This is a genomic window from Pseudomonas sp. CHM02 (assembly GCF_000612585.1).
Lineage (GTDB): Bacteria > Pseudomonadota > Gammaproteobacteria > Pseudomonadales > Pseudomonadaceae > Aquipseudomonas.
In genome coordinates this window covers 1-99997 of record NZ_JFCA01000030.1, presented here as the reverse complement: position 1 = coordinate 99997, position 99997 = coordinate 1, and the positions used below count along the sequence as shown (strand labels likewise).

At 61.5% G+C, this 99997-nt stretch carries 85 protein-coding genes and 2 tRNA genes; 47 read left to right on the top strand and 40 right to left on the bottom strand.

Features of this window, described 5'->3' with window-relative positions; genetic code table 11:
- The first annotated feature begins 108 nt into the window (after positions 1-108).
- On the top strand, positions 109-726 hold the full coding sequence (locus tag BM70_RS0118600; RefSeq protein ID WP_177326565.1) for a trimeric intracellular cation channel family protein: 618 nt from the start codon (positions 109-111) through the stop codon (positions 724-726).
- Here BM70_RS0118600 and queG read toward each other — a convergent pair.
- Positions 723-1787, bottom strand: a complete 1065-nt coding sequence (gene queG, locus BM70_RS0118595; RefSeq protein ID WP_025857373.1) for a tRNA epoxyqueuosine(34) reductase QueG — start codon at positions 1785-1787, stop codon at positions 723-725. The genes BM70_RS0118600 and queG overlap by 4 nt on opposite strands.
- A 63-nt stretch (positions 1788-1850) precedes the next feature.
- Between queG and BM70_RS0118590 the strand changes: the two genes are divergently transcribed.
- The 12 genes from BM70_RS0118590 (at position 1851) to BM70_RS0118535 (ending at position 16199) form a co-directional block, all read left to right on the top strand.
- Complete coding sequence (locus BM70_RS0118590; protein ID WP_025857372.1) at positions 1851-2711, top strand: NAD(P)H-hydrate dehydratase; 861 nt, start codon at positions 1851-1853, stop codon at positions 2709-2711.
- Entirely contained in the window at positions 2699-3169 is a 471-nt protein-coding gene (tsaE, locus tag BM70_RS0118585; protein WP_025857371.1) for a tRNA (adenosine(37)-N6)-threonylcarbamoyltransferase complex ATPase subunit type 1 TsaE, read from the top strand. The genes BM70_RS0118590 and tsaE overlap by 13 nt, the downstream gene beginning before the upstream one ends.
- A 15-nt stretch (positions 3170-3184) precedes the next feature.
- On the top strand, positions 3185-4606 hold the full coding sequence (locus BM70_RS0118580) for an N-acetylmuramoyl-L-alanine amidase (RefSeq protein ID WP_025857370.1): 1422 nt from the start codon (positions 3185-3187) through the stop codon (positions 4604-4606).
- On the top strand, positions 4606-6522 hold the full coding sequence (gene mutL, locus BM70_RS0118575; protein ID WP_025857369.1) for a DNA mismatch repair endonuclease MutL: 1917 nt from the start codon (positions 4606-4608) through the stop codon (positions 6520-6522). The genes BM70_RS0118580 and mutL overlap by 1 nt, the downstream gene beginning before the upstream one ends.
- A complete protein-coding gene (miaA, locus tag BM70_RS0118570) occupies positions 6522-7493 on the top strand; it encodes a tRNA (adenosine(37)-N6)-dimethylallyltransferase MiaA (RefSeq protein WP_025857368.1) in 972 nt (323 codons plus the stop codon). The genes mutL and miaA overlap by 1 nt, the downstream gene beginning before the upstream one ends.
- Positions 7494-7587: 94 nt before the next feature.
- Positions 7588-7848, top strand: a complete 261-nt coding sequence (hfq, locus tag BM70_RS0118565; RefSeq protein WP_003171355.1) for an RNA chaperone Hfq — start codon at positions 7588-7590, stop codon at positions 7846-7848.
- A gap of 12 nt (positions 7849-7860) precedes the next feature.
- Complete coding sequence (gene hflX / locus BM70_RS0118560; RefSeq protein ID WP_025857367.1) at positions 7861-9162, top strand: ribosome rescue GTPase HflX; 1302 nt, start codon at positions 7861-7863, stop codon at positions 9160-9162.
- 96 nt (positions 9163-9258) lie between these two features.
- Entirely contained in the window at positions 9259-10434 is a 1176-nt protein-coding gene (gene hflK / locus BM70_RS0118555) for an FtsH protease activity modulator HflK (protein ID WP_025857366.1), read from the top strand.
- Complete coding sequence (hflC, locus tag BM70_RS0118550; protein ID WP_025857365.1) at positions 10434-11300, top strand: protease modulator HflC; 867 nt, start codon at positions 10434-10436, stop codon at positions 11298-11300. Before hflK ends, hflC begins: the two co-directional genes overlap by 1 nt.
- A gap of 293 nt (positions 11301-11593) precedes the next feature.
- Positions 11594-12781, top strand: a complete 1188-nt coding sequence (locus BM70_RS0118545) for an ATP phosphoribosyltransferase regulatory subunit (RefSeq protein WP_025857364.1) — start codon at positions 11594-11596, stop codon at positions 12779-12781.
- A 54-nt stretch (positions 12782-12835) separates the two neighbouring features.
- A complete protein-coding gene (locus BM70_RS0118540) occupies positions 12836-14125 on the top strand; it encodes an adenylosuccinate synthase (protein WP_010213605.1) in 1290 nt (429 codons plus the stop codon).
- 139 nt (positions 14126-14264) lie between these two features.
- Positions 14265-16199 (top strand): methyl-accepting chemotaxis protein, encoded by a 1935-nt coding sequence (locus BM70_RS0118535; protein WP_025857363.1) that lies wholly within the window; start codon positions 14265-14267, stop codon positions 16197-16199.
- A 93-nt stretch (positions 16200-16292) separates the two neighbouring features.
- Here BM70_RS0118535 and BM70_RS0118530 read toward each other — a convergent pair whose 3' ends face one another.
- The 4 genes from BM70_RS0118530 to BM70_RS0118515 form a co-directional block, all read right to left on the bottom strand.
- On the bottom strand, positions 16293-17858 hold the full coding sequence (locus tag BM70_RS0118530) for an iron ABC transporter permease (protein WP_025857362.1): 1566 nt from the start codon (positions 17856-17858) through the stop codon (positions 16293-16295).
- Entirely contained in the window at positions 17858-18883 is a 1026-nt protein-coding gene (locus BM70_RS0118525; RefSeq protein WP_025857361.1) for an extracellular solute-binding protein, read from the bottom strand. Before BM70_RS0118525 ends, BM70_RS0118530 begins: the two co-directional genes overlap by 1 nt.
- A 145-nt stretch (positions 18884-19028) precedes the next feature.
- Positions 19029-19115, bottom strand: a tRNA-Leu gene (locus BM70_RS0118520).
- A 152-nt stretch (positions 19116-19267) separates the two neighbouring features.
- Positions 19268-19354 (bottom strand) — tRNA-Leu (locus BM70_RS0118515).
- A 225-nt stretch (positions 19355-19579) separates the two neighbouring features.
- On the opposite strand from BM70_RS0118515, the gene rnr reads away from it, so the two are divergent.
- The 14 genes from rnr to BM70_RS0118445 all read left to right on the top strand — a co-directional run bounded on the left by rnr (position 19580) and on the right by BM70_RS0118445 (position 38504).
- Positions 19580-22216, top strand: a complete 2637-nt coding sequence (gene rnr / locus BM70_RS0118510; protein WP_025857360.1) for a ribonuclease R — start codon at positions 19580-19582, stop codon at positions 22214-22216.
- Positions 22213-22968, top strand: coding sequence for a 23S rRNA (guanosine(2251)-2'-O)-methyltransferase RlmB (rlmB, locus tag BM70_RS0118505; protein WP_005784248.1), 756 nt, complete (start codon positions 22213-22215; stop codon positions 22966-22968). The genes rnr and rlmB overlap by 4 nt, the downstream gene beginning before the upstream one ends.
- Before the next feature lie 294 nt (positions 22969-23262).
- Positions 23263-23685: a 30S ribosomal protein S6 gene (gene rpsF / locus BM70_RS0118500; protein ID WP_010563335.1), complete on the top strand. Its 423-nt coding sequence runs from the start codon at positions 23263-23265 to the stop codon at positions 23683-23685.
- Between the two features lie 28 nt (positions 23686-23713).
- Entirely contained in the window at positions 23714-23944 is a 231-nt protein-coding gene (rpsR, locus tag BM70_RS0118495; RefSeq protein ID WP_002551829.1) for a 30S ribosomal protein S18, read from the top strand.
- A gap of 36 nt (positions 23945-23980) precedes the next feature.
- Positions 23981-24874, top strand: coding sequence for a hypothetical protein (locus BM70_RS0118490; RefSeq protein ID WP_025857359.1), 894 nt, complete (start codon positions 23981-23983; stop codon positions 24872-24874).
- Positions 24875-24892: 18 nt separating this feature from the next.
- On the top strand, positions 24893-25339 hold the full coding sequence (rplI, locus tag BM70_RS0118485; protein WP_003171376.1) for a 50S ribosomal protein L9: 447 nt from the start codon (positions 24893-24895) through the stop codon (positions 25337-25339).
- Positions 25340-25449: 110 nt separating this feature from the next.
- Entirely contained in the window at positions 25450-26847 is a 1398-nt protein-coding gene (gene dnaB, locus BM70_RS0118480) for a replicative DNA helicase (RefSeq protein WP_025857358.1), read from the top strand.
- Between the two features lie 184 nt (positions 26848-27031).
- Positions 27032-29335 (top strand): YgiQ family radical SAM protein, encoded by a 2304-nt coding sequence (locus tag BM70_RS0118475; protein WP_025857356.1) that lies wholly within the window; start codon positions 27032-27034, stop codon positions 29333-29335.
- A 204-nt stretch (positions 29336-29539) separates the two neighbouring features.
- Entirely contained in the window at positions 29540-30460 is a 921-nt protein-coding gene (locus tag BM70_RS0118470) for a hypothetical protein (RefSeq protein ID WP_025857355.1), read from the top strand.
- Complete coding sequence (locus tag BM70_RS0118465) at positions 30457-30906, top strand: hypothetical protein (protein ID WP_025857354.1); 450 nt, start codon at positions 30457-30459, stop codon at positions 30904-30906. The genes BM70_RS0118470 and BM70_RS0118465 overlap by 4 nt, the downstream gene beginning before the upstream one ends.
- A gap of 218 nt (positions 30907-31124) precedes the next feature.
- Complete coding sequence (locus tag BM70_RS0118460; RefSeq protein WP_025857353.1) at positions 31125-31502, top strand: hypothetical protein; 378 nt, start codon at positions 31125-31127, stop codon at positions 31500-31502.
- 187 nt (positions 31503-31689) lie between these two features.
- A complete protein-coding gene (locus tag BM70_RS0118455; protein ID WP_025857351.1) occupies positions 31690-34980 on the top strand; it encodes a DUF2126 domain-containing protein in 3291 nt (1096 codons plus the stop codon).
- 147 nt (positions 34981-35127) lie between these two features.
- The gene (locus tag BM70_RS0118450) at positions 35128-37614 is read left to right on the top strand and encodes a circularly permuted type 2 ATP-grasp protein (protein WP_025857350.1); all 2487 of its coding nucleotides are present in this window, start codon (positions 35128-35130) and stop codon (positions 37612-37614) included.
- Positions 37614-38504, top strand: coding sequence for a transglutaminase family protein (locus BM70_RS0118445; RefSeq protein ID WP_025857349.1), 891 nt, complete (start codon positions 37614-37616; stop codon positions 38502-38504). The genes BM70_RS0118450 and BM70_RS0118445 overlap by 1 nt, the downstream gene beginning before the upstream one ends.
- Positions 38505-38716: 212 nt before the next feature.
- On the opposite strand, the gene BM70_RS0118440 is transcribed toward BM70_RS0118445, so the two are convergent.
- Positions 38717-38899: a hypothetical protein gene (locus BM70_RS0118440; RefSeq protein WP_025857348.1), complete on the bottom strand. Its 183-nt coding sequence runs from the start codon at positions 38897-38899 to the stop codon at positions 38717-38719.
- Between the two features lie 333 nt (positions 38900-39232).
- Between BM70_RS0118440 and azu the strand changes: the two genes are divergently transcribed.
- Complete coding sequence (gene azu / locus BM70_RS0118435; protein WP_025857347.1) at positions 39233-39679, top strand: azurin; 447 nt, start codon at positions 39233-39235, stop codon at positions 39677-39679.
- Between the two features lie 136 nt (positions 39680-39815).
- Here azu and nadE read toward each other — a convergent pair whose 3' ends face one another.
- From nadE to BM70_RS0118420, 3 genes are all read right to left on the bottom strand, one after another.
- The gene (gene nadE / locus BM70_RS0118430) at positions 39816-40643 is read right to left on the bottom strand and encodes an ammonia-dependent NAD(+) synthetase (RefSeq protein ID WP_025857346.1); all 828 of its coding nucleotides are present in this window, start codon (positions 40641-40643) and stop codon (positions 39816-39818) included.
- 3 nt (positions 40644-40646) lie between these two features.
- A complete protein-coding gene (pncB, locus tag BM70_RS0118425; RefSeq protein WP_012721934.1) occupies positions 40647-41861 on the bottom strand; it encodes a nicotinate phosphoribosyltransferase in 1215 nt (404 codons plus the stop codon).
- Positions 41862-42068: 207 nt separating this feature from the next.
- Positions 42069-42959, bottom strand: a complete 891-nt coding sequence (locus BM70_RS0118420; protein WP_025857345.1) for a LysR family transcriptional regulator — start codon at positions 42957-42959, stop codon at positions 42069-42071.
- A 154-nt stretch (positions 42960-43113) separates the two neighbouring features.
- Here BM70_RS0118420 and BM70_RS0118415 point away from each other — a divergent pair, with 154 nt between their 5' ends.
- The 9 genes from BM70_RS0118415 to BM70_RS0118375 all read left to right on the top strand — a co-directional run bounded on the left by BM70_RS0118415 (position 43114) and on the right by BM70_RS0118375 (position 54254).
- The gene (locus BM70_RS0118415) at positions 43114-44604 is read left to right on the top strand and encodes an aldehyde dehydrogenase family protein (protein WP_025857344.1); all 1491 of its coding nucleotides are present in this window, start codon (positions 43114-43116) and stop codon (positions 44602-44604) included.
- Between the two features lie 173 nt (positions 44605-44777).
- The gene (locus BM70_RS0118410; RefSeq protein ID WP_025857343.1) at positions 44778-46061 is read left to right on the top strand and encodes an FAD-binding oxidoreductase; all 1284 of its coding nucleotides are present in this window, start codon (positions 44778-44780) and stop codon (positions 46059-46061) included.
- Positions 46062-46435: 374 nt separating this feature from the next.
- Positions 46436-47572, top strand: a complete 1137-nt coding sequence (locus BM70_RS0118405) for a branched-chain amino acid ABC transporter substrate-binding protein (protein WP_025857342.1) — start codon at positions 46436-46438, stop codon at positions 47570-47572.
- Positions 47573-47806: 234 nt separating this feature from the next.
- Entirely contained in the window at positions 47807-48721 is a 915-nt protein-coding gene (locus tag BM70_RS0118400) for a branched-chain amino acid ABC transporter permease (protein WP_010213575.1), read from the top strand.
- A 2-nt stretch (positions 48722-48723) separates the two neighbouring features.
- Positions 48724-50001, top strand: a complete 1278-nt coding sequence (livM, locus tag BM70_RS0118395; RefSeq protein ID WP_025857341.1) for a high-affinity branched-chain amino acid ABC transporter permease LivM — start codon at positions 48724-48726, stop codon at positions 49999-50001.
- Complete coding sequence (locus BM70_RS0118390) at positions 49998-50873, top strand: ABC transporter ATP-binding protein (protein ID WP_025857340.1); 876 nt, start codon at positions 49998-50000, stop codon at positions 50871-50873. The genes livM and BM70_RS0118390 overlap by 4 nt, the downstream gene beginning before the upstream one ends.
- Positions 50870-51586, top strand: a complete 717-nt coding sequence (locus BM70_RS0118385; protein WP_025857339.1) for an ABC transporter ATP-binding protein — start codon at positions 50870-50872, stop codon at positions 51584-51586. The genes BM70_RS0118390 and BM70_RS0118385 overlap by 4 nt, the downstream gene beginning before the upstream one ends.
- Positions 51587-52396: 810 nt before the next feature.
- Positions 52397-53164, top strand: coding sequence for an SDR family oxidoreductase (locus tag BM70_RS0118380; RefSeq protein ID WP_025857338.1), 768 nt, complete (start codon positions 52397-52399; stop codon positions 53162-53164).
- 184 nt (positions 53165-53348) lie between these two features.
- Positions 53349-54254 (top strand): cation diffusion facilitator family transporter, encoded by a 906-nt coding sequence (locus tag BM70_RS0118375; protein WP_025857337.1) that lies wholly within the window; start codon positions 53349-53351, stop codon positions 54252-54254.
- A gap of 101 nt (positions 54255-54355) precedes the next feature.
- Here BM70_RS0118375 and BM70_RS0118370 read toward each other — a convergent pair whose 3' ends face one another.
- From BM70_RS0118370 to ureE, 5 genes are all read right to left on the bottom strand, one after another.
- Positions 54356-55465 carry an AGE family epimerase/isomerase gene (locus tag BM70_RS0118370; RefSeq protein WP_025857336.1) on the bottom strand — a complete coding sequence of 370 codons (1110 nt, stop codon included), beginning with the start codon at positions 55463-55465 and terminating at the stop codon, positions 54356-54358.
- A 175-nt stretch (positions 55466-55640) separates the two neighbouring features.
- Positions 55641-56213, bottom strand: a complete 573-nt coding sequence (locus tag BM70_RS0118365) for a HupE/UreJ family protein (RefSeq protein ID WP_025857335.1) — start codon at positions 56211-56213, stop codon at positions 55641-55643.
- 22 nt (positions 56214-56235) lie between these two features.
- Positions 56236-56850, bottom strand: coding sequence for an urease accessory protein UreG (gene ureG, locus BM70_RS0118360; protein WP_003188109.1), 615 nt, complete (start codon positions 56848-56850; stop codon positions 56236-56238).
- A 10-nt stretch (positions 56851-56860) separates the two neighbouring features.
- Complete coding sequence (locus tag BM70_RS0118355; protein WP_025857333.1) at positions 56861-57535, bottom strand: urease accessory protein UreF; 675 nt, start codon at positions 57533-57535, stop codon at positions 56861-56863.
- Positions 57532-58032 (bottom strand): urease accessory protein UreE, encoded by a 501-nt coding sequence (gene ureE / locus BM70_RS0118350; RefSeq protein WP_025857332.1) that lies wholly within the window; start codon positions 58030-58032, stop codon positions 57532-57534. The genes BM70_RS0118355 and ureE overlap by 4 nt, the downstream gene beginning before the upstream one ends.
- A 277-nt stretch (positions 58033-58309) precedes the next feature.
- On the opposite strand from ureE, the gene BM70_RS0118345 reads away from it, so the two are divergent.
- Positions 58310-58807, top strand: coding sequence for a C40 family peptidase (locus BM70_RS0118345; RefSeq protein ID WP_025857331.1), 498 nt, complete (start codon positions 58310-58312; stop codon positions 58805-58807).
- 5 nt (positions 58808-58812) lie between these two features.
- Here BM70_RS0118345 and BM70_RS0118340 read toward each other — a convergent pair whose 3' ends face one another.
- Both BM70_RS0118340 and BM70_RS0118335 read right to left on the bottom strand, forming a co-directional pair.
- Positions 58813-59445: a TetR family transcriptional regulator gene (locus BM70_RS0118340; RefSeq protein WP_025857330.1), complete on the bottom strand. Its 633-nt coding sequence runs from the start codon at positions 59443-59445 to the stop codon at positions 58813-58815.
- 184 nt (positions 59446-59629) lie between these two features.
- Positions 59630-60079, bottom strand: a complete 450-nt coding sequence (locus BM70_RS0118335) for a hypothetical protein (RefSeq protein WP_025857329.1) — start codon at positions 60077-60079, stop codon at positions 59630-59632.
- 356 nt (positions 60080-60435) lie between these two features.
- On the opposite strand from BM70_RS0118335, the gene BM70_RS0118330 reads away from it, so the two are divergent.
- The gene (locus BM70_RS0118330) at positions 60436-62505 is read left to right on the top strand and encodes an AsmA family protein (protein ID WP_025857328.1); all 2070 of its coding nucleotides are present in this window, start codon (positions 60436-60438) and stop codon (positions 62503-62505) included.
- A 108-nt stretch (positions 62506-62613) separates the two neighbouring features.
- Here BM70_RS0118330 and BM70_RS0118325 read toward each other — a convergent pair whose 3' ends face one another.
- Positions 62614-63144 (bottom strand): bacterioferritin, encoded by a 531-nt coding sequence (locus BM70_RS0118325; RefSeq protein ID WP_025857327.1) that lies wholly within the window; start codon positions 63142-63144, stop codon positions 62614-62616.
- A gap of 88 nt (positions 63145-63232) precedes the next feature.
- Positions 63233-64132: a LysR substrate-binding domain-containing protein gene (locus tag BM70_RS0118320; protein ID WP_025857326.1), complete on the bottom strand. Its 900-nt coding sequence runs from the start codon at positions 64130-64132 to the stop codon at positions 63233-63235.
- Between the two features lie 136 nt (positions 64133-64268).
- On the opposite strand from BM70_RS0118320, the gene BM70_RS0118315 reads away from it, so the two are divergent.
- The gene (locus BM70_RS0118315; RefSeq protein ID WP_025857325.1) at positions 64269-64910 is read left to right on the top strand and encodes an FMN-dependent NADH-azoreductase; all 642 of its coding nucleotides are present in this window, start codon (positions 64269-64271) and stop codon (positions 64908-64910) included.
- Positions 64911-64990: 80 nt separating this feature from the next.
- Positions 64991-65881, top strand: a complete 891-nt coding sequence (locus tag BM70_RS0118310) for a triacylglycerol lipase (protein WP_025857324.1) — start codon at positions 64991-64993, stop codon at positions 65879-65881.
- Positions 65882-65995: 114 nt separating this feature from the next.
- Here BM70_RS0118310 and BM70_RS0118305 read toward each other — a convergent pair whose 3' ends face one another.
- A complete protein-coding gene (locus tag BM70_RS0118305) occupies positions 65996-66871 on the bottom strand; it encodes a DMT family transporter (RefSeq protein ID WP_025857323.1) in 876 nt (291 codons plus the stop codon).
- 97 nt (positions 66872-66968) lie between these two features.
- Between BM70_RS0118305 and BM70_RS0118300 the strand changes: the two genes are divergently transcribed.
- The 4 genes from BM70_RS0118300 (at position 66969) to BM70_RS0118285 (ending at position 69958) form a co-directional block, all read left to right on the top strand.
- Positions 66969-67757, top strand: a complete 789-nt coding sequence (locus BM70_RS0118300) for a helix-turn-helix transcriptional regulator (RefSeq protein ID WP_025857322.1) — start codon at positions 66969-66971, stop codon at positions 67755-67757.
- 71 nt (positions 67758-67828) lie between these two features.
- On the top strand, positions 67829-68128 hold the full coding sequence (locus BM70_RS0118295; RefSeq protein ID WP_024073127.1) for a PsiF family protein: 300 nt from the start codon (positions 67829-67831) through the stop codon (positions 68126-68128).
- 177 nt (positions 68129-68305) lie between these two features.
- Positions 68306-69319, top strand: a complete 1014-nt coding sequence (locus BM70_RS0118290) for an AI-2E family transporter (RefSeq protein WP_025857321.1) — start codon at positions 68306-68308, stop codon at positions 69317-69319.
- Positions 69320-69379: 60 nt separating this feature from the next.
- Positions 69380-69958, top strand: a complete 579-nt coding sequence (locus BM70_RS0118285; protein ID WP_025857320.1) for a hypothetical protein — start codon at positions 69380-69382, stop codon at positions 69956-69958.
- A gap of 100 nt (positions 69959-70058) precedes the next feature.
- On the opposite strand, the gene BM70_RS0118280 is transcribed toward BM70_RS0118285, so the two are convergent.
- Entirely contained in the window at positions 70059-71327 is a 1269-nt protein-coding gene (locus tag BM70_RS0118280; protein ID WP_025857319.1) for an Hsp70 family protein, read from the bottom strand.
- Positions 71328-71565: 238 nt separating this feature from the next.
- Here BM70_RS0118280 and BM70_RS0118275 point away from each other — a divergent pair, with 238 nt between their 5' ends.
- Positions 71566-72510 carry a DnaJ C-terminal domain-containing protein gene (locus BM70_RS0118275; protein ID WP_025857318.1) on the top strand — a complete coding sequence of 315 codons (945 nt, stop codon included), beginning with the start codon at positions 71566-71568 and terminating at the stop codon, positions 72508-72510.
- Positions 72511-72684: 174 nt separating this feature from the next.
- Positions 72685-79650: an NEL-type E3 ubiquitin ligase domain-containing protein gene (locus BM70_RS0118270; RefSeq protein WP_025857317.1), complete on the top strand. Its 6966-nt coding sequence runs from the start codon at positions 72685-72687 to the stop codon at positions 79648-79650.
- A gap of 61 nt (positions 79651-79711) precedes the next feature.
- On the opposite strand, the gene ureC is transcribed toward BM70_RS0118270, so the two are convergent.
- From ureC to BM70_RS0118170, 20 genes are all read right to left on the bottom strand, one after another.
- A complete protein-coding gene (gene ureC / locus BM70_RS0118265; RefSeq protein WP_025857316.1) occupies positions 79712-81412 on the bottom strand; it encodes an urease subunit alpha in 1701 nt (566 codons plus the stop codon).
- Positions 81413-81480: 68 nt separating this feature from the next.
- A complete protein-coding gene (locus BM70_RS0118260; RefSeq protein ID WP_025857315.1) occupies positions 81481-81786 on the bottom strand; it encodes an urease subunit beta in 306 nt (101 codons plus the stop codon).
- The gene (locus BM70_RS0118255; protein WP_025857314.1) at positions 81783-82316 is read right to left on the bottom strand and encodes a GNAT family N-acetyltransferase; all 534 of its coding nucleotides are present in this window, start codon (positions 82314-82316) and stop codon (positions 81783-81785) included. The genes BM70_RS0118260 and BM70_RS0118255 overlap by 4 nt, the downstream gene beginning before the upstream one ends.
- A gap of 5 nt (positions 82317-82321) precedes the next feature.
- On the bottom strand, positions 82322-82834 hold the full coding sequence (locus tag BM70_RS0118250; protein WP_025857313.1) for a GNAT family N-acetyltransferase: 513 nt from the start codon (positions 82832-82834) through the stop codon (positions 82322-82324).
- A 9-nt stretch (positions 82835-82843) separates the two neighbouring features.
- A complete protein-coding gene (gene ureA / locus BM70_RS0118245) occupies positions 82844-83146 on the bottom strand; it encodes an urease subunit gamma (protein ID WP_003171437.1) in 303 nt (100 codons plus the stop codon).
- Positions 83147-83150: 4 nt separating this feature from the next.
- A complete protein-coding gene (locus BM70_RS0118240; RefSeq protein ID WP_025857312.1) occupies positions 83151-83990 on the bottom strand; it encodes an urease accessory protein UreD in 840 nt (279 codons plus the stop codon).
- 30 nt (positions 83991-84020) lie between these two features.
- Complete coding sequence (urtE, locus tag BM70_RS0118235) at positions 84021-84719, bottom strand: urea ABC transporter ATP-binding subunit UrtE (RefSeq protein WP_025857310.1); 699 nt, start codon at positions 84717-84719, stop codon at positions 84021-84023.
- Between the two features lie 140 nt (positions 84720-84859).
- The gene (gene urtD, locus BM70_RS0118230; protein ID WP_177326563.1) at positions 84860-85693 is read right to left on the bottom strand and encodes an urea ABC transporter ATP-binding protein UrtD; all 834 of its coding nucleotides are present in this window, start codon (positions 85691-85693) and stop codon (positions 84860-84862) included.
- Complete coding sequence (gene urtC / locus BM70_RS0118225) at positions 85690-86757, bottom strand: urea ABC transporter permease subunit UrtC (protein ID WP_025857308.1); 1068 nt, start codon at positions 86755-86757, stop codon at positions 85690-85692. The genes urtD and urtC overlap by 4 nt, the downstream gene beginning before the upstream one ends.
- On the bottom strand, positions 86757-88259 hold the full coding sequence (gene urtB / locus BM70_RS0118220; RefSeq protein ID WP_025857307.1) for an urea ABC transporter permease subunit UrtB: 1503 nt from the start codon (positions 88257-88259) through the stop codon (positions 86757-86759). Before urtB ends, urtC begins: the two co-directional genes overlap by 1 nt.
- Positions 88260-88400: 141 nt before the next feature.
- A complete protein-coding gene (urtA, locus tag BM70_RS0118215; RefSeq protein ID WP_025857306.1) occupies positions 88401-89666 on the bottom strand; it encodes an urea ABC transporter substrate-binding protein in 1266 nt (421 codons plus the stop codon).
- A 187-nt stretch (positions 89667-89853) separates the two neighbouring features.
- Positions 89854-90864, bottom strand: coding sequence for an iron ABC transporter permease (locus BM70_RS0118210; protein ID WP_025857305.1), 1011 nt, complete (start codon positions 90862-90864; stop codon positions 89854-89856).
- Positions 90861-91808, bottom strand: coding sequence for an ABC transporter substrate-binding protein (locus tag BM70_RS0118205; protein WP_025857304.1), 948 nt, complete (start codon positions 91806-91808; stop codon positions 90861-90863). Before BM70_RS0118205 ends, BM70_RS0118210 begins: the two co-directional genes overlap by 4 nt.
- A complete protein-coding gene (locus tag BM70_RS0118200; protein ID WP_025857303.1) occupies positions 91805-92593 on the bottom strand; it encodes an ABC transporter ATP-binding protein in 789 nt (262 codons plus the stop codon). Before BM70_RS0118200 ends, BM70_RS0118205 begins: the two co-directional genes overlap by 4 nt.
- Complete coding sequence (locus BM70_RS0118195) at positions 92593-94701, bottom strand: TonB-dependent siderophore receptor (protein ID WP_025857302.1); 2109 nt, start codon at positions 94699-94701, stop codon at positions 92593-92595. Before BM70_RS0118195 ends, BM70_RS0118200 begins: the two co-directional genes overlap by 1 nt.
- 152 nt (positions 94702-94853) lie before the next feature.
- Positions 94854-96236, bottom strand: a complete 1383-nt coding sequence (locus tag BM70_RS0118190; protein ID WP_025857301.1) for a PepSY domain-containing protein — start codon at positions 96234-96236, stop codon at positions 94854-94856.
- Positions 96237-96350: 114 nt separating this feature from the next.
- Positions 96351-98411, bottom strand: coding sequence for a TonB-dependent copper receptor (locus BM70_RS0118185; protein ID WP_025857300.1), 2061 nt, complete (start codon positions 98409-98411; stop codon positions 96351-96353).
- Positions 98412-98504: 93 nt separating this feature from the next.
- Positions 98505-98906: a DUF2946 domain-containing protein gene (locus BM70_RS0118180; protein WP_025857299.1), complete on the bottom strand. Its 402-nt coding sequence runs from the start codon at positions 98904-98906 to the stop codon at positions 98505-98507.
- A gap of 11 nt (positions 98907-98917) precedes the next feature.
- Positions 98918-99400 carry a copper chaperone PCu(A)C gene (locus BM70_RS0118175; protein ID WP_025857298.1) on the bottom strand — a complete coding sequence of 161 codons (483 nt, stop codon included), beginning with the start codon at positions 99398-99400 and terminating at the stop codon, positions 98918-98920.
- 47 nt (positions 99401-99447) lie between these two features.
- A complete protein-coding gene (locus BM70_RS0118170) occupies positions 99448-99843 on the bottom strand; it encodes a DUF2946 domain-containing protein (protein WP_025857297.1) in 396 nt (131 codons plus the stop codon).
- Between the last annotated feature and the right edge of the window lie 154 nt (positions 99844-99997).

The window sequence follows — 99997 nt, the reverse complement described above, 5'->3', positions numbered from 1 at the left end:
TCGCCGGCAAGCCGGGCTACAGGATCGAGTTTGCGGCAGATAATGGCTTGCCCTCTTTTGGTGCCATCAGCAAATGATTAGACTGCCGGCCTCTTTGCAAGGATCGCCATCATGCTGTTGATGCTCTACCTCGTCGCCATTACCGCCGAAGCCATGACTGGCGCGCTGTCCGCCGGGCGGCGTGGCATGGACTGGTTTGGCGTCGTGCTGATCGCCTGCGTGACGGCGTTGGGCGGTGGTTCGGTGCGCGACGTGCTGCTGGGGCATTACCCGCTGACCTGGGTCAAGCACCCGGAATACCTGGTGCTGACGTCCATCGCGGCACTGGTGACGATCTTTATCGCGCCTTTGATGCGCCACCTGCGCTCGCTGTTCCTGGCGCTGGACGCCGTGGGACTGGTGGCTTTCACTCTGATCGGCTGCATGACCGCCCTGGAAATGGGCCATGGCATGCTGGTCGCGTCCGTCAGTGGCGTGATCACCGGGGTGTTTGGCGGCATCCTGCGGGATATTTTCTGCAACGACATTCCGCTGATCTTCCGCCGCGAGCTGTACGCCAGCGTGTCGTTCCTCGCCGCCTGGTTCTACATGCTGTGCCTTTATCTGGAACTGCCCAGCGAACAGGCCATCCTGCTGACCCTGTTCAGCGGTTTTCTACTGCGCCTGCTGGCGATCCGTTTTCACTGGGAAATGCCCAAGTTCGTCTACAACGACGACGTGCACTAACGGCTCGCGTGCTGGTTCAGCGCCCATTCCACGTGTTCGCGCACCAGTTCGGACGGGTAATCACGGCGGGCTTTCAAGGCCTCCAGTACCGGAATGCTCGATGGCGCGTTGCCCAGGCCTACCGCCAGGTTGCGCAGCCAGCGCTCATAACCGGCGCGGCGCAGGGGTGAGCCTTCGGTGCTGCTGAGGAATTTATCCTCGTCCCACATAAACAACTCGGCCAGTTCCGCGTTATCCAGATTGTGCCGTGGCTTGAAATCGCTTTCGGCGGTGGCGCGGGCGAAACGATTCCATGGGCAAACGATCTGACAGTCATCGCAGCCGAACACGCGGTTGCCAATCAGTGCGCGCAGGTCTTCGGGGATCGCGCTTTTGAGCTCGATGGTCAGGTAGGAAATGCAGCGTCGGGCATCCAGCACATAGGGGCCGACAAAGGCATTGGTGGGGCAGATGTCCAGGCACGCCGTGCAGCGCCCGCAATGCTCGGTGCTGTGGGGGGCGTCGATCGGCAGCGGCAGGTCGACAAACAGCTCACTCAGGAAGAAATAACTGCCGGCCTTGCGATTGAGGACCAGGGTGTTTTTGCCGATCCAGCCCAGCCCGGCTTTTTCGGCGATGGCTTTTTCCAGCACCGGCGCGCTGTCCACAAACGCACGGAAGCCGAACGGGCCGATCTGCGCTTGAATGCGGTCAGCCAATTGCTGCACGCGCTTGCGGATCAGCTTGTGGTAGTCGCGGCCCAGGGCGTAACGCGAGATATAGGCTTTTTCCGGCTTGGCCAGCAGTTGTGCCATCTGCGTGTCGCCGGGCAGGTAATCCATGCGCAGCGAGACCACGCGCAAGGTGCCTGGTACCAGCTCATCGGGGTGGGAGCGCTTGCTGCCATGGGCGCCCATGTACTCCATCTCGCCATGGTAGCCCGCGTCGAGCCAGCGCTGCAGATGCTGTTCATGCTCGGCCAGGTCCAGGCCGCTGATGCCGACTTGTTGAAAGCCCAGCTCACGGCCCCAGTCTTTGATCGATTGGGCGAGGGCAGGCAGATCGGTGGTGATGGCAGGCATGAGACAAGGGAAACCGCAGGTTAGATAGGTATAATTCTGCCAGACATCGGAGCTTGAAGACGCATGCCGCAGACAAAACACGCAATAACCGACGTACAGCCGCTGTTGCACGGCCATTTGCCGCAACTGGCTGCACGCTCCCCGGACGCCCATAAGGGCCTGTTCGGCCACCTGCTGGTCATCGGTGGTGACCGCGGATTCGGCGGCGCAGCGCTGCTGAGTGCCGACAGCGCCTTGCGCAGCGGCGCCGGCATGGTGTCACTGGCGACGCGCCTGGAGCACGTGCCCGCGGCCCTGGCTCGCCTGCCGGAAGTCATGACCGTCGGCGTCAACTCGGCCAATCAACTGATGAGCCTGCTGGAAAAGATCTCGGTCATCGTGATCGGGCCTGGGCTCGGTGACGCGTCCTGGGGCAAAAGCCTGCTTTCCGTCGCCGCCAACGCCCGCCTGCCGCAGGTGTGGGATGCCGACGCGTTGAATCAGCTCGCCACCGGCAGCGTCAGCCTGCCGGCCAACTGCGTGATCACTCCGCATCCGGGCGAGGCGGCGCGCTTGTTGGGTATTTCGACAGGCGAGGTTCAGGCCGATCGCCTTAACATCGCGCGCGCGCTGAGCCAGAAATTCAACGCAGTAGCTATCCTCAAAGGGGCTGGCAGTTTGATTGCCAGCCCGGACGGGCGTATTTCGCGATGCGACCAAGGCCATCCGGCCATGGCCACGGCGGGACTTGGTGATGTACTTGCCGGTCTGGTCGGCGCGCTGATGGCCCAAGGCATGCCCGCCTATGACGCGAGCTGCCTGGCAGTGTGGTTGCACGCTACCGCTGGCGATCGCCAGGGCACCTTTGGTCGCGGGCTGGCAGCGAGCGATCTGATACCCGCTATTCGTCAATTGCTGGAGGAGCAGTCGCCGTGTCTGAAGTAATCCTTTTCCTGGCCGATGAAGAGGCCATGGTTGCGTTCGGGCACCGCATTGCACAGGTGACGACTGGCGCCGGGCTGATTTTTCTGGAAGGCGATCTGGGGGCGGGCAAGACCACGTTGTCCCGAGGGATTATCCGAGGGTTGGGCCACACAGGAGCAGTAAAAAGCCCTACGTTTACCCTGGTAGAGCCCTACGAGATCGGTGCGGTGCGCGCTTTCCACTTTGACCTTTATCGCCTGGTGGACCCCGAAGAGCTGGAGTACATGGGCATCCGGGATTACTTCGATGAAGATGTGTTGTGCCTGATCGAGTGGCCAGATAAAGGCACAGGCTTTTTGCCAAAGCCTGACATGACCATTACCATTACGCCGCATGAGCACGGACGTCAGTTGAAGTTGTTGCCCCAGAGCGCGCGCGGCCAGTCGTGGTGCGCCGCTTTGGCATTGGAATTCAAATAATTGGTGGGGTTAGGTATGCGCTTTCGCGCGTTGGTTGCTGTCGTGGGGGTGTTGCTTGCGGCAATGACTGTCAATGCTCTGGCTGCTTCACAGGTGAAGAGTGTTCGCCTGTGGCGAGCGCCAGATAACACGCGACTGGTGTTCGACCTGTCTGGCCCGGTCCAGCACAGCGTCTTTACCCTGACGGCGCCTGATCGCCTGGTGATCGACATCAACGGTGCGACCCTGGCCGCGCCCTTGAAAGTGTCCACCGCCAACACCCCGATTACCGCCATGCGCTCGGCCCAGCGTACGCCGACCGACCTGCGCGTGGTGATCGACCTGAAAAAGGTCGTGACCCCGAAAAGCTTCTCCCTGGCGCCTAACGCCCAGTACGGTAACCGGCTGGTGGTCGACCTGTTCGACAACGCCGCCGACGCCGCGCCGCCGCCTGCACCGACCCCGAGCGTGGCAACGGTGCCGGCTGTGCCGGTCAACCCGTCGCAGCCGCAGGTCAAGCTACCACCGCCGCCACCGGCTCCGGCCGGCAAGCGCGACATCATCGTGGTGATCGACGCTGGCCATGGTGGTGAAGACCCTGGCGCTTCCGGCTCGCGCGGCCAGCACGAAAAAGACGTGGTACTCGCCATCGCCCGCGAGCTGCAGCGCCAGGTCAATGGCATGAAAGGCTACCGCGCCGAGCTGACCCGTACCGGCGACTACTTCATTCCGTTGCGCGGCCGGACCGAAATCGCCCGCAAGAAGGGCGCGGACCTGTTCGTGTCGATCCACGCCGACGCCGCGCCTTCGGCCGCTGCCTTTGGCGCGTCGGTGTTTGCCCTGTCGGATCGCGGCGCGACGTCCGAAACTGCGCGTTGGCTGGCCGACAGTGAAAACCGTTCCGACCTGATCGGCGGGGCCGGCAACGTGTCCCTCGATGACAAGGACAAAATGCTCGCCGGCGTGCTGCTCGACCTGTCGATGACCGCTTCGCTGACGTCCAGCTTGAACGTGGGCCAGAAGGTGCTGAGCAACATCGGCCGGGTCACCTCGCTGCACAAGCAGCGTGTAGAGCAGGCCGGGTTCATGGTGCTGAAATCGCCGGATATCCCATCGATCCTGGTGGAAACCGGGTTTATCTCCAATTCCAACGAAGCCTCCAAGCTGGCCAGTGCCAGTCACCAGCAGGCGCTGGCGCGTTCGATCAGCGCCGGTATCCGCCAGTTCTTCCAGCAGAACCCTCCGCCGGGCACCTACATCGCCTGGCTGCGTGATTCGGGGAAAATCGCCCAGGGCCCGCGTGACCATCGCGTGCAGCCGGGCGATACCCTGGCGATGCTAGCGGTGCGTTTCCAGGTGTCGGCCGCGACGTTGCGCAGCGCCAATAACCTGAAGACGGATGAATTGAAGGTCGGCCAGGTGTTGACGATCCCTGGCACTGAATTGGCGGCGCAATAATGAGTGAATCACTCCTGAACAGCGGATCCCGCATTGAGCTGCTGAGCCCGCGCCTTGCCAACCAGATTGCGGCGGGCGAGGTGGTCGAGCGCCCGGCATCGGTGATCAAGGAACTGCTGGAAAACAGCATCGACTCCGGTGCCAAGCGTATCGATGTCGACGTAGAGCAGGGCGGCGTCAAGCTGCTGCGCGTGCGCGACGATGGCAGCGGCATCTCTTCCGATGACCTGCCGCTGGCCCTGGCGCGACACGCCACCAGCAAGATTCGCGACCTGGAAGACCTTGAACGGGTGATGAGCCTGGGCTTTCGCGGTGAAGCCCTGGCGTCCATCAGCTCTGTGGCGCGCCTGACCCTGACCTCTCGCACCCGCGACGCCGAACAGGCCTGGCAAGTGGAAACCGAAGGCCGCGACATGGCGCCTCGGGTCCAGCCGGCGGCGCACCCTGTCGGGACGTCGGTGGAAGTGCGCGACCTGTTCTTCAACACCCCGGCGCGGCGCAAATTCCTCAAGGCCGAAAAGACCGAATTCGATCACCTGCAGGACGTCATCAAGCGTCTGGCCCTGGCCCGCTTCGACGTGGCGTTCCACCTGCGCCACAACGGCAAGACCATCCTCAGCCTGCATGAAGCCAATGATGACGCCGCGCGCGCTCGCCGTGTCTCGGCAATTTGCGGCGCGGGCTTCCTGGAGCAGGCGTTGCCGATTGAAATCGAGCGCAATGGCCTGCGGCTGTGGGGTTGGGTGGGGCTGCCGACCTTTTCCCGTAGCCAGGCAGACTTGCAGTATTTCTTCGTGAACGGCCGTGCGGTGCGCGACAAGCTGGTGGCCCATGCGGTGCGCCAGGCCTATCGCGATGTGCTGTTCAACGGGCGTCATCCGACGTTTGTGCTGTTCTTCGAGGTCGACCCGTCGGTGGTGGACGTCAACGTGCACCCGACCAAGCACGAAGTACGCTTCCGTGATGGGCGCATGGTGCATGACTTCCTCTATGGCACGCTGCACCGCACCCTGGGCGATGTGCGCCCGGACGATCAACTGTCCGCGCCGATTGTGACAGCGGTGGTTCGACCGAGCGGACCGGAAGCCGGTGAATTCGGCCCTCAGGGCGAAATGAGCCTGGCGGGCAACCTGCTGCAATCGCCGCAGCCGCAACCGTCGTATACCGAGCCGAACGCCGGCTCCGGCTCGGGTTATCAGTACCAATACACCCCGCGCCCGCAATCGGCAGTGCCGGTGGCCGAGGCTCAGGCTGCCTATCGCGAGTTTTTTGCGCCGCTGCCGGGTGCCGAGCCGGGCGCAGCGGTTGCCTTGCCGGAAGGTGGCGGCGATATTCCGCCGCTGGGTTATGCATTGGCACAGCTCAAGGGCATCTACATTCTTGCGGAAAACGCCCACGGCCTGGTGCTGGTGGACATGCACGCCGCCCACGAGCGGATCATGTACGAGCGCCTCAAGATTGCCATGGCCAGTGAGGGCCTCAGCGGCCAGCCGCTGCTGGTGCCGGAGTCCCTGGCGGTCAGCCAGCGTGAGGCCGACTGTGCCGAAGAACACCACAGCGTGTTCCAGAAGCTGGGCTTTGAATTGCAACGCCTGGGTCCGGAAACCCTGGCCATCCGCCAGATTCCCGCGCTGCTCAAGCAGGCCGAGGCCAACCGTCTGGTGGCTGACGTGCTGGCGGACTTGATGGAATACGGCACCAGTGACCGTATCCAGGCGCACATCAACGAATTGCTCGGCACCATGGCCTGTCACGGCGCCATCCGCGCCAATCGCCGCCTGGCCCTGCCGGAAATGAACGGCTTGCTGCGCGATATGGAAAACACCGAGCGCAGCGGGCAATGCAACCATGGCCGACCGACCTGGACCCAGATGGGCCTGGACGATCTGGACAAACTGTTCCTGCGCGGCCGTTGATGAGTGCCTTGCCCCCCGCGATCTTCCTGATGGGCCCCACGGCCGCCGGCAAGACTGACCTGGCCATCGAGCTGACCAAGGTGCTGCCGTGCGAGCTGATCAGTGTCGACTCTGCCCTGGTTTACCGGGACATGGATATCGGCACCGCCAAGCCGTCAAAAGCACTGCTGGCCCAGTACCCGCACCGATTGATCGACATCATCGACCCGGCGCAGAGCTACTCGGCGGCGGATTTCCGCAACGACGCCCTGGCCGCCATGGCCGATATCACTGCGCGGGGCAATATTCCGCTGCTGGTGGGCGGCACGATGCTCTATTACAAGGCGTTGCAGGAAGGCCTGGCAGATATGCCGCCGGCCGACGCCCAGGTGCGCGCCGAGCTTGAGGACGAGGCTGCACGCCTTGGCTGGCAAGCCCTGCACGACCAGTTGGCAGCGGTAGACCCGGTATCCGCCGCGCGCATTCACCCCAATGACCCCCAGCGCCTCACTCGCGCCTTGGAAGTCTGGCGTGTGAGCGGGCAGACCATGACTGAACATCGGCTGAAACAAAGTGCGCAAAGTGCCGATGCAGGCGCATCTGGACAGTCACAATTGCCCTATACTGTGGCGAATCTGGCCATCGCTCCGGCAAATCGCCAGGTGCTGCATGAACGAATTGCACAAAGATTCACAATTATGTTGGAACAGGGGTTTATAGACGAGGTCGTAGCACTGCGTTCCAGGGGTGACCTGCATCCAGGGTTGCCTTCGATACGTGCTGTAGGCTACCGCCAAGTCTGGGATCATCTGGATGGCAAGCTGACGTCAGCCGAAATGCAGGAGCGCGGCATCATTGCCACGCGCCAATTGGCGAAACGCCAGTTCACCTGGTTGCGCAGCTGGAGCGATTTGCACTGGCTGGACAGCCTGGACAGCGACAATCTGTCACGCGCCTTGAAATACTTGGGATCGGTCTCCATATTGAGCTGAGTCCTTGCAATTGCCGTCTATCCTTGGGGGTGTGACGGCCATGAGCTATCTATTTTCCGATTTTTTATTATTGATCCTTAAAGGAGTGCGGCACATGTCAAAAGGGCATTCGCTACAAGACCCTTACTTGAATACTTTACGTAAAGAGAAAGTGGGGGTTTCCATCTACCTGGTCAACGGTATCAAGCTGCAAGGCACGATCGAGTCGTTCGACCAGTTCGTGATCCTGCTGAAAAACACCGTCAGCCAGATGGTCTACAAGCACGCTATCTCGACAGTCGTTCCAGTTCGTCCAATCCGTCTGCCTAGCGCAGCAGGTGATGATGCAGCTGACGCTGAGCCAGGTAACGCCTGATAGGAGTCTCCTTTGTTCTTTGAGCGCCACGGTGGTGGTGAGCGAGTAATCCTCGTTCACTTGGATGGACAGGACCCTGAGGCGCGCGAAGATCCGCAGGAGTTTCAGGAGTTGGCAAATTCGGCCGGCGCCGAGACCGTTGCGTTTTTTAACGTGCCGCGTCATCGGCCAACCGCCAAATTCCTGATTGGCAGCGGCAAGGTCGAGGAACTGCGCGACCTGGTCCATGCCGAAGAAGCCGATCTGGTGATCTTCAATCATGTCCTCACGCCCAGTCAGGAACGTAACCTCGAACGTGTCTTCGAGTGTCGCGTGATTGACCGTACCGGTCTGATTCTCGATATTTTCGCCCAGCGCGCCCGTACCCATGAAGGCAAGCTCCAGGTCGAACTGGCCCAGCTTGACCACATGAGCACGCGACTGGTCCGCGGCTGGACTCACCTTGAACGCCAGGGTGGCGGTATCGGTATGCGCGGCCCGGGTGAAACCCAGCTCGAAACCGACCGGCGTCTGCTGCGGGTTCGCCTGCGCCAGATCAAGGGCCGCCTCGAGAAAGTCCGCAGCCAGCGCGAGCAATCGCGCCGTGGTCGTTCCCGTGCGGATATCCCTACCGTGTCCCTGGTGGGCTATACCAACGCCGGCAAATCCACACTCTTCAACAACGTGACGAAATCGGACGTGTACGCGGCCGACCAACTGTTCGCCACCCTCGACCCGACCTTGCGCCGTCTGGATCTGGACGACCTGGGGCCGATCGTCCTGGCCGACACCGTGGGTTTCATTCGTCACTTGCCGCACAAGCTGGTCGAGGCATTTCGGTCTACGCTCGAAGAGTCGAGCAACTCCGACCTGCTGTTGCACGTGATCGATGCGGCCGAACCGGATCGCATGCTGCAGATTGAACAGGTGATGCTGGTGCTGGGCGAGATTGGGGCCCAGGACTTGCCGATCCTCGAGGTCTATAACAAACTCGATTTGCTTGAAGGCGTAGAGCCACAGATCCAGCGCGACGAAAACGGAAAACCCCAGCGGGTCTGGCTTTCAGCGCGTGACGGCAGTGGTCTTGAGTTGCTTGAACAAGCCATTGCCGAGCTGCTCGGCAGCGATTTGTTCGTTGGCACCTTGCGCTTGCCCCAGCGTTTTGCTCGACTGCGTGCACAGTTTTTCGAGTTGGGCGCGGTACAGAAAGAAGAACACGACGAAGAAGGTGTCAGCTTGCTGGCCGTTCGATTGCCGCGCTCGGAGCTGAATCGGCTGGTCAGCCGTGAAGGCGTGGTACCGACAGAGTTCATCGAACAACACACTTTGCAATAAAAGCCTCCTAAAGCGGTTGTGCCGCAGTGGCAGGCATTCTGTAGCATTGGTCGGCGCGCCGTGGGTGCGTCTTTGCTTTATCAGATGGAGAGCGCTATGGCTTGGAATGAGCCGGGTGGCAACTCGAATAATCAGGATCCTTGGGGTGGTAAGCGCCGCAATAATGGCGACCGCAAGGGGCCACCAGATCTCGACGAGGCCTTCCGAAAGCTGCAGGAAAGCCTGAATGGGTTGTTCGGTGGTGGAAAAAAACGTGGTGGTGACGACGGCGGTCGCACAAGCAAGGGCGGTGGCTATGGCCTGCTGGGCCTGGGTCTTGTCGTGCTGGCGGCCGTATGGCTGTACAGCGCCGTTTACGTGGTGGACGAGCAGGAGCAAGCCGTGGTGCTGCGCTTCGGCAAGTACTACGAGACCGTCGGCCCGGGCCTGAACATCTACTTCCCGCCGATCGACAAGAAGTACATGGAAAACGTCACGCGTGAGCGTGCCTACACCAAGCAAGGCCAGATGCTGACCGAAGACGAGAACATCGTCGAAGTGCCGCTGACCGTGCAGTACAAGATCAGCAACCTGCAGGACTTCGTGCTGAACGTCGACCAGCCGGAAATCAGCCTGCAACACGCCACCGAAAGTGCCCTGCGCCACGTCGTCGGTTCTACCGCGATGGACCAGGTGCTGACCGAAGGTCGTGAGTTGATGGCCAGCGAGATCAAGGAGCGCCTGCAACGCTTCCTCGATACCTATCGCACCGGTATCACGGTGACCCAGGTGAACGTACAGAGCGCAGCTGCACCGCGTGAAGTACAGGAAGCCTTCGATGACGTGATCCGTGCCCGTGAAGACGAGCAGCGTTCGCGCAACCAGGCTGAAACCTACGCCAACGGCGTCGTGCCGGAAGCCCGTGGCCAGGCCCAGCGTATCCTCGAGGATGCCAACGGTTACCGCGACGAAGTGGTCTCCCGCGCCAAGGGTGAGGCGGATCGTTTCACCAAGCTGGTCGCCGAGTACCGCAAGGCGCCGGAAGTCACGCGTGAGCGTCTGTACCTGGACACCATGCAGGAAGTCTTCAGCAACACCAGCAAGGTTCTCGTGACCGGCAGCAAAGGTGGGCAGAACAACCTGCTGTACCTGCCGCTGGACAAGATGATCGAAGGTGGTCGTAGCAGCACCGGCGCACCGTCCACCGGTTCCAATGCCGCTGCCAATGAAGCGAGCGCCCGTGCGGCCGCTGACTTGCTGCAACAGCAAACACGTACCAGGGAGAGTCGTTGATGAGCAATAAATCGCTGACCGCCCTGATTGTGGGCGTCGTCGTGGTCATCGCTGCCTGGAACTGCTTCTACATCGTGGCTCAGACCGAGCGTGCGGTGCTGCTGCAATTCGGTCGCGTGGTCCAGGCGGATGTCCAGCCGGGCCTGCATGTGAAAGTCCCCTACGTCAACCAGGTGCGCAAGTTCGACGCCCGCCTGATGACCCTGGATGCACCGACACAGCGCTTCCTGACCCTGGAAAAGAAAGCCGTGATGGTTGACGCCTACGCCAAGTGGCGCGTCAAGGATGCCGAGCGCTTCTACACCGCCACCTCCGGCCTCAAGCAGATTGCTGACGAGCGTTTGTCGCGTCGTCTGGAGTCGGGCCTGCGTGACCAGTTTGGTAAGCGCACCCTGCACGAGGTGGTATCCGGTGAGCGTGACGCGCTGATGGCTGACATCACGCGTTCGCTGAACACGATGGCGGAAAAAGAACTGGGCATCGAAGTAGTCGATGTTCGGGTCAAGGCCATCGACCTGCCGAAGGAAGTGAACCGCAGCGTGTTCGAGCGTATGAGCACCGAGCGTGAGCGTGAAGCCCGTGAGCACCGCGCCAAGGGTAACGAGCTGGCTGAAGGTATCCGTGCGGATGCCGACCGTCAGCGCCGTGTACTGCTGGCCGAAGCCTATCGCGAGTCTGAAGAGGCCCGTGGTGATGGCGACGCTCAAGCCGCGGCGATCTACGCCAAGGCGTACGGCCAGGACCAGGAGTTCTACGCGTTCTACCGTAGCCTGCGTGCCTACCGTGAAAGCTTCGCGAACAAAACCGACGTCATGGTGCTGGACCCAAGTAGCGATTTCTTCCGCTATCTGGAAAAAGCCAAGTAATCAGCTCGTCACTGTGTAGGAAGCACTCCGTCGGGCGGCTAAAACGCCTGGCGGGGTGATCCTTTCAGAAAACGGGTGTATGATGCGGCAGCCGGGAAATTCCCGGCTTTTTTGCGTCTGCATGTTTGATTCGGCAGGCGTGACAGGTTTTTCGAGGAAAGTGCCCGACGAGGCCGTTTGCAGGCCGTTCGTCACGTCGCTCTTGCGCGTGGTTTATGCAGAGGGCGGGTATTTTCTGCTTCACTCAAGGCTCGGCCGAGGGCTGGCCGCCCGGATCAAAGGGGAATGGCGTAATGGCAACGGTAGACCGCTGGCTGCTGCCAGATGGCATCGAAGAAGTACTGCCACCAGAAGCTGCGCGCATTGAAGTAGCGCGTCGCCAGGTGTTGGATCTGTTCCAGAGCTGGGGTTACGAGTTTGTCGTGACCCCCCATATCGAGTACCTGGAATCCCTGCTGACCGGCGCGGGCCAGGACCTGGATCTGCGCACCTTCAAGGTCATCGACCCGCAATCGGGCCGGCAAATGGGTTTCCGTGCCGACATCACGCCGCAAGTGGCGCGCATCGATGCGCATACCCTGCGCCGCGAAGGTCCGAGCCGCCTGTGCTACGCCGGCAGCGTGCTGCATGCACAGCCGCGTGCGTTGTCGTCGTCCCGTAGCCCGATCCAGCTGGGCGCCGAGTTGTACGGCGATGCGAGCCCGAGCAGCGACGTTGAAGTGATCAGCTTGATGCTGGCGATGCTGCAACTGGCTGACGTGCCGGATGTCCACATGGACCTGGGTCACGTGGGTATCTACCGTGGCCTGGCCCGCGCGGCCGGTTTGTCCGGTGAAGTGGAGCAGCAGTTGTTCGATGCCCTGCAACGCAAGGCTATCGATGAAGTGATCGCCCTTACCGAGGGTGTGCCAGCGGATCTCGCCGGTATGTTGCGTGCACTGGTGAACCTGTGCGGCGGCCGTGAAGTCCTGGTGGCTGCCCGTGAGCGCCTGGCCAATGCGCCAGCGGCGGTATTGGCTGCACTGGATGACGTGTTGTCTATCGCCGAGCAGTTGTCGGCGCGCTTCCCGGAGCTGCCGCTGTACTTTGATCTGGGTGAATTACGCGGCTACCACTACCACACCGGTGTGGTCTTCGCGGTGTTTGTACCGGGTGTTGGCCAGGCCATCGCCCAAGGCGGTCGTTATGACGATATCGGTGCCGACTTCGGTCGTGCGCGTCCAGCCACCGGCTTTTCCACCGATTTGAAAACCCTGGTGACCCTGGGGCGTGCTGAGGTCGAGCTGCCGTCTGGTGGCATCTGGATGCCCGACAGTACGGACGCAGCACTCTGGCAGCAGGTGTGCCAGTTGCGCAGTGAGGGTCAGCGTGTTGTCCAGGCCTTGCCTGGGCAGCCATTGGCCGCCGCCCGTGATGCGGACTGCGACCGGCAATTGATTCTGCAGAACGGGCTTTGGCAAGTATCGCCACTGGCTTCTTGAGTTTTCCTGCCGGCCATCGCCGGCACCAAGTTTGCGCGAATGAGGACAAGTGTTATGGGTAAGAATGTCGTAGTCCTGGGCACCCAATGGGGTGATGAGGGCAAAGGCAAGATCGTTGATCTGCTGACCGAACATGCTGCCGCCGTAGTGCGCTACCAAGGTGGCCACAACGCTGGCCACACCCTGGTCATCGATGGCGAAAAAACCGTCTTGCACCTGATCCCGTCGGGTGTACTGCGCGAAGGCGTGCAGTGCCTGATCGGCAACGGCGTAGTGGTTGCACCTGACGCGTTGCTGCGCGAGATCACCAAGCTGGAAGAGAAAGGCGTACCGGTGCGTGAGCGCCTGCGTATCAGCCCGTCCTGCCCGCTGATCCTGTCCTTCCACGTTGCGCTGGACCAGGCCCGTGAAAAGGCGCGTGGCGAGCTGAAGATCGGCACCACCGGTCGCGGCATCGGCCCGGCCTACGAAGACAAGGTTGCGCGTCGTGGCCTGCGTGTCGGCGACCTGCTCAACATGCCGCGCTTTGAAGACAAGCTGCGTGAACTGGTGGATTACCACAACTTCATGCTGGTGGGTTACTACAAAGAGCCGGCCATCGAGTTCGAAAAGACCCTGGCCGAGTGCAAGGAATACGCTGAGCTGCTCAAGCCGCTGATGCTGGACGTGACGGCCGAGCTGCACGACCTGCGTCGCGCTGGCAAAGACATCATGTTCGAAGGCGCCCAAGGCTCGCTGCTGGACATCGACCACGGCACCTACCCGTACGTGACCAGCTCCAACACCACTGCTGGCGGCGTTGCGACCGGTTCGGGTGTTGGCCCGATGTTCCTGGACTACATCCTGGGCATTACCAAGGCTTATACCACTCGCGTAGGTTCGGGCCCGTTCCCGACTGAGCTGTTCGACGAAGTCGGCGCTCACTTGGCCAAGCAAGGTCACGAATTCGGCGCGACCACCGGCCGTGCTCGTCGTTGCGGCTGGTTTGATGCGGTTATCCTGCGTCGCGCTATCGATGTGAACAGCATCTCGGGCATCTGCCTGACCAAGCTGGACGTACTCGACGGTCTGGAAACCATCAACATCTGCATCGGCTACAAAGACGCAGAAGGTAAAGATGTTGCCCCGACTGACGCTGACAGCTACGTAGGCCTGCAGCCTGTGTACGAAGAAGTGCCGGGCTGGACCGAATCGACCGTGGGTGCCAAGACCCTGGAAGAACTGCCTGCCAACGCTCGTGCCTACATCAAACGTGTTGAAGAGCTGATCGGCGCACCGATCGACATTATTTCGACAGGTCCGGACCGCAACGAAACCATCGTTCTGCGTCATCCGTTCGCTTAATAAGCTATTGATGTGAAAAGCAAAGGGCTCCTTCGGGAGCCCTTTGTCGTTTCTGTCGCCTGAGCGGCACGACCCTTGCTTCGGTTCTTTCTTTCGCGGTGCTATCAAATTAATGGCACCCGTGGTGGAGGGATTACCGATGTCTGCCGTTCTCTCATTGTTACAAAGCCGTCTGTTGCGGCCGGTGTTCGTTACCCTAGGTATCGCTCTTTTGGTGCAAGTGCTGGTGGCGGTTGCCCTCACACGCAGCACGGTCACGGCGCTGGAAGCTGATTTGGGCAATCGCCTGGGTATCGACAGCCAGAAACTGTCTGGCGAGCTGGAGCAGGCTGGCAAGGAAGTCACGTCCAGTCTCGACAGCTTGTCTACGAGCACGCGTCAGCGTCTGACAGCGGGGCTTTCGACCCGCCTGCAGGAAGAGCAGAAGCAATTGCGTGCGACCCTGGAAAAAGACCTGCAGGACTCCGCCAATGATATGGCGCAGCTGCTGGCCTCGGTAGCGCCTCGTGCCATGTGGGATAGCGACGTGCCGACACTGTCGGAGTTTGCCCGGCGCGCCCAGCGCAATCCCAATGTGTTGTTCGTGGTCTATGACGACGCAGCGGGTGAGCATCTGACCCGCTACCTGAACCGGGAAAACCCGATCAACCAGGCGTTGCTGGCAAAAGGCGCGGGTGAGCGTGCGTTGGATAAAGTGTTGGACGCGGCCAAGAGCGACCCTGCGGTGTACTACGTCGAAGCGTCCATCAGCCCCAATGGGGTAGAGATCGGCAAGGTCCGCATGGGCGTTTCGACAGCCTCGGTTGAAGCTGACCTGCAAGCACTCGACAAGCGTTTTGCGGCGCTGATCGCCAGTGGTGATCAGTTGGTTGGCGATAGCCTTAAAGGCGCGGCGGCCGACAGCGCTGCCGCCATGGGTGCTCGTCTGCAATCCGCACAGGCCACTGCAACTCAGATGACCGCCAATACCACCAGCGCCGTCCAGGACGCTGCTGGCACCTTGCGCTGGCGCATTGGCATGGGGCTCGCGTTGGTTGGTTTTGGCGTATTGCTGTTGATTGCCATCGTGCTGGGGCGGCGCGTGGTCAACCGCCTGAAGCTGCTGATCGCGGCCATGGATGACTTGGCGGCGGGCGAGGGCGACCTCACCAAGCGCGTGCAGATCAGCAGCAAGGACGAAATCGGTGACATGGCCTCGGCGGTCAATCGCTTTGTGGATAAGTTGCAGCCGATCGTGCGCGAGGCAGGCGATGTGGCCCAGCGTACCGGAGTAGAAATCGGTGCCATGACCTTGCGCAATGCCGGTGCTGATGCGGCGGCCGGCCTGCAGCGTGATGAAGTGGCCGAGAGCTTGCGCGCGCTGTCGCAAATGGCTGACGAGGCGCAGGCCGAAAGCCATGCGATGCAGGCGGCGTTGCAGCAGGTGGTGGATATTCGCCAGGCAACGGATGAGAACTCGCGCACTTCAGCCGAAGTCGGCAGCCTGATCGAAGCGCTGGCGGGCCAAGTGCAGGCAGGTTCCCAGGTCATCGAGCGGCTGGCCCAGCAAAGCGAGCAGATCGAGGTGGTGTTGACCGTGATTCATGGTATTGCCGAGCAAACCAACCTGCTGGCGCTCAATGCGGCAATCGAAGCGGCGCGTGCCGGTGAAACCGGGCGCGGCTTTGCCGTGGTGGCAGACGAAGTGCGGGCGCTGGCGAGCAAGACCCAAAGCTCCACCGGCGATATCCAGGCGCATATCGTGGCGCTGCAGCAAGGCGCACGCGAAGCGGTGGAAACCATCGGCAAGGCCGGGCGCCAAGCCAGTGAAGGTTTGCTGGTGCTGCGCGACAGCGTGCGCTTGCAGCAGACGGTGCAGGCTTCGGTGGAGCAAGTGCATGCGGCGATCGGCTTGGCGACGCGTGCGGCCGAGCACCAGGCGCAGGGCGCCCATGCGGTGCGCGGGCGGGTCGAGGTGATCCACGCCCAGGCCGAGCGTGCGGCGCAGGCGGTGGTGGAGACGACGGCCAGTGGCAAGGTGCTGGATGGGTTGGCGGCGCAATTGAAGGCAAGCCTGGGGCAGTTCCGGGCCTAGCGTCGCCTGTTCCGGCGTCATCGCGGGCAAGCCCGGCGCCCACCTTGGAATGCATTCCAAATGTGGGAGTCGGGCTTGCCCGCGATAGCGCTCTCAGCGGCTCAAATACATCCGCGTCGTCAGCAGGTACACCGGCAGCCCCGACACCAGAATCAACAGCGCCGCATAGGGCGCCGCCGCCGCGAATTCCACATTCGAGGTGTGCGCCCACACCGCTGTCGCCAAAGTATTCAACCCCGTCGGGCTCAGCAGCAGCGTCGCCGTGAGTTCCTTCATCGCATCCAGGAACACCAGTGCAAACGCCGCGCCCAATGCCGGGAAAATAATCGGCAGGGTCACCCGGCAAAACGCGCTGAACGAGGATGCGCCGAGCGTGCGTGCCGCCTCTTCCAATTGTGGTGCAGCCTTGTTCAAGGCGGTGCGAATCGGCGCCTGGGCCAGCGGCAGAAACAGCAGCGCATAAGCAATCAACAGCAACGCCGAGGTCTGGTACAGCGCCGGCACGTAATGCAGCGCGAAGTACACCAGCGTCAGTGCAATCACCAGGCCGGGCAGGGCATGCAGCAGATACGGCAAGCGTTCGGCCCAGATTGCCAGTTGGCCTTTGTAGCGCACCACCAGCAGCCCGACCGGCACCGCCAGCACCAGGCACAGTGCGGCGCCGCCCAGCGAAAGTGCCAGGGAAGACAGCAGCGCCTCACCGATCTCGGCCACGGGAAACGCAGCCGACGAACCGACTGCCAACCAATACCCGAGCATGCCCAGCGGAATGCCGCTGCCGATGATCGCCAGTGCCAGGCAATACACCTGGCCCAGTGGCGCCCACTTGCCCAGTCGAACCTGCTCCGCATGCCGCGCCGCGCCCTGGCCGATGCGCACGTGTCGGCCCTTGCCGCGTACGCGCAGCTCCAGCCACAGCAGTGTCAGGCACATCACCAGCAGCACTGCCGACAGCATTGCGGCGTTGGCATTGCTGAATTCCAGTTCGAACTGCTGGTAGATCGCGGTAGTGAAGGTCTGCAATCCGATGATCGACAGCGCGCCGAATTCCACCAGCATGTGCAGTGCGATAAGGAGTGCCCCGGCCAGCAGTGATGGCCACAGCAGCGGCAAGGTGATGCGAAAGAATACGCCCCAGCGGTTCAGTCCCAGGGTGCGGGCCGATTCTTCCAGGGAGGGATCAAGATTGCGCAATGTTGCCGCCACCGGCAAAAACACCAGCGGGTATTTGGACAGGCTCATCACCAGGATCGCCCCGCCCAGCCCTTCGAAATTGGCGCTCAGCGACACCCAGGTAAAGCTGCTGACAAACGCCGGCACCGCAAACGGCAGGCACAGGATCACACCCCAGATACGTCGTCCCGGCAGGTTGCTGCGTTCCAGCAGCCAGGCCAGGGACAGGCCGATCACGCCACACGCGACCGTCACCCCGACCATCAACGCGAAGGTGTTGCGCAGCAGCCCGAATACATAGGGCCGCCATAGCAAGTGCACCGCCTCCGCCCAGCCGGCTTGCCAGGCCTTGAGCCCGACATACGCCAGTGGTAGCAGGCTCAAACCCACCAGGAACAGCACGGGCAGCAACAGCCAGATCGAAGGGCGCTTGCGCCTTGGGCTGAACCCCCTACGCAAGGCAGGGGTGGGTAGCGATGGGTTCATCAGTTCAAGCCAACGTCACGTTCCAGGTCCAGGGCTTCTTCGGCGTTGCCAAGGTCTGCGGGGGTGACTTTCGGCGGCTGCAGCTCGCTGAAAGGCTTGAGGCCGCGGCTGGATTCCATGCCTTTGCGCAGCGGGTACTCGGCCGAGGTGTTGGTGATTACGCGCTGGCCTTCTTCACTGGCCATGAACGCCAGCAATTGCTGGGCTTCCTTGGGGTGCTTGCTGGATTTCAGCGCCGCAGCCGAAGACACCGTGATCAAGCCGCCGGCGTCGCCATTGGTGAAGTAGTGCAGTTGGGAATCCAGGTTGGTTTTTTCTTTCTTCAAGGCGAACCAGTAGTAGTTGTTCACCAGTACGGTGGCCACTTCGCCGTTTTCCACGGCTTTAAGGGCGACCATGTTGTTGCTGTACACCTTGCCGAAAGCGCGCAGGCCGGTCAGCCATTCTTCAGCGGCTTCGCGACCGTGCAGCTTGATGATCGCCACGGCCTGTTCCTGGAATGCGCCGCTGGTGGGCACGAAGCCGACCTTGCCTTGCCACTCGGGGCCGGCGAAATCGAGTACCGATTTCGGCAGGTCCTTTTCAGCAATCAGCTTCGGGTTGAACGCCACGACGCGGGTGCGTGCGGTCACGCCCATCCAGTCGCCATTGGCGCCCACATAATCCTTGGGCAATACATCGAGAGTGCCGGCGTCGATCTTGGCCAGCAGTCCTTGCTCGCCGAGTTTGTTCAGCGGCGGCGATTCCTCGGTGTAGATCACATCGGCAGGGGAGCGGTCGCCTTCTTCGACGACCTGGCTGGCCAGTTGGTTGCTGCTGCCTTTGCGCACGTTGACGTGAATGCCGGTCTTGGCCTCGAAGGCCTTGGCGAGCTCATCGCCGACTTCTTTGTGTTGGCCGTTGTACAAGGTCAGGGAGACCTTGTCGGCGGAATAGGCGGTGGGGGAGAGCAAGGTCAGGCCGAGCAGAGTAAGGGTCAGGCCACGCAGAAGGGATGTCTTGAGACGGGTATCGCGGATGGTCATCCGAAGTTTTCCTCGCTTGTGTGCAACAAATCATTGCAAGGATAAACGATAAAGTTTCTCAGGTGCGGACGCAGGCGGAAATCGACAGGGAAGTTTTCAAACCCCGGAAACGAAAAAACCCGCTTTCGCGGGTTTGATCTGAATGTGGTGCCCAGGAGAAGACTCGAACTTCCACGACCGTAAGGTCACCAGCACCTGAAGCTGGCGTGTCTACCAATTTCACCACCTGGGCATTATCAACAACGCTTGCGCCGTTGATGGAGCGAACTATACGGAGGGCTTTTTGATCTGTAAACCCCTGATTCGAAAAAATAAAACAAGTTTTCCGTTGAAAATCAGAGGCCTGAAACGAAAAAACCCGCTTTCGCGGGTTTGATCTGAATTTGGTGCCCAGGAGAAGACTCGAACTTCCACGACCTTGCGATCACCAGCACCTGAAGCTGGCGTGTCTACCAATTTCACCACCTGGGCATTATCCAACAACGTTGCCGTCGTCGATGGCGCGCACTATACGGAGGGGATTATGAGCTGTAAAGCCCCGCTATGAAAAAAGCCTGGAAAATTTCGCCAATGGTCGTGCAAGGTGCGCGGAGGGGGCTGCAAAGGGCTTTTAAAAGCTTGTTGACGTCTGAAATTTCCCGTTTCAATACGCGTATGCCAAACTAACCCGCATATAGACAAGGTGAAAACTCTCTAATGGCCGATTGGCAGTCCCTCGATCCCGAGGCCGCTCGTGAAGCGGAAAAATATGAAAACCCTATTCCTAGCCGCGAACTGATCCTGGCGCATCTCGCCGATCGGGGTTCGCCTGCTAGCCGCGAGCAGTTGGTCGAAGAATTCGGTCTGACCACCGAAGACCAGCTCGAAGCCCTGCGCCGCCGCCTGCGCGCCATGGAGCGCGACGCACAACTGATCTACACCCGCCGTGGCACTTACGCGCCGGTGGACAAGCTCGACCTGATCCTCGGCCGCATTGCCGGCCACCGTGACGGCTTCGGCTTCCTGATACCGGACGACGGCAGCGACGACCTGTTCATGAGCCCGGCGCAAATGCGCCTGGTGTTCGACGGTGACCGTGCCTTGGCTCGCGTTTCCGGCCTGGACCGTCGCGGTCGCCGTGAAGGCGTGATCGTCGAAGTGGTTTCCCGTGGTCACGAGACCATCGTGGGTCGCTACTTCGAAGAAGGCGGCATTGGTTTTGTCGTGCCGGACAACCCCAAGGTGCAGCAGGAAGTGCTGATCACCCCGGGCCGCAACGCCAACGCCAAGATCGGTCAGTTCGTCGAGGTGAAAATCACCCACTGGCCAACTCCGCGCTTCCAGCCGCAGGGCGATGTGATCGAAGTGGTCGGCAACTACATGGCGCCGGGCATGGAAATCGATGTCGCGCTGCGCACCTATGACATTCCTCACGTGTGGCCTGAAGCTGTCGTGAAAGAAGCGCGCAAGCTCAAGCCTGAAGTCGAAGAGAAGGACAAAGAGAAGCGTATCGACCTGCGCCATCTGCCGTTCGTCACCATCGACGGCGAAGACGCCCGCGACTTCGACGATGCGGTCTACTGCGAAGCCAAGCCGGGCAAGCTGCGCCTGTTCTCCGGTGGCTGGAAATTGTTCGTGGCGATTGCCGACGTGTCCAGCTACGTGAAGATCGGTTCGGCCCTGGACAACGAAGCCCAGGTGCGTGGCAACTCGGTGTACTTCCCGGAGCGCGTGATTCCGATGCTTCCGGAAGAGTTGTCCAACGGCCTGTGCTCGTTGAACCCGAAAGTCGATCGTTTGGCTATGGTCTGCGAGATGACCATCTCGAAAACCGGCGAAATGACCGATTACCAGTTCTACGAAGCGGTGATCCACTCCCAGGCGCGCCTGACCTACAACAAGGTCAGTACCATCCTGGAGCAGCCGAAAACCAGCGAAGCCAAAGCCTTGCGCGGTGAGTACGGTCATGTCGTACCGCACCTCAAGCAGCTTTACGCGCTGTACAAAGTGCTGCTGGGCGCTCGTCACGTGCGTGGCGCGATCGATTTTGAAACCCAGGAAACCCGGATTGTCTTCGGCTCCGAGCGCAAGATCGCCGCGATCACCCCGACGACCCGCAACGACGCGCACAAGCTGATCGAGGAGTGCATGCTGGCAGCCAACGTGGCCACCGCGGAATTCCTGAAGAAGCACGAGATTCCTGCGTTGTACCGTGTGCACGATGGGCCGCCGCCGGAGCGCCTGGAAAAACTGCGCGCCTTCCTCGGCGAGCTCGGCCTGTCCCTGCACAAAGGCAAGGACGGCCCGACGCCGAAGGACTACCAGGCTCTGCTGGCCAGCATCAAGGACCGTCCGGATTACCACGTGATCCAGACCGTCATGCTGCGCTCCCTGAGCCAGGCGGTGTACAGCGCTGACAATCAAGGGCACTTCGGCCTGAATTACGAGGCGTACACCCACTTCACCTCGCCGATTCGCCGTTACCCGGACCTGCTCACGCACCGCGCAATCCGCAGCGTGATCCACTCCAAGCAGAACACCCCGCACGTCAAGCGCGCCGGTGCCATGACCATTCCGAAGGCGCGGATCTATCCGTACGACGAAGCGGCCCTGGAACAACTGGGCGAACAGTGCTCCATGAGCGAGCGCCGCGCCGACGAAGCTACCCGCGACGTAGTGAACTGGCTCAAGTGTGAGTTCATGAAGGACCGCGTAGGCGAGTCCTTCCCGGGCGTGATCACTGCCGTTACCGGCTTTGGCCTGTTTGTGGAGCTGACCGACATCTATGTCGAAGGCCTGGTGCATGTCACCGCCTTGCCGGGCGACTACTACCACTTCGACCCTGTGCATCACCGCTTGGCGGGCGAGCGCACGGGTCGCAGCTTCCGTCTGGGCGACACCGTGGAAGTGCAGGTCATGCGCGTCGACCTCGACGAGCGCAAGATCGACTTCGGTATGTCCGACAAGCCCGCCGAGGCACCGACTGGCCGTAAAAAACGCGGCAGCGAAACCGCAGCGCCGGCAGCCAAAGGCAAAGGTGCTCCCGCGAAAGCAGCGGCCGTCGAGCCTGCACCTGCCAAGGCCGGTCGTCGTTCTTCTGCCAAGGACAAGGCCCCCGAAGCCTACCGCCCAAGCGATGCAGCGGCGAAAAACGCCGAGCTGCGCAAGAGCCGCGAGTTGAAGCAGCAGCTGCTCAACGAAGCCAAAAGCGGTGGTAAAGCGGCGTCTGGGGGAAAGTCCCACGGGGCGGAAAAGCCGTCGAGCAAGCCAAGTAAACACCGTAAAGGCCCGCCAAAAGCGGGTTCGGCTCCCGCGAAAAGCGGCGGGTCGCGCAAACCTAAGGCCAAGTCATGAGTCTGGAAAAAATCTACGGCGTCCACGCCGTAGAAGCACTGCTGCGTCACCACCCTAAGCGCGTCAAGCAAGTATGGCTGGCCGAAGGCCGCAGCGAGCCGCGCGTGCAAGCGCTGGTCGAGCTGGCCACCCAAAACAAGGTTGCCATCGGCCAGGCCGAGCGTCGTGAAATGGACGTGTGGGTGGAGGGCGTTCACCAGGGCGTGGTTGCGGACGTCAGTCCGAGCCAGGTCTGGGGCGAAGCGATGCTCGACGAGCTGCTCGACCGTACCGAAGGCGCGCCGCTGTTGCTGGTGCTGGACGGCGTGACCGACCCGCACAATCTTGGCGCTTGCCTGCGTTCGGCGGATGCTGCCGGCGCGCTGGCGGTGATCGTGCCCAAGGACAAGTCGGCGACCCTGACGCCGGTCGTGCGTAAAGTCGCCTGCGGCGCGGCGGAAGTAATTCCGCTGGTGGCCGTGACCAACCTGGCGCGTACCCTGGAGAAGCTCCAGCAGCGCGGCCTGTGGGTCGTGGGTACGGCGGGGGAGGCCGAGGTCAGCATTTATGACCAGGACCTCACTGGCCCGACCATCCTGATCATGGGTGCCGAAGGCAAGGGCATGCGCCGCCTGACCCGTGAACATTGCGATTACCTGGTGCACTTGCCGATGGCCGGTAGCGTCAGCAGCCTCAACGTGTCGGTCGCCACCGGCGTCTGCCTGTTCGAAGCCCAGCGCCAGCGCGGCGCCAAGGCCAAGACCAAGAAGTAACCGCCCTCCTTGTAGGAGCCGGCTTGCCGGCGATAGCGCTAGATCGGTCGCAATCAATGTGGCAGATCCACCGCCATCGCCGGCAAGCCGGCTCCTACAATGGTTTTTGGGTGTTTAGGTGGTTGTTCAAATAATCACCAATCACCTTGCGCGCTTCCTCCCCCTTCTCTACAATTGCGCCCCTTGCCTTCCTGGCAGGCACCGATGTGCCTCCCTGCGGCAAGATCCATAAGTGTCATTCACTCCTTGTCTGACCGTTTTTGAGCGGCAGGCTACAACCCGTAAGGAGCATTCATGCGTCATTACGAAATCATCTTTTTGGTCCACCCGGATCAAAGCGAGCAAGTCGGCGGCATGGTTGAGCGTTACACCAAGCTGATCGAAGAAGACGGCGGCAAAATCCACCGTCTGGAAGATTGGGGCCGTCGTCAACTGGCCTACGCAATCAACAATGTTCACAAGGCTCACTACGTGATGCTGAACGTTGAGTGCACTGGCAAGGCCCTGGCCGAGCTGGAAGACAACTTCCGCTACAACGATGCAGTGATCCGTAACCTGGTCATCCGTCGCGAAGAAGCCGTTACCGGCCAATCCGAGATGCTCAAGGCTGAAGAAAACCGCAGTGAGCGCCGTGAGCGTCGCGACCGTCCTGAGCACGAAGGCGCTGATAGCGTTGATAGTGATGACAGCGACAACAGCGATAACGCTGACGAGTAATCCACGGACCTTTTAAGGAGCCTATCAAATGGCACGTTTCTTCCGTCGTCGTAAATTCTGCCGCTTCACCGCTGAAGACGTGAAAGAGATCGATTACAAAGATCTCAACACTCTGAAAGCCTACGTATCCGAGACCGGCAAAATCGTTCCAAGCCGTATCACCGGTACCAAAGCACGTTATCAGCGTCAGCTGGCCACCGCTATCAAGCGCGCCCGCTTCCTGGCCCTGCTGGCCTACACCGACAGCCACGGCCGCTGAGACCGGGCAGTCGACAAGTAGTAAGGGATTGAATGCATGCGCGCCTTAGCTGAGTTCATCATGCGCGGTCGCGTGCAGGCCACTCTGGTAGTGGCTGGATGTGCAGCATTGCCGTTGTTGTATTGGTTGGGTGCTGCCGCTGGATGCCTTGTGCTCCTGCGGCGCGGTTTGCAGGATGCCTTTGGCGTCCTGGCCCTGGGAGTGGTGGCTGCCTTGATCTGGTGGCTGCAACTGGGCGAACCCAAAGTGCTTCTGGTGCTGCTGGGGTCGTCGAGCCTTGCGTTGGTTTTGCGCGCAAGTGAGTCCTGGGTCCGCACGCTGCTGGTCAGCGTGGCATTGGGGTTGGTGTTTTCGGTGTTGATTGACGCGGCTTTCCGCCCGCAGATCGAGGCGCTGTCGCAAGAGATCGTCAAGATCCTGCCGATGGCCCTCGGGGAACTCTACCAGCAGCTGTCGGTAGAAGAGCGAGCGCGACTGGCAACACTGATTGCACCGGCCCTGATCGGCCTGATGGCGGTAATGATGCAGATCGTCAGTTTGCTGAGCCTGATGCTTGGGCGATATTGGCAGGCGTTGTTGTACAACCCGGGTGGATTTGGTCGCGAGTTTCGCCGTATCAGAATCCCCGTGGGCCCGGCGATGTTGCTGCTGGCACTCATGGTGGTCGGACCGTACTTCGGTTCACATGCCACCTTGCTGTTGCTGTTTTGCAGCGTACCGCTGGTGTTTGCCGGGCTGGCCCTGATTCACGGGCTGGTCGCGCAGAAGCGCCTGGCCAGGTTCTGGCTGGTGGGGTTGTACGTAACGATGTTGGTGTTCATGCAGCTGATCTATCCGTTACTCGTGGTCTTGGCCATTGTCGACGGCCTGATTGATTTTCGCGGTCGTCTGGCGCCGAAAGACGCCGATAGCGCGAACGGTGAAGGTTAAAAGTTAGAGGATTTTCACATGCAACTGATCCTTCTGGAAAAAGTCGCCAACCTGGGCAACCTGGGCGACAAAGTGAACGTTAAGGCCGGCTACGGTCGTAACTACCTGCTGCCATACGGCAAAGCCACCGCTGCAACCGCTGCCAACCTGGCTGCGTTTGAAGAGCGTCGTGCTGAGCTGGAAAAAGCAGCAGCAGACAAAAAAGCTTCGGCCGAAACTCGCGCTGCCCAACTGGCTGAGCTGGAAGTGACTATCACTGCCACCGCCGGTGACGAAGGCAAGCTGTTCGGTTCGATCGGCACCCACGACATCGCTGATGCACTGACCGCCTCCGGCGTTGAAGTGCAGAAGAGCGAAGTTCGTCTGCCGAACGGCACCATCCGCAACGTAGGCGAATTCGACGTAGCCGTGCACCTGCACGCCGAAGTTGAAGCCACCGTACGCGTTGTCGTGGTAGCAGCTTAAGCACTGCCTAACTGACTGGCACCTCGCGTGCCAGGCGGTTAACATCGGGCACGATCCTGTTTACAGGTCGTGCCTTTTGTTTTTCTAGAAACCCCAAATTCCAAGTGGCCATGAACGATATTTCAGCTCCTGAGCAATACGATCTGCAAACCGCTGCCCTGAAGGTGCCGCCGCATTCCATCGAGGCCGAACAGGCCGTGCTCGGTGGTTTGATGCTGGACAACAACGCCTGGGAACGCGTGCTGGATCAAGTCTCGGACGGTGATTTCTATCGTCATGACCACCGCCTGATTTTCCGCGCCATTGCCAAGCTGGCCGACCAGAACTCGCCGATCGACGTGGTGACCCTGGCCGAGCAGTTGGACAAGGAAGGCCAGACCTCCCAGGTCGGTGGCCTGGGCTACCTGGGCGAGCTGGCGAAGAACACGCCGTCCGTCGCCAACATCAAGGCCTATGCCCAGATCGTTCGCCAGCGGGCCACGCTGCGCCAACTGATCGGCATCAGCACCGAGATCGCCGACAGCGCTTTCAACCCTGAAGGGCGTACGGCCGAAGAGATCCTCGATGAGGCTGAGCGCCAGATCTTCCAGATCGCCGAGGCACGCCCGAAAACCGGTGGCCCGGTAGGCGTCAACGAGCTGTTGACCAAGGCCATCGATCGCATCGATACCCTGTTCAACACCGATGCCGCCATCACCGGTATTTCCACCGGTTATGCCGACCTGGATGAGAAAACCAGCGGCCTGCAGCCCTCCGACTTGATCATCGTTGCCGGTCGTCCGTCCATGGGTAAGACCACCTTCGCGATGAACCTGGTGGAAAACGCCGTGTTGCGCAGCGACAAGACGGTATTGGTGTACTCCCTCGAGATGCCAGGCGAATCGCTGATCATGCGGATGCTCTCGTCCCTGGGCCGTATCGACCAGACCAAGGTGCGTTCCGGCCAGCTGGAAGACGACGACTGGCCGCGCCTGACCTCGGCGGTTAACCTGCTCAACGACCGCAAGCTGTTCATCGATGACACTGCGGGTATCAGCCCTTCAGAGATGCGTGCGCGGACCCGCCGCCTGGCGCGTGAGCACGGCGACATTGCGCTGATCATGATCGACTACCTGCAGTTGATGCAGATCCCGGGTTCCAGCGGTGACAGCCGGACCAACGAGATTTCCGAGATCTCCCGGTCCCTCAAGGCCCTGGCCAAGGAATTCAACTGCCCGGTGGTGGCGCTGTCCCAGCTCAACCGTTCCCTGGAGCAACGCCCCAACAAGCGCCCGGTGAACTCCGACTTGCGGGAATCCGGCGCGATCGAGCAGGACGCCGACGTCATCATGTTCGTGTACCGCGACGAGGTGTACCACCCCGAGACCGAGCACAAGGGCATCGCCGAGATCATCATCGGCAAACAGCGGAACGGCCCCATCGGCTTTATTCGCCTGGCGTTCATCGGTAAGTACACGCGCTTCGAAAACCTCGCGCCGGGCAGCTACAACTTCGACGACGACGAGTAGTTTCAAGCGCCTGTAAGGGCGTCATCGCAGGCAAGCCAGCTCCCACCTTTGGAATGCGTTCCCCTGTGGGAGCTGGCTTGCCTGCGATGGCGTCACCACAATTCCGACTACTGCCGTCGGAATTGGTCAAAATTTGTGCTATATTCCGCGCCCGCGATTTTTCATCTCCACACCGGTCACCGTCATGCAAACAGCCAAGCCGTTATTTGACTATCCCAAGTACTGGGCCGAATGTTTCGGTCCTGCGCCATTCCTGCCGATGAGCAGGGAGGAGATGGATCAGCTTGGCTGGGATTCCTGCGACATCATCATCGTCACCGGTGATGCCTACGTTGACCATCCTTCGTTCGGCATGGCGATCATTGGCCGGCTGCTGGAGTCCCAAGGCTTTCGCGTCGGGATCATTGCCCAGCCGAACTGGCAGTCCAAAGACGACTTCATGAAGCTCGGCGAGCCGAACCTGTTCTTCGGCGTCGCGGCCGGCAACATGGACTCGATGATCAACCGCTACACCGCCGACAAGAAAATCCGTTCCGACGACGCCTACACACCCGGCGGCATGGCCGGCAAACGCCCGGACCGCGCGAGCCTGGTGTACAGCCAGCGTTGCAAGGAGGCCTACAAGAACGTGCCGATCGTGCTCGGCGGCATCGAAGCTTCCCTGCGTCGCATCGCCCACTACGACTACTGGCAGGACCGCGTGCGCAACTCGATCCTGATCGACGCCACCGCCGATATCCTGCTGTATGGCAATGCCGAGCGCGCCATCGTCGAAGTGGCCCAGCGCCTTTCGTGGGGCCACAAGATCGAAGACATCACCGACGTGCGCGGCACCGCGTTCATTCGCCGTGATACGCCGGTGGGCTGGTACGAAGTGGACTCCACGCGTATCGACCGTCCGGGCAAGATCGACAAGATCATCAACCCGTACGTAAACACCCAGGACACCCAGGCCTGCGCCATCGAGCAGGAAAAGGGGCCGCAGGATGATCCGGAAGAAGCCAAGGTCGTGCAGATCCTGGCCAGCCCGAAGATGACTCGCGACAAAACTGTGATCCGCCTGCCTTCGGTGGAAAAAGTCCGTGGCGACGCGGTGCTCTACGCCCACGCCAACCGCGTGTTGCACCTGGAGACCAACCCAGGCAACGCCCGCGCCCTGGTGCAGAAGCACGGCGAAGTGGACGTGTGGTTCAACCCGCCGCCCATTCCCATGACCACCGAAGAAATGGACTACGTGTTCGGCATGCCTTACGCCCGCGTCCCGCACCCGGCGTACGGCAAGGAAAAAATTCCGGCCTACGACATGATCCGCTTCTCGGTGAACATCATGCGTGGCTGCTTCGGCGGCTGCACCTTCTGCTCGATCACCGAGCACGAAGGCCGCATCATCCAGAACCGTTCCGAAGAGTCGATCATTCGCGAGATCGAAGAGATCCGCGACAAGGTCCCGGGCTTTACCGGCGTGATCTCCGACCTTGGCGGCCCGACCGCGAACATGTACCGCATCGCCTGCAAGAGCCCGGAAATCGAATCCGCGTGCCGCAAGCCGTCGTGCGTGTTCCCTGGCATCTGCCCGAACCTGAACACCGACCACTCGTCGTTGATCCAGCTGTACCGCAGCGCCCGTGCGTTGCCGGGCGTGAAGAAGATCCTGATCGCCTCCGGCCTGCGCTACGACCTGGCCGTCGAGTCGCCGGAGTACGTGAAGGAGCTGGTGACCCACCACGTCGGTGGCTATCTCAAGATCGCCCCGGAACACACCGAGGAAGGTCCGCTCAACCAGATGATGAAGCCGGGCATTGGCAGCTATGACAAGTTCAAGCGCATGTTCGAGAAGTACACCAAGGAAGCGGGCAAGGAGCAGTACCTGATTCCTTACTTCATCGCCGCCCACCCCGGCACCACCGATGAAGACATGATGAACCTCGCCCTGTGGCTCAAGGGCAACGGCTTCCGCGCCGACCAGGTGCAGGCGTTCTACCCGTCGCCGATGGCCACTGCCACCGCGATGTACCACTCGGGCAAGAACCCGCTGCGCAAGGTCACCTACAAGAGCGACGCGGTGACCATCGTCAAGAGCGAAGAACAGCGCCGTCTGCACAAGGCGTTCCTGCGCTATCACGACCCGAAGGGCTGGCCGATGCTGCGTGAAGCGCTGACCCGCATGGGCCGTGCCGACCTGATCGGGCCGGGCAAGGACCAACTGATCCCGCTGCACCAGCCAAGCACCGACAGCTACCAGAGCGCGCGTCGCAAGAACTCGACGCCGGCCGGCAGCCACAAGGTCGCCAAGGAAACCACCACCAGGATCCTCACCCAGCACACCGGCCTGCCGCCCCGTGGCAGCGACGGTAGCAACCCGTGGGACAAGCGCGAACAAGCCAAGGCCGCGGCCCAGGCGCGCAACAAGCAGGCCGCCAAGGAGCGCGCCGACGCGGCCAAGGGCAAGGGCGGCAAGCCTGCGCGCAAGCCGGTCGTGCCGCGTTGATTGCAGCCTGAATAAACAAAACGCCAGCCTCGTGCTGGCGTTTTGCTTTCTATTCGGTGGCGAGCCTGTTTGTTAAGGTGGCGCCCATCGAATCGCCATCGCCGGCAAGCCAGCTCCTACCGTTTGAAATGCGTTCCCCTGTAGGAGCCGGCTTGCCGGCGATGAGGCCAGTACGGCCAACATCATCATCAAGGAAGAGCACTCATGGGCAACCCCCTGGCCGGCATCGGCATGGACTTCAACCGTTCCCAATTCATGGCGCGCCAGCGCATCGAAAGCCAGATCAACCTGCCGCGCCTGTTTGCGGCCATCGACGCCGATCCAGGCATCGTCGGTGCAGGCGTGGTGTATATCGACGCCGATTTCAACGTCGTTACCCTGCGTGAATTCAAGCCCATTTGCAGCATCAAGCCCAAGCGCATTATTTTGCGCGAGGCACAGAAGTACATCGCGCCGGCGCAGTTTGCTGAGCATGTGGTGAGTAACCCTCGCGAATCTCGCCTCATCGGTGAAGCCGTGAATACAGGAATCTCCTGCCTGGGCGCTGTCATCAGTTGGGCGGCGATCGCCAGTGGAACAATCCTGGTGCCTTTCAGTGCTGGCGCCAGTTCCGTCATCGTGGTGGTGGGGTATGCAGCTGCCGGCGCCAGTTCGCTCCAGTGTTTCAATGGTATTGCCCGCACAGCGCTGGAAGTTGCCAAGCCAGAGGTAAACGATTGGCTCGACAGCGAAGGCTGGTACCAGAATGCTTCCATTGTGCTGGACGCTGCTTCGCTGGCAGGCGTTGGCGCTTCGGCCCTCACGACGGTCAAGCTGGTCAAGGTCGCTAAGGCCTCGACGGGCAAGAGTCTGCGGGAAGTGCTTCGCGGTTTGAATCGCCAGGAAAGGGCCAAACTGACGAAAGAACTGCTGAGCATCAATGATCCAAGTTTGACCTCGAAGTTGCTCAAGCTCAGGCAGGCATCGGGTGAACTCACCAAGCGTTTCACCCCTACGCAGCTCAAGCACAGTACGACCACCCAAATCAAAGACGTTTTGGGCGCAACGATTGGGTTTGGTGGGAGCGCCTATTCCGGAAACATCAATACCATCGCGATCGGGTTGTACGAGGAGGTAAACGAATGAGCGAATTGATCACGCTACGCGACTTTTTCAGGCAATACTTTCTGACGTTTATGGGCGGCGTATTTGCTGCGTGTTTTTCTTTGGCGTTGGCTGTGGCGCTGGCGTTCATTACCTACTTTCGTGATGCGCCCCTTGCCCAAGTGGGGCTCAAGATCATGTCTGTCGGGGCGCTGCTGGTTCTGTTGACGGTCCACAGCAACTTTATGATTTTGCGAGGCCGACCCTCCTGGGTTTGGGTGATGGTGGGAATCTACGTCGGCTGCCTGCTGTTTGTGTTTCCAATGGTTCAATACCAGCCTCAAAAGGTTCTCTTTGGGTTGGCTCTGTTATTCCCATTGCTCGGATTATTGACACTTAACAGCAAGGTTCAACGAGAGATGCGCCAAAAACTGCTGGAGATCCGCTATCTGCGCCAGGCCGTTATAGCGGCGGATAAAAAGCGTTAGCTCCACTGGTCCGTGCCAGCACCAACCCTGTGGTGGTTTTTTAGTTGTATTCAGTGGCGAGTCCGATGGTTAAAGCTGTGCTCCTTAAGTCGCTTTCGCAGGCAAGCCAGCTCCCACAGTTGACCGCGTTCTTACTTTGAACTCCGGCCAACTGTGGGAGCCGGGCTTGCCCGCGATGGGGCCAGGTTGGTCAGTAGGACTGTATGAGGAAATCAGCGATGAATGAACTACCTGGCATTCGCAGTTTCCTGGCGCAGTACTTCCCGGTTTTCATGGGCGCGATTTTCGCGGCGGTGTTCAGCCTTGTGTTTGCGGTACCGCTGATTTTCGACAGTTATTTCCCACGCTTGCCGATGGACGACAACCTCAAGTATTCCTTCCTGGGTGGCCTTGCGCTGACGTGGGGCATCGTGCAGTGCAATTTCATGATCGCGCGCGGACGGCCGCAATGGGTATGGCCGCTGGTGGCGCTGCTCACACTCTGTGTTCTGGCGGTACTGCCCACCATCGCCTTTGGTCCGCATCTGCTGTCCTATGGATTGAGCGTGCTGTTCCCGCTGTTGGGGTTGCTGCTGCTCAACAGCAAACGCCATTGATTGGGTAGATTCACCACCCATCCGCCTGCGCGCGCCACAAATATGTGCGTCACTCGCACCATGGCACCCCCGTTGGCGCCGTTTTGGTGCTGTACTGCACCGGGTCTTACGATAAAGCGCAATGACCGCCGCTCTGGCATAAGTCTTGCGCGCTTTGTGACCATGCCCTGGCTCGCAGGAGGCCGCCGTGTCGATTCATGTCGCGTTGCACCATGTTACGCATTACCGCTACGACCGCGCTGTCGAACTCGGCCCACAGATCGTGCGGTTGCGCCCGGCGGCCCATAGCCGTACGCGGATTCTGTCCTACGCGCTGAAAGTGCTGCCTGAGCAGCATTTCATCAACTGGCAGCAGGACCCCCAAGGCAATTACCTGGCGCGGTTGGTATTCCCGGACAAGACCGATGAACTGCGCATCGAGGTCGATCTGGTCGCCGAGATGGCGGTGTTCAACCCGTTCGACTTTTTCCTGGAGCCCTACGCCGAGAAAATCCCTTTCAGCTACGCCGCTGATGAACAGCGCGAGTTGGCGCCGTACCTGGAAACCCTGCCGCTGACGCCGAAGTTCGCCGCGTACCTGGCGGGCATCGACCGTACGCCATTGCCGGCGGTGGACTTTCTGGTAGCTCTCAACCAGCGCCTGGCGGCTGATATCGGCTACTTGATCCGCATGGAACCGGGCGTGCAAACCCCGGAATTCACCCTGGAAAACGCCTCCGGCTCCTGCCGCGACTCGGCTTGGCTGCTGGTGCAACTGCTGCGCAACCTGGGCCTGGCGGCGCGGTTTGTGTCCGGCTATCTGATCCAGCTGACCGCTGATGTCAAAGCCCTCGACGGCCCCTCCGGAACGGACGTGGATTTCACCGACCTGCACGCCTGGTGCGAAGTGTATTTGCCCGGCGCCGGCTGGATCGGCCTGGATGCCACTTCCGGGCTGTTTGCCGGTGAAGGGCATATTCCGTTGGCCTGTAGTCCCGATCCATCGTCTGCCGCCCCGATCAGTGGGCTGGTGGAACCGTGCGAGTGCGAATTCACCCACGAAATGTCGGTCGAGCGGATTTGGGAAGCCCCACGGGTCACCAAGCCCTACACCGAGGAACAATGGCTGGCGATCCAGGCCTTGGGCCGTCAGATCGATGGAGACCTGCTCAAGGACGATGTACGCCTGACCATGGGCGGCGAGCCGACCTTCGTGTCCATCGACGACCCCGACGGCGCCGAGTGGAACACCGCTGCGCTCGGGCCGGATAAGCGCCGTCTATCCGCCGAGCTGTTCCAGCGCATGCGCAAGCACTACGCGCCCAAGGGCCTGGTGCACTTCGGCCAGGGCAAGTGGTACCCCGGCGAGCAACTGCCGCGCTGGTCGCTCAATTGCTACTGGCGCCGCGACGGCGTGCCGATCTGGCACAACAGCGCGTTGATCGCCGATGAACAACAGGACTATGGCGCGGATGGCGCCCTGGCCGGGCGTTTCCTGGCCAGCGTCGCGGAACGCCTGAAACTGCCGGCACGCTTTGTGTTCCCGGCCTTCGAGGACAATTTCTATTACCTGTGGCGCGAAGGCGCGCTGCCGCAAAACGTTACCGCCCAGGACCCGCGCCTGAGCGACGACCTGGAGCGCGAGCGCCTGCGCAAAGTGTTCGGCCAGGGCCTGGATAAAATCATCGGCCAAGTGCTGCCGCTGGCGCGCACGGCGGCCAATGACCGCTGGCAAAGCGGGCGCTGGTACCTGCGTGACAACCATTGTCGCCTGGTGCCGGGGGATTCGCCGCTGGGTTATCGCCTGCCACTGGCCTCGCAGCCTTGGGTGACGGCGGCGGAGTATCCGTTTGTGCACCCGACGGACCCTAATCAGGATCAGCCCGAGCTGCCGACCACTTCTCAACTGCAAAGCCACGGCGAACCCGCGCCGAGTGATGAACGCGTGCCGAAGGTGGACGAGTCCGCCGACTGGCTGACGCGCACCGCCCTGTGCGCCGAAGCACGGGAAGGGCGCCTCTACCTGTTCATGCCGCCCTTGGAACGCGTCGAAGATTATCTTGAGCTGGTGGCTGCCATTGAGGCGACTGCCGAAGAACTGCACTGTCCGGTGCTGCTGGAAGGCTATGAGCCGCCAGCGGATACGCGCCTGAGCAACTTTCGCGTCACGCCGGACCCTGGCGTGATCGAGGTCAACGTGCAGCCATCCGCCACGTGGGACGAGTTGGTGGAACGCACCGAGTTCCTCTACGAGGAGGCCCGGCAAACCCGCCTGACCACGGAAAAATTCATGATCGACGGGCGCCATACCGGCACCGGCGGCGGTAACCACTTTGTGCTCGGTGGCGCGACACCCAAGGACTCGCCGTTCTTGCGCCGGCCGGACTTGCTGCGCAGCCTGATCAGCTACTGGCACAACCATCCCTCGTTGTCCTACCTGTTCTCCGGTCTGTTCATCGGCCCGACTTCCCAGGCGCCACGGGTGGACGAGGCGCGCAACGATGCCCTGTACGAGCTGGAAATCGCCTTCGAGCAAATGCCCGGCCCCGGCGAAGAATGCCCGCCATGGTTGGTGGACCGCCTGCTGCGCAACCTGCTGATCGATGTGACCGGCAACACCCACCGCGCCGAGTTCTGCATCGACAAACTCTACTCGCCGGATGGCGCCACTGGCCGCCTGGGCCTGCTGGAGCTGCGCGCGTTTGAAATGCCGCCCCATGCACGCATGAGCCTGACCCAACAACTGCTGCTGCGTGCGCTGGTCGCGCGTTTCTGGCGCGAGCCCTACGCGCCGTCGAAGCTGGCACGTTGGGGCACAGAGCTACACGACCGTTTCCTGTTACCGCACTTTATCGAGCAGGACTTCGCCGACGTGATCGTCGAGCTCAACGCCGCGGGCTACCCGCTGCGCGCCGAATGGTTTGCCGCGCACCTGGAGTTCCGCTTTCCCAAGGTGGGCGACTATGCCGTCAGTGGTATCGAACTGGAGCTGCGCCAGGCCCTGGAGCCCTGGCACGTATTGGGCGAGGAGGGCGCGGTGGGTGGCACGGTGCGCTATGTGGACTCATCGCTGGAACGCTTGCAGGTGAAGTTGAGCGGCTTGGCGCCTCAGCGTTATCTGCTGACCTGCAACGGTATTCCGGTGCCGTTGCAGCCCACTGGCCGAGTCGGTGAGTTCGTCGCCGGCGTGCGTTACCGCGCCTGGCAACCTGCCAACTGCCTGCAACCGACCATCCCGGTGCATGCGCCGTTGGTGTTCGATCTGCTGGATACCTGGATGCAACGCTCGTTGGGCGGTTGCCAGTACCATGTCGCCCATCCGGGCGGGCGCAATTACGACAGCTTGCCGGTAAATGCCAATGAGGCAGAGAGCCGGCGCATGGCGCGGTTTTTCCGGTTGGGGCATAGCCCGGGGAAGCTCGACGTGCCGACGGTTGTCATTAACGACGAATTGCCGATGACCCTGGATCTACGTCGTTTCCCCAATAAAAATGACTGAACGCTATCCCCTGTGGACGCTAGCTTTTGTGGTGAGCGAGCTTGCCTCGCGCGGGGCAAGCCCGCTCACCACAAAAGCCGGGGGCTACAGGGGATTTGCAGTGTTTGTTGAGTTAATCTGAGCCCCCTTGCCTCTGCCGAGCGTTCCATGTCCGACTTGCTCGACCGTTACCCGCTGACCGCGGGCACTTATCACGAACTGCTGGATGATAGCGGCGCGGTACGTGCCCATTGGCGGCGTCTGCTCGACCACCTGCAACGCAGCACGCCCGCGCAACTGGCCCAGCGCCAGGCACTGCTGACCCGGCAGATCCAGGAAAACGGCGTGACCTACAACGTCTATGCCGACCCCAAGGGCGCCGACCGCCCGTGGGAGCTGGACCTGCTGCCCCATGTGCTCGCCGCCGATGAATGGCGGCACCTGTCGGCCGGTATCGCCCAGCGTGCGCGCTTGCTCAATGCCGTGCTCGCCGACCTGTACGGCCCGCAACGCCTGATCAAGGAAGGCTTGCTGCCGGCCGAACTGGTGTTCGGGCATAACAACTTCCTGTGGCCGTGCCAGGGCATCCAGCCGCCGGACGGTGCGTTCCTGCACCTGTACGCCGTGGACCTGGCGCGCACGCCGGATGGCCGTTGGTGGGTGACCGCCGACCGTACCCAGGCACCATCTGGCGCCGGTTACGCGTTGGAAAACCGTACCATCGTGTCCCGGGCATTCCCGGATCTTTACCGGGACCTGCAGGTTCAGCACCTCACCGGTTTCTTCCGCACCTTGCAGGAAACCCTGGCCCGTCAGGCGCCCGGTGATGACCAGCCGCCGCTGATCGTGCTGCTCACGCCGGGCCGGTTCAACGAAAGCTATTTCGAGCACCTCTACCTCGCCCGCCAGCTTGGCTACCCGCTGGTCGAAGGGGGGGATCTTACGGTGCGCGACAGCACCGTGTTCCTGAAAACCCTCAGTGGCCTGCGTCGGGTGCACGCGATCATGCGCCGCCTGGATGACGACTTCTGCGACCCTCTGGAGCTGCGTACCGACTCGGCCCTCGGCGTGCCCGGCCTGCTCGATGCCGTGCGCCAAGGCAATGTGCTGGTGGCCAATGCCCTGGGCAGTGGCGTGCTGGAGTCCCCAGGCTTGCTGGGTTTCCTGCCCAAGATCAACGAATTCCTGTTTGGTGAAGAACTGATCCTGCCGTCCATCGCCACCTGGTGGTGCGGTGAAGCGCCGGTACTCGCTGAAGCGCTGGAGAAACTGCCGGAGCTGCTGATCAAACCGGCGTTTCCGTCGCAGAGTTTCGCGCCGGTATTTGGCCGTGACCTGAACGACGAACAGCGCCAGGCCCTGGCCGAGCGCATGCGCGCGCGTCCGTACGCTTACGTCGCCCAGGAACTGGCGCAACTGTCCCAGGCACCGGTCTGGCATACCGTGGATGACCACCTGCAACACCGCGCCATCGGCATGCGCGTGTACGCCGTGGCCAGCGACGAGGGTTACCGCGTGCTGCCCGGCGGCCTGACGCGGGTGGCCGCCGAGGCTGATGCCGAAGTGGTGTCGATGCAACGTGGCGGCGCCAGCAAGGACACCTGGGTGCTCGGCGAACGCGCCGCCGGCGGTGAGCACTGGCGCGCGCAGCGGGCGATTGGTGCCCATGACCTGGTGCGCCGCGATCCTTACCTGCCGTCCCGCGTGGTGGAAAACCTGTTCTGGTTCGGGCGTTACTGCGAGCGCTGCGATGACAGCGCGCGCTGGCTGCGTATCGTGCTGGCGCGCTATGTGGACGGCGATGACCCGTTGGCCTTGCAGGCTGCAGTCGAGCTGGGCGAAAACCTGCGACTGTTGCCGGAGGAGGGCGAGTTGCCCGAACGCCTGCTGGCGGCGCTGCTCGGCGATGACTGGCCTTCGAGCCTGCGCGCCAACCTGCAACGCTTGCAGTGGGCCGCGTCCCAAGTGCGCGGCAAGTTGTCCCGGGAGAACTGGCAAGCCTTGGTGGAGCTGCAACGCGAAGCCGTGGAGCTGGAAAGCGACGCCCCGGATTTTGGCGAGTTACTGGATTTCCTCAACCGCCTGGTGATGTCCCTGGCGGCACTGTCCGGGTTTGCCCTGGACGACATGACCCGCGACGAAGGCTGGCGCTTCTTGATGATGGGCCGGCGCATCGAGCGCCTGCAATTTCTGAGCAGCAGCCTCGCGGCGTTCCTGCGTGGCGTGGCGGTGTTCGACCAGGCGGGGCTGGAGTGGTTGCTGGAACTGGGCAACAGCAGCATCACCTATCGTTCGCGCTACCTGGCGGTGCCGCAGTTGATCCCGGTCCTCGACCTGCTGCTGCTGGACGAGCAGAACCCCCATGCGGTGCTGTTCCAGCTCAAGCTGGTGAGCCGCACCCTGCGCCGTCTCAACGACGATTTCGGCGTGGCGCGGGAAACCGGTCTGGCCCCGCTGGTCGAGCGCCTGGCGCGATTCGACCTGGGCTGCCTGGAGAACCCGTTGTTTGGCGAATCCAGCGTGCGTGCTGCGTTGGATGGCCTGGCCGACCTGCTGCAAGCGGTCGCCGATGAGAGTGGGCAAGTGTCGGATCGCCTGGCCTTGCGCCATTTTGCCCATGTGGATGATGTCAGCCAGCAAACGGTGTCGGTGTGATGAGTGCGCGCTACCAGATTTTCCACGATACCCATTATCACTACGACAGCCCGGTGTCCCTGGCCCAGCAGTTGGCGCACCTGTGGCCACGGCCTTGCGCCTGGCAGCGTTGCAGCTCGCAACAACTGGAGATCAGCCCGGAGCCAACGTCGCGACGTGATGAGCTGGATGTATTCGGCAATCCCATCACCCGCCTGGCGTTCGAGCGGCCCCATGATGAACTGCTGGTGAATGCCGGGCTGACCGTGGAAGTGCTGGCGCGGCCGACGCTGGATTTCCAGCAATCGCCCGCCTGGGACCAGACCCGCGACAGCCTGACTTACCGCAGCCAGTCCATGCCCCCAGAGCTGATCGAAGCCTGCCGCTACCGCTTCGAATCGCCTTACGTGCACTTGAAGAAAACTTTCGTCGAGTTCTCCGAAAGCTGTTTTCCCCCTGGCGAGCCGTTGCTGCTGGGCGTGCAGGCGTTGATGGAAAAGATCTTCAGCGAGTTCACCTTCGATGCCGAGGCCACCCAGGTCGCCACGCCGCTGGTAGAAGTACTGGAGCGCCGACGCGGCGTGTGCCAGGACTTCGCCCACCTGATGCTCGCCTGCCTGCGCTCGCGTGGCCTGGCGGCGCGCTATATCAGCGGCTACCTGCTCACCCAGCCACCGCCCGGCCAGCCACGGCTGATCGGCGCCGATGCGTCCCATGCGTGGGTGTCGGTGTATTGCCCGGTTTCAGGCTGGGTGGATTTTGATCCGACGAACAATGTGCAGCCGGCACTGGAGCACATCACCCTGGCCTGGGGCCGGGACTTTTCCGATGTGTCGCCGTTGCGCGGGGTGATTCTGGGGGGAGGGAGCCATGACCCGGAAGTACGGGTGACGGTGATGCCGCTGGAATAACGGGCTTGCTGTAGTGAGCGGGCTTGCCCGCGCTGGGCTGCGAAGCAGCCCTCAAGCCTGACACCACGGTCTTTCGGGTGTTCTGGTGGGAGCGTAACGGGGCTGCTTCGCAGCCCAGCGCGGGGCAAGCCCGCTCACCACAGCAAGCCCGCTCACTGCAACAAGCCCGTTCGCCACAGTAAGTTCGCTCACCACAAGGTGGGAGCGATCAATTATTCAGCTGGATCTTTTGGCGTTTCGGTCTCGTCGTTCGTTACTTCACCATCTGCATCCGGGTTGAGCCCGCCGGCCTCTTCTTCTGCAGCGGCTTTCTTGCGTTGCAGTTTTTCCTCTTTCTTCTGCTCCTTGGCCAAGTCTCTCTGACGTTTGGCGAAGGAGTAATTAGGTTTGGCCATGGGCGATCCTCTAGGGTCGAAGGTGAGGGTGGCGGCGCGCAGCTGCCTTGGGACGACATGGTAGCAGCTTCAGAGTGCGCTTGGCCTTCACTTACCGCAGGCGTAGGCGGCCAGCAGGCCGTTGAACAGTTGGTTGAGGTGCATGGCTCGGACTCCGATGGGTGATGTGCCGATCATAGTCAGGTGGTTGTACTTTGGCTGGTAGATTGTGTTGATCAGTCTGATAGCCTAAAGTTGTATACAATCTGTTGATGCAGATCATAAGAATTTCTGCCTGTTTCAGGCACCCTTTGTCGCAATACGCGTTTTCTAAACCCTGCCTTGGAGATTCACATGTTTGCCAAACTCGTTGCTGTTTCCCTGCTGACTCTGGCGAGCGGCCAGTTGCTTGCTGCAGAGTGCAAGGTCACTGTCGACTCCACTGACCAAATGTCCTTCAACACCAAAGCCATTGAAATCGACAAGAGCTGCAAGACATTCACCGTCGAGCTGACTCATTCCGGCAACCTGCCGAAAAATGTCATGGGCCATAACTGGGTACTGACCACTGCTGCTGACATGCAACCGGTCGCCACTGACGGCATGGCTGCCGGCATCGACAAGAACTACCTGAAAGACGGCGACACTCGCATCATCGCCCACACCAAGATCATCGGTGCCGGTGAGAAAGACTCGGTGACCTTCGACGTGTCGAAGCTGGCTGCCGGGACTGACTACGCGTTCTTCTGCTCGTTCCCGGGCCACATCTCGATGATGAAAGGCACTGTGACCGTCAAGTAAGACCGCGTCATCGTTCATCGCAGGCAAGCCAGCTCCCACACTCGACCGCGTTCTCATTTTGGACATCGGTCAACAGTGGGAGCTGGCTTGCCTGCGATGGCAATCTAACGATCAATACAACACTCTCTGGCTCACCTCACGGCGCAAACGGCATGACCCGCTTGTGCTCGGTCTTGCGGTACGTGTCACAGATAATCTTGAACGCTTCCTCGCGCACCGGCTCGCCGTGCAGGAACGCATCGATTTCGGCGTAGGTCACGCCATGGGACGCTTCGTCCGGCTTGCCTGGCGACAAGTCTTCCAGGTCGGCAGTCGGAATCTTCTCCACCAACGACTCCGGCGCACCAAAGTGCCGCGCAATCGCACGCACCTGGTTTTTCACCAGGCCGCTCAACGGCGCCAGGTCGCACGCACCATCACCGAACTTGGTGAAAAAACCCATTACCGCTTCCGCCGCATGGTCAGTGCCGATCACCAGGCCACCGGCCGCGCCGGCGATGGTGTACTGCGCCACCATGCGCATGCGCGCCTTGGTGTTGCCCAATACGAAATCGCGGGACACCGCGGCCTTGCCTTCGAACGCCGCCACTTCATTGGCCAGGGATTTCACCGCCGGGCCGATGTTCACCGTGTGGCGCTCGTCCGGCTCGATAAAGTCCACCGAGGCCTGGGCGTCGATCTCATCGAACTGGGTTTCGTACGGCAGGCGCACCGCGATGAAACGGTAGGCCTCATCGCCGGTGCTGGCGCGCAGTTCCTGCATCGCGCGTTGGGCCAGCAGGCCTGCGGTCAGGGAGTCGACGCCGCCGCTGATGCCCAGCACCAACGCCTTGAGCCCGGAATTGCGCAGGCAGTCCTGGATAAAGATCACGCGGCGGGCAACCTCGGCCTCGAGGGCGGCCTGGTCTTTGAACGGCGCTTGGACCTTGAGCTGTTCAGCAATCTCACGCTGTACGGCTTGCATGATTCACTCCTTGCTAGAGATGGCAGGTACTTTGAAAACATGACGCAAATAGGCGACGAAATTCGGGTCGGTGCAATGGGTCTTGCCCGCTTCATCGGAGATCTTCGCGACGGGCTGGCCATTGCAGGCCGTCATTTTAAGCACGATGCTCATCGGCTCGACACCTGGAATGTCGCAGGTCAGGTTGGTGCCGATGCCGAAGCTCACATTGATCCGACCGCGCAGCGCACGGAATATTTCCAGGGCCTTGGGCAACGACAGGCTGTCGGAGAACACCAGAGTCTTGCTCATCGGTTCAATGCCGAGCTTGTGGTAGTGGGCGATGGCTTTTTCTGCCCACTGCACCGGGTCTCCGGAGTCATGGCGCAGGCCGTCGAAGAGCTTGGCGAAGTACAAGTCGAAATCGCCTAGGAACGCGTCGGTGGTGATGCAGTCGGTCAGGGCGATGCCCAGCAGGCCGCGGTATTCGCGGACCCAGCAGTCCAGCGCGGCGATCTGGCTGTCGATCAGGCGCGGGCCGAGTTGCTGGTGGGCCATGATCCATTCGTGGGCCATGGTGCCCAGCGGCTTCATGTCGAACTCGCGGGCCAGGTGCACGTTGCTGGTGCCGACAAAGCGCCCGGGGAAGTCATGCTTGAGCACGCTGACCACTTCTTCCTGCACGCGGTACGAGAAGCGCCGACGCGTGCCGAAGTCGGCCACTTGCAGTTCGGACAGCTCGTCGCTGCTGGCGTTGGCGGTCAGCCAGTCGAACTTGCGGTACAACTGCTCGCGGGCCTGTTCGAGGATCACGGTCTGGTAGCGGTAGCGGTTACGCACTTCGCTGACGATGGCCAGCATCGGCACTTCAAACAGGATCACATGCAGCCACGGCCCGCGCAGGCGGATGAACAACTCGCCGTTCTCGATGCCGGTCTGCACGTAGCGCAGGTTGAAGCGGAACAGCCCGAGGAAGCGCAAAAAGTCCGGCTTCATGAAGCTGATGCGTTCCAGGAAGCCCAGTTGGTCCGGGCTCAGGCTCAGCTCGGCGAGGCGCTCGATCTGGTAGCGGATCTCCGCCAGGTACGGGCGCAGGTCTTCGCTGTTACGGCAACGAAACTCCCATTCAACTTCCACGTTGGGGTAGTTGTGCAGCACCGCCTGCATCATGGTCAGCTTGTAGAAGTCGGTGTCGAGCAAGTTCTGCACGATGCGATCGGCAAACACACTCTCGCTCATAACGGGAATCTCCAGACGGGTCGGCGATGGGCGCCGGCCTTTACGCACAATTAAGGAAGGGGGCTAGTGGCGCATAGACCTGTGGGGTTTTGCCAGTGATTTTTTCGGTAAGGCCACTGGCGCCATCGCAGGCAAGCCAGCTCCCACATTTGAAATGCATTCCAAGCGGTGGGCGCTGGCTTGCCTGCGATGGCGATTCTCCAGGCGCTAAAGCACCTGTTCCATCATCCACTTCACAAAATCGCGCACCTTTGGCACCTCCGCCGAATGCTCCGGATAAGCCAGGTAATACGCATCCTGGCTTGGCATTGCATGCTGCCAGGGGATCACCAGCTTGCCGTCGGCCAGTTCTTCTTCCACCAGGAAACGCGGCAGCAGCGCCACGCCACAACCCACCTGCGCCGCTCGAATGCACATATAGAAGGTGTCGAAACGCGGTCCGTGATAGCTGTGCTCGGTGTGGAAACCCTGGCTGGCAAACCAGTCGTGCCAGCCCTGGGGGCGCGAGGCGTTTTGCAGCAGCACCAGGTCGCTCAGTTGCGTGGGATCGGTGAACGGCTGCGCCGGCAGGCTTTCCGGCGCGCACACCGGCACCAACTCTTCGCTGAACAATTTCAGGCTCTCGGTGCCGGGGCGTGAGCCCTGGCCGAAATAGAAGGCCATGTCGGCCTTGCCTTGCAACAACTCGTCCGGCTCCTGCTCGTTGCACAGGTCCAGGTGGATCTGCGGGTGACGCAGGCGCCAGCCCTTGAGGCGCGGCACCAGCCAGCGTGCGCCAAAGGTGTAGGGCGTGGACACGCGCAGCACTTCGGTCTCGCCGCCGTAGGAGCGCAGGTAGTGGGTGGACATCTCCACTTGGGTGAGGATCTTGCGCACTTCCACCAGGTACAGGTCGCCCGCCGGGGTCATCTGCAAGCGCCGGCGCACCCGGCGAAACAGCAGGTGTTGCAGCAGTTCTTCCAGTTGCGCCACCTGTTTGCTCACCGCGCTTTGCGTGAGGTTCAGTTCCTCGGCGGCGCGGGTGAAGCTCAAGTGGCGGGTGGCGGCTTCGAAACACTGCAGGGCAGTGATCGACGGCAAATGTCTTTTGTTCAGCACGGCACGCCTCTTTTTATTCTTTGCATGAATAAACGGAATGATATCTCGCCTAATCGTCGTTTGTTGGCAAGTCTTGGTCCAGCTACAAATAAGGTCTGGATCGCCGTGCGGGCCGCGGCGCAATTTTTCTGTTTGTAGATTGAAGGAGTGACCCATGGTTGCCGCATTGCTTGATCGTCTCGGGGTAAACCCGGCGCTGTACCAGGCGGGCAAACAGCCCGTGCATTCGCCGATCGATGGCAGCCGCATCGGCAGCGTGCACTGGGAAGGTGCCGCCGAGGTGGAGCAACAGGTCAGTCGCGCCGAGCATGCATTCGAAGCCTGGCGCAAAATACCGGCCCCGCGCCGTGGCGAATTGGTGCGCCAATTTGGCGATGTATTGCGCGAATACAAGGCCGATCTGGGTGAATTGGTGTCGTGGGAAGCCGGCAAGATCACCCAGGAAGGCCTGGGCGAAGTGCAGGAAATGATCGACATCTGCGACTTCGCCGTCGGCCTGTCGCGCCAGTTGTACGGTTTGACCATCGCCTCCGAGCGTCCTGGCCACCACATGCGTGAAACCTGGCACCCGCTGGGCGTTGTCGGCGTGATCAGCGCCTTTAACTTCCCGGTGGCCGTGTGGGCGTGGAACACCGCCCTGGCCCTGGTGTGCGGTAACGCCGTGATCTGGAAACCGTCGGAAAAGACCCCGCTCACCGCCCTGGCCTGCCAGGCGCTGTTCGAGCGCGTGCTGAAGAAATTCGACGGCGCGCCCGAGTACCTGAGCCAAGTGATCATCGGCGGTCGTGATGCCGGTGCCGCGCTGGTGGATGACCCGCGCGTCGCCCTGATCAGCGCCACCGGCAGCACGCGTATGGGCCGCGAAGTGGCACCGAAAGTCGCCGCACGCTTTGCCCGCAGCATCCTCGAACTGGGCGGCAACAACGCGATGATCCTCGGCCCAAGCGCCGACCTGGACATGGCCGTACGCGCCATCCTGTTCAGCGCCGTCGGCACCGCCGGCCAGCGTTGCACTACGCTGCGCCGCCTGATTGCGCATGAATCGGTCAAAGAGGAAATTGTCACCCGCCTCAAGGCAGCCTATTCCAAGGTGCGCATCGGCCACCCGCTGGAAGGCAACCTGATCGGCCCGCTGATCGACAAGCACGGCTTCGACAACATGCAGGACGCCCTGGAGCAGGCCTTGAGCGAAGGCGGCAAGGTGTTCGGTGGCAAGCGTCAGTTGGAAGACAAATTCCCCAACGCCTACTACGTGTCGCCGGCCATTGTGGAAATGCCCGAGCAGAGCGACGTGGTGTGCACCGAGACCTTTGCGCCGATTCTCTACGTGGTCGGCTACACCGATTTCGCCGAGGCCCTGCGCCTGAACAACGCCGTGCCGCAAGGCCTGTCGTCGTGCATCTTCACCACCGATGTGCGTGAAGCCGAGCAGTTCATGTCGGCCGTGGGCAGTGACTGCGGCATCGCCAACGTCAACATCGGCCCGAGCGGCGCGGAAATCGGCGGCGCGTTTGGCGGTGAGAAAGAAACCGGTGGCGGGCGTGAGTCGGGTTCGGATGCGTGGCGCGGGTACATGCGTCGCCAGACCAATACCGTGAACTACTCGCTGGAGTTACCGCTGGCCCAGGGCATTACCTTCGACTGATTCCTCAAGTCGAAGCGCGGTCAATGTGGGAGCTGGCTTGCCTGCGATAGCATCACCATGGGGTACCTGATACACCGAGGTGCCTGCATCGCAGGCAAGCCAGCTCCCACATTTGATTGGGTTTGCAATTCAAAATAATAGTTGTTTGTTAGGTTTCATCCCGGAGTCTGGCAATGGCACTGCGCGAAACATGTTTGTGGGAACACCTCACCCCTGGCCGGCCGGATCGGGCTGCGCTCAAGGGCGAGGTCAAGGTGGATGTGTGCGTGATCGGCGCCGGGATCACCGGCCTGTCGGCTGCCATTCATTTGCTGGAGCAGGGTAAACGCGTCGCCGTGCTGGAGGCTCATCGCACCGGTCATGGCGGTTCGGGGCGCAATGTCGGGCTGGTCAACGCCGGCATGTGGATCCCGCCGGACGACATCGAAGCCGGTTTTGGCGAGGCGGTGGGCAGCCAGCTCAACCGCATGTTGGGCGCGGCCCCGTCGCTGGTGTTCAGCCTGATCGACAAATACAACATCAATTGCCAACTGCGCCGCGAAGGCACCTTGCACATGGCGCACAATGCCCGTGGCGAGGCGGATTTGCGCAGTCGCGAAGAACAATGGAAGCGCCGTGGCGCACCGGTGGAATTGCTCACGGGCGAGGCCTGCGAGCAGGCCACCGGTACCAGGAAGATCGCTGCCGCCTTGCTGGACCGGCGTGCCGGCACCTTGAACCCGATGGCTTACACCAGTGGTTTGGCCAACGCGGCGGTCGGCCTGGGCGGGCAGTTGTTCGACCATTCTCCCGTCACCCAGCTTGAGCGCCAGGGCGCGCACTGGTCGGTGCAAACCGCACAGGGTTCAGTGCAGGCTGCACAGGTGGTGATCGCCTCCAACGCCTACACCGAAGGCGAATGGACCGAGCTGCGGCGCAATTTTTTCCCCGGTTACTACTATCAGGTCGCGTCGGCTCCGCTGACGGACGAAGCCGCTAAACAGATCCTGCCCGGTGGCCAAGGCTCCTGGGACACGCGCCAGGTGCTGAGCAGCATCCGCCGTGATGCCGATGGTCGTCTGTTGCTCGGCAGCCTGGGCAATGGCAACCAGAAACCGGCGTGGTTCCTCAAGGCGTGGGCCGATCGGGTGCAGCAGCACTACTTCCCATACCTCAAATCGGTGCAGTGGGAATTCACCTGGACCGGCTGCATCGCCTTCACCCCGGACCACTTGATGCGTCTGTTCGAACCCGCCCCTGGCCTGGTGGCAGTAACGGGCTATAACGGCCGTGGCGTGACCACCGGCAGTGTGGTCGGCAAGGCGTTTGCCGACTACTTGTGTCACCAGAATCCCCAGGCGTTGCCGATTCCGTTCGCGCCCATGCAGCCGCTGGCCGGGGTGGGCCTGCGCAGCTGTCTTTATGAAGCTGGATTCTCGCTGTATCACGCTGGGCAATGCCTGAGGATCGTGATCTGATCAGCGAAATACCGCTCAGAAGCCTGCATTTTCTTAGCAGGCTACTAATCTGTATTGGTGCAAGTCGTAGCAGTCACGCACTGTAAATGTGCAGTTCAGTTACGCAGGCTGTTACAGCTGCAGGCGCTGTCGTTTATAGGGCTGGTTGCAGGTGCGACCTGCCGAGGTTGTACTTTTTGGATCCATTGGTTGCACCTTCTGATGCTAGAGGGTTGCACGTCCTGACGAATGGAGGCGAAACGCCTGCAATCACAATGACACCGTGTCTTTTTGAAGAATAAAAACGTAATGGCACGCGCCTTGCTCTCGGCTTTCAGTGAAAAGTTTGAACGCAAGTTGTCGTGCCAAAAATCAAAAATATCGGAGCACCACTCATGTCCCAGACGTTTTACAAGAAAGGTTTTCTGGCCCTCGCCGTTGCAGCGGCGCTGGGTGTTTCTGCGTTTGTTCAAGCTGATGTGAAGATTGGCGTAGCGGGGCCGATGACCGGTGCCAACGCCGCTTTCGGTGAGCAGTACATGAAGGGTGCCCAAGCGGCAGCCGATGTGATCAACAAGGCCGGCGGTATCAACGGCGAGAAAATCGTGCTGGTTGCCGGCGACGATGCGTGTGAGCCCAAGCAGGCCGTGGCCGTGGCCAACCGTCTGGCTGACCAGGACAAAGTGATCGGCGTGGTCGGGCACTTCTGCTCTTCCAACACCATCCCGGCGTCCGAGGTGTATGACGAAGCCGGCATCATCGCGATCACCCCAGGCTCCACCAACCCGCAAGTGACCGAACGCGGCCTGGGCGCCATGTTCCGCATGTGCGGTCGTGACGACCAGCAAGGCATCGTTGCCGGCGACTACATCGTCGATGTGCTCAAGGGCAAGAAAGTCGCGGTCATCAACGACAAGGACACCTACGGCAAAGGCCTGGCTGATGCCACCGCTGCCCAGTTGACCAAGCGCGGCGTCAAGCCAGTGCTGGAAGAAGGCCTGACCCGTGGCGAGAAAGACTTCAGCGCCCTGGTCACCAAGATCCGTTCTACTGGCGCTGACGTCGTGTACTTCGGCGGCCTGCACCCGGAAGCCGGTCCTTTGGTTCGCCAGATTCGTGAAGCCGGTCTGAAAGACGTTAAATTCATGTCCGATGACGGCGTGGTGACCGACGAACTGGTTGCCACCGCTGGCGGTGCGCAGTACGTGGATGGCGTGTACATGACCTTCGGCGCTGACCCGCGCCTGCTGCCAGACAGCAAGGCCGTGGTGGAAGAGTTCCGTAAGAACGGCACCGAGCCTGAAGGCTACACCCTGTACGCCTACGCTTCGGTCCAGGCCCTGGCCGCCGGCTTCAACGGTGCCAAGTCCAACAAGGGCGAAGACGCCGCCAAGTGGCTCAAGGCTCACCCGGTCAAAACCGTCATGGGCGAAAAAGCCTGGGATTCCAAGGGCGACCTGAAAATCTCCGACTACGTGGTTTACCAGTGGGATAAAGACGGCAAATACCACCAGTTGGAAAAACAGAAGTAAGCATTAACGCGACCACGCAGGCGCCACAGATCCACTGTGGGAGCCGGGCTTGCCCGCGATGACGGACTGACAGTCGACACCTGTGTTGAATGTAAAACCGCTATCGCAGGCAAGCCAGCTCCCACAGGGGGTCGAGGTCGCCAGCTGCATCGTGTCCAGCAACGACTCTGTTTTTTCCTCCAGAAGCGCCGCACACCCTCCGGTGTGCAGGTGCTCACCGCGTGAGATTGCGTTATGGATGGTATTTTCCTGCAGCAACTGGTCAATGGCCTGACCCTCGGGTCGGTCTATGGCCTGATCGCCATCGGCTACACAATGGTCTATGGCATCATTGGCATGATCAACTTCGCCCATGGCGAGGTTTATATGATTTCCGCTTACCTCGCGGCGATCAGTCTGGCACTGCTGGCTTACTTCGGCATCGAATCCTTCCCGCTGCTCATTCTCGGCACCTTGATCTTTACCGTCGTCGTCACCGGCGTATACGGCTGGGTCATCGAGCGTGTCGCTTACAAACCGCTGCGCAACTCCACCCGACTGGCACCGCTGATCAGCGCCATCGGCATCTCCCTGATCCTGCAGAACTACGCGCAGATCGCCCAGGGCGCCAAGCAACAAGGTATTCCCACCCTGCTGGCCGGGGCCTGGCGCGTCGATATCGGCAGTGGTTTCGTGCAGCTCACGTACACCAAGGTGTTCATCCTCGTGGCGGCGTTTGCCGGCATGGCGTTGCTCACTTACGTGATCAAATACACCAAGCTCGGCCGCATGTGCCGCGCGACCCAGCAAGACCGCAAGATGGCGTCGATCCTCGGTATCAACACCGACCGGGTGATCTCCTATGTCTTCGTCATCGGGGCCGCCATGGCTGCATTGGCCGGTGTGCTCATCACCCTCAACTACGGCACCTTCGACTTCTATGCCGGCTTCATTATCGGCATCAAGGCATTTACCGCAGCGGTACTCGGCGGCATCGGCTCCCTGCCTGGGGCGATGTTGGGCGGGATCATCCTCGGTATCTCCGAGTCGTTGTTCTCGGGGTTGATCAACTCTGACTACAAAGACGTGTTCAGTTTCTCCCTGCTGGTGGTGATTCTGATTTTCCGTCCCCAGGGCCTGCTTGGTCGCCCACTTGTGGCGAAGGTGTAAACATGTCTGCTGCCAAACCCATCGATATCAAGAAAAGTGTGGTCGATACGGTCCTCGCCGGGCTGATTTCGCTGATCGTGTTCGGTCCGATCGTCGGCGTTGTACTCGACGGCTACAGCTTCAACCTGGAACCGGCCCGCGTGGGCCTGCTGGTGGCCATTGTGATGGTCGGCCGCTTTGCCATGAGCCTGTTCCTGCAAACCCCCAAGGGCCTGAAGATTTTGCAGGGCTTCGAGAGCAGTGGCTCTGGCGTGCATGTGCTGGCGCCGGACTACAAGTCGCGGCTGCGCTGGATCATCCCGGCACTGATCGTGATCGCCATCGTGTTTCCGATCTTCGCCAACAAGTACCTGCTGACCGTGGTGATCCTCGGGCTGATCTACGTGTTGCTCGGCCTGGGCCTCAACATCGTGGTGGGCCTGGCCGGCCTGCTCGACCTGGGTTACGTGGCGTTCTACGCCATCGGCGCCTACGGCCTTGCACTGGGTTATCAATACCTGGGCCTGGGCTTCTGGACCGTGTTGCCCCTGGCGGCCATCGCCGCAGCGTTGGCGGGGTGCATACTCGGGTTCCCGGTGCTACGAATGCACGGTGACTATTTGGCCATCGTGACCCTGGGCTTTGGTGAAATCATCCGTCTGGTGCTCAACAACTGGCTGTCGTTTACCGGCGGACCCAACGGCATGCCGGTGCCCTCGCCGACCTTCCTCGGCCTGGAGTTCGGCAAGCGCGCGAAGGATGGCGGGATTCCCTTCCATGAATTCTTCGGCATCGACTACAACCCCAACATCAAATTCCTGTTCATCTACATCGTGCTGTTCCTGGTGGTGCTGGCCGTGCTGTACATCAAGCACCGCCTGACCCGCATGCCGGTCGGCCGCGCCTGGGAAGCCTTGCGCGAAGATGAAATCGCCTGCCGTTCCATGGGCCTGAACCACGTACTGGTCAAGCTCTCGGCGTTCACCATCGGTGCATCGACTGCCGGTTTGGCCGGGGTGTTCTTCGCCAGCTACCAGGGCTTCGTCAACCCGTCGTCGTTCACCTTCTTCGAGTCGGCGCTGATCCTGGCCATCGTGGTGCTGGGCGGCATGGGCTCGACGGTGGGCGTGGTGATCGCAGCCTTCGTATTGACCGTCGCCCCGGAACTGCTGCGCAGCTTCTCCGAGTACCGCGTATTGCTGTTTGGCGTGTTGATGGTGGTGATGATGATCTGGCGACCACGCGGCCTGATCCGCATCAGCCGCACCGGTGTGACGCCACGTAAGGGGGTAGCGCCATGAGCAAGGAAGTCGTGCTCTCCGTCGAACACCTGATGATGCACTTCGGTGGCATCAAGGCCTTGAGCGATGTGAGCCTCAAGGTCGAACGCAACTCTATCTTCGCCCTGATCGGCCCTAACGGTGCCGGCAAGACCACGGTGTTCAACTGCCTCACTGGTTTCTACAAAGCCAGTGGCGGCAAGATCGAACTCAACATCCGTGGTAAACAGACCAACGTGATCCAACTGTTGGGCGAGCGCTTCAAGGCCACGGATTTCGTGTCGCCAAAAAGTTTTTTCAGTCGCGTGTACTACAAGATGTTCGGCGGCACTCATTTGGTGAACCGCGCCGGCCTGGCACGGACCTTCCAGAACATTCGCCTGTTCAAGGAAATGTCGGTGCTGGAAAACCTGCTCGTGGCGCAGCACATGTGGGTCAACCGCAACATGCTCGCCGGCATCCTCAACACCAAGGGTTACCGCAAGGCCGAAAGCGACGCCCTCGACCACGCCTTCTACTGGCTGGAAGTGGTGGACCTGGTGGACTGTGCCAACCGCCTGGCCGGTGAACTCTCCTACGGCCAGCAGCGCCGCCTGGAAATTGCCCGCGCCATGTGCACCCGGCCGCAGATCATCTGCCTGGACGAACCCGCTGCGGGCCTCAACCCCCAGGAAACCGAAGCCCTCAGCGCGATGATTCGCCTGTTGCGCGACGAACACGACCTCACGGTGGTGCTGATCGAACACGACATGGGCATGGTGATGAGTATTTCCGACCACATCGTAGTGCTCGACCACGGCAACGTGATCGCCGAGGGCGGGCCGGACGCGATCCGCAACGACCCGAAAGTGATTGCCGCCTACCTGGGCGCAGACGAAGAGGAGCTGGTATGAGTGCACCTATCCTCGAAATGAAGGACCTGGACGTGTTCTATGGCCCGATCCAGGCCCTGAAGAAAGTCTCGCTGCACATCAACGAAGGCGAAACCGTCAGCCTGATCGGCTCCAACGGCGCGGGCAAGTCCACGCTGCTGATGTCGATCTTCGGCCAGCCACGGGCCGAGTCGGGACAGATCATCTACAACGGCGTCGACATTACCCACAAGTCGTCCCACTACATCGCCTCCAACGGCATCGCGCAGTCGCCGGAAGGGCGGCGGGTGTTCCCCGACATGACCGTCGAGGAAAACCTGCTGATGGGCACCATCCCGATTGGCGACAAGTTTGCCCAGGAAGATATGCAGCGCATGTTCGAGCTGTTTCCACGGCTCAAGGAGCGGCGCAACCAGCGTGCGATGACCATGTCGGGTGGCGAACAGCAAATGCTCGCCATCGCCCGCGCCCTGATGAGCCGGCCCAAGCTGTTGCTGCTGGACGAGCCGAGCCTGGGCCTGGCGCCGATTGTGGTGAAGCAGATCTTCTCGACCCTGCGCGAGCTGGCGTCCACCGGGATGACCATCTTCCTGGTGGAGCAGAACGCCAACCACGCGCTGCGCCTGTCGGACCGTGCGTATGTGATGGTCAACGGCGAGATCCGCCTGACCGGCACCGGCAAGGAATTGCTGGTAAACGAGGAAGTGCGCAACGCCTACCTCGGCGGGCATTGATCTAACCACCCTTTGTAGGCGCCGGCTTTGTGTGGGAGCTGGCTTGCCTGCGATGCAGACACCTCGGTCTGTCAGTTACACCGAGGCGATGCCATCGCAGGCAAGCCAGCTCCCACATGAGGCGGTTCCCACATTCCTTTTTGTGCTATCCACAGACCATTCTGGAAATTGTGGAAAACAAATCTGGCTCCTCTCCAAAGCGCGACATATAGCCGCCGCAAATCCCTGTTTTGTCACAGTTTTGACTTGTCCCCATCCGCTGTGGAACCGGCTGTGGGTAACGTGGGAGTAGCTGGCTGAACGCCAATGAATACGTGGCCTGCAGCGCGATGGTTGTTTTTTGATCAGGCGGTTTTTGCTCGCCCGACGAGCACTTTGTCAACCTGTTTAAAGACACAGGTATATGACCGGAATATGTCTCGCCAGCCTGTGGATAAGTCTGTGACTAAACTCTGGAAAGACGGCCGCAGAGGCCGGAATGACTGGCCTGGAGCCATCGTTGTGGTTTTCCGTTAGTCGAAGGGCCTACATACGCTCCGGCCGAGGTCAAGCAAAAAACTTTCTAAAACCCTCTGTAACCCTTGTGTATAGAGGCCTGAGGCATTTTGCACTTGCCCCCAAAGACTGTGGGCGCAGCTGTGGATAACCTGCGCGCATATAGCTACAGGCCGCGCTGCATAAGGCGTTGCTCGTGATGGTTAAAAAGTGATCAGCTGTAAATGAAGTTGTGCGCATAGCGGTTGCCGCCATCGCGGCGTAAGGGCATTCTGCTGGCTGATTTTTTTCCCCGATGCCCGCAAGGAGAACACCATGTCCAACACGCTGTTTATTACTGGCGCAACCTCAGGTTTCGGCGAAGCCTGCGCCCGTCGTTTTGCCGAGGCCGGCTGGAAACTGGTGCTCACGGGGCGTCGCGGTGACCGCCTGAATGCGCTGGTCGAAGAGCTTTCCAAGCAGACCGAAGTGCATGGTTTGGTCGTGGACGTGCGTGACCGCAAGGGCATGGAAGACGCCATCGCCAACCTGCCGCCAGCCTTCGCCACACTGCGCGGGCTGATCAACAACGCCGGCCTGGCCGTGGGCACCGACCCTGCGCCCAAGTGCAGCCTCGACGATTGGGAAACCATGGTCGACACCAACATCAAGGGCCTGCTGACCACCACCAGCCTGCTGCTACCACGCCTGATCGCCCATGGCCGTGGCGCCGGCATCATCAACCTGGGTTCCATCGCCGGTAGCTACCCGTACCCCGGCAGCCACGTGTATGGCGGCTCCAAGGCGTTCGTGAAGCAGTTCTCGCTGAACCTGCGCTGCGACCTGCAGGGCACCGGCGTGCGCGTCACCAACATCGAGCCAGGCCTGTGCGAGAGCGAGTTCTCGCTGGTGCGGTTCGGCGGTGATCAGGCGCGGTATGACGCGACCTACGCGGGTGCCGAGCCGATCCAGCCACAGGACATTGCCGACACGATCTTCTGGGTGCTGAACACCCCGGCGCATGTGAATATCAACCGGTTGGAACTGATGCCGGTGAGCCAGACCTGGGCTGGATTTGCTATCGAGCGTGGGGCCAAGGGCTGACGCTTCGTCCTGCTGGTTTTTGTGGTGAGCGAGCTTGCCTCGCGCGGGTGCAAGCCCGCTCACCACAGGATCAGGCTTTTACCGGTAATCATGCGGCAAATCGGCCAAAACACGACATAAGGTACACTCCACCCGGTAAAACCTCTCCGCACCGTGCGGATTTAAGGTTTTGACGGGAGGAAATGTGAGTAACCGAGGTGAGCAGGCACTGCTCAAACAATCGACCATCCTGATGTTCGCCGTGGCGATCGCCGGGGTTGTCACGGGTGTGGTATCCGGCGCCCAATCCATTCTGTTCGACGGCTTTTTCTCGCTGATCGCCACCGCCATCAAGGTGTTGATGCTGATCACGGCCAAGCTGATCGCCAAGAAAAGCAACGAGCGCTTCCAGTTCGGCTATTGGCACCTGGAACCCATGGTGCTGCTGATCGAGGGCAGTTTCCTGTTGCTGATCGCCCTCTATGCGTTCCTCAACGGCGTGTTCGGCATTATCAATGGTGGCCGCGAGATCGAGTTGGGGCTGGTGATCATCTACGCGGCGGTGTTTACCGTCGTCGAGTTCGCCTACTTCTTCTACGTGCGCTACCGCAATCGCACGCTGAAATCATCGCTGATCCAGTTCGACAACATCAGTTGGCTGGTGGACGCGATGCTGTCGGTGGGCTTGCTGATCAGCTTTCTGGCGGCACTGTTGCTCAAGTCCCAGGGCTATGGCGAGTGGGCGGTGTACGTCGACCCGTTGATCCTGATCCTGCTGGCCCTGAGCATGCTGGCGCCGGCGTTCAAGATCCTGCGCCCGGCGTTGCGCGAGGTGCTGGGGATTGCGCCGGACCATCTGGATGACAAGGTGCGCGAGGTGATGGACGCGGCGCAGGCCAGACATGGTTTCGACGACTACGTGTCCTACGTGCAAAAGCACGGGCGGGCGCGATTTATCGAAATTCATGTGGTACTGCCGGCGGATTACCCGGTGGCTAACGTCGCCACTCTCGACGGGCTGCGCGAAGAGATATCCACAGGACTCGGCACGCCGGATGCGGCGCGCTGGCTGACGATCAGCTTTACCGGGGATCGCAAGTGGATTGCGTGAGGTCAGGTAGACCGGGGTGACGCCTTCGCGAGCAAGCCCGCTCCCACGAGGGATTACACAACCCTGTAGGAGCCGGCTTGCCGGCGATGAGGCCCTGAAGGTCAGCCCAGATGCCGGACCAGCCCCTGATAGCAAGTCGCCAAATGATAAGGCGTAGTCGACGGCATATCCCGCCGGCTCACCGCTCCCCGGGCATCCAGGCATTCATTCCAGCCTTTTGCATGCAAGAAGTGCTGTTGCAGCGCCAGCAATTGGCGCTGCAGCACCGATTCGCTGTCCGGCCGCAAAGTCAGTGCCCGCAGGTATTCGGCCTGGGCCCAGATCCGCTGGGTGCCGTCGCGCACAGTGCCATCCAGCGCCAACATGCCGCTGACCGCACCGCTGGCGTTATCCACACCCTTGAGCTCGGCGTAGGTGAACGCCCGCGTCAGCGAAGCATGCAGCGGCGTGCCGCGCAGTACATCCGAAGACTCCAGCAAAAAGAACCATTCGAACTGGTGCCCCGGCTCAAACCAGTTATCCACAGCGCCCAGCGGTTTTTCCATCATCACGCCGCTCTGGCGATCAATGAAACGCTGCTGCATGGCCGTCGCCAACGCCAGCAGGGCTGCTTGCACCTGCGCGTCTTCACGCACCGCAAGAGTGGCGAGGAAACCTTCGGCCAGGTGCATCAATGGGTTTTGCAGCGGTCCGGACTTGAGGGACGACCAGTTGCGCTCCAGTACCGCCTCGTACAGACCGTCGCCAGTGGCAAACCGCTCGGCGACCACTTCCAGGGCCGCATTGAGGACGGATTCCACCAGCGGTTCACGCACCTTGGCCCAGTAATGGGCGCAGGCAAAGATGATGAACGCGTGGGTGTAGAGGTCTTTGCGAGTGTCCAGCGGCTGGCCTGCCGGGTCGATGCTGTAGAACCAGCCGCCGTGCTCGGCGTCATGGAAGTGCCGTTGCAGCGAACGGAACAGCGCCGCCGCGCGTTCTTCGGCGAAGACCGCGCCGGGCTCGCCGATCAGGCTGGCGAACAGGTACAACTGGCGGGCGCAGGCCATGGCGCGGTAGCGCTGCGGGGGCAGCGGCTGGTGATCGGCGTCCAGCGCCTCATAGGGCAATGCCAGCTCGGCGTTCCAGCCTGGGCCTTGCCAGAGCGGCACGATCAGGCTGTGGAAGTGCGTGAGCACGGTGTTCAAGGAGGGTTGGGAAGCGCTGGGCATTGGCTGGCGTCGTCACGGCAGGGGTGTAGGCGCGCATGGTATCAGGCTTGGGTTGTGTGGTGTCTTTGAGACCGTCATCGCGGGCAAGCCCGGCTCCCACATTTTTGATTTGCAAACCCAATCAAATGTGGGAGCTGGCTTGCCTGCGATGAGGCCCGTAAAAGCGCAACATCACTCAGCCCGCGAGCAACCACACCCCAGTCGCCGCCGAAGCCGCGCCCGCAATCCGCACCAACGGCGCCGCTGCGGCTGGCAGGAAGCGCACCACGGCATAACCGGCCGCGTGCAGCACCGCCGTTGCACCGACAAACCCCGCCGCATACGCCCAAGGGCTGGACATGTCCGGCAGCTCAAGGCCGTGGGCCACACCATGGAACAGCGCAAACAAGGCCGTCGCCCCGACGGCCACGAACAACGGTGGACGCACCGCCAGTGCCACCGCCAAGCCCAGCGCCAGCACCGACGCGGCAATCCCGCTTTCCAGCGCCGGCAATTCCAGGCCTTCAAAACCCAGCACGCCGCCCACCAGCATGGTGCCCACGAAGGTGCACGGCAGTGCCCAGCGCGCGGCGCCTTTTTGTTGGGCGGCCCACAAGCCGACGGCCACCATGGCCAGCAAGTGGTCGATGCCGCTCAGGGGATGGCTGATGCCGGCCACCAGGCCGTTGTCGCCGTGGCCCGGGTGAGCGAAGGCCAGGGCAGGGGCCAGCAGCAGGGCCGCGGCGGTGAAGAGTTTCTTGAGGCTCATGGACAGGTTCCTTATGGGGTGATCAGGCGGCGGTCAGCAAGCCTTGGCGTTCGATGAAGGCGACGATGTCATCCAGGCCGACACCGGTTTTCTGGTTGCTGAACACAAAGGGTTTACCGTTGCGCATGCGCTGGGTGTCGCTGTTCATCAGCTCCAGCGAAGCGCCGACCAGCGGTGCCAGGTCGATCTTGTTGATCACCAGCAGGTCGGATTTGCAAATGCCAGGCCCGCCCTTGCGCGGCAGCTTGTCGCCGGCGGACACGTCGATCACGTAGATGGTCAGGTCGGACAGTTCCGGGCTGAAGGTCGCCGACAGGTTGTCGCCGCCGGACTCCACCAGGATCAGGTCCAGGCCGGGAAAGCGGCGGTTGAGTTGGTCCACCGCCTCCAGGTTGATCGAGGCGTCTTCACGAATCGCCGTGTGCGGGCAGCCGCCGGTTTCCACGCCGATGATGCGTTCCGGCGCCAGGGCCTGGTTGCGTACCAGGAAGTCGGCGTCTTCGCGGGTGTAGATATCGTTGGTGACCACGGCCAGGTTGTAGCGATCGCGCAGCGCGAGGCACAGGGCCAGGGTCAGGGCGGTCTTGCCGGAGCCGACCGGGCCGCCGATGCCGACACGCAGGGGTTGTGTGTTCATTGTGCTTCTCCTAGGAACGGAACAGGCGGCTGTACTGGCGCTCGTGGGCCATGCTCGCCAGGGACAGGCCAAACGCGGCGCTGCCGAAAGGGGTGGGGTCGATGCGGCTGGCATCCTGCTGGGCTTGTTGCAACAGCGGCAGCAGTTCGCTGGTCAGGCGCTGGGCGGCTTGCTGGCCCAACGGCAGGGTTTTCATCAGTACGGCCAGTTGGTTTTCCAGCCAGCTCCACAGCCACGCGGCGAGGGCATCGGCGGGGCTGATGCCCCAGGCGCGGGCGGCGAGGGCCCAGCCCAGGGCCAGATGAGGCTCGGGGTTTTGTGCGAGGAAGTCGCGCGCGGCGTCGTCCAATTCCGGCAGGCCGTTGAGCAATTGTTGCAGGGAATAGCCCATCTGCCGGCTCTCCTGATACAGCTCACGGGTCTCGCGGCTGGCGCGGTGTTCTTCGCACAGCTGCGCCAGGCGCGACCAATCCGCGTCCACGGCGGCCTGGCAATGGGCGAGCAGCAGCGGTGCCTCGAAACGCGCAAGGTTGAGCAGCAACTGATCGCTGATCCAGCGTCGTGCACTGGCGGCGTCAGCGACACGGCCGTTCTCCACCGCCATTTCCAGGCCCTGGGAATAGCTGTAGCCGCCAATCGGCAATTGCGGACTGGCCAGACGCAGCAGCGCCCAGGCTGGGTTCATAGACGCACGCCGAACTGGTGCAGCTTGGGCGGGTAGTTGAAGTCTTCATCGCCATGGCGAGAATGATGGTGACCGCCGCCGTAGGCACCATGCTCCGGCTGGAACGGCGCCTCGATGGTTTCCGTCTGCGCACCCAACTGTTCGAGCATGGCCTTGAGCACATAGTCATCGAGCAGGCGCAGCCAGCCGTCTCCGACTTGCAGTGCCACATGGCGGTTGCCCAAGTGATACGCCGCGCGAGTCAGTTCAAATGCACTGCTGCAGGTCACGTGCAGCAGTTGTTCAGGCCGAGCGCACACACGTACGACGCGTCCGTCTTCAGCTTGCAGGAATTCGCCATCGTGCAGCGGTGGCTGGCCACGCTCCAGGAAAAGGCCGACGTCTTCACCGTCGGCACTGAAACAGCGCAGGCGGCTTTTGCTGCGTGCTTCGAAATTCAGCAGCAACTCGGCGGCCCAGTGGGCTTGGGGGGCGATTCGGCGGTGGATCACCAGCATCAGGAAGCTTCCAGCTATGAGCGATGAAACACCTAGAGCAAGGGGCTTGCCAACCTCGATGGGGAGTAGGAATTGCCTGTAGGCATGTGGGGAAGCGCCACTAAACAGGGCGAGGGGAAATGACTTGAGTGCGCCAAAATGGTGCGAGGTATTGCTTGTTGCACATGCGGTGGGCGTTTTCGGATTTCGCCTACATGGCGTAAGGAAAAGGCGTTCATCAAGTTACCTGCGAGGTCATTAGTCTGTGCGCCGTGTTTAATCCACTGCGACGTTCATCATGTTCAAGTCACTTTGTTATCTGTTTATTGCCAGCCTGTCTTTTGCGTTGTCATCGGCCTCGGCCAATCTACAGTCTCACGCCTCATTCACCGCCTCACTGAAAGAAGCGTCTATCAATGATGTAATCGACCGCGCCCACGAACTGCTGGGTACGCCTTACAAATGGGGCGGCACCTCAGCGGATCAGGGCTTCGATTGCAGCAGTTTCCTGGTCTATCTGTTCAAGACCGAAGCCAACATCCAGATACCGCGCACCACGGCCGCGATGCACCGATCGACGGCGGCGACCGTCCAGCGCAGTGCGCTCAAGCCTGGCGATGCGGTGTTTTTCAAAGGTAACGGGCGCGGCCAGGTCAGCCATGTGGGCCTTTATATAGGCGGGGGACAATTCATCCATTCGCCGCGCACGGGCAAGCACATCCGCATCGACTCGTTGAGCAACAGTTACTGGAACAGGCATTACACCACGGCCAAGCGTTTTCACACGTCGGGGTGATGGCGTTATTCGGTGCTGCCCAGGCCTTGCCAGTGCTTCAGGCCGATAAAAATGAAGCGCAATTGCTGGGTGATTTTCGCCTGGGGCGTGAGATGGTCGGGCAGGGCCTGGGCTGGCGGGTCAATGATGTCGGGAAGGGTGGCGAACACACTTTTGACGATCAGGTCGGCCATCACGTGCAAGCCTTCGGCATCCAGGTGCTGCAGTTTGGGCATGAAGGTCAGGTCCGCCGCCAGGTCTCGGGTGATGTCTTCGCGCAACGCACCGATGGCCTGTCGCACGGCCAGGCAGCCGCCGTATTGCTCGCGGGCCAGGAACAGGAACTGCGAACGGTTGGCCGAGACCACATCCAGGAAGATCCGCACGGAGGCATCGATAATGCCGCCCATCACGAATTCGTTATGGCGCACCAGGCGGATCGTGGCGCGGAAGGTCTGGCCTACCTCGCTCACCAACACCAGCCCGAGCTGATCCATGTCGGCAAAATGGCGATAGAAACCGGTGGGCACGATGCCAGCCGTCTTCGCCACTTCGCGCAGGCTCAGGCTGCCAAACCCACGGCCACACTCCATCAGATGGCGGGCTGCGTCCATCAGGGCGAGGCGGGTCTGTTGCTTCTGTTCGGCGCGGGGCAGCATTGGCGGGCGGGCTTTGTCGGCAAGTACAGCGATGCACTCTAGCAAAACAGCTCTGTGGCCGTCGAACTTGACGGTGGCTGTACAGGTCCAGGTGTGGGGCTGATGGAAGGGGAGTCGTGCCAGGTGCTACAAAAAGTCAAAAGCCCGATCGAAGGATCGGGCTTTTTTCTGGGCCACCACGGGGTTAGCTCTGTGCTTGATGCAGTTCTTGCAGACGGTCAGAACCGCCTTCGGCAACACCTTCGGTGTAGGCGCGTTTGTTGGCTTGTTCAGCACCGCCTTCAACCAGACCTTTCTGTTCCAGGCGATCACGGCCGCCTTCGGCGACAGCATTGCGTTCCAGCAGGCGATCAGCACCACCTTCAACCAGGCCTTTCTGTTCCAGGCGGTCGCGGCCGTTTTCGGTCAGGCCTTCGGTGTAAGCGCGTTTGTTGGCTTGTTCCGAACCGTTTTCAGCAACGCCTTTGGCATAGTCACGGTTCTCTTCTTCTTGCGAACCGCTGCGGGCCAGGGTCTGGTTGAAATGAACGGCGTCGGCTTTGACTTGTGGGGTGGCCTGTTCGGAGGCTGGCAGTGCAAAGGCACTGGAGGCCAGGACGGACAACAGGACGGTAGCGAGTACTTGGCGTTTCATGATGGTTGCTCCTTGGGAGGGCGATAAAGTGGGTACAGAGCTAATGCTACTCTCGATAAGTCGATATAAAAGTTCATAAACACAATGGTAATAATCAACAGAATTGATTGTTCTAGGCGAAGGCTCTAGAACGGGCCTCTCAAGCACGCGGTTTTGCACCGGGGTGGGTATTTTCGACACGTACGTGGGTAACATTGGTGCGCCGTGACGGATGGAAACTGTCGGAGTGGTCAGGAATTGAAGTTTTTCCAGGCAATTCGGGGATCGGGTTAAACCCCCGTGCGGTTTGCCAGTCGTAGTTCTATAAGCTGTCCTTAAAGGCTGTCACAGCCAGTCGTATTCAGGAGTCCTGTGCAATGACGCGCACTCGTAAAATCATCGCTTGGAGCTGCGCCAGCTTCGTTCTGTTAATCGCCGTGGTGGTCGTGGTGCTGGTGTTCTTTGACTGGAACCGCATCAAGCCGCCGATCAATGCCAAGGTTTCCGAAGAGCTGCATCGACCGTTTGCCATCAATGGCAACCTGGCGGTGGTGTGGGCGCGTGAGCCCGATGAAGGTGGATGGCGCGCCTGGGTGCCATGGCCCCATGTGATTGCCGAAGACCTGACGCTGGGCAACCCCGACTGGTCGAAAAACCCGCAGATGGTCACCCTCAAAAAGGTCGAACTGCGTATTTCACCCCTGGCGCTCCTGGTGCAGCGTGTGGTGATTCCGCGCATCGACCTCACCGAGCCGAGCGCACAATTGCAGCGCCTGGCCGACGGCCGCGCCAACTGGACGTTCACGTTCGACCCCAAGGACCCGAATGCCGAGCCCTCCAGCTGGGCGGTAGACATCGGTGCCATCGGCTTCGACAAGGGGCACGTGACCCTCGACGACCAAACCCTCAAGACCCAACTGGATGTGATCATCGATCCACTGGGCAAGCCTGTTCCGTTCGGCGAAATCGTCGGCGACGCCGATGCCAGGAAGGCGCTGGAGAAAGGCTCGGCACCCCAGGACTACGCGTTCGGCCTCAAGGTCAAAGGCCAGTACCATGGCCAGAAACTCGACGGCAGCGGCAAGATCGGCGGCCTGCTGGCCTTGCAGGATGCGGCCAAACCGTTCCCGTTGCAGGTTCAAGTCAAGATCGCTGACACCAGCATCGCCCTGGCCGGCACGCTCACGGATCCCCTCAACCTCGGTGCCCTGGATCTGCGCCTGAAACTCGCCGGTACCAGCCTGGGGAACCTCTACCCACTGACTGGCGTGACTCTGCCGGATTCGCCGGCCTACTCCACCGACGGCCACCTGATCGCCAAACTGCACGAAGCCAATGGCGCCTCGTTCAGCTATGAGAACTTCAACGGCAAGATCGGCAACAGCGATATCCACGGCAACCTCGCCTACGTCGCCAGCCAGCCTCGACCCAAGCTCAGTGGTGCGCTGGTGTCCAACCAACTGCTGATGACCGACCTCGCGCCGCTGATCGGCGCCGACTCCAATGCCAAGCAAAAAGCTCGTGGCGGCGACAGCAAGCAACCGGCGACCAAAGTCTTGCCGGTGGAAGAATTCCGCACCGAGCGCTGGCGCGTCATGGATGCCGATGTGGAATTCACCGGCAAGCGCATCGTCCACAGTGCCGAGTTGCCCTTCACCGACCTCTATACCCACCTGGTGCTCAATGACGGTGAACTGAGCCTGGAGCCCCTGCGGTTCGGCGTGGCCGGTGGCAAGCTGGATGCGCAGATTCGCCTGAACGGCCGCACCGTGCCGATGGAAGGCCGCGCCAAGCTCACCGCGCGCAACTTCAAGCTCAAGCAGTTGTTCCCGACCTTCGAACCGATGAAAACCAGTTTCGGAGAACTCAACGGCGACGCTGACATTTCCGGTCGCGGCAACTCCGTGGCGGCGCTGCTGGGCACGTCCAACGGTGACCTGAAGATGCTGATCAACGACGGTGCCATCAGCCGTGGCCTGATGGAAATCGCCGGGCTCAATGTCGGCAACTACGTGGTAGGCCGCCTGTTTGGCGACAAGGAAGTGAAGATCAACTGTGCGGCGGCGGACTTCGGGATCAAGACCGGCCTGGCGACGTCGCGGTTGTTTGTGTTCGATACCGAGAACGCCATCATCTACATCGATGGCACCGCGAATATGGCCACGGAGCAGTTGGACCTGACCATCACCCCGGAGTCGAAAGGCTTCCGCCTGTTCTCGCTGCGTTCACCGCTGTACGTCAATGGGCCGTTCATCAAGCCGAATGCCGGTGTGAAAGCCATTCCCCTGGCGCTGCGTGGCGCGGGCATGGTGGCGCTGGGTGTGATCGCCGGCCCGGCTGCCGGGTTGCTGGCACTGGTTGCGCCAAGCGGCGGCGAGCCCAATGAGTGCGCACCGTTGCTGCAACAGATGAAGGAAGGCAAGGCGCCGAAAACCGTAAAAGGTTGATCGGTCACGAAAACGCAGGAGCCGGCTTGCCGGCGATGAGGCCCTTGAACTCTGTCGAGATCGTGAGGCCGCCATCGCCGGCAAGCCGGCTCCTTGGGTATTGCGGGGTTACAGGCTTTCGAGGATGTCGGCCATGTCGTCGGCGTGCTCTTCTTCCTGGGCCAGGATTTCTTCGAAGAGGCGGCGAGTGGTCGGGTCTTTATCGCCGATGTACTGGATGATTTCGCGGTAGCTGTCCACGGCAATGCGCTCGGCCACCAGGTCTTCGTAGACCATCTCTTTCAACGAGTCGCCTGCCACGTATTGAGCGTGGGAGTTTTTCGACAGCAGATCCGGGTTGAACTCCGGCTCACCGCCCAACTGCACGATGCGCTCGGCAAGCTTGTCGGCGTGTTCGGCTTCCTGGGTGGCATGCTCGAGGAATTCCTCGGCGGCGATCTGTGCCTTGACGCCGCTGGCCATGAAGTAGTGGCGCTTGTAGCGCAGTACGCAGACCAGTTCGGTGGCCAGCGAGGCGTTGAGCAGGCGAATGATCTCTTCGCGGTCGGCGTCGTAGCCCTCGGTCACGGCACCGTTTTCGACGTTCTGGCGGGCGCGGCTGCGCAGGGTCGCAACGTCAGTCAAGTTTGCTTCAGTCATCTCAATCTCCTGGGGCTAATCCGGTTTTGCGCCACGCTCTGCCGGCGTGATCGCTCCAAGTTGTGAGTCCCAGGCAACGCAAAAAGTTTTATCGGATTTCAGCGGACAGCTTCGCCTCCTCCTGTACCCATTGGAAAAACGCTTTCACGGGCGGATGGCGTTCGCGACCGGGCACACAAAGGGCGCTGTAACCCGCGCCGTCCACGCTGATCTGCGGGCGGTACGGCACCAGCAAGCCGCTGGCGACGCTTTCCGACACGAGGATATTGCTCGCCAGCACCAGGCCCTGGCCGGCGATCGCCGCTTGCAGGGCGTAATGTTCCTCATCGTATTCACGCAGGGGCGGCGCGTGCTGCAGCCAATGCTCGCCGGCTTTCTCGCACCAAGCCTGCCAACCCAGGGCGTAAAGCTCGGAGTTGTGCCAGCGTACGCTGATCAGCGTGGGCACCCGAGTGCCGGCCAGCGCCACCTGTTCGGGGGAGCCGTACACGGCAAAGCATTCATCGAACAGGCACTGGCCATACAGGTTGGGGTAATCGCCGAGGCTGTAGCGGATCACCAGATCGATGCTGGCGTCCTGTTGCAGGTCGACCACCTCGCACTGGGTGTCCAGGCGCAGGTTTATGTCCGGGTTGGCGGCGTAGAAGCGACCCAGGCGTGGCACCAGCCACAAGGCTGCAAACGCCGGGGTGGTCGATACGGTGAGGTGGCCGGCGCTGCGTTGCGGACGCAAGGTGTCGAGGCTTTGCGCAACATCCAGCAGCGCGCCGTGCAGGCTGTGGAACAGCCGCTCGCCGCCTTCGGTCAGGCGCACTTGGCGCGGCAGGCGTTCGAACAAGGGCACACCCAGCCAGGTTTCCAGGCTGCGTATCTGGTGGGACACCGCCGTGGGGGTGACCGACAATTCCTGCGCCGCCGCTTTGAAGCTCAACAGGCGCGATGCCGATTCGAAGGTGCGCAGGGCGGTGAGGGGCAGCGAAGCAAACATTTCGGCTCCATGGATGAAATGGATTCATCCAGATCAACTATTGCTCATTTGTCGGAGGGCCTGCTCGGCTCTAGATTTGCGCGAAAGAACGGCGACCATCCGGGTCGCCTGAGTCTAACTCGCGTAGGTCATACAGATGAAAAAAATGCTTATCATCCACGCCAGCCCCCGTGGCGAACGTTCCCATTCGCGGCGCCTGGCCGAATCCTTTCTCGACGTGTGGCAAGCCGCTAACCCTGGCGCGCGTATCACCCGACGCGAAGTCGGCCGCGCCGCCATTCCCCATGTCAGCGAAGCGTTTGTGGCGGCCAATTTCTACCCCGAGCCGCAATCCCTGCCAACGGTAATGAAGGCCGACCTGCAACTGAGCGATCAACTGGTCGGTGAACTCATCGACCATGAGCTGCTGGTGATTTCCATGCCCCTGTACAACTTCGGCGTGCCCAGCGGCCTCAAGGCCTGGATCGATCAGATCGTGCGCATGGGCCTGACCTTCGACATTTCCCTGGATGACCAGGGCATGGCGCAGTACCAACCGTTGTTGAAAGGCAAACGCGCACTCATCATCACCAGCCGCGGCGGCAACGGGTTTGGTCCGGGCGGTGAATATGAATGGATGAACCACGCCGATCCGCACCTGCGCACCGTGCTGGGGTATATCGGGATTGACGATGTCCGGGTGATCGCTGCCGAGGGCGAAGAGTCGGACAAGAGCGTTTTCCAGCGTGCCTATGCAGAGGCCGAACGTCAGTTGCACGACCTTGCAGGGCATTTCTAAGCAGACGCGGGTGTCATGGGGCGGTCACTTCGATTGGTCTAGGATGGAAGTATCGCCTGACCGCCCTGGACGCCCGCTCCATGCCTCAATCCCTCGCCACGCGTTATCCCCTTGTACTGGTGCCCGGCATGCTCGGGTTTGTACGCCTGGTGTGGTTCCCGTACTGGTACGGCATCGTCCCGGCGCTGCGGGCGGGCGGTGCGCAGGTGTTTGCGGTGCAGGTGGCGCCGCTGGATTCCAGCGAGGTGCGCGGTGAGCAATTGCTGGTGCACATCGAGCGCATCCGCCGCGACACCGGGGCCGACAAGGTCAACCTGATCGGCCATAGCCAGGGCTCGCTCACTGCCCGGTATGCGGCGGCCAAACGCCCGGAGTGGGTGGCGTCGGTGACGTCCGTGGCGGGCCCCAACCATGGCTCGGAGCTGGCGGACCATATCCACCTTCATTATCCCATCGACGGCGTCAAAGGCAGGATCATGAGCGCGCTGTTTCACCTGGTCGCCTGGGTGATGGGTGTGCTGGAAACCGGCTACCGCGGGCCGCGCTTCAAGGCGGACTTGCAGGCGTCCCACCATTCGCTGACCAGCGCCGGCGTGGCGCTGTTCAACCAGCACTATCCACAAGGTCTGCCCCAGACATGGGGCGGGCAGGGCGCCGAGGAGGTCAACGGCGTGCGCTATTACTCGTGGTCCGGCACCTTGCAACCGGGCATCACCGACCGTGGTCGCAACCTGTTCGACGGCACGAATCGCAGCTGCCGCTTGTTCGCCCGCAGCTTCGTGCGGGAAAAGGGCCAGTGCGACGGCATGGTCGGGCGCTACAGTTCACACTTGGGGCTGGTGATCGGCGATGACTACGCCCTGGACCACTTCGACATCGTCAACCAATCCATGGGCCTGGTGGGCAAGGGCGCCGAGCCGATCAGGCTGTTTGTCGAGCATGCGCAAAGGCTCAAGGCTGCTGGAGTCTAGTCGGGAGACCGCGTTTTCGTTCTTCGCGAGCAAGCCCGCCACACACATTCGACCGAGTTCCACCTTTGGAATGTGGCCGAATGTGGGAGCTGGCTTGCCTGCGATAGCGACGGTTCAGGCAGCACTGACCGGCGTGGTCCAGCGCTCCGACAGGATCACCCCGCCCAAGGTCAGCAGGCCACCGACCAGGTGATACAGCGCCAGTTCTTCCTTCAGCACCGCGGCGGCAATCAGCGCGGTGATCAGGGGCAGCAGGTTGAAAAACAACGTGGTGCGGCTCGGGCCCAAGGTCTTCACCGAATGCATCCACGCCAGCGGCGCCAGCATCGAAGCCAGCAGGCACGCATACAGCACCAGCGGAATGTTGGCCCAGCCCAGGCCGGCTTTGGCAGAGAACAGGAACAACGGAAACAGCACCACCACCGCCACCAGCACTTGCAAATACAGCAACACCAACGGCGGCAGGCGCAACTGCCATTTTTTCAGCAAGGTGCTGTAGATCGCGTAGGCCAGGGTCGCGATCAGCATCATGCCGTCACCCAGGTTCACCCCGTGCTGCAGCAGCGCGCCAAGGCTGCCGGCCGACACCACCACGACCACGCCGGCAAATGACAGCACTGCACCGGTCAGGGCGCCGTAGGTCAGGCGCTGGCCGAGGCTGATGATGGCCGCTGTCAGCGCCATCAACGGCATCAGTGACAGGATGATGCCCATGTTGGTGGCACTGGTCAGTGTCGCGGCGTAGTACGCCAGGCTCTGGTACACCGCCATGCCCAGCACACCGAGGATGAACACCTTGCCCAGGTTCGGGCGGATCATCGCCCAGTTGGCGATCACCGGCTTGACCATGAACGGCGTGAACAGCAGTGCCGCCAGCAGCCAGCGGTAAAAACCGATCTCCGCCGGGAAGATCGAGCCCACGGCCAGTTTGTTGACGACGGTGTTGCCGGCCCAGATAAAAATGGCCAGCAAGGGATAAGCGTATTGCATCGAAAGGAACCAGGTGTGTTGATGAGACAGGATTATCCATTGTCTGGATCGAAGCTTATACTGCGATCCAGACAACCGACCTCTGTATCCAGACAATATGGCCAAGCACAACGTCCGCCTCCCGGATTTCTCCCGGTTGCCAAGCCCGGTGTACTTCCGCTATTCGGATTTCGCTCCTGACACCGAATGCACGCCGCACCAGCATTTCTGGGGTTCGCTGGATTACTCCGCCAGTGGTGTGATGCGCATGGAAGTGGCCGGCAGTCGCTTCATGTCGCCGCCGCAGTACGCGGTGTGGGTGCCGCCGCATACCGAGCACAGCTCCTACAACGCCGAGGCGATCGTCTACCACTCGGTCGGGTTGGCGCCGGAGCTCTGCGAGCAGTTGCCGCAACAGCCTTGCACCCTGGCCATCAGCGACATTCTCAAGGCGATCCTCAGCGACTTTGCCCAGCGTGACGTGAATATGCCGCAGACCGAGGCTGACATTCGCCTGGCCCAGGTGCTGGTGGACCAGCTCAAGCAGGCACCGATCCACGAGTGCTTCCTGCCCTACGCCCGTCACCCCGGCCTGCTCGGTGTGCTGGAAGCCATGCAGGCCGATCCCGGCGACAACCGCCCGCTGGCGCACTGGGCCGAACAGGTGCATGTGAGCGAGCGCACCCTGGCACGTCAGTTTGTGCGGGAATTGGGCATGAGCTTTGGGGAATGGCGCCAGCGCCTGCGCTACCTGGCGGCCATCGAAGCCCTCGACAGCGAACGCAGCGTGCAACAGGTGGCGTTTGATCTGGGCTACAGCACCGCCTCGGCGTTTATCGCCATGTTCCAGCGCCAGGCGGGCTGTACCCCTGAGCAGTACCGACGCACACATATCCGTGGCCGATGAAGATGTAACAAGCTTTGACTACACTGCTGGGTAGGCCGTGCCCCCCGGTACGGCAACAGGGAGAAAACTCCATGAAGATGCTGCGCATTCCGCTGTTGATGATGGGCCTGCTGCTGTGTTCCCAAGGTTTTGCCGCTACCGCCCAGCAAAACAAAATGACCACCTGCAACGCCGAAGCCACCACCAAGACGCTCAAGGGGGACGAGCGCAAGGCCTTCATGAAGACCTGCCTGTCTGCCCCGGCGGCCAATGACGCCAAGACCCTGACCCCACAGCAGCAGAAGATGAAGGATTGCAATGCGGACGCCAAGACCAAAGCCTTGACCGGCGACGCGCGCAAAACCTTTATGAGCACCTGCCTGAAGAAATAATAGCCCCAGGCCATAGAAGGCTGCGACACTCGCACACAGCCCCCTGTAGGAGCTGGCTTGCCAGCGAAAAAACGTGAACGCTTACGCGTTTATCCAGACTAAACGCGGTGCCCTTGCGTTCTTCGCGAGCAAGCTCGCTCCTACAACATCCTTTAACGCCGTTCGTTTTGAGGCTGTATGCCAACGTTTTCTCAGCGTCACGTGATATTGCTGGCCAGCTACATCATCATTTTCGGCGGGTTGCTGCTGGTACTGCCGCTGAAATTGCTGCCCAGCCTGCTGGCCGGCTTGTTGGTCTTTGAACTGGTCAACATGCTCACCCCCCAACTGCAGCGATTGATCGAAGGCCGGCGTGCGCGTTGGCTGGCGGTGGCCTTGCTCGGCACCCTGATCGTCAGCGTGCTGACGCTGATCTTTGCCGGCGCCATCAGCTTCCTGCTCCACGAAGCGGAAAACCCCGGGGCGTCCCTGGACAAATTCATGGGGGTGGTCGACCGCGCGCGCGGGCAATTGCCGCCGTTCCTCGACGCTTACCTGCCCGCCAGCGCTGCTGAATTTCGCGTGGCCATCGGCGATTGGTTGAGCAAGCACCTGAGCGAACTGCAACTGGTCGGCAAAGACGCCGCCCACATGTTCGTCACCCTGCTCATCGGCATGGTGCTCGGCGCGATCATCGCCCTGCAGCGCGTGCCGGACCTGACCAAGCGCAAACCCCTGGCCGCCGCGCTGTTCGACCGCCTGCACCTGTTGGTCCAGGCGTTTCGCAACATCGTCTTCGCCCAGATCAAGATTGCTGCACTGAACACCGCGTTCACCGCCGTATTCCTGGCTGTGGTGCTGCCGCTGTGCGGGATTCACTTGCCGCTGACCAAGACCCTGATCGTACTGACCTTCCTGCTCGGCCTGTTGCCGGTGATCGGCAACCTGATGTCCAACACCCTGATCACCATCGTCGCGCTGTCGCTGTCGATCTGGGTCGCGGTGGCGGCGCTGGGGTACCTGATCGTGATCCACAAGGTCGAGTACTTCCTCAACGCGCGGATCGTGGGCGGGCAGATCAGTGCCAAGTCCTGGGAATTGCTGCTGGCGATGCTGGTGTTCGAAGCTGCCTTCGGCCTGCCTGGCGTGGTGGCGGGGCCGATCTACTACGCATACCTCAAGAGCGAGCTGAAGCTCGGCGGGATGGTTTGACGGGATAACTGAAGCGCGTTTGCTTCGTGGACTTCAAAGGGACTTAGAGGGAAACAAGCTGTGAGCGACAATATCTATGCTCCGCCAACGGCGCAGTTGTCCGAGGCGGTAAAGCCGTCTGCCGAGTTTTATGTCATTTCCCCGAACAAGCTGCTGATCCTCAGCCTGCTCAGTTTTGGGCTGTATACCTACGTCTGGGCGTATAAAAACTGGAGCTTGTACAAGAAAGCCAATCAAGCCGACCTCTTGCCGTTGGCGCGTGCGTTCTTTTTTATCTTCTTTGTTCACAAGCTCTATCGCCTGGCCTACCGGCGAGTCGTCGAGAGCGGCCGAAAATTCGATTTCGACTTCGAACAATGGGCGACGGTGTTCGTGGTGGTGACCGTGGGGGCCAACGTGTTTGACGCCGTGGCTGCGCGAGTGGAGGGTTTGTTTGCCTACAAGAGCCTGACGCTCCTGGCGATACCTCTCTGCGCCTACATCCTTCAACAAGCCCAAGGCCTGATCAATTTTGCGGCAGGTGACGCCAAGGGGCTGAGCAACGCTCGGTTCAATCCGTGGAACTACCTGGTGATCGTGCCGGGGCTGGTCATGTGGTGCCTGACGTTTCTAGGGCTGTGGGCGATCTATCACCGCTAGGGCCTCGCCACAGAATCAGCGGGCTTGCTCGCGAAGAACGTCAACGATAACGCAGCGTTCTCAGGCTTTTCGCGAGCAAACTCGCTCCTTGTAGAGCTTCTTAGCTGCCGTAGCGCTTGCTGGCTTCAATCGCCAAGCCGCTGCCAATGCTGCCGAAGATATTGCCTTCCACATGCCGCGCATTCGGCAACATCGCCGAGATGCTGTGGCGCAGTGCCGGAATGCCGCTGGAGCCACCGGTAAAGAACACCGTGTCCACCTGCGCCACGCTCACCGACGCATCGTTGAGCAACTGCGTGACGCTGTTGCGCACGCGCTCCAGCAAGCCATCGATGGCTGATTCGAACAGCGCCCGGCTCAGTTCCACGCTCAGCCCCGGTTCAACCCGGTCCAGCAGCACGTGGCGGCTGTCTTCGTGGGTCAGCTGGATCTTGGTTTCTTCCACTTCCATGGCCAGCCAGTGCCCGGCGCGCTGCTCGATCAGCTTGAACAGGCGGTCGATGCCGCCGGTGTCTTCGATGTCGTAGCGCATGCTGCCCAACGCCAGCTGGGATTTTTGCGAGTACACCGAGTTGATGGTGTGCCAGGTGGCGAGGTTCATGTGGTGGCTGGTGGGCATATAGGCGCCGCTTTTCATGCGGCTGCCGTAGCCGAACAGCGGCATCATGCCTTGCAGGCTCAACTGTTTGTCGAAGTCGGTACCGCCGATGTGCACGCCGCCGGTGGCGAGGATGTCGCTCTGGCGGTTGTCGTTGTGGCGGCGGTCCGGGGACAGGCGCACCAGGGAAAAATCGGACGTACCCCCGCCGATGTCGACGATCAGTACCAACTCTTCCTTTTCAATGGTGGACTCGTAGTCGAACGCGGCCGCAATCGGCTCGTACTGGAACGAGATGTCCTTGAAGCCGATCTTGCGCGCCACGTCGACCAGAGTGTTCTCGGCTTCCTGGTCGGCCATCGGGTCGTCATCGACGAAGAACACCGGGCGGCCGAGCACCACTTCTTCGAACTCGCGGCCGGCATTGGCTTCGGCGCGGCTCTTGAGTTGGCCGATGAACAGCGCCAGCAGGTCGGTGAAGGGCATCGCGGTGCCAAGCACGCTGGTGTCGTGCTTGATCAACTTGGAACCGAGCAGGCTTTTGAGCGAGCGCATCAGCCGGCCTTCGTAGTTTTCCAGGTACTCGTGCAACGCCAGGCGACCGTATACCGGGCGGCGCTCCTCGAAGTTGAAGAACACCACCGACGGCAACGTGATCTTGTCGTCCTCCAGCGCGATGAGCGTCTCCTCGCCGGGACGGATCCAGCCGACGGTGGAGTTGGACGTGCCAAAGTCGATGCCGCAGGCACGGGCTGGGGATGGGTTTTTCATGTCTATCGGGTTCCGGTTGAAAAACGGCCGCGCAGTGTATGCCAGTCGAAGGCGGATGCGTAGGCCGACTATCCGCTAAATCGTGCTTGAAAGTTGGGTATTTGCCCCCACATCTGGTGCATACGGCTAGCGCCGATAACACTTTGACGCACCCCCAGGCCACAAGACTCAACAAGTGCAATGCAGCGCACGTTGTGCCCCGGGCTGTGCGATCTCGATTAAGGATGGTGAACCGCCGATGGATTTCAAAGACTACTACAAGATATTGGGTGTCGAGCCGAGCGCCGATGACAAGGAAATCAAGGCCGCCTATCGCAAGCTCGCCCGCAAATATCACCCGGATGTAAGCAAGGAAAAAGACGCCGAAGAGAAATTCAAGGATGCGTCCGAAGCCTATGAGGCGCTCAAAAGCGCCGACAAGCGCGCTGAATACGACGAGCTGCGCAAATACGGCCAGCATGGCCAGCCGTTCCAGGGCCCGCCGGGCTGGCAGAGCCGTGGCGGCTTCGGCGGTGGTGGCGGCGGCGAGGACTTCTCCGACTTCTTCAGCTCGATCTTCGGCTCGCGTGGCGACGCCTTTGGTGGCGGCCAGCGCCGTCCTGCCGGGCGCAAGGGCCAGGACGTCGAGATGCAGCTGTCGGTGTTCCTCGAAGAGACGCTGTCCACCGAGTCCAAGCAGATCAGCTTCCAGGTGCCGCAATACGACGCCTCGGGCCGCCACGTCAGCAACACCACCAAGAGCCTGAACGTGAAGATCCCCGCCGGCGTGGTCGACGGCGAACGCATCCGCCTCAAAGGCCAGGGCGCGCCAGGCATTGGCGGTGGGGCCAATGGTGACCTGTACCTGATCATCAAGTTCGCGCCGCACCCCAAGTTTGAAGTGGAAGACGAAAACCTGGTGATCACCGTGCCGGTGGCGCCGTGGGAGCTGGCGTTGGGCACCGAGATCGCGGTGCCGACCCTGACCGGCAGGATCAATCTCAAGGTGCCTGCCGGCAGCCAGAACGGCCAGCGCATGCGTGCCAAGGGGCATGGCTTGCTGAACAAGAGCGGGCAGCGGGGTTATCTGTTTATCCAACTGAAGGTGGTGATGCCCAAAGACGCTGACGACGAGGTCAAGGCGTTGTGGCAAGCGTTGGCGAGCAGCGCCGCATTCGATCCGCGCCAAACCTGGAATCAATGATCAGGTGATTGCCCTGCCGAGTCAGGCCCCGGTATACCGGGGCCTTGAATCCCGGCGGGCCGGCATGGGCTTACGGGCGTTGTCCGGGAGTGCCACGCGGTATCTATAGCAGGCCATTTACACCGGATCGTTCAATAGGCTGAGGGCATTGTAACCAGCCAAGGACGATCCGCCATGCCAGCCCCTTCTACCGTCACCGCCACCGGCGTCTTGAACGCCGACCTTCGCGGTGTTCATTACGACTTTCTCAAGGAACGCGTGCCTGCCTGGTTCAACCAGGCCAGCCAGCGCCGGCAGGAAGAACTCGCCAGCCACGAGCTGTTTCAAATACCCAGTTGGTACCGAGCCGCGTCGCCTGACGCGAGGGCCGCGTTGGCAGGCAGCCACACCGCCTACCGCGAGGCGTTGAACACGCTTGAGGGCCGCTTGGGTGGCATCAGCGGCATTCTGGATTTCGCCGAGCAGCCGCTGAAAGACGCGATCAAGAAAACGTTCAACCTGGACCTGGATGTCCGCCGGGTCTACTTCGCCAGAAAATACGGCTTCCCGCGCGGTCGCACGGATTTGTACGGCGTGTTCTCGTTCGAGGAGCAGAACGATCCGACGCTCAGCTACCGGTACCGCGGTGTTTCTTTGCTGGAGGCCGCGCTGGCCAACTTCGAGCCGGATGAAGAACGGCCACCCACCTGCAACGACTGCCAGGTCATTACCACTTTCGATGCGTATGACGGCGAAATCATTCCGACGTTCTACGCGATCAACGAACAGGCCGTGGCCATCGAGCCGCATGCTTTTGCCAAGCTCTGTCGTACCCTGGATCTGGGAGCGCTTTACCAGCGACACCTCAAGGACGTGCTTGAGCCTCAGGTCGTGGTGGCGCAGTTTCAAGAGCACCAGCGCCGGCATCTGGCGGTGAGCGTCGAGGTGGCCCGCCTCCAATTCACCAGGCGCGGCCAACGCGTTGAATCGGGCATCAGTGACGATGCCTACCGAATGCTCAAGCGAGTGCTGGCCGACGAGTCAAATGTCACCTTGGACAGTCGGCCTGTCACGTTCGCGGCATTGAAAGCGTTGGGTATTCAATTGGTCGGGCCCTTACTGATCGGCCCGGACCGTGGAAGCAGCACGCGGGTCGAACGTCTTGTGGTGTATATCCCGAATGACCCCCAGCAACCGCTCAAGGAATATGCCTCAAGCGCCGATTTCATGGCGGACCTCAGGACGCGCCTGCACAGTGTCTCCTATCGACGTTTTTTCAGCCGGTTCATTCCCCGGCGTGAACAAGGGGCGTTCTTCAAGCAGTTCAACGCGTTGTATCAGCCTGCGGGCAACACCGACTCTTCGGTCGATTATCCGCTCAAGCCCGAGCCTGGAAGACTTCGTCTGGCTGATGTGCCGATGACCGGCGACCTGTGGGAGTCGCTGTACCGGGCATCCGTCAGCAAGATTTACGGCGATGCAAGTGCTGTCGCCGTGCCTACCGGCGACGAGGACCGTAAGGCTCGAGAGGAACGATTGGCGAGCTACTTCGATGCGGTTGTCAGTTTTCTGAACGTGGCCGCTTTCGTGGTGCCAGGGCTGGGCCCGATCATGCTTGCCGTGGGCGCCGCACAGATGTGTTACGAGGTGTTCGAAGGGGTCGAGGCTTATGAGGAGGGCGACATTAAACAGATGTGGGCACACTTTTCCTCCGTGGCCCTCAACGCGGCGTTCTTTGCCGCAGGTGCCAAGGTGTTGCCGCGGATCAAGAGCGTGAACATGCTTGATTCGCTCAAACCGGTCACCCTGCCGACCGGCAGACGAATGCTGTGGAAGGCTGACCTTGACCCCTATGAGTCTGCGATCCGACTCAACCCCGGCTCCAAGCCCGACGAGCTTGGCCTGCACCAGCAGGACGGCGATACGCTGCTACCGCTGGAAGGCAAGCTGTACAAGGTCCGCCCGGATGCGGATACCGGGCAGTTCCGCATCCTGCATCCGACTCGCCCGGAGGCCTATACGCCCAAGTTGGAGCATAACTACCAGGGCGCCTGGAACCATGAACTCGAAGAGCCGCTGACGTGGGATGAGCCCACGCTATTGAGGCGCCTGGGGCTTGCCGACTTTTCGGATCAGGTGCGTGTCAGCGGGGTCGAGCCGAACGCCTTGCGCGAGACCTTTGTTGACCATGAGCCCATTCCTCTGGCCCTGAAGGAAACAATCAAACGGTTTCAGATCCATCAGGAACTCACTACGTTTGCTGAACAGATGAGCAGCACCGATCCACTCGTATATGCGAAGGCGGACCCGGTGTTGCAGCTTCAAAGCATGAAACGGTACAGCATGTGGCCCGATACCGTGCTGCTTCGCGTATTGGGCAGTGACGCCGCTGTTCTCTGGGAAGAAGCCGGCCCGGCATCGGCTGAGAGGCGAGTGGTTGTGCTGAGCCAGGGCAACATGGATCGGGGCGAACTGATCAATGAAGTGCTGTACACCCTGCAGGGCGTTGACGAAGCTCTTCCCGGCGTACCCGGCAGCCCCCAGGACGCGTTGCATATACGGGCCAGCCAGGTACGGCAGTTCATTGCCGGGCGGGTGGCCGCCATCAAGGGCTCACTGGTGAACGAGCGCTACAAGGCCTTGAATCGTACCGATAACCCCGACATCCAGCGGATGCAGGATGCGTACCCCAACCTGTCAACACCCATGGCCGAGCAGTTGCTTGAACACATGGACACTGAGCAATTACTGCGCTTTCGCAGCAGCGCTCGCCTGCCGGGCGCCGTGGCCGAACAGGCCAGATGGTTTGAGCAGGAAACCCGGGTATCGCGTGCCTATGAAGGGCTGCACCTGGACATGCTGACAGATCTCGACAGTCAACGCTTGGCCCTGCGTACCCTTGAAACCCTGCCCGGGTGGCGACGGGGAGTGCGGGTGGAGCTGCGTCAATATTCGCCTCAAGGGCCGATCCTGGACGCCATAGGATCCCCTGTTGCCTTGCCTGCCAGGACGCTTGTCATACAGCAGGACAATCTGTTTTCGGCGGGGGACTTCTACTCCGCAGCCTGGGAGGCCGTGTGGCCGGAAGAACGGCAAGCCATGGGCTTCACCGATGTCACGCAGTTGCAACAGGCGATTCAACAATCCCCCTTGCCGCGTCCCCAACTGCGTACGGTGTTGCTGGATTTTCCGGTGCTCAGGCCGGCCTATGATGCGTCGATGCGCCTGTTGGGCGGTGGCCTCGGTTTCCGAAAGCTGCTCGGGAGAGTCGCACCGGCGTCCCGCACTCCCGAGACGCGTGTTCGCACGTTGTTTCCTTCGTTCACCGAAGCGCAGGTCCTCGAGTTCGTGCAGTCATTGGACCCGAACGTCTCGGGTGGGTTGGCTCGATGGGAGGCGCAGTTCGAAACCCTGGATCAGGTGTTAAAGGTGTGGGTTGAAGCGCACAAGCCGCGATCGCCCAGGACTGATTTTGACCGGGCCGGCGGCATGGCTGGCCGTACCGCCAATGACATCAGGCGTTGCTGGCGTCGGGAGAGCAGGGCGTTGACCCTGACGAATGGCAGGGGAACCACCCTGCCGGCATTGAGTGCGGATTTCAGTCATGTCGAAACACTCGAGCTTGCGGGTTTCATGGCAAGCGGGAACGTGGAGACGTTTCTCCGGAGCTTTACGCAGTTGAAAGCCTTGAGTATCAAGAACTGCAGGCTGACCGGGGTCCCCCTGGCCATTGATGACATGCAAGGCCTGACCTCTCTGAGCCTGGAGACCAACGCCATTCGGTTAACCGCGCAAAGCGCAGCCAGGTTGGGGGCACGCAACACGCTTGAGGAGCTTAACCTGCAGGGCAACCCGTTGGGGATGACTCCGGATTTCAGCGGCATGCCCCGGTTGAAAAAGCTGAACTTGCGGCTGACGCAATTGGAGCAGTGGCCAGCAGGCTTGCGGGCCCAAACCTCATTGGAACTCGTCGACCTGAGCCATAACCGATTGCGCGAAGTGCCGCAGGCAAACCTGAATCCGCCAGACGAGCAGCTTGAGGCTATCGCGCGGATAAACCGCGTCACGCGAGTGGATAGCAACGCGTTTGGCGACGACGGCTGGCAGCAGTTTGATCGTTACTGGAAACGTCTGGGTGAAACCCGGCCAGATCTGATCCCGGGCGGGCTGGAGGGGGCGTTTGACAGCGGCAACCCCAAGGTGGCCGTTGTGCGCAAACTGTACCCAAGCTACGGCGTTCAAAAGGCCAGGGAGTTTATCTGGAACTTAGGCGCCGGGGCCGACGCGGAGTTAGCCAGGCTCGAGCAAGCGTTTGATTTACTCCAGTCTCAACTGGATGCCTGGGCATTCTCCGGTGGCGGCGCACATCAGCGTTACGTCAGGCCGGGTGAGTGGCACATCGATGCGACGCCGCTTTCCGCCCGGAACATCGCCCGGGCGCGGATCTTGAAATGCTGGAGACGGGAAACCCCTCAGAAACTGGCCAACGATGGCACACCGATCGGCCTGGAATTGGACCTCAGCTATCTGAACCTGCCGAGCTTGCCGGACCTAGATGTGGACTTCAGCCATGTAGGTTCGCTGAAGTTGAACAATATGGGCCTGAGCACTTCTCCAGAAAATTTCCTCGCACGGTTCAGCCACGTGCGCTGGCTGGACTTGTCGAACAACGTGCTTCGGGAATTACCGCCTGCATTGGGGGCAATGCCGGGCTTGACCCGTTTGTTTTTACAGCGCAACAGGATTCGCTTGACCTCGCAGACGGCCAGGATCTTGTCTGAGCGCGTGTCACTGCGGGCATTATTTCTCGAGAGCAATGACCTGCGTATTTCACCCGACTTCAGCGAAATGACCGATTTGCGCTCACTCAATCTGGCGCAAGCAGGCCTTGAGACTTGGCCGACCGGTCTGGGTGAGCAACCGCTGCTGGACCTGATCAACCTCTCCGGAAATGGGATGACAACGATCCCTGAGTCAGTCGTTTCACCGCCGGACGAGCGCCTGGCACAGACGGCTCGGGTCAATGACGTGACGAATGCCAGTGACAATCCCTGGTCGGATGCTACGTTGCAGCAGGTGAGAAGCTACGGCGAGCGGCTTCAGCGGGCAGGGCTGGCCCTGCGCGACGATTCGAACACACTGGTAGCCACGGTCCCCTTGTTTCGCCGTGTGGCCGCGTCTGCGGCGAGTGACGTACCCTTTCGGCGCTGGGTGGCGGGGCTAACCGAAGAGCAGGTGGCCGCCAGGCAGTCACAGTGGGACGAGTTGCATGGCAAACCGGGGGCGGATGGTTTCTTCGCGGTGCTCCGCGACCTGGAAATGGCTGGCGCCGGGCATGCGGACCTTCAGCGCCGGGTCTGGGAGGTCATCGACACCATCACCGCCAACTCCGCCGAGTCCGAAAGCCTGCGCGAGCAGATGTTCGAGTGGGCGGGTCGGCCGGCCTGCTGTGATCGTGCCGCGCTGTCTTTCAGTAACCTGGAAATCATGGCGCTGGTCTACAAGGCCAGGCTCCAGGCCATGGACTCGACCCAGGGCGCGGCCTTGTCGGTCTTGTCCAGGGGGCTGTTTCGCCTGGACCAGGTTGAGAAGATCGCTTTGAACGACATTGACCTGCGCCGCACCAGCATCAACGACAACCGCGACTTGACGCCCGCTCAGAAAGACCGGCAGTTGGCTCTTCTGGAGGAGGTCGAGATCAGGCTGGCCTATCGGTATGGCCTCAAGGACCGGCTCGCCTTGCCCGGGCAGCCCACGCACGTGAGGTTCACTTCATTGGGGAAGGTTACCCCGGCGATGCTGGACGCGGCCCATGAAAAAGTCGTGGCGCTGGATCAGTCCCCCGAAGAGTTCCAGGCACTGTTGTCCCGAGCGTTCTGGCAGGACTACATAACGAACAAATACCGGCCCCAATTCGAGGCGCAAAGCAAACCCTTCCAGGAGGAAATGGCCGATCTGTACGAAAGGCATGCTGATGGCCGCTTGTCGCCCCATGGTTATGAACGGCAGGCCAAAGACCTGCAGGCCCGCATGGCGATTGAGGATGCCGCATTGATCGATAGGCTGACGCGTCAGGAAATCGCTGAGCGCTTGGTCTCCCGAGCCTCTCTTCAAACACTGACCGAACCGGTAGCGGGGAGTGCGGCTGCGCTGCAACTGAGTCAGGCCCAAGCGATTGAGTTCGATGGCAAGCAGTACTTTATTGCGAGCATGCCGGATGCGGGGGATGGGCAACATTATCTGTTGCGGGTACAGAGCCCCAACAACCCTTATGAACTGTCCAGCAGCGGGATTATCGCCAGGCCGGATGTGGCCGGGGTGTGGAGGCGTAGAGGTCAGGTCGGGGGCATGCAAGAGGGGGCGTCCGACGATGAGTTCGAACCGGCATCGGAATCAATGCCGGTGGCGCCCTATACGGCTGAGGAACGCAGCTTCATGAGGCAAGACGTTCACTACGCGACCATCAGGAACCGGCTGGGTGCTTACAATCGCGCCAATAACGCCAAGTACCCTTTCAGGGATTTACAGGGCCGGCCGGTGCGTATTCGAAGCCTGGAGAGACAGGTGAAACTGGAGTCGGGTACCACCTACACCTCGGCGCCGATCAAACCGTATATTGAGTTTGAAGGCTATGAGCGCGTAGGCGCGCTTTATGAAGAGAAACTTCAGTGGCGACGGTTTACCGCTGACGATGTGAAGGTGCCCGGTGAAAGCGCGTTGATCGGGCAGTCCATGGTGGTCGCCAACAGGCGTATCGCCAAAGGGGAAATCGTCGGTGTGTATGGCGGGGTGATTATTCCCGGCAGCATGTCTGTCAATGCGCAGAGCACGTTTGGCATGGTCGCCGGTTTTGTACCGCAAACGGGGATTAGCATCCTGGAACCTAAACCGATCTTTGTAATAGGCGACACGATCATTTCCAGAATAAATACGAACTTCGAGTACGACCCTGAGGGCAAACCCGTACGGCAGGCCCCAGGCGGGTACAACGTCGAGGCGGCGGGGTTCAACGTCGAGGCCGAGCACGCGACCAGTCGCCCGGGCGTGAGAACAGCCTATATTTTGAATGCCGTATTTGCCACTGAAGACATTCCGGCGGGCGTCGAGTTGCGGATCGACTACGGGTACACCGAGGGGATGATCAAAACCAAGTTTTCCTGATGCTCTCAGCGCAGGACCAACCCTGAACACACCGGCAGCGTCCAGGGTTGGGTGACCTTCATTAAAACAGGAAATACCGCTGCGCCATCGGCAGCACCTCCGCCGGCTCACACCACAGCAGCACACCGTCGGCCTTGACCTGATAGGTTTGCGGATCTACCTCGATATCCGGCAGGTAGTCATTGTGGATCAAGTCGGTTTTCTGCACCGTGCGGCAACCCTTGACCACTGCGATCTGCTTTTTCAACCCCAGGGCTTCGGGCAAGCCGGCATCCTGGGCGGCCTGGCTGATAAAGGTCAGGCTGGTGGCGTGCAGCGAGCTGCCGAAGCTGGCGAACATGGGGCGGTAATGCACCGGCTGCGGTGTCGGGATCGAGGCGTTGGCGTCGCCCATCAGGCTTGAGGCAATCGCGCCGCCCTTGAGGATCAGGGTCGGCTTGATGCCGAAAAACGCCGGGCGCCACAGCACCAGGTCGGCCCACTTGCCCACTTCGATGGAACCGACGATGTGGCTCACCCCGTGGGTGATCGCCGGGTTGATGGTGTACTTGGCGATGTAGCGCTTGGCGCGGAAGTTGTCGTTGCCAGGGCCATCACCCGGCAGCGGGCCGCGCTGCTTTTTCATCTTGTCGGCGGTCTGCCAGGTGCGTGTGATCACTTCACCCACGCGGCCCATGGCCTGGCTGTCGGAGCTGATCATCGAGAACGCGCCGAGATCGTGCAGGATGTCTTCGGCGGCGATGGTCTCGCGGCGGATACGGCTTTCGGCGAAGGCCACGTCTTCGGCAATGCTCGGGTCCAGGTGATGGCAGACCATCAGCATGTCCAGGTGCTCGTCGATGGTGTTGCGCGTGAACGGCCGCGTCGGGTTGGTGGAGCTGGGCAGCACGTTGGCGAAGCCGCAGGCCTTGATGATATCCGGCGCGTGACCGCCGCCGGCCCCTTCGGTGTGGTAGGTGTGAATGGTGCGGCCCTTGAGTGCGGCGAGGGTGGTTTCGACGAAGCCGGATTCGTTGAGGGTGTCGCTGTGGATCGCTACCTGCACGTCGTACTGGTCGGCGACGCTCAGGCAGTTGTCGATACTCGCAGGCGTGGTGCCCCAGTCTTCATGCAGCTTCAAGCCGATGGCGCCGGCCTTGACCTGTTCGATCAACGGCTCGGGCAGGCTGGCATTGCCTTTGCCGGTCAAGCCGATGTTCATCGGGAACGAGTCGCTGGCCTGGAGCATTCGCGCCAGGTGCCAGGGGCCTGAGGTACAGGTGGTGGCGTTGGTGCCGGTGGCCGGGCCGGTGCCGCCGCCGATCATGGTGGTGACGCCGCTGGTCAGTGCCTCTTCGATCTGCTGCGGGCAGATGAAGTGCACGTGGGAGTCGATGCCGCCGGCGGTGAGGATCATGCCTTCACCGGCAATCACTTCGGTGCTGGCGCCGATGGCCATGGTCACGCCAGGCTGGATATCCGGGTTACCGGCTTTACCGATCGCATGGATGCGGCCGTTTTTCAGGCCGACGTCGGCCTTGACGATACCCCAGTGGTCGATGATCAACGCGTTGGTGATCAGGGTGTCGACCACTTCATGGGCGAGCAACTGGCTCTGGCCCTGGCCGTCGCGGATCACCTTGCCGCCGCCGAATTTCACTTCTTCGCCGTAGAGGGTGAAGTCTTTCTCCACTTCCACGAACAGTTCGGTGTCGGCCAGGCGGACCTTGTCACCGACGGTGGGGCCGTACATGTCGGCGTAGGCGCTTCTAGAAATTTTCATGGGCATGCCTTTGTATTCAAGTGAATGGGGGACCGCTCGCGTGCTCGCTTTCGCCGGCAAGCCGGCTGCTACAGGTCACCCATGATGCGTCCGGCAAACCCGAACACCCGCCGTCCGCCGCTCAACTCCACCAACTCGATTTCGCGGCTCTGCCCCGGCTCGAACCGCACCGCCGTCCCCGCTGGAATATTCAGCCGCATGCCACGGCTCGCCACGCGATCAAACGTCAGCGCGTCATTGGTCTCGAAAAAATGATAATGCGAGCCCACCTGGATCGGCCGGTCGCCGCTGTTGGCCACGCTGAGGGTAATGGTGCGGCGACCGACGTTGAGCTCGATGTCGCCAGGCTGGATCTGATATTCACCAGGAATCATGCAGGTTGCCCCAGGGTCTTGAAGTAGATGGCGGTCGGGCTGTAGCGCCCGTCCGGGCTTTGGCAGTAGTCGGGCAGCTCACCGATCCGGGTGTAGCGCAGCGACTGGTAGAAGGCTTCGGCCGGGGAGCCGGCTTCGGTGTCCAGGTACAACAGGCCACGCTTGTGCTGGCGTGCGGCGAGTTCCAGGGTGTTCATCAACTGTTGGCCCAGGCCGTGGCGACGGGCGCTGCTGTGCACCAGCAACTTTTGCACTTCGGCACGGTTGAGGCCGTTGGCTTTCTGGCACAGCGCCAGTTGCACGCTGGCGATCACCCGCTCATCGCGCACCACGACCCACAGCAACAGGCTGGCGTCTTCGACGCTGGCTTGCACACCCTTCAGGTAGGTGTGGGCCTCAGCTTCGTCGAGGTCCGCCATGAAGCCGACCGAGGCACCGTGCTTCACCGCGTCCAGCAACAGCTCGATCAAGCCCAGGCGGTAGTGGGCAAAACTTTCTGCATTCACTCGACGCAGGTGCGTAGCGCTCATCGACTTCACTCCTTGGGCGGTTCCGCGCCCGGGTTCAAGGTCAGTTGCATAAACGTCAGGTCCAGCCAGCGCCCGAACTTGATGCCCACTTGAGGCATCTGTCCGGTGGTGATGAAGCCCTGGCGCTCGTGCAGGCGGATCGAAGCGTGGTTGCCGCTTTCGATGGCGGCGACCATCACGTGTTTGCCGCAGGTGCGGGCGCGGTCGATAAGGGCTTCCATCAGGCGCGGGCCGAGGCCTTTGCCGCGTTGGTCACTGCGCACGTACACCGAGTGCTCGACGCTGTAGCGAAAGCCTTCGAACGGCCGCCAGTCGCCGAACGAGGCGTAGCCGGTGACCTCGCCATGTTCGACGCTGACCAGGATCGGATAACCCTGGGCATGCCGCGCACTGAACCAGGCCTGGCGGTTGCCCAGGTCCACCGGTTGTTCGTTCCAGATCGCCGTGGTGTTGAGCACCGCGTCGTTGTAGATGTCGCGGATCGCCGGCAGATCGCTTTGGGTTGCGTCACGAATCATGGCCGGTCCTCAGGCAATGGGTTGGTGGACGGTGACCAGCTTGGTGCCGTCGGGGAACGTGGCTTCCACCTGGATATCCGGGATCATTTCCGGGATGCCTTCCATCACCTGTTCACGGCTGAGCAGGGTGGTGCCGTAGTGCATCAGGTCGGCCACGGTGCGACCATCGCGGGCGCCTTCCATCAGCGCCGCGGAGATATAGGCGATGGTTTCCGGGTAGTTGAGCTTCACGCCACGCGCCAGGCGCCGCTCGGCCACCAGGCCGGCGGTGAAGATCAGCAGTTTGTCTTTTTCCCGTGGGGTCAGATCCATGGTTTCAGGTGCTCCAGATTCGTGGTGAGACGGCTTCACGGCCCAGTACCGCCGGGCGCAACAGCCGCCATAAATCAATCAACCATCCCCGCGCCAGCAGCGCTTCGCTGGCCAGGCAGCGGGCCACCAGCAGGCCGGGCAGTTGGGTCAGGTCGCCGCGCACCGCATGGAGCAGGGCGCGGCAGGTGTCGAGTAATTCGGGGTCTATGTCGCCGGTCAGCAACAGGGTCGCAAACACCGGCTGCCCGTCCAGGCCGATGGGCGAGTCGAGCAGGCCGTCGGCACCCACAATGCGCTGGCGCTCATGCCAGAGCAACTGGCCGTCGCGGCGGATATCCAGGTGGGATTGGAAGTGGCCCAGGTCAAAACGCTCGCTGCTGGCCGGGCGACCCAGGGCGACCACATCCCAGTAGAACAAGCGGGCATCGCCTTGCAGCTCGATGCGTGTGGTGAGCTCGGCCTGGGCGGCACTGAAGACGATGGTTTCCTGGGGCAGCCATTCCAGCGTGGCACCGGCCTCCACGGTGAGGTCCAGTTGCTGATACGCCGGGCCGCTGGCGCGATACCACTTGGCCGCGCCAGGGCTGGTCAATTGCGCCCAGGCACCCGCGCCGACATGGGCGCTGATGTCCAGGCGATCACCGCCGGCAATCCCGCCGGGCGGGTGCACGATGATGTGCTGGCACACCTCGGGGCCTTCGGCGTACAGGTGCTTTTGCACCCGCAGCGGGCCGAGGTGGCGGCGCATCACCGGGCGCGTGGTGTCGCCGAAACGCGCATAGCCGAGTTCCAGCTCGGCGTGCCAGCTGGGGGTGAACAGGGCAGGGGAAACGGGCAGGTTCATGGCGTGTGCTTATCGTCAGGAGGCTACAGATTAGATGGTTACGAGACCACGCACACCTTCACTTTCCATATTTTCACCACGGCCTTGCTGCACGATTTCGCCACGCGACATGACCAGGTAGTGGTCGGCCAATTCGGCGGCGAAGTCGTAGAACTGCTCCACCAACAGGATCGCCATATCGCCGCGTGCCGCGAGTGTCTTGATCACCGCGCCGATCTCCTTGATCACCGACGGCTGGATGCCTTCGGTGGGCTCATCGAGGATCAGCAGGCGCGGGCGGCTGGCCAGGGCGCGGCCAATGGCAAGCTGTTGCTGCTGGCCGCCGGACAGATCGCCGCCACGCCGGTGCTTCATTTGCAGCAGCACCGGGAACAGTTCGTAGATGAAGGCGGGCACTTCCCTGGCTTCTGAGCCAGGAAAACGAGAGAGGCCCATCAACAGGTTTTCTTCCACCGTCAGCCGCCCGAAAATCTCGCGCCCCTGGGGTACATAGGCAATTCCCGCGTGCACACGTTGGTGCGGCTTGAACGCGGTAATCGCCTTGCCTTCCCAATTCACCACGCCTTCTTTGGCCGGCAGCAGACCCATCAGGCACTTGAGCAGGGTGGTCTTGCCCACGCCGTTACGGCCGAGCAGGCAGGTGACTTCGCCGATCTTCACGTCAAAGGACAGCCCGCGCAGGATGTGGCTACCGCCGTAGTACTGGTGCAGCTTGTCGACTTGCAGCATTCTCAAAACCTCCTCGGTTCCTGTTTGGAAACCGGATCAAATGTGGGAGCTGGCTTGCCTGCGATAGCGGTGTATCAGTTACACCGAGTTGCCTGTATCGCAGGCAAGCCCGCTCCCACATAAAGCAGTCCGTGTCCGGGTCAGCGACCGAGGTACACCTCGATGACGCGTTCGTTTTCCTGCACCTGTTCCAGCGACCCTTCGGCCAGCACGCTGCCCTGGTGCAACACCGTCACGTGGTCGGCAATCGAGCCGACAAAGCCCATGTCGTGTTCCACCACCATCAGCGAGTGCTTGCCCGCCAGGCGCTTGAACAGTTCGGCGGTGAATTCGGTTTCGGCGTCGGTCATGCCTGCCACCGGTTCGTCCAGCAGCAACAGTTGCGGGTCCTGCATCAGCAGCATGCCGATCTCCAGGAACTGCTTCTGGCCGTGGGACAGCAGGCCCGCCTGGCGATGCACCGAGTCGGTGAGGCGGATGGTGTCGAGCACTTCATCGATACGGTCTTTCTGCTCGCCGCTCAGGCGGGCGCGCAGGCTGGCCCACACCGACTTGTCGGTCTTTTGCGCCAGCTCCAGGTTTTCGAACACGCTCAAGGCTTCGAACACCGTGGGTTTCTGGAACTTGCGGCCGATGCCGGCCTGGGCGATCTGCACTTCGCTCATGCTGGTCAGGTCCAGGGTTTCACCGAACCAGGCCTTGCCGTGGCTGGGCCGGGTCTTGCCGGTGATCACGTCCATCAGCGTGGTCTTGCCCGCGCCGTTGGGGCCGATGATGCAGCGCAGTTCGCCGACGCCGATGTACAGGTTCAGGTCGTTGAGCGCCTTGAAACCGTCGAAGCTGACGCTGATGTCTTCCAGGGTCAGGATAGTGCCGTGGCGAGTGTTCAGGCCCTTGCCCGCGGCCTGGCCAATGCCGATGGCATCGCGGCCGCTGCCTGCATCGAAAATAGGTTCAAGCATGACGTTCCTCATTTCTTCAGCAGGCCGATGACGCCCTTGGGCAGGTACAGGGTGACGATGATGAACAGCGCCCCGAGGAAGAACAGCCAGTATTCCGGGAAGGCCACGGTGAACCAGCTTTTCATGCCATTGACCACGCCGGCGCCCAGCAGCGGACCGATCAGCGTGCCGCGCCCGCCCAGGGCTACCCACACGGCGGCTTCGATGGAGTTGGTCGGCGACATTTCGCTGGGGTTGATAATGCCCACCTGCGGCACATACAACGCGCCTGCCAAACCACACAACACGGCGCTCAACACCCACACGAATAGCTTGAAGCCACGCGGGTCGTAGCCGCAGAACATCAGGCGGTTCTCGGCATCGCGCAGTGCCGTCAGCACCCGGCCGAACTTGCTTTGCGCCAGGCGCCAGCCGATGTACAGGCTGGCGACCAGCAACAGCACCGTGGCCACGAACAACACGGCGCGTGTGCCCGGCTCGGTAATGCCAAAGCCGAGGATGCTGCGGAAATTGGTGAAGCCGTTGTTGCCGCCGAAGCCGGTCTCATTGCGGAAAAACAACAGCATTCCGGCAAAGGTCAGGGCCTGGGTCATGATCGAGAAATACACACCCTTGATCCGCGAGCGGAAGGCGAAGAACCCGAACACCAATGCCAGCACACCTGGCGCCAGCACCACCAGGCACAGCGCCCAGAGGAAGTGCTCGGTGCCGACCCAGTACCAGGGCAGTTCGGTCCACGACAGGAACGTCATGAACGCCGGCAGCTCATCGCCGGACGCCTGGCGCATCAGGTACATGCCCATTGCATAACCGCCAAGGGCGAAGAACAGGCCGTGGCCGAGGGACAGCATGCCGGCGTAACCCCATACCAGATCCAGCGCCAGGGCGACGATGGCGTAGCAGAGGATCTTGCCCACCAGCGTCAGGGTGTAGGCCGAAATATGAAATGCGTTGTCTGGTGGCAGCAGCGATAGCAAAGGCAGCGCCAGCAGCACGACCAGGATCAGCGCGCCGACGGCAATCGTCACCTTGGGGCCGGCCTTTTGCGTGGCCGTGAGCATCAATGGCTGGTTCATCAGTCGATCACCCGTCCTTTCAGTGCGAAGAGTCCCTGCGGGCGTTTCTGGATAAACAGAATGATCAGCGCGAGGATCAGGATCTTGCCGAGCACGGCACCGATCTGTGGCTCCAGGATTTTGTTGGCGATACCCAGCCCGAAGGCTGCCATGACGCTGCCGGCCAACTGGCCGACGCCACCGAGTACCACCACCAGGAACGAGTCGATGATGTAGCTCTGGCCCAGGTCCGGGCCGACGTTGCCGATCTGGCTCAGCGCTACGCCGCCCAGACCGGCGATGCCGGAACCGAGGCCAAACGCAAGCATGTCCACGCGGCCGGTAGGCACGCCGCAGCAGGCGGCCATGTTGCGGTTCTGGGTGACGGCGCGCACGTTGAGGCCCAGGCGCGTCTTGTTCAGCAGCAGCCAGGTCAACACCACCACGAACAGTGCGAAAGCGATGATCACGATGCGGTTGTAGGGCAATACCAGGTTGGGCAGCACCTGGATGCCGCCGGACAGCCACGCGGGGTTGGACACCTCAACGTTCTGCGCGCCGAACACCAGTCGGACCAACTGGATCAGCATCAGGCTGATGCCCCAGGTGGCGAGCAGGGTTTCCAGTGGCCGGCCGTACAGGTGACGAATCACCGTGCGCTCGAGGGCCATGCCGATGGCGGCGGTGACGAAAAACGCGACGGGCAGCGCGATCAGCGGGTAGAACTCGATGGCCGCCGGCACATAGCGCTGCATCAGCAACTGCACCACATAGGTGGAGTAGGCGCCAAGCATCAGCATCTCGCCGTGGGCCATGTTGATCACGCCGAGCAGGCCGAAGGTGATCGCCAGGCCCAAGGCGGCCAGCAGCAGGATCGAACCCAGGGACATGCCGCTGAAGGCCTGCCCGAGGATCTCGCCGACCATCAATTTACGTTTGACTTGGGCCAGGCTGGTCTCGGCGGCAGTGTGCACGGCAGCATCGCTTTCGACGCCGGGCGCGAGCAGTGCTTCAAGGCGCGTGCGGGCCAGCGGGTCGCCGGTGCTGCCGAGCAAGCGCACGGCGGCCAGGCGGACCAGAGGGTCGCTGTCGACCAGTTGCAGGTTGGCCAGGGCCAGGCTGAGGGCGGTGTGCACGTCCTCGTGGGTCTCGGCGGCGACTTGCTGGTCGAGGAATTTGAGCTGCGCAGGTTGCGCGGTTTTTTGCAGGGTTTGTGCGGCGGCCAGGCGTACCTTGGGGTCGGCGGCGAGCAGTTGCTGGCTGGCTTGCACGTTGTCGATCAGGCCGCGCAGGCGGTTGTTCAGGCGTACGGTCTTGGTTTCACCGTTGACGGTGAGTTGACCTTGTTGCAGGGCATCCACCAGCTCGATGCGCGCCGGGTCGGGCTGGGCGGCCCAGTCCTGGAGCAGCTTGGCTTGTTGCATCGGGTTGGCGGCCAGGAAGTCTTCGGCGTCGCCGGCGTGTGCGGCGAAAGGCAGCAACAGCAGGGTAGCCAGGATGAAGCGGTAGAAGGCAGTGGGCATATTCGTGGGCCTTGCTCGAACTAATGTGGGAGCTGGCTTGCCTGCGATAGCGGTGCATCAGACACACCGAGTCGTCTGCATCGCAGGCAAGCCAGCTCCCACAGGGTGTGTGTCGGCACTCAAGTGCCGACACCCCTCGGATCAGTTGCTCTTCACCGCATAGTCCGGCTTCTTGTCATTGCCAGGAATGTACGGGCTCCATGGCTGTGCGCGGATCGGTTCCTGGGTCTGCCACACCACCGAGAACTGCCCATCGGCCTGGATCTCGCCGATCATCACCGGTTTGTGCAGGTGGTGGTTGGTCTTGTCCATGGTCAGGGTGAAGCCCGATGGCGCAGCGAAGGTCTGGCCGGCCAGTGCTTCACGCACTTTGTCGACGTCGGTGGACTTGGCTTTTTCCGCCGCCTGGGCCCACATATGGATGCCCACGTAGGTGGCTTCCATCGGGTCGTTGGTCACGGCTTTATCCGCGCCCGGCAGGTTGTGTTTCTTGGCATAGGCTTTCCAGTCCGCAACGAACTTCTGGTTCACCGGGTTCTCCACCGACTGGAAGTAGTTCCACGCCGCGAGGTTGCCCACCAGCGGCTTGGTGTCGATGCCGCGCAGTTCTTCTTCACCCACCGAGAACGCCACCACCGGCACGTCGGTGGCCTTCAGGCCCTGGTTGGCCAACTCCTTGTAGAACGGCACGTTGGAGTCGCCGTTCACCGTGGAGATCACGGCCGTCTTGCCACCCGCCGAGAACTTCTTGATGTTGGCAACGATGGTCTGGTAGTCGGCGTGGCCGAACGGGGTGTAGACCTCTTCGATGTCTTTGTCCGCTACGCCTTTGGAGTGCAGGAACGAACGCAGGATCTTGTTGGTGGTGCGCGGGTACACGTAGTCGGTGCCGAGCAGGAAAAAGCGCTTGGCGCTGCCGCCTTCTTCACTCATCAGGTATTCCACCGCCGGGATTGCCTGCTGGTTCGGCGCTGCACCGGTATAGAACACGTTCGGCGACATCTCTTCGCCTTCGTATTGCACGGGGTAGAACAGCAGGCCATTGAGCTCTTCGAACACCGGCAGCACCGATTTACGCGACACCGACGTCCAGCAGCCGAACACCACCGCGACCTTGTCCTGGGTCAGCAACTGGCGGCCTTTTTCAGCGAACAGCGGCCAGTTCGATGCTGGGTCCACGACCACCGGTTCGAGCATCTTGCCGTTCACACCGCCCTTGGCGTTGATCTCGTCAATGGTCATCAGTGCCATGTCTTTCAGCGAGGTCTCGGAGATCGCCATGGTCCCGGACAATGAGTGCAGGATGCCGACCTTGATGGTCTCGGCGGCCTGTACGGTCCAGGTCAGACCCATGGCGGCGATGGATGCCGAAAGAGTGAAAGCCTTGATCAAGCTGCGACGCTTCATGGTGCAGTCTCCGTGAACTCAACATTGTTATGAGGGGGACAAAGTCGAGGAGGTGATTGCAAGCGCTGTGCCTAGTCGGGAAAAGGCATGAAATAGTCGTTTCGCCCTGGGCTGTGCGCGGGTGGCGCACCATGAAATGGCAGGCAGGGGCGCCAGGTGCATTGATGTGCGCCACAACGGGGCGCGCTCAGCGCTTGCGCATCAGACCGATAAAAAACAACCCGCCAATCGCCGCCGTTGCCACGCCGATGGGCAGGTCTTCAGGGGCGATCAGGGTGCGTGCCGCGACGTCTACCCACACCAGGAAGACGCTCCCGATCAGCACGCATACCGGCAGCAATCGCCGATGCTCGGCGCCGACCAGGCGCCGCGCAATGTGGGGCACCATCAGCCCGACAAAGCCGATGGAGCCGCTGATGGACACCAGCACGCCAGTCATCAGGGAGGCCACCAGGAACACGTTCAATCGCACGTTGCGAGCATTGAGCCCCAACGTCACGGCGGTCTGCTCGCCGGCCATCAAGGCATTCAACGGTCGCGCCATACCCACGAGCAACACGAGTCCCAGCAATACCGTAAACGTGGGGATCGCCAGCAATTCCCAGCGGGCGAGGCCGAGGCCGCCGAGCATCCAGAACATCACCGCCGATGCCGCGCGATGGTCGCCCATGAACAGTAGCAGGTTGGCCACCGCCATCATCACGAATGACACAGCCACCCCGCACAGCAGCAGGCGATCGCTCTCCAGCCGGCCGTTGCGGCTGGCCACTGCCAACACCACCAGCATGCTCGCCAGCGCACCGATAAATGCAGCGATGGGCAAGGTGAGCAAACCGATGATTTCCCCCACATGCAGCACCACGATCACCGCACCGAGGGTGGCGCCGGAGGTCACTCCCAGCAGGTGCGGGTCAGCCAGCGGGTTGCGCGTCACCGCCTGCAATACCGCGCCGATCAAAGCCAGCCCCGCGCCTACCAGCGCGCCCAGCAGCATGCGCGGCACGCGGATCAGCCACACGATATGTTCCTGCCCCGTGGTCCAGTCCACCTCGCCCAGGCCGAATGCCTTGTTCAGCAAAATCCGCCACACCACGTCCACCGGCACCCGTGCCGAGCCGAACCCCAGCGAGACCACGCAGGAGACCAGCAACAGCGCGCCAAGGGCGACCAGCAGCAAGGCGTAGCGACGGTTGGTCATTCGCCGTGGAACCCTTTGGCCAGGGTTTCCACCGCCAGCACGTTATCGATGCCCGGCGTCGCCTGCACGTAGGGGATCACGATAAAGCGCTGGTTCCTGATGGCGTCCACCGATTGCAATGCCGGGTTGTCGAGCAGGAACTGTACTTTTTGATCGGCCGTGATTTCGCTGTAGTCGACGATCACGATCACCTGCGGGTTGCGTTCCACCACGGTCTCCCAATTGACCCGGGTCCAACTGGCGTCGATATCCTCGAGAATATTGCGTCCGCCGGCGGCGTCGATCAGTGCTTGCGGCATGCCCAGGCGGCCGGAGGTCATGGCGCGGTCCTCGCCGCTGTCGTAGAGAAACACCCGTGGCTTGTCGGCGGGCAGGTCTTTCTGCACGTCGGCGACCTGTGCCTGCATCTGTGCAATCAGCGCGTTGGCGCGGTCCTGCACATCGAAGATCCTGCCCAGGTTGCGCAGGTCGTTGTAGGTGTCTTCCATGGTCGCGGCGGGGCGCTTCATCACGAACGCGCACGATTCGGTCAGCTCATACACGTTGATGCCCAGCGGCTGCAAGGTTTGCGGCGTCAGGTCGCCGCCCACGCGCATGCCGTAGTCCCAGCCGGCAAAGAAAAAGTCGACGTTGGCGTTCAGCAGCGTTTCCACCGACGGGTACTTGCTCGCCAGTTCCGGCAGACCGTCGAGCATCTGCGCCATCTCCGGCGTCACGGACTTCCAGCCGGTGACGCCGCTATAGCCGGCCATGTGCGACTTGAGCCCCAGCGCGAGCATCATCTGCGTCATGTTGATGTCGTGGCTGACCGCGTGTTGCGGGGCTTCCTGGAAGGTCACGTCACGGTTGCAGCTTTTGACGGTCACCGGGTAATGGGTCGCTTCGGCGAGCACTGACGTAGCAGCGAGTAGCAGAGCAACAAGGGAGAAGGCGCGCAGGGTCATGGTTGGGTTATCCAGGTGATTCGGGGGTAGCCGGACAAGGGATGGGTGTCGATCAACGCCTCAACGCCAAATACGTCACGCAGCAGGTCGGCGGTCAGCACTTCATGGGGCGTGCCGCTGGCAACCACGCGGCCGTGGTCGATCACGTAGAGACGATCACAAAAAGCGGCGGCCAGGTTCAGGTCATGGATGCTGGCCAGGGTGCCGATGTTCAAGCGCTTGACCAGTCGCAACAGCTCCAGCTGATAGCGCGGGTCAAGGTGGTTGGTCGGCTCGTCGAGGATCAGCAGTTGGGGTTGCTGGGCCAGGGCGCGGGCGAGAATCACACGCTGTTTTTCACCGCCGGACAGGGTCGCGAAGGCATGGTCTTCGAAGCCCTGCATGCCGACCGATTCCAGCGCACCTTGAACAAGCTGGCGGTCCTGCAGTGTGTCGCCATCGAACAAGCGCTTGTGGGGCGTGCGACCCATGGCGACCACTTCATCCACGCGCAGGCCAAAGGCATCAGGAAACTCCTGCAGCACTACGGCGATGCGTTGCGCGCACCACTTGGCGCTTTGTTTCCACACGTTCTGATGCGCCAGTTGCACGGTTCCCTGCTCCGGTTTGCTGAACCGATAGGCACAGCGCAACAGGCTGGTCTTGCCGCTGCCATTGGGGCCGATCAGCCCGACAAATTCCCCCGCACCGACCTGCAGGCTGGCGTCACGCAGTTGGAACTGGTGATGGCAGTGCCCGTGACCCATGGGGGCCCAGCCCAGGTCGGTGAGGGTGAGTGAAGTCATCAGAAGGTGTAGTCCGCCGTGACGAAGAATGAGCGCGGTTCACCCAGGATCCACTGTTGGCCGTCGTTGTACTGGCTGACGGCGTAGGTGCGGTCGAACAGGTTGTTCAGCTGCAGGCCCAGGGTGGTGTTGCGCAGGGCTTTCCACGACACGGTGGCATCGACCACGGTGTAGCTTGGCAGCTCGTTCTGGTTGGCCATGTCGGCGTAACGTGCGTCGACATAACGCACGCCGGCACCGGCGCGTATGTCGTCGGTCACGGTCTTGCTCAGCCACAGGTTGGCGGTGCGGCGTGGTACGTCTACGGGGCGGTTGCCATCGCGGGACACTGGCACGCCACCGACGTCCTGCGTGAAGTCGTCGTACTGCGCGTGGACGATGGCCGCGTTGGCCTGCAACTGCCAGGCGTGTGGCAGTTGCAGGTCGAGGCTGGCCTCCAGGCCGCGTGACGATTGTTGGCCGACTTGCTGCTTGAGGTCCGGGTCGCCCGGTACGTCAGTGAGCAGTTTTTTCTTGACGATGTGATACGCCGCCAGCGTCCATTCGCCACGCTGGTCCCAGAAGGCCTGCTTGATGCCGATCTCGGTTTGCTTGGCGGTGGACAGGTCAAACTGTTGCTGGCTCGGGCTCAGGGAAATCAGGCCGCCGACGCCATCGGTGCTGGTCGCGTATTGGCCGTAGACCGAGATGTCCGGCGTGATCGCATAGACCAGGCCGGCCTTCCAGTTATTGCCGGTGAGGGTCTTGTCGGACTGGCTGCCGGTGCGCAGGTCATCGCGGTCGACGTGGGCGTAGTCGCGGCGGATGCCGGTGATCAGTGACAGTTGGTCGGTGAGTTGCAGGCGGTTTTCGGCGAAGCCGGCAACAGTCTTGGTGGTGGTGGCAAACAACGGTTTGAACGGGTCCTGGCTTTCGAACTGGCCGGGCGCCGGGTGGTTCACGTCGATGGGCTGGCCACCGGGGAGCACGTCGTCAAACGGCGAGTTGCTGGCCAGGCGGAAGCGGATGCGGTTGTATTCCACGCCGGCCACGGTCTGGCTGTCGAGGCCGAACAGGGTGTGCTTGAAGGTAAAGGCCTGGCGATCGCCGACTTGTTCCTGGTTGTGCTTGATGCCGAAGTTGCCGCTGCGGGTCAGTTGGCCGTTGGTGAAGTTGTAGTTCTCGGCGTTCTGCCAGCGGCGCTGGTTCTTCAGGTAGAACAACTCGTTGGTGGCGCTGACGTTGTCGTTGATCTGCCATTCGCTGGTCAGGCGCGTCCATTGGTCGTTGTAGTGCTGGGTGTCGTTGCTGACGTTGTAGTTCTTGTCGCGCAGGCCTTTGTGCAATTGGCCGTTGATCAGAGGCGTGCCGAAGTAGTTTTGCGGGCGCTGGTCGCCGTAGTCGCTGGCCAGGGTGAAGCTCAGGTTGTCCGCCGCCTGCCAGCGCAGGGCGCCGCTGACGAAGTCGCTGCTGGAGTCGCCACGGTCGATGAAACCGTTGCTGCGCAAGCGGTTGAGGTTCAGGCGATAGCTCAGGGTGTCGGTCAGCGAACCGCCGCTGTCCAGGGCTTCCTGCTGGCGGTCATAGGAGCCGTAGCCCAGGCGAATATGGTTTTCGATCTCGCCGGTGAAGGGCTTTTTCGGCACGGTGTTGATCACCGCACCCGTGGCGCCTTCGCCGTACAGCACCGAGGCCGGGCCGCGCAAAACGTCTACGCGCTCCACCGACCAAGTGTCGACGGGGAAGGTCGAAGTGCCCATGCCCATGTACATGCGGTTGCCGTCGTACAGCTGCATCACCGAGCCCTGGCCGGTAAAGCCACGGGCTGACAGCGAAGTACCACCGTCGCCCGGCGAGCCGGTGCGGCTGATGCCGGTGGCGCGGGAAATCGCATCCTGCACGCTGGCATCGCCACGCTCGCGGATCTGCGCGCCGGTCTGGCTTTCGACACTGCCGGGGGTTTGCAAGGCCGTGAGGTTCAGGCGCGAACCGGCGGTGGTCGGAGTGTTCAGGTCGACGCGTTCGTCATCCACGGCGGGCGCGGTGACGGGGCTGGCGGGCAGGGTCAGGGCCTGGGCACTGTTATGCAGGGCAAGCAGGCACAGGCCGGATGCAAGGTACTTGTTCATCGGACGGAAAATCGCTTCTTCGAGGCAGTGCTCGCCGTTGGGTACGGCGAGCTGAGGTATGCAGAAAGTGTTATAAGTTAACACTTCCTACGTCTTGGGCGAAAGCCCGCCTAAGACTACATAACGCCTCTATGTAGGGCATCTCGCCTACTTCATGTCGAACCTGAGGCAGATTCACGTTGCGCAAAGAATCGCGACAGCACCAGGCGGTCCAACGCCCAAACGAGGATCAAAGAAGCGCCAACAAGAGGAAAAATGACTGCCAGCCCGAGCATGATCAGCATCGCGGTTTTCCACTTCGGCAAGTCATGGCGCAACGGCGGAACACCCAACCCGCCTTGTGGCCTGCGTTTCCACCAGATCACCAGGCCGCTGACGGCGCTGAGCAGGATCATCAGGCAGATCAGCAGCACGAGCAGTTGATTGACCCAGCCGAACATCTTGCCTTCGTGCAGCATCACACCGGTTTCGGTGGCGCGTGCCACCAGGTTGTAATGTTCCCAGCGCACATCGGCGAGGACCTTGCCGGTGTATTGGTCCACATGCAGGGTGGCGTCATTGCGTGGGTCGTTGGCGAATACTGCGACGGTGAATACGCCTTCGGCAGTGGTGGGGAAGGTGATGCTGTAGCCGGGCTCGACCTTGCGTGCGGTGGCCAGGTCGACCACCTGTTGCAGGCGCAGGAGAGGCGCCGCCGGACCGTGGCTCATGGCGCCGTGCTGCATGTGCTCGGCGTGGTCGCCGGACATCGGCATCGGCGTGTTTTCCATGGCCCAGGGTACGGTTTGCTGGCTGGCAGTGTTGAGGATGCGCGCTTGTTGGTCGGACTGCGGCACGTTGTTCCACATCGCCGCCGGAAAGCGATTCCACAGCTCGGCGTATTGCTTGCCCCAGAAGCCGGTCCAGGTCATGCCGCTGAGCAGCATCACCAGTAAAAATGCGGCGCCCCAGAAGCCGACGACCGCGTGCAGATCACGCCAGAGTACGCGACCACGGGCAGAGAAACGCGGCCACAACACGCCGGCCGAAGACTTGCCGCGCGGCCACCACAGGTACAGGCCCGACACCACCAGCATCACGCCCCAACCGGCGGCGAGTTCCACCAGGCGATCGCCGACGGTGCCGATCATCAATTCCCCATGCAGTGCTCGGGCGATGGCCTGCAGGTTGTATTTCGAATCCTGCTCGCCCAGGACCGTGCCGCGATACGGGTCGACGAAGACCGTGACTTCGCGCCCGCCGTTGTGCACCACGAACTGTGCGCTGCTGGTGGCGTCGGCCGGTGGCAGGTACTTGCTGATCACGGCCTTGGGATAGGCCGCCTGGGCCCGTTGCAATTGCTCGTCGGCGCTCAGGGCGTGCTCGGCGGTTTGGACCTTGAGCAGGTCGCCGTACATCAGCGGGTCGAGCTGGGGTTTGAGCAGGTAGATGATGCCGGTCAGGGCCAGCAGCACCATGAAAGGGGCGACGAAGAGTCCGGCGTAGAAGTGCCAGCGCCAGGCCAGGTTGTAGAAGGATATTTTTTGAGTGGTCATCAGGTGCTCCGCAAGGCTTGTTATTTATCCGGTCAGACCTGCAGGAGCCGGCTTGCCGGCGATGGCGATCTAACTGACGCCGTCGCCGGCAAGCCGGCTCCTGCAGGGGGGGCGTCAGAAGCTCATGTCCACCTTGGTCCAAAGGGTCCGGCCCGGCTCCTTGATGGCCTGCGGGTCGCTGGCCGGGTAGCCGAACCCGGCGTTGCCGGCCAGGTTCAGGTGCTCGGCATAGGCCTTGCCGAACAGGTTGTCGACGCCGGTGCTGACCTTGAAGTGTTTATTGATGCGATACGCCGCATTCAGCGAGAACACGCCAAAACCGCCGCTCTTGTCGAAGTCCTTGCCGACCACGTTGCCCTTGTTCGGGTCGACGCGGTTCTGCGCCGCGACCACACGCCACAAGGCCCCGGCACTCCAGTCGTCTTCGCTGTAGGTGAGGCCGAAACGTGCATCCAGCGGCGGCATCTGCGGCAGTGCCTTGCCGTCGCTGCTGTTCTTGCCCCAGGCATAGGCGAGGGTGGCGTCGGCTTTCCAGTTGCGCGTCAGCTTGTACGCTGCGCCCAATTCACCGCCCATGATGCGCGCATCCACGTTACGCGCCTGGGAAGTGGTGCCCATCATGCCGGGCTTGTAGTCGAACAGGATGAAGTCCTGCACTCGGCCGATGTAGCCCGAGGCCCAGGCTTCAAGGTCCTCGGCCTTGTACTGCGCGCCGAAGTCGAGTTGGGTGGTTTTCTCCGGCTTCACGCCGTCGAAGGCATTCACCGAACCGACCGCGCCGGTGTTGGGTGAAAACAGCTCCCAGTAATCCGGGAAGCGCTCGGAGTGGCCCAGGCCTGCGTAGAGGGTGGTGGGGCTGTCGGCCAGGTCGTGTTCATAACGCATGAAACCCGACGGCAAGGTGTCGGCGCGGGTGTCGTCGGCGGTCGGGTTGGTACGGCTGCTCATGCCTGAGCCCGTGGTTTGCCGGAAGTCCTTGGCCGAAGCGCGGTCCAGGCGTGCGCCGGTGATCAGGCGGTCGCGGTCGGCGGCGTACCAGGTGAGTTCGCCAAACACGCCATAGTTGTGGAAGTTGGCGTCCTTGTTGCGCGGCAGATCCTTGTAAGTGTCGATGCCCATGCTACTGCGCTGGCGATGTTCGTTGGTCTGCGCATCCAGGCCGCCGATCAGTTGCACATCGGCCCATCGCCAAGTGGCCTTGATCCGCGCGCCGAGGGTGCGACGGTCGACGTTGGAGGCCATCGGCCCGGCCATCATCCCGGTGCCCGACGGCGTGCGCAGGCTGTAGTTGTCCATCACATGGTCGGCGTAGTTGTAATAGACCTGGGCCTCGACCTTATCCAGCACCTCGCCGAGGTTGGATTTTTCAAAGCGCAGGCCGAGGCTTTCGCGCAGGAACTGTGAGCCATCCATGCCGCGTCCGGCGTAACGCGCTTCGCCATCGCCACGGCCGGCGGTGAGTTCCAGCAGGGTGTCGGCGTCGGGGGTGAACCCGACCGCCACATCACCATTCCACTTGTCGTAGCGCGAGGCGACGGTTTTGTTATTGCCGTCCTTGTAGTCGTCGGCATGGGCCTGGTTGCCGATTACCCGCACATAACCCAGTGGCCCGCCGGCAGCAGCATCGATGACCTTATCGAAGCGCCCGTTGGAACCGGCCAGCACGCTGGCGTTGACCCGCGTGCCCAGCTCGCCGAACTGCTCCGGCTCGCGGTCGAACAGGATGGTGCCGGCCGAAGCGCCGGGGCCCCACAGCACGGTTTGCGGGCCTTTGATCACGGTGAGTTTGTCGTAGGTTTCCGGCGAGATATACGAGGTGGGCGCATCCATGCGGCCGGGGCAAGCGCCGAGCATCATGCTGCCGTTGGTGAGGATATTCAGGCGTGAGCCGAACATGCCACGCAGCACCGGGTCGCCATTGGTGCCGCCGTTGCGCACCAGGGCGAAGCCGGGGATGGTCTTGAGGTAATCGCCGCCATCGCTAGCGGGCACCGGCTGGCGTGGGTCTTTCGGGTTGGTGATAACGGTCAGCGGCGAGCTGGGGGCAATCGCGGTGATCACGGTCGGGCTCAGTTCATGCTCGTCAGCGTGAGCGTGGGGAGCCAGCAATGCGCTGCATAAGGCAGCGAGCACGGGGGTATATCCCAAACGGGTGTCAGCAGAAAACCTGGACATGACAAATTCCATCAATCATTCGTAAACAACACGGCCAGCAGCCTGCGGCTGTCTGTCTAAAGTCGGCCGGGGTGAAGTAACGGTGTGACGTGCTTACGAGGCGACGGGCGGGGCGCGGCTGCGGGCGCCGGGGAAGATGCTCCGCCGGGCATGGCCCAGGCGGGTGGCGGGGGTGAGGGCGTTAGCCGGTGGCGGGCTGCTCAGGGCAAAGGTTGAAATGCCGCCGGGCAGGGCGGGGCAGCTATAGAGCAGGTCGCAATAGCCGCACTTGGACCAGAGGGCGTGGTGTTCGTCAGGGGCTTGCTTGTGATGGGATTCGCCGTGGTCCATCGGCATGTCCATGGACATGTTCATCGACATACCGGCGTGATGATCCATCGGCATCGCTTGGGAAATCAGCGGACCGATAAAGATCATCAGCATGGCGAACAGGCTGATCCAACTGCCGCTTCTCAGGCGGGCGTGTGGAGACAACCTGGCGCGAGGGGCGCCCATCGAGTGTCAGCCTATTGCGCGTGCTTATGTTCGTGTGCGGCCATCGGCGGCACTTTCTGCACCGACACTTCCACCTCGACCCTGCCGGCTTTTTCGAAGGTGAGGGTCAGCGGGAATTGCTTGCCGTCGGCCAGCAGGCTGCGGTCCTTGAGGCCCAGCAGCATCACGTGATACGCCATGGGCGCGAAGGTCAGCTCGCCCTTGGCCGGTACGGCGACGCTGGGCACCTGCTGCATCTTCATCAGGTCGCCCTGCATCACATGCTCATGCAGCTCTGCCTTGTCCGCCACCGGCGTGTCGACGCTGAGCAGGCGGTCCGCCGTTTCGCCGCTGTTATGAATCACGAAATAGGCAGCGACAGTCGGCGCATTCGGTGGCAATTCCTGGGACCAGGGGTCGCTGACCAGCAGGTCGCCAGCCTTGTAGTCATCGGCATTGGCAGCACTGAACACCGGCAGCAGCAACGCAGCCAGAAGCAGGGAAGATTTGAGCATGGCAGTTCTCCAGAACGGTTCTAAACGCAGTTCACTTGCGAAGAAGATCAGACCGTTGGAGAGGCGCGGGGGTTGAGGCTCGGCCATTGCTGGCGCGGGGTAGGGCTTTGCAGCTGGGGCGGCGGCAAACTCTGTGAAGTATTGAATTGGGTGAGATACAACTGCGGCACATGCCCCGGCAACGCCACCAACGGCGCCGAGCCCGAGCAACACCAGCAATGCTGCATGGTGGAATGATCGTCCTGCTGCGGCGCCGGAATCTCCAGCTTGCCCAGGGCGATGGTCTTGAGGCTGGCGCCATTGGACGAACAGAAGCTGCCCCACAGCAACTGCCGGACCGGGTCGCTGGACTGCTGCATCGCGCTGGCCATCGGCATGGCAAAGGCGTTGAACAGCACTGCAAGGCAGGCGATCCAGGCAATTGCAAAGCGTTGACGGGCCATGGCGGACAATCCGTAGGGTTAAACGATCAGGCGGGTATTTAGCCTGATCGGGGGGGATAAGTAAAAAGGGGCGGTGTGGTTTGGTGTCGCAGTGCCAGTGGTTGAGGATAGACGGGAACTGAAAGGTTGCCGATATCAAGGGCAACGCGGTGCT

Bases quoted from the DNA above. Each gene is read 5' to 3' on its own strand.
- BM70_RS0118280 (WP_025857319.1), bottom strand. From the start codon at position 71,327: ATGAAAAACCCATCCCCAGCCCGTGCCTGCGGCATCGACTTTGGCACG.
- livM (WP_025857341.1), top strand. From the start codon at position 48,724: ATGTCTGCTGCCAAACCCATCGATATCAAGAAAAGTGTGGTCGATACG.
- BM70_RS0118290 (WP_025857321.1), top strand. From the start codon at position 68,306: ATGCCAACGTTTTCTCAGCGTCACGTGATATTGCTGGCCAGCTACATC.
- rpsR (WP_002551829.1), top strand. From the start codon at position 23,714: ATGGCACGTTTCTTCCGTCGTCGTAAATTCTGCCGCTTCACCGCTGAA.
- BM70_RS0118390 (WP_025857340.1), top strand. From the start codon at position 49,998: ATGAGCAAGGAAGTCGTGCTCTCCGTCGAACACCTGATGATGCACTTC.
- BM70_RS0118380 (WP_025857338.1), top strand. From the start codon at position 52,397: ATGTCCAACACGCTGTTTATTACTGGCGCAACCTCAGGTTTCGGCGAA.
- BM70_RS0118445 (WP_025857349.1), top strand. From the start codon at position 37,614: ATGAGTGCGCGCTACCAGATTTTCCACGATACCCATTATCACTACGAC.
- BM70_RS0118185 (WP_025857300.1), bottom strand. From the start codon at position 98,411: ATGTCCAGGTTTTCTGCTGACACCCGTTTGGGATATACCCCCGTGCTC.
- BM70_RS0118195 (WP_025857302.1), bottom strand. From the start codon at position 94,701: ATGAACAAGTACCTTGCATCCGGCCTGTGCCTGCTTGCCCTGCATAAC.
- urtE (WP_025857310.1), bottom strand. From the start codon at position 84,719: ATGCTGCAAGTCGACAAGCTGCACCAGTACTACGGCGGTAGCCACATC.
- hflK (WP_025857366.1), top strand. From the start codon at position 9,259: ATGGCTTGGAATGAGCCGGGTGGCAACTCGAATAATCAGGATCCTTGG.
- BM70_RS0118335 (WP_025857329.1), bottom strand. From the start codon at position 60,079: ATGAAACGCCAAGTACTCGCTACCGTCCTGTTGTCCGTCCTGGCCTCC.
- rnr (WP_025857360.1), top strand. From the start codon at position 19,580: ATGGCCGATTGGCAGTCCCTCGATCCCGAGGCCGCTCGTGAAGCGGAA.
- rpsF (WP_010563335.1), top strand. From the start codon at position 23,263: ATGCGTCATTACGAAATCATCTTTTTGGTCCACCCGGATCAAAGCGAG.
- BM70_RS0118255 (WP_025857314.1), bottom strand. From the start codon at position 82,316: ATGAGCGCTACGCACCTGCGTCGAGTGAATGCAGAAAGTTTTGCCCAC.
- BM70_RS0118320 (WP_025857326.1), bottom strand. From the start codon at position 64,132: ATGTTTGCTTCGCTGCCCCTCACCGCCCTGCGCACCTTCGAATCGGCA.
- hflC (WP_025857365.1), top strand. From the start codon at position 10,434: ATGAGCAATAAATCGCTGACCGCCCTGATTGTGGGCGTCGTCGTGGTC.
- BM70_RS0118310 (WP_025857324.1), top strand. From the start codon at position 64,991: ATGCCTCAATCCCTCGCCACGCGTTATCCCCTTGTACTGGTGCCCGGC.
- BM70_RS0118450 (WP_025857350.1), top strand. From the start codon at position 35,128: ATGTCCGACTTGCTCGACCGTTACCCGCTGACCGCGGGCACTTATCAC.
- BM70_RS0118530 (WP_025857362.1), bottom strand. From the start codon at position 17,858: ATGAACCCATCGCTACCCACCCCTGCCTTGCGTAGGGGGTTCAGCCCA.
- BM70_RS0118460 (WP_025857353.1), top strand. From the start codon at position 31,125: ATGAATGAACTACCTGGCATTCGCAGTTTCCTGGCGCAGTACTTCCCG.
- BM70_RS0118590 (WP_025857372.1), top strand. From the start codon at position 1,851: ATGCCGCAGACAAAACACGCAATAACCGACGTACAGCCGCTGTTGCAC.
- BM70_RS0118250 (WP_025857313.1), bottom strand. From the start codon at position 82,834: ATGATTCGTGACGCAACCCAAAGCGATCTGCCGGCGATCCGCGACATC.
- BM70_RS0118175 (WP_025857298.1), bottom strand. From the start codon at position 99,400: ATGCTCAAATCTTCCCTGCTTCTGGCTGCGTTGCTGCTGCCGGTGTTC.
- BM70_RS0118275 (WP_025857318.1), top strand. From the start codon at position 71,566: ATGGATTTCAAAGACTACTACAAGATATTGGGTGTCGAGCCGAGCGCC.
- ureG (WP_003188109.1), bottom strand. From the start codon at position 56,850: ATGAACACACAACCCCTGCGTGTCGGCATCGGCGGCCCGGTCGGCTCC.
- BM70_RS0118365 (WP_025857335.1), bottom strand. From the start codon at position 56,213: ATGAGCCTCAAGAAACTCTTCACCGCCGCGGCCCTGCTGCTGGCCCCT.
- BM70_RS0118410 (WP_025857343.1), top strand. From the start codon at position 44,778: ATGGCACTGCGCGAAACATGTTTGTGGGAACACCTCACCCCTGGCCGG.
- hfq (WP_003171355.1), top strand. From the start codon at position 7,588: ATGTCAAAAGGGCATTCGCTACAAGACCCTTACTTGAATACTTTACGT.
- BM70_RS0118210 (WP_025857305.1), bottom strand. From the start codon at position 90,864: ATGACCAACCGTCGCTACGCCTTGCTGCTGGTCGCCCTTGGCGCGCTG.
- urtA (WP_025857306.1), bottom strand. From the start codon at position 89,666: ATGAAGCGTCGCAGCTTGATCAAGGCTTTCACTCTTTCGGCATCCATC.
- BM70_RS0118355 (WP_025857333.1), bottom strand. From the start codon at position 57,535: ATGAACCCAGCCTGGGCGCTGCTGCGTCTGGCCAGTCCGCAATTGCCG.
- urtD (WP_177326563.1), bottom strand. From the start codon at position 85,693: ATGAGGAACGTCATGCTTGAACCTATTTTCGATGCAGGCAGCGGCCGC.
- BM70_RS0118170 (WP_025857297.1), bottom strand. From the start codon at position 99,843: ATGGCCCGTCAACGCTTTGCAATTGCCTGGATCGCCTGCCTTGCAGTG.
- BM70_RS0118340 (WP_025857330.1), bottom strand. From the start codon at position 59,445: ATGCTGCCCCGCGCCGAACAGAAGCAACAGACCCGCCTCGCCCTGATG.
- BM70_RS0118260 (WP_025857315.1), bottom strand. From the start codon at position 81,786: ATGATTCCTGGTGAATATCAGATCCAGCCTGGCGACATCGAGCTCAAC.
- BM70_RS0118540 (WP_010213605.1), top strand. From the start codon at position 12,836: ATGGGTAAGAATGTCGTAGTCCTGGGCACCCAATGGGGTGATGAGGGC.
- BM70_RS0118345 (WP_025857331.1), top strand. From the start codon at position 58,310: ATGTTCAAGTCACTTTGTTATCTGTTTATTGCCAGCCTGTCTTTTGCG.
- BM70_RS0118490 (WP_025857359.1), top strand. From the start codon at position 23,981: ATGCGCGCCTTAGCTGAGTTCATCATGCGCGGTCGCGTGCAGGCCACT.
- rplI (WP_003171376.1), top strand. From the start codon at position 24,893: ATGCAACTGATCCTTCTGGAAAAAGTCGCCAACCTGGGCAACCTGGGC.
- urtB (WP_025857307.1), bottom strand. From the start codon at position 88,259: ATGCCCACTGCCTTCTACCGCTTCATCCTGGCTACCCTGCTGTTGCTG.
- BM70_RS0118315 (WP_025857325.1), top strand. From the start codon at position 64,269: ATGAAAAAAATGCTTATCATCCACGCCAGCCCCCGTGGCGAACGTTCC.
- BM70_RS0118180 (WP_025857299.1), bottom strand. From the start codon at position 98,906: ATGGGCGCCCCTCGCGCCAGGTTGTCTCCACACGCCCGCCTGAGAAGC.
- ureC (WP_025857316.1), bottom strand. From the start codon at position 81,412: ATGAAAATTTCTAGAAGCGCCTACGCCGACATGTACGGCCCCACCGTC.
- dnaB (WP_025857358.1), top strand. From the start codon at position 25,450: ATGAACGATATTTCAGCTCCTGAGCAATACGATCTGCAAACCGCTGCC.
- BM70_RS0118440 (WP_025857348.1), bottom strand. From the start codon at position 38,899: ATGGCCAAACCTAATTACTCCTTCGCCAAACGTCAGAGAGACTTGGCC.
- miaA (WP_025857368.1), top strand. From the start codon at position 6,522: ATGAGTGCCTTGCCCCCCGCGATCTTCCTGATGGGCCCCACGGCCGCC.
- BM70_RS0118305 (WP_025857323.1), bottom strand. From the start codon at position 66,871: ATGCAATACGCTTATCCCTTGCTGGCCATTTTTATCTGGGCCGGCAAC.
- pncB (WP_012721934.1), bottom strand. From the start codon at position 41,861: ATGAGCGAGAGTGTGTTTGCCGATCGCATCGTGCAGAACTTGCTCGAC.
- queG (WP_025857373.1), bottom strand. From the start codon at position 1,787: ATGCCTGCCATCACCACCGATCTGCCTGCCCTCGCCCAATCGATCAAA.
- BM70_RS0118535 (WP_025857363.1), top strand. From the start codon at position 14,265: ATGTCTGCCGTTCTCTCATTGTTACAAAGCCGTCTGTTGCGGCCGGTG.
- BM70_RS0118205 (WP_025857304.1), bottom strand. From the start codon at position 91,808: ATGACCCTGCGCGCCTTCTCCCTTGTTGCTCTGCTACTCGCTGCTACG.
- BM70_RS0118415 (WP_025857344.1), top strand. From the start codon at position 43,114: ATGGTTGCCGCATTGCTTGATCGTCTCGGGGTAAACCCGGCGCTGTAC.
- BM70_RS0118400 (WP_010213575.1), top strand. From the start codon at position 47,807: ATGGATGGTATTTTCCTGCAGCAACTGGTCAATGGCCTGACCCTCGGG.
- urtC (WP_025857308.1), bottom strand. From the start codon at position 86,757: ATGAACCAGCCATTGATGCTCACGGCCACGCAAAAGGCCGGCCCCAAG.
- BM70_RS0118270 (WP_025857317.1), top strand. From the start codon at position 72,685: ATGCCAGCCCCTTCTACCGTCACCGCCACCGGCGTCTTGAACGCCGAC.
- BM70_RS0118470 (WP_025857355.1), top strand. From the start codon at position 29,540: ATGGGCAACCCCCTGGCCGGCATCGGCATGGACTTCAACCGTTCCCAA.
- BM70_RS0118580 (WP_025857370.1), top strand. From the start codon at position 3,185: ATGCGCTTTCGCGCGTTGGTTGCTGTCGTGGGGGTGTTGCTTGCGGCA.
- BM70_RS0118325 (WP_025857327.1), bottom strand. From the start codon at position 63,144: ATGACTGAAGCAAACTTGACTGACGTTGCGACCCTGCGCAGCCGCGCC.
- BM70_RS0118190 (WP_025857301.1), bottom strand. From the start codon at position 96,236: ATGACCACTCAAAAAATATCCTTCTACAACCTGGCCTGGCGCTGGCAC.
- BM70_RS0118385 (WP_025857339.1), top strand. From the start codon at position 50,870: ATGAGTGCACCTATCCTCGAAATGAAGGACCTGGACGTGTTCTATGGC.
- azu (WP_025857347.1), top strand. From the start codon at position 39,233: ATGTTTGCCAAACTCGTTGCTGTTTCCCTGCTGACTCTGGCGAGCGGC.
- BM70_RS0118295 (WP_024073127.1), top strand. From the start codon at position 67,829: ATGAAGATGCTGCGCATTCCGCTGTTGATGATGGGCCTGCTGCTGTGT.
- BM70_RS0118545 (WP_025857364.1), top strand. From the start codon at position 11,594: ATGGCAACGGTAGACCGCTGGCTGCTGCCAGATGGCATCGAAGAAGTA.
- BM70_RS0118465 (WP_025857354.1), top strand. From the start codon at position 30,457: ATGAGCGAATTGATCACGCTACGCGACTTTTTCAGGCAATACTTTCTG.
- mutL (WP_025857369.1), top strand. From the start codon at position 4,606: ATGAGTGAATCACTCCTGAACAGCGGATCCCGCATTGAGCTGCTGAGC.
- BM70_RS0118475 (WP_025857356.1), top strand. From the start codon at position 27,032: ATGCAAACAGCCAAGCCGTTATTTGACTATCCCAAGTACTGGGCCGAA.
- BM70_RS0118525 (WP_025857361.1), bottom strand. From the start codon at position 18,883: ATGACCATCCGCGATACCCGTCTCAAGACATCCCTTCTGCGTGGCCTG.
- BM70_RS0118330 (WP_025857328.1), top strand. From the start codon at position 60,436: ATGACGCGCACTCGTAAAATCATCGCTTGGAGCTGCGCCAGCTTCGTT.
- BM70_RS0118370 (WP_025857336.1), bottom strand. From the start codon at position 55,465: ATGCCCAGCGCTTCCCAACCCTCCTTGAACACCGTGCTCACGCACTTC.
- rlmB (WP_005784248.1), top strand. From the start codon at position 22,213: ATGAGTCTGGAAAAAATCTACGGCGTCCACGCCGTAGAAGCACTGCTG.
- ureA (WP_003171437.1), bottom strand. From the start codon at position 83,146: ATGGATCTGACCCCACGGGAAAAAGACAAACTGCTGATCTTCACCGCC.
- ureE (WP_025857332.1), bottom strand. From the start codon at position 58,032: ATGCTGGTGATCCACCGCCGAATCGCCCCCCAAGCCCACTGGGCCGCC.
- BM70_RS0118405 (WP_025857342.1), top strand. From the start codon at position 46,436: ATGTCCCAGACGTTTTACAAGAAAGGTTTTCTGGCCCTCGCCGTTGCA.
- BM70_RS0118300 (WP_025857322.1), top strand. From the start codon at position 66,969: ATGGCCAAGCACAACGTCCGCCTCCCGGATTTCTCCCGGTTGCCAAGC.
- nadE (WP_025857346.1), bottom strand. From the start codon at position 40,643: ATGCAAGCCGTACAGCGTGAGATTGCTGAACAGCTCAAGGTCCAAGCG.
- BM70_RS0118240 (WP_025857312.1), bottom strand. From the start codon at position 83,990: ATGAACCTGCCCGTTTCCCCTGCCCTGTTCACCCCCAGCTGGCACGCC.
- BM70_RS0118200 (WP_025857303.1), bottom strand. From the start codon at position 92,593: ATGACTTCACTCACCCTCACCGACCTGGGCTGGGCCCCCATGGGTCAC.